The following is a 113288-nucleotide window of genomic DNA, read 5'->3' on the forward strand; positions in this document are numbered from 1 at the left end:
AGGGCAGGCTGATCGGTGGTCGCGGTGTACTCGGCGTCGAGTTCGGGTGCGAAGACGCAGCTGGCCAATGTACGGCGGCGGCCGTCAGGCTCGCGGATCGTCGCGGCGATCGAGACCGCGTAGTACGGCGATCCGTACAGATAGTTCACAGTCCCGTCGATCGGGTCGACGACCCAGGTGATTCCGGATGTTCCATCAGTCGGGTCGCCCTCCTCGCCGAGAAACCCGTCGTCGGGCCGGGCGGCCGCGAGGCGCTTCCGGATCATTGACTCGACGGCGGTGTCTGCCTGGGTGACGATGTCCAGCCGATTCGATTTCGTCGACTCGACGCTGATTCCATCAGCGCGCATCTCGGCGGCCAGCTCGCCGGCCCGCTGGGCGCTGCTTCGGGCGATGTCCAGTAGGTGTTGGGTGTCGAGGTTCGTCAAGTCGGCTACCGTTTTCGCATAGTTGAATGGTCACCACGCCAGCGGGCATCGCGGGATCGCGTTGTCAGGCGAGGACATGCACTCAGCGCTGGGCAGTCACGTGCCAGCACGCATCGGGCTAGGGTGCGGGCGCCGGTCCCGTTGTGCGGCTGATGAGCAGTTCACCAGGAATGAACACGCCGCCGCGTTCGACTTCCTCGTCCCGGATGAGCTTGTGCACGAGGTCGACTGCCGCGGCCGCCAGGCCGGCGGTCGGGACGCGAAAGGTCGTGAGCCCGACCGCCTCATGATCAAACGGCGGGAGCCCGTCGAAACCCGCGACCGATAGATCGCCGGGAACCGAAAGCCCGAGGTGCGCGGCGGCGGCCAGCACATCGAGCGCGGCGAAATCGTTGTTGCACAGCACCGCGGTCACGGCCGCCTCGTGCAGCCCGGAGACCAGGTCGACGAAGTTCGTCTCGGGTCCGATGGTGACGATGCGGTTGCGGATGCCTCGGGCTTCGAGGTGGGTGCGCATCCTTTGGATCCGGACCCACTGCGTCGGAGAATGTTCAGGCAAGACTGCGGTCAGGGCCACAGACGTGTGTCCGAGAGCGGCGACGTGCTCGATGAGTACGACCCCGTCGTCGGGGTCCGGGGCAACGAACGGTACGTCGGGGTTGGATGCCTGGCCCATCTGACCGACGAGCACCAGCGGGACGCGTGCTGCGACCCGACGTATCGTCAGCGGGTCGACAACCGGCGAGGCAACAACGATTCCTGCTGCCCGAAGACCGGCGAGAACCATCAGCGACTGGTAGTTGGCGTCGTCCGGCTGATCGAACGAGGACACGGACAACACCTCGTAGCCGCGTACGCCGGCCTCAGCGGCGAACCCTTTGGCCAGGTGGCCATAGAACGGGTATTCCGCGCTTCGCAGGAAGAGACCCAGCGTTGCCGGTGACGGCACCGACAGGCTGCGGGCAATCTGGTTCGGAACGAAGTCGAGCTGCTCAATTGCCCGCTGCACCTTTTCGAGGTTCGCCCGGCTGACCCCTGGCTGCCCCAGCAATGCCCGGGATGCCGTCGACTTCGACACCCCAGCCGCCAACGCGACGTCTCGGATCGTGCTCGCCTTCTGAGGGTCCCCCGGAGAACCGCCGCTTGGGGGAACGCCGTCGGGCGAATCGGCACTGCTGGGCATGGGACTCATGTTATCGGCCCTCGACCTGTTCAAGAGCTGCGGACGTCATGCGGAAGTCCCTTCTGTCGTCGATCACTTGAGCCCGCTTCGGGCGACGCTGGCGATGAACCGCTTCTGGAGGATGAGGAAGATGACGATCATCGGCAGAGCGGCGAGCACGCCGGCGGACATCAAGACGTTGTAGTCGGTGGTGTAGGAGCCACGGAGCAGAGCGATCCCTGGTCCCAGGGTCAGCTTGTCGATCGACCTGTTCACCACGATCGGCCACAGCAGCTCTTTCCACTCCGACAGGACCGTCAAGATCGCGAGCGTGACGAGTCCGCCCCGGGCGATCGGCGCGACGATCGTCGTCAGGATCCGCAGGTGTGATGCGCCGTCCATCCGGGCCGCCTCGACCAGCTCCCGCGGGATCCCCCGAAAGAACTGATACAGCAGGAACACCCCGAACACGTCGAAGATCGACGGCAGGAAGAGGGCCACGAGGGTATCGGTGAGACCGAACGCGGAGATGATCGCGAAGTTCGGGACGATGAAGATGTCGCCGGGGACCATGATCAGCGCCAGGACGGTGACCAGGATGATTCGCGCCCCAGGGACCTTGATGACGGCGAGCGCATACGCGGCGAGCGTGCAGATCACCAGTGTTCCGATCACCCGGCCGATCGAAGCGACGACCGTGTTCCCCAAGAGGCTGAGATACGGGATCCGGCTGAACACGCCCCGCGCCCCGTCGAGAGTCGCGGGGTCCGGGATCACCTTCGGTGGGACCAGGAGGGTCTGGCCCGGGGTCATCAAGGCCGTGGCGGCCATCCAGGCGAAGGGCACCAGGATCAGGAGCGCGACCGCGACGATGACGGCGAAAGTCCACCAGCGGACGCGATATTGGTGCAGCATCAGCCGTCCTCCCCGTAGTGGACGAAACGCCGTTGCAGCCGGAACAAGACGATCGAGACGGCGAGGATGAGCACGAACAACAGCAGGGAGACCGCCGAGGCGTATCCGCGGTCACCGATGTTGAGGAAGGCCAGCTGGTAGTAGTAATACACGGCCGTGAGTCCGTAGTTCACCGACGCGGACTGCTCGGGTGGCAGCAAGACGTAGGCGACGTCGAACAGTTTCAGGGTGCTGATCGTCGTCGTGAGGATCACGAAGAACAGCGACGGGCTGAGCAGCGGCAGGGTGAGCGAGAAGTACCGGCGCACGGGCCCGGCGCCGTCGAGGGTGGCCGACTCGTAGATGTCGGACGGGATCTCCTGCATGCCGGCGTACAGGATGATCGTCGGAACGCTGAAGGACAGGAAGACGACGATCACCGTGATGACGACGGTCACGCCGGCCGGCGATCCGAACCAGCTGACAGATGAGCCGCCGACAGATTGGATCACGGCGTTGACGAGGCCGTACCGGGTCTGGAACAGCCACCCGAACAACAAGATGGCCGCGGTCGGGAGACACACCGCAGGCAGGAACACGATCGCTCGGAACGCCGACTGCCCGCGGAACTTGTACTGCATCAATGTGGCGCACAGCAGCGCCACCACGACCACACCCGGGACGACGATCGCGGTGAACTTGAACGTGTTGACCAGCGATATCCGCAACTGGCTGTCGGAGAACAACCGCTCGTAGTTCTCGAGCCCGGTGAACCTCGCTCGGCCGAAGGCGCCCGCCTTGTTGAACGACAGCCACACGTTGTAGCCGAAGCCGTAGAAGCGGAAGACGAGGAGTCCGGCAAAGAGGGGCAGCAGGAACAGGAAGCCGATCCGGGTGTCGCGCCGACCGGCTTTGCGCCGCACCGCTGGGCGGCGCAGACCCTCCACGCCCGCGGTGCGCCGTAGCGTGAGGTTGGTCATTGCTTCAGGGACCTCGTGAGAATGGCGTCGGCCTTGCTCGCCGCCTCCGCCGCGGACATCGATCCGGCGTAGTACGGCCCAGCCACCGTGCTCTCGATCTCCGGCATCACCGCACGGGTCTTCGGGAACTCGGTGGTAGTGCGCAGGTAGTTCTCCTTGAGCGTCACATCGAACGCTTCCTGCATCCCGTCGATCTTGCTGTTCGCCTTGTAGTACGCCGCTTTGACGTCGGGAGAAACGTTGGCCGGCATGCTCGCGCCACCGTCGGCATGCAGCTTGGCACCCTCAGCAGAGGTGAGGTACTTGATGAGCTTCCACGCCGCGTCCTTCTTCTTGGAGTTGGCGTTCATGACGTAGGACAGCCCGTTCGTATCGGTCGCGTGCGACCCGTTGACCGAGGGCTGCGGGACCATGTGGAACGTGCCGCTCGGGACGTTGGCCTGTGCGAGCAAGGACAGCTCCCAGGAGGGAACCTTCGCCATGGCGATGCTTCCCGAGAGCAGGGACTGCGTCCCCTTGAAGTCCGCCGAGTCCTTGACCGGCGGGATCAGCTTCTTGTCCTGCAGATCCTTGATCATCTCGAATGCCTTGATGCCCTGCGGCGAGGACACCGTGCCGTTGCCGTCCTTGACGACGGTGCCTCCGAGGGAGCGGATGAGGCTGCCCACTCCACGGTTGAAGTCGTAGTTGTAATACATCGGCACATCCGCGGACGAGGTCTGTTTCGCCTTGACCTCCCCGGCGATCCGGACCATGTCCTCCCACGTCCATCCGGCCGTGGGTACGTCGGTCACACCGAGCTTCTTGAACACCGCGGTGTTGTAGACGACCGACCAGACGTCCTGATCCTTGGGAATGCCGTACTGCTTGCCGTCGAACTTGTACAAGTTGACGAGCTTGTCCGGGTAGGCGTCCATCGACACCTTGTCCTTCTCGACGTACCCGTCCAACGGCTCCAGGGCGCCGCCCTCGACGTACACGGGAGCCCGCGAACTCTGCCACATCACATCCGGGCCCTCGCCTGCGCCCAGCGAGGCATCAAGCTTTGTGTAGTACTGATCCTCCGGAACCTGCTCCAGGGAGACCTTGACGTCGGGGTTGGCGGCCTGGAAACCGTCCACCGCCTTCTGCACACCCGCCTTCTGAGCCGGGTCCCAGATCATCAGGCTCACCGTGGCGGCACCACCGTCCGAGGAGCCTGAGGAGTCCGCCGAGCAACCGGCAAGGGTGACAGCGACAGCCGCTGCGACCGTTGCCAGGGCAAGGGGCCGGCGAGAGCGTTTGAAACGGCGCATCTTCGTGCCTTCCGACGAGATATGGTTCGGAATGTCCGAAACTGGGACCGGTCCCGGGATCGGTCCCAGTCGTGGACGCTACCACTACGAGAACCGATCGAGAAGAGGGAGCATGCGACGTTCATCGTTGCTTCACCACACCCACACCGGCTGGATCCAGCGCCGTACTCCGGTCTCCGGCGGTGCTCCGACGCAGACAGTGCGAAGGGGTTGAGCATGGGATGGGCCTGGACCGAAACAACGACGACCGAGCTTCAGTTGCTCGGACTCGCCTTCGTGCTGTGCGCGATCATCGGCCTTGAACGCCAGTACCACCAGAAGGCCGCGGGCCTGCGCACCCACACACTCGTCGGCATGGGCTCCGCGGTCTTCACCCTCGTCTCCGCCTACGGATTCTCAGGCGTGGTCGGGACCGACGTCGTCGTCGACCCGTCACGCATCGCCGCGCAGATCGTCTCAGGAATCGGCTTCCTCGGAGCCGGCGTGATCTTCACGCGCCGCGACATCGTCCGCGGACTGACCACGGCCGCGACGATCTGGGTGTCCGCAGGCGTCGGCATGGCATGCGCCGCCGGCATGCCGGTCGTCGCGACAGCGGTCACCGGTCTGCATCTCGTGACGATTCTCTTGCTCGCGCCGCTTGGGCGCACACTGCCGACACCGGACCGACGCCGAGTCCTCGCCGTCCGGTACCACGACGGCGAAGGCGTGCTGCGCACCGTTCTCGCGACGGCGACCGACATGGGATTCCACGCAGCGATCCTGTCGACATCGCTGGACGAAAAGCCTGATGGCGACCGCATCGTCGCGGTCAACACCCGGTTCCGCGGCAAAGCACCGCTGCGCGACCTCGTCACCGCGCTCACGGCCGTACCCGGCGTCGTCGGCATCCAACCCCAAGACGACAACACAGACGACGACTAGCTCACCCGCACTGCGGCAGTCGTCACTGGTCGCCTGGCACCGTCGCGCGCGGGGTTACAGGTTGCTGGTCGTAGGTGGCGAACCGACCCGGCCGGACCGGCGACAACACCGCGTCGCGGTGCACTGACGCATGCCGCTCCTACTACGGGTCAGCCGATGACAGGAAGTGACCGCTGAACGCTCGCTGGCCGTGTCCGGCGGCTTCTGCTGCCCAGCGTCTCTGGATCGGCTCAGCTCCTTGCGGGAGCGCCGCGAGCGGACGAGAGTGAGAGGTTGCGACCACCCGACCAGTGCTGACGGGCACCCGGGCGCGCCGCGCAGAACGATCCATCTAGGTGAGGAGCGTCATGCGCAGGATCAACGTCGCCGCGACGGTCGCCGCGGCAGTCGCAGCACTACTTCTCCCAACGCTGGCACAGGCTGCGCCAATCACACCCGGCGGGTCGACGGAGGTCACTGTCGGTAGCAATGACCAGCTGTTCTCGCAGAACAAGCAGAACGAGCCGGGTCTGGCTGTGAATCCGGTGAACCCCGCGATTCTCGCAGCGGGAGCCAACGACAACATCGACCTGGAGGCGTGTAACGCCGGCGATGACCGCACGTGCCCGTTCACCCCAGGCGTCGGCGTGTCCGGCGTCCAGTTCTCGACCGACTCCGGCCGCACGTGGACGCAACCGACGTACACCGGCTTCTCGGCGCGCGTCACACCGTCCTGCCTCGGCGCACCCGACGTCGCGCCTGGCCAACCCCCGGTCGGCGACACCGGCTGCGTGCCCGATCCCAACGGGCCGATCGGCACGCTGCCCAACTACGACGTCAACGGCATGGTCTCCAACGGCGACCCGGAGCTGGTGTTCGGTCCCGTTCCCGACGCCTCAGGGAACTTCTCCTGGACCAACGGGCAGCGGCTGTACTACGCGAACATCGCCACCAACTTCCCGGGCGATCCCGGTTTTCCCGGCGATGCAGCCATCGCGGTGTCCCGCACCGACGACCTGGCAGGCGCCATCGCCGGTGACAACGACGCCTGGATGGACCCGGTGGTTGTGACCAGGCAGAACCAGGCCCTCTTCAGCGACAAGGAACAGATCTGGGCCGACAACGCCGAGACCAGCCCCCACTTCGGCAACGCCTACGTCTGCAACGTCGGGTTCCGCGGGACCGCCGGAGCTGAACCGGTGCTGTTCGCTCGTTCCACCGACGGCGGCGACACGTGGACCACGCGCCAGCTGTCCGCGGCAACCAACAACAACCAGACCGGCGGACGGCAGGGCTGTGCCGTCCGAACCGACAGCCAAGGCGTGGTCTACGTGGTGTGGATCGGCACCGACATCCGAACGCGCCAGGGCGTCTTCTTCCAGGCCCGGTCCTTCAACGGTGGCCAGAATTTCGAGCGCCCCAGGGCCGTGGTCTCAGGACTCGGCGGAATCGGGCAGTTCGACCCCGCGCAGGGCCGGTTCACGATCGACGGCATCGCGGGCGCCCGGACCAACACCTTCCCGTCGTTCGACATCGCCAACGGTGCGCCGACCGGTGCAGACGCCACCGACCAGATCCTGCTCACCTGGTCCGACGACAGTCAGGGAACCAACCTCGAGAAAGGCTTCCTGGTGAGCTCGACCAATGGGGGCGGCACGTACTCGGCCAAGGTAGTAGTCAGCGAGGGCGGCGACCGAGCCAACTTCCCGGCGGTGGCGATATCGCCCGACGGCACCGATGCGTGGCTGGTCTACAACGCGTGGCTCGACCCGTGGCGCAACGACACAACCTCCCCACGCCGGATGCTGGGCGTGGTACGGCACGCCGACATCGCCGGCACGGCCCACACCGTCGGCGCGTTCACGACACTGTTGCGTGGCGCAGTTGGCGACGGGCGCGCGTCAAGCGCCAACAGCCTGACCTCGGAGTTCCTCGGCGACTACAACTACGCCGTCGCAACGCGGGACTACGGCTCCGCCGTATGGAACGACATGCGCAACGGTGCCGTCTGCCCCGCCATCAACGCCTACCGACAGGCGTTCGTCGAGGACGTCCTGGCCGGCACCACCGAACCCATCGTGGGAGACGAGAAGGAGGACCCTGCGGCGGCGGCCGAACTGCCGGCCACGCACTCGACGGAACTGCGCCCAGGACCCAACAACGACTGCCCGGCAACGTTCGGCAACTCCGACATCTTCGGCGGAACCTTCAGCGACGACTCCTGAGCCCGTTCGAACCGCAGCCACCACAACGCGACGGCCGCCCAGAGGGCGGCCGTCCGCGGTATCCCCGGCGCTCCATGCGACCTTGGACGGAGTCTGGAAGCCTGCTCTGGTGGCGGCCGGGGTGCTCCCGCCGCCGGTGAACGACGCGCGGGGTCGTCGCCACCACAAGAAGGACCGGACCGTCGGCCTGCACGCCCTACGGCATTACTACGCCAGCATCACGTTGGCGGACGGACCCTCTGGGCAGTCCAGCTCGCCGAGCACACCTCCTTTCAGCCACTACGGCCTTCTCGGATCTCGATGTGCTATCCGGTAGCACAATGTGCCACGGCAGGGTTATCGTTGGTTCCATGACCGGACAGCCGGAGATCACCCAGCGCGATTTGCGCACCAAGTCCAAGGAGATCATGGACGCCGTCCAGAGCGGGCAGTCCTTCACTGTCACGCGGGACGGCCACCGGATCGGCGAGCTGATCCCACTGCGGCGCCGGCGACGCTTCGTTCCGCGGGCCGAGTTCGCAGCCATGTCCCGGACCGCCCCCGACATCTCCGTCGACACCTTCCGCGCGGACCAGGACGCCACCTCCGACCAGCACCTGGACGACCCCTATGCCCACTGAGCACCAGCAGGGTCTCCTGGACACGAACATCATGATCTTGCGCAAGTGGATCGATCCTGCTGAGCTCCCGTCCGAGATCGCGATCAGCGCCATCACGCTCGCAGAGCTGTCGGCAGGCCCGCACGAGGTCCGCGGCAACGACGAGCAGGACCACTACGACGAACACGCAGAGCGTGCCCGGCGGATGGACGTTCTCCAACGCGCGGAGAACGAGTTCGATCCCATCCCCTTCGACACCGAAGCCGCCCGCATCTACGGCAGAGTCTGCGCCGCCGTCGTCAGCGGAGGACGAAAACCTCGGCGCCGAATCGCCGACCTGATGATCGCCTCGATCGCCGTCGCCGAAGACATCCCCCTCTTCACAACGAACCCCGACGATTTCAAGGGCCTCGAAGGCCTACTCACCGTCGTACCCGTCAAGAGACCAGAGGCGCTCCAGAGCTGACAGGCAGGCCGCCCCAGCCGTGGATGCGCACATCGAGCATCGGGATCACCCGTACTGCGGTTCGAGATCGGACCGGCCGCGCGCCTGAATCATCACCTCTGGCACCGCGCCCAGCCGGGCCCCGAACAGGTAGAGCTCACCGGACGACCCGTCCTTCGCCCACTCGAGCGTCATCGGGTACGAGACCGAACCCAAGGCAGACACGGACATCGGGTTCGTGAGGTCCACGAAGATCGGCTTGCGGCGGCTGGCCAGCCGGACGAAGCAGCGGTCGGGCATCTGCAACTTCGCGACCAGACGCCGCACCGCCAGGTAGCCGTCAAGCGGGTCGCTTACGGCCGCCTCCTCGAGCAAACGCGATCTCAGGCACCAAGCTTCGACATCTCTCGTAGCCTCGATCCGTCTACGCGTCAACCCCCGGGTCGCGCCTGCGGCCGATGTCACCGAAGGGTTCGCGCGCTTGCGCCTCCCAGGCGTTCAGTGTGGACTGCCGACGAAGGAAATCGGCGGCAACATGTTGCCTAAACTTCTCGGCTTTGTCAGCATGGGTGATCGTGACCACGGACATGGGACCGGCGGCGCCGGTGGCTGCGACAGCGTTGCGGCCGCTCGGGCTGCGCGCCGTACGACTCGACGGAAGCTTTCTCGGTGACCTGCAGGCCAGTAACGGCACGGTGTCGATCCTGTTGGGGGCCGAGCATCTGGAGTACCAGTGGGACAACTACCGCAACGTGGCCAAAGGGCTCACGGGCGTGGAGTACCACGGTCCGAACTACGAGGACGGTGAGGCGTACAAATGGCTTGAAGCCGTCGCCTGGGAGGCGGCGCGCAGTGACGACCCCCGGCTGCGTGACTGGCTGGCGGCGCGGTCGGAGTTGATCGCCGACGCGCAGGCCGACGACGGGTACATCGGCACCTTCGTGCAGTCGGGTCAGCGGGACGAACGGTACGGCCGGCTCGACTTCGACCACGAGATCTTCAACATGGGCGCTCTGATCCAGTCGGCGGTGGCTCAGTACCGCGCGACCGGACTGACCACGCTGCTCGACGTGGCGAAGAAAGCGGCCGACCACCTGCACCGCGAGTTCGGCACCGGGCCGGACCAGCGTGAAGGTTTCTGCGGGCACCCGCTCGCCGAGTACGCGCTGGTCGAGCTCTACCGATCCACCGGCGAACAGCGGTATCTCGACCAGGCGAAGTACTTCGTCGACGCGCACGGGCGTCAACTCCTTGCGCCCGGCAACGCGCAGCGCGCCGCTTACCTGTCCGACCGGGTGCCCGTTCGCGAGACCACGGCTCCGGAAGGGCACGCCGTACGCGCGGTCTACCTGGCCGGCGGCGCGACCGACGTGGCGATCGAGACCGGGGACACCGAGTTGCTCGAGGCTCTCGAAACGCAGTGGACCAATATGGTGCAGACCAAGATGTACGTGAACGGTGGCCTCGGCAGCCGGTGGGACGGCGAGGCGTTCGGCAACCCGTACGAGCTGCCGTCCGACGTCGCGTACGGCGAGACGTGCGCCGCGATCGCGAGCATCCAGTGGACCTGGCGGTTGCTACTGGCAACGGGCAAGGCGCGGTACGCCGATCTCATCGAGTGGCAGCTCTACAACGCCGTACTGCCGGGCGTCTCACTCGACCGATCGAAGTACTTCTACGTCAACGCCCTTCAGGTCCGCGCCGGCGCGGAGGACGCCGACAGCCGCGCTCCGAGCAACGGCCGGCAGACGTGGTTCGGGACGAGCTGCTGCCCGACGAACCTGATGCGAACGTTCGCGTCGCTCCAGCACTACGTCGCAACGGAAACCGAACGCGGACTGCAGATTCACCAGTACGGCGCGGGCTCGATCGAAGGCGCCGGCCTCCGGCTGATCGTGGCCACCGACTACCCGTTCAACGGCCGGGTCTCGGTCACGGTCGACCAGGCGTCCACAGAGCCCAAGGCGATCTCGCTGCGGGTCCCCGGCTGGGCACACGGCGCGGAGATCACGGTCAACGGCGAGACACACGCCGCTCTCGAGGGCAGCTACATCACCTTCAACAGGGTCTGGGAGCCCGGCGACCGTCTGCTCCTGGACCTCCCTATGACACCCCGCCTGGTGCACGGCCATCCGCGCGTCGAGGGGATCCGCGGCTCGGTGGCGATCTGCCGCGGTCCGCTGCTGTACACCGTCGAACACGTCGACCAACCCGACGGCGTCGTCGTCGACGACCTCGTCCTGACCAGCACTGTCCTCACCGAGATCCCGTCCACGGACGGACCGCCGCTGATCGCCGGGACAGGCGCGACCCAGAAGGCATCGACGGACCTGTACGACGATCACCCCGCCGAGCTCGGCGACGCCGTACAGCTCACCGCACTGCCCTACTACCGGTGGGCGAACCATGACATCGGCCCGATGAAGGTCTGGTTGCCCCTCGCCTGATCAGCCGGCGTTCCCGTCGGTCGACGTCCGCACCACCAGCTGGCAGGGCACGATCTCCGTGCCCGAGTGCGGCCGCCCTTCGATTGCGTCCAGCAACCGTTGGGCGGCCACCCGGCCGACGTCGGTCAGCCGGAGGTCGACCGAGGTGAGCGGCGGACGGGCGCCCTCGGCGATGATCTCCCAGTTGTCCGTGCCGACGATCGCGACGTCCTCGGGGATCCGCCGGCTCAGTTCGCGCAGGGCGTCCGCGCCACCGCGGGCGAGCAGGTCGCTGCCGTAGTGGATCGCGTCGATGTCCGGGTGCGCGCGGAACAGGATGTGCGTCGCCTGCCGCCCCCACGCCTCGGTCCAGCCGCCGTACATCGCCGATCCCGTCAGCTCCTTGCCGGCCTCGGCCAGCGCGGAGACGAAACCCTCGTGCCTGCACCGTGCGGCGTCGAAGTGCTGGGGGCCGGTGACGTGGGCGATCCGCGTCCGGCCGATCCGCAGCAGGTGCTCCGCCGCGAGGCGTCCCGACGCGACGTCGTCGACGACGACGGAACAGTCCGACTCGTTCTCCGACGGCGTCAGCGCGTAGACAACAGGTACGTCACCGGCGCCCATCAGCCGCGGCCGGCGGTTCGAGCTGCGGCCGGTCACGATGAAGCCGTCGACCCGGCGGCCGAGCAACACGTCGACATAGTGCTGCTCCCGGATCGGGTCACCACGGCCGTCGCACAGGAACACCGAGATCTGGCCGGCCCCGAGCGCGTCCTCGGCGCCGAGCATGACCGGCACGCTGAACCGCTCGAAACTGTCCGTCGTGATCATGCCGACCGTGTAGCTGCGCCGCTCGAACACACTCCGGGCCAGGGCGTTCGGCCGGAAGTCGATCTCCTCCGCGGCGGCCCGGATCCGCTCCCGGGTGGCGTCGCTGATCTGACCGGTCCCGTTCAGCGCCTTCGACACGGTGCCGGGCGAGACCCCTGCCCGTGCCGCGACGTCCCGCACCGTGGCTCGACGCTCCTGACTCAAGCATTCCCTCCCTGATCGCTGTTTCCGGAAACAACCATACCCGACCGGTGACCCGATTTCCGTGGCGGGCCTGAGGTCGGCTCTTGACCAGCAAGTCGCACACCCATACAGTCAGGAAACATGTTGCCGCGATGTTTCGGCGGCCTCTCACACTGTCGAGTGAAGGAGTCCGGTGTGCCCGTTTCCGCTGTCGTTCCCCGCTTCCGGGGAGGCGCCCTCATCGAATGGGCCGATCACGAGTACCGCGAACCGGGCCCCGGTGAGCTCCGGCTCCGGATCGCCGCGAACGCCATCTGCGGGACGGACCGGCACGAGTACTACGACGGCAGCCCGATCGTCCCGGGGCACGAGGCGGCCGGTGTCGTCGTCGACGCCGGTCCCGGTACGACGACCGAGCCTGGCAGCCGTGGTGTCGTCTACCTGATGGACTACTGCGGGGGCTGCCGCAGCTGCCGGGCCGGTGCGACCAACCAGTGTTTCGCCAAGCGCGGTGACGTCGGCCAGAACACCGACGGCGGCTACGGCCCGTACGCCGTGGTGCACGAGACGAATTTCTTTGCTATCGGCAACAACCTCGACCTCGGCACCGCGACGATGCTGCTGGACGTGATGGGCACGAGCTCGCACGCCCTCGCCCGGGCCCGGGCGATCCGCCCGGACATCGAGAGCATCTTCGTCGCGGGCGCGGGGCCGATCGGGCTGGGCCTGCTGGTGATGGCCAAGGTCCGGTTCGGCGCGGACTTCCCCGTCTACCTGTCCGACGTCAGCGCCTGGCGGCGCAAGTTCGCCGAGAGCCTCGGCGGCGTGACGTTCGACGCCGGCGACAGCGAGGCGATCCTCGGCACCTCCCCCGACATGAGCTTCGACTCGTCCGGAAAACAGGCCGCCCGTGAACTCGCACTGAGGGCCAGCGGCAAACGCGGCGGCCTGATCTGCGTCGGCCACGGCGAAGGCCTGTCCATCGACGTGTCGCGCGACCTGATCGCCCCCGAACGCGCGATCGTCGGCAGCGAGTACTTCCGGTACGACGAACTCCCGGAGAACCTCGAGCTCCTCGAACGCCACCAGGACTACATCGGCAAGGTCGTCACGCACCGGATGCCGGTCGGCGATCTCGACGAGGCGTTCCGGCTGTTCTTCTCCGGCGAGACCGGCAAGGTCGTCGTCACGCAGGAGGCCGGCGCATGACGCTGCGAGTCGCGATCGTCGGCGCCGGCGGATGGGGCCGCGAGCACGCCCGGATCTTCGTCGGACGGCCGGACTGCGATCTGGTCGCCATCGCCGCCCGGACGCCGGAGTCCGCCGCACGGCGGGCGGCCGAGTTCGGCACCACGCCGTACACGGATCTGCTGACCATGGTGAAGGAGACGAGTCCGGACCTGGTCAGCGTCTGCCTCCCGAACGAAGGACATTTCGAACCGACCCGCACGCTGATCGACGCGGGCGTCGACCTGCTGGTCGAGAAGCCGCTCGTCTTCGACCTGGCCGAGGCCGACGACCTGCTGCGCCGGGCCGAGGACCGCGGCATCTTCTTCGGCATCAACTTCAACCACCGGTACGCCGAGCCCGTGCTGCGCGCCCGGCAGGCGATCCAGGACGGCGCGCTCGGTGACCTGCTGTTCCTCACCTGGCGCTTCGGCGGTGAGGCGAACTACGGCAACTCCCCGCATGCGAACCTCATCGAGACCCAGTGCCACGGCTTCGACATGCTCGAGCACCTGGGCGGCCCGATCACCTCGGTCGCCGCGCAGATGACGAACAAGACCTGCGGCGCGTACAGCACCGTCGCCCTCGCGCTCGCCTTCGAGTCAGGGGCCGTGGGCACCATTCTCGGGACCTACGACTCGTCGTACGCCTATCCCGACAGCCAACTGATCGAGGTCAACGGCACCACAGGCCGCGCGACCATCCACGACACGGTCCGGCAGCTCACCCTGAGCCGGGCCGGTGACGACACCGCGTCTGTTTGGCAGGCCGGCTATTTCAACGATGAAATGCGTTCTTTCCACTCGACGTTCGACCGTCATGTCGACCGGGTGGTCAGCGCGCTCCGGGCGGGTGACCCGCCACCCGTGCACGCCTCCGCGGGCCGTCGGGCGCTGCAGCTCGCGCAGACCGCGATCGCCTCGTTCGAGCGCGGCACCCGTGTCGACGTCCACGAGTTCAGCTGAGGAGAAACCCATGGCAGCACCGTCATCATCCATCGGCCGTCGCCGGCTGCTCCAGCTCGGCGGGCTGACCGCCCTGGGCGCCGGACTGTCGGCCTGCAGCGGCAAGTCGCTCGGCGACACCGGCTCCGGCGGCAGCGGAGACGCCAAGCAGTTGCAGTTCATGTTCTGGGGCTCGACGGCCGAGCAGAAGGCGATCGCGGGCATGCTGAAGGACTTCGAGAAGGAGAAGTCCGGTGTCACAGTCAAGCCCGTCTTCACCCCGGCCGACTACGACACCAAGCTGAACGCGCTGGTGGCCAGCAATCGCCAGCCGGACCTGTGCTACATGCAGTCGCCGATGGGGTACCGGCTCGCCGAGCAGGGCAAGCTGGTCAATCTGTTCCCGTATTTCGACAAGTACCCGGACCTGGCCAACCGCCTGCCCGGTACCTACTTCTGGTGGGACAAGGGCAAGACGTACGGCACGCAGAGCGCGAACGAGATCATGGCGCTCTGGTACAGCAAGCCCGCTCTGCAGGACGCCGGTATCGAGACACCACCGGCCGAGGCCGACAAGGCATGGAGCTGGGACACCTTCGTCCAGAACGCCTACAAACTCACCGTCGACCAGAACGGCAAGCACCCCGATCAGGACGGCTTCGACCCGAAGCGGATCCGGCAGTACGGCGTCTCCGCCGCGATGAGTCCGATCGTCTGGCATCCACTGCTGCTCAGCCGGGGCATCGACTTCGCCGATGAGACCGGGCACAAGAGCATGCTGGACACCCCCGAGGCGATCGAGGTGTTCCAGAACCTCGCGGACCTGATGTACCAGCACCGCGTGGCGCCGACGCCGGCACAGCTCGGCAACAACGCGCCGAGTACGACAGTGCAGCTGAAGACCCGCCGCGTGGCGATGGTCATCGACGGGCAGTGGACGTTGCTCGACCTGGCGCAGGGCAAGCTCGAGTTCGGGATGGGGGTCCTGCCGAAGTACGCCAAGCCGATGACGATCACGCTCGGCGGTGCGACGGCGATCTTCTCCTCGACCAAACACGAGGAGGAAGCGGTCGAGCTGTACCTGTTCCACGACAACCCGACGAAGGTCGACCTGTTCAGCACGGGCCTGTGGATGCCGTTGGAGAAGCGGTACTACACCGACCCGAAGGACATCGACGTGTGGACCAAGAACGACGCGCACCCGCCCGAGTACAAGACCGCGGCGATCGACTACACGGTGCACAACTCGGCGCCGTACTTCTACCAGAAGCTGCGCAACATCGAGGCGATCGACAAGGTGCTGACGCCCGCGATCCAGGTCATCCAGCAAGGCAAGACCCCGGCCGCCGAAGTCCTCAAGCCCCTCGCCGCGAAGCTGAACGGTGGCCTCCTGAAGGGCACCTACCCCACCGACGGCAACTGATGAGCACGGCAACCCGGACGACGAAGGCCTCGCCGCCGGCGGAGCACCGATCGCCGGTTCGTCCGGGCCGCCGGGACCGGCTCGGACGAACCGAGGCCCGCTGGGGACTGTTGCTCGCGGCACCGGCGATCCTCGGCTTCCTGATCTTCACGATCGGGCCGATGATCGCCTCCGCGGTCTTCAGCCTGACCGACTGGCGGATCGGCGGACCGGCCCGGTTCATCGGCCTGGGCAACTACGACCGGCTGGCCCACGACCACCTGTTCTGGAAGTCGTTGAACGTCACCACCTACTACACGCTCGGCGTCGTACCGCTGACCCTCCTGGTCGGCTTCGTCATCGCGATCCTCGTCAACCAGGGCATCCGCGGCCGGTCGTTGTGGCGGACGATCTACTACCTGCCGACGCTGGTGCCGGCAGTCGCCAGTTCGGTGCTGTGGATCTGGATCTTCAACCCGGACTTCGGGCTGCTCAACAGCATGCTGAGACAGGCCGGGTTGCCGGAGTCGAGCTGGATCTACGGCGAGAAGAGCGCCGTACCCTCGCTGATCCTGATGAGCGTCTGGGGCTTCGGCAACACGATGGTGATCTTCCTCGCCGGGCTGCAGGGCGTGCCGCGGCAACTGTACGAGGCGGTCGCGATCGACGGCGGCGGGACGTGGGCCCGGTTCCGGCACGTGACGTTGCCGTTCATGACACCGGTCATCTTCTACAACCTGGTGACCGGGGTGATCGGAACGTTCCAGGTGTTCAACCAGGCGTACATCATGACGCAGGGCGGACCCAACAACGCGACCGAGTTCTACATCTACTACCTCTACACGAAGGCCTTCACCGACAGCGAGATCGGGTACGCCAGTGCGCTGGCCTGGGTGCTGTTCGTCATCGTGCTCGTGATCACCGTGTTGCTGTTCCGGAACGCGAGGCGATGGGTGTACTACGAGATGGGAGCAGCCCGATGAGCGTGATCCGCCGTACCGGCATCTGGGTGTTGCTGGGCGCCGGCGCGCTCGTGATGCTGATGCCGTTCGTCTGGCTGGTGCGCAGCGCACTGATGGACGACAACCAGATCTTCGTGTCACCACCGGAATGGATCCCGAAACCGTTCGCCTGGTCGAACTTCAGCGGGGCACTCGGCTCACAACCGTTCGCGCGCTACTTCCTGAACACCATGATCATCGAGGTCCTGGTCGTCACCGGCACCGTGCTGACCTGCGCGCTGGCGGCGTTCGCCTTCTCCCGGCTTCGCTGGCGCGGGCGCAACCTGATCTTCGGGCTGCTGCTGACCGGAGTGATGCTGCCGTACGCCGTGACGCTCATCCCCACCTTCGTGATGTGGGGTTCCGTCGGCGCACTCGACACGTTCGTCCCGCTCACCGTGCCCGCCTGGTTCGCGGGCGCCGGCGGCGGGGTGTTCAACATCTTCCTGTTCCGCCAGTTCTTCCTGACCATCCCGTACGAACTCGACGAGGCGGCCTACATCGACGGCGCGAATCCGTGGAAGGTGTTCTGGGGCGTCATCATGCCGCTGTCGAAACCAGTCGTCGTGGTCGTGGTGATCTTCACCTTCATCGGAGTCTGGAACGACTTCCTCGGCCCGCTGCTCTACCTGACCTCCGACGACAAGTTCACACTCGCACTCGGCCTCGCCGGCTTCCAGTCCACCTACACCGCCCAGTGGGGCTTCCTGATGGCCGCCTCCCTGGTCGTCATCCTGCCCATCATCCTGATCTTCTTCGTCCTCCAGCGGTACTTCGTGGAAGGCGTGACCCTGACGGGCATCAAAGGCTGACCTCGGGTCGGCCTTGCCGATGATCGAGGTCCTTCATTTCACAGCGCGAGTATCAGGTTCGGTCATGACGGGCCCGCCCCGCCCTGTTGTCGACAGCCCAATCGAGTACGCTCGCGCAACCTCGCCTGACCTCCCGTCTCGCGCTTTCCTTGAGAGCAGCATCGTGACGAGCGGTGCCGGCTCATCCCGGTGCGGGTCACGGCGGGGTTTGGCCGGGGCGGATGAGGCCGTTCTGGTAGGCGATGACGACGAGTTGGGCTCGGTCGCGGACGGAGAGCTTGGTCATGGCTCGGTTGACATGGGTCTTCGCGGTCAACGGAGACAGGTAGAGGCGCTCGGCGATGTCCTCGTTCGACAGGCCATGGGCGACGAGGACGACGACCTCGCGTTCCCGGTCGGTCAACTGGTCGAGGGCTGCGGCCGGCTCGGTGACCGCCTCAGGCTGCTCGAGAACGTGCTGGACGAGTCCTCGAGTGGCCTTCGGCGAGAGGAAGGCGTCGCCGGTGGCGACCACGCGGACGGCGTGGAGGAGTTCGTCCGGCCCGACGTTCTTGCCGAGAAAGCCGCTGGCGCCTGCCCGAACCGCGTGGAGGACGTTCTCGTCGTTCTCGAACGTTGTCAGAACCAAGATCCGTACGCCGGCCAGGTCCTCGTCGGCAGCGATCCGGCGGGTGGCTTCGATACCGTCCATCTCGGGCATCCGGATGTCCATCAGCACGACGTCGGCGCGGGTGGTGCGGGCCAGGTTGAGGGCCTCGCGGCCGTTGACTGCCTCGCCGACGACTTCGAGATCGGGTTCGGAGTCGAGGATCATCTTGTAGCCGGCGCGGATGAGGGCCTGGTCGTCGGCCAGCAACACGCGGATGGTCATACTCCGCCTATCGGTACGGGGGCCGGCAGGTCGGCATGCAGGAGGAATCGGCCGTCCTGCCGTGGGTGTGCGTCGAGGGTACCGCCGGCGGACGCGGCGCGTTCCTTCATGCCGAGGATCCCGTATCCGGATCGGCCGGGAACGTTGCCGGTGGCAATCGGGTTGACGACGTCGAGCGTGACGCCATCGACGGTGTAGGTGACAGTGAGGCATGCGGTGCCGGTGCCGTACTTGTGTGCATTGGTGAGCGCTTCCTGCAGGATGCGGTACGCGGCGAGGTCGACAACGGCGGGGAGTTCTCGTGCCTGCCCGATCTGCTTGCGCTCGACCGTGAGCCCCGCGGCGGCGAGCGCGTCGAGCATGTCGGTCAGGCGGGACAGCCCGCGCAAGGGTTCGGTGACCGGGTCAGGGTCGTCGGTCTCGCGCAGTACGCCGACGATCGAGGCGAGCTCGGTGAGTACGGTGTCGCAGGCGGCGCGGATGTGGGTGAGGGCCCGGTCGGCCTGCTGAGGCTGTCGATGCAGGATGTGGCTGGCGGCACCGGCTTGCACGTTGATGACCGCGATGTGGTGGGCGACCACATCGTGCAGCTCGCGCGCGATCCGCACCCGTTCCTGAACGACGCGGCGTGCGGCCTCCTCCTCGCGGGTCTGCTCCGCGCGTTCGGCGCGCTCCTCCACCGCGGCGACGTACGCGCGGCGGCTGCGGATGGCGTCTCCGGCCGCGGTGGCCATACCAAGCCACGCGATCAGCCCTAAGCTTTCCTGGGACCAGGCGGACCCCGTGCTGCTGAACGCGACGACGAAGTACAGGCCGAGCGCGATCGTGCCGGCCATCAGGAACGCCGAGCGGCGATCGGTGCGCGACGCCATCGTGAACGTGACGATCACCAGAGCGACGAAGAGCACCGGCAGCCGGACGTCCGTCACCCCCAGGAGCACCGCCGCCGCAACCGCTGTGGCCAGCAGGACCACGCGCGGCCGCACTCGCCGCAGGAGGACGGCTAACAGAGCGACGATCAGTGCCAGCACGTCACGAGTAGTGATGACGCCGTCGGTCTCGCCACGCATCCCGCTCAACTCGCCGGCCACTCCCCCGGCCACCACAGCGCAGGCCAGGACAACGTCCAGGAGCACGGGATGGCATCCCACCCACCGCCTGACGGTCGCCGCATCCATACCGTCAAGGTAAACGCTCGCACGCGTTCACGTCGTCGTCCTGCCGTGGTACGCCGTGCCGTGCCGCCTACTGTGAACGCTGTACGGCTGCGCGCGGAAGTGTCCACGGCAGGACGACGCGGACCAGCCCTGGTGTGCCGCACCGTTGAAGACATGATCGAACTGGAACGACTTACCAAGAAGTACGGCGACAAAACCGCCGTCGACGGCATCACCGCCACCGTCCGGCCGGGCATCGTCACCGGCTTCCTCGGCCCCAACGGCGCCGGCAAGTCGACAACGATGCGCATGATCGTCGGCCTGGATCGGCCGACCTCCGGGACCGCACTCGTCAACGGGCACCCGTACGCCGCGGCCCGTGCGCCGCTGGCCGAGGTCGGCGCCCTCCTCGACGCCAAGGCGGTCGACGGCGGCCGCAGCGCCCGCAACCACCTCCTTGCCCTCGGCGCCACCGTCGGCATCGGCAAGCGCCGGGTCGACGAGGTACTCGCGTCGGTAGGGCTGACCGAGGTGGCCCACGATCCGGCGAAGTCGTTCTCTCTCGGAATGGGGCAACGCCTCGGCATCGCCGCCGCGCTCCTCGCCGACCCGGCCGTCCTGCTGCTCGACGAGCCCGTGAACGGCCTCGACCTCGACGGCATCCAATGGATCCGCGACCTGCTCCGCGAGCTCGCCGAGGAGGGCCGCACCGTGCTGCTGTCCTCCCACCTGATGACCGAGATGCAGCTCGTCGCCGACCACCTGCTCGTCATCGGCCAGGGCCGCATCCTCGCCGACAGCTCGATCCAGGACTTCATCGAGGAGTCCGGAGGCGGCGGCGCGGTGGTCGTGGTATCCCCCGATGCCGGCGCCCTGGCGCCCCTCCTCGCCGGCGACGGCGTCACTCTGACCACCCGCGAACCCGGCCGGTTCGAGGTCCGCGGCCTGACCGCCCCCGAGATCGGCGACATCGCGACCGCGCACCACCTCCGCGTCCACGAGCTCACCCCGGTCACCGCCTCACTCGAGTCGGCCTATCTCGAGCTCACCCACGACAGCGTCGAATACATCGGCACCACCAGGAAGGCAGCCTGATGACCACCACGCTCGAACGGCCGGCTCGCGCCGTCCACACAGCGGCTACCACCACTCACCGCCAGACACTCGGCCGCGCCATCCGCGCGGAGTGGATCAAGATCCGCACCCTGCGCAGCACCTGGATCGGCATGGCCTCCATCGTCACCATCATGATCGGGTTCGGTGCACTCGCCGCGGCCATGTCCACCGGCTCCGTCACAGGCCCGCAGAACGGCGGCGGGGGCGGACCGTTCGCCGGCGAAGGCCCGCTCGCAACCGTCCTGACCGGCGCCAACTTCGCAGTGCTGCTGATCGGGGTGCTCGGAAGCCTCGCCGGTGCCCGCGAGTACAGCTCCCGCATGATCACCGCTACGGTCGCCACCGTTCCCAGGCGCTGGCAGGTCGTCATCGCCAAGACCGTCGCACTCGCCGCCGTCGTGGTCCCGACCGCCCTCGTCTCGGTCACGGGCGCCTACGCCGCAGGCATGGGCATCCTGTCCGCCAACGACTCGGCCACCGCGGCCCTCACCGACGACGGTGTCCTCACGTCGCTTCTCGGCATGGCGGGCTATCTGACCGCGATCGCACTGCTCGGCCTGGGTCTCGGCAGCATGCTGCGCAGCGTCGCCGGCAGCATCGGCACCGTCGTCGGCGGCATCCTGATCCTCCCCACACTGGCCGGCGCACTGCTGCCCGACAGCTGGGACAAGATCCTGAAGTTCCTCCCCAGCTCCGCCGCTTCCTCCTTCACCGCAGTCGACACCGCTGGCAGCAGCACGCTCAGCGCAGGCGCCGGAGTCGCCGTACTCGCGGCTTGGGTCGTAGCCGTGATCGCCGCCGCGATCCTCGTCATCCGTGCGCGGGATGTCTGAATCCCCCGAGCCGGCAGCACTCCGACGGTGCTGCTGAACTACCACGCCAGCGACGTCGACGCGGAGTTCACCCAACCACCGGGTCAGCGGGTGCGCGCCGCTTTCGGGCCCGAACCGGCAGGCCGAACTCTTGGCGAGGTACTTGACGCGCTCGAGACCGCCGACGATGTCCGGCGCCGACCTGCTCGGCACGATGCTGGACCGCCATTCTGGGGATGTGGAGCAGGCGCTGGCCGAATGGGAGCGGATCTTGCGACCCAATCTGGACGTCTTCCAGCGCAACGGAATCCAGCAGCGCACCTTCTTCGTCCCAGCCACCGCTTCCGAGCTCGCGCTCCGCAAAGTCATGACCACAGGACTGCGAATGCCCGTCTTCACATCGCTACTGCGACAGCTACGGAGCCGCGACAAGGCTGGAAGACTCAAGGATCATGACATCGCTCTCGCCTGACACGAGCACGGCTACCCGGATCCTCACCGCGGCGAGGGAACTCGTCCTCAAACGCGGAGTCAAGGGTCTGACCGTCGCCGACATCGCGGAACGAGCGCACGTCGGCAAGGGCACGGCGTACCTGTACTGGGGTGCCAAGGACGACCTGCTGTTCGGACTGGTCGCCCGGGACTTCCTGGCCGTCCTGGACCGCGAGATCCACGCGCTGGACGCCGACCCCGAGCTCGCCCGCCCGCACCGGCTCTGCCCGCACGTTGTCCACAGCGCCCTGGACAACCCGTTCGTGCGGGCCGTGCAGCTCGGCGACGCCGACGTTCTGGGCGCGCTCGCCACGCACCCGCGCAGCATGGACCTCCTCGACATGCTCGGACCTGCGGCGCTCATGTACACCGTCCTCCCCGTGTGGCGTAGGCATGCACTCGCGCGAACCGACTGGCCCGTAGAGGACCAGGCCTACGCCCTGCAAGCGATGACGACTGGGTTTCTCGAGACCGCCACTCGCGCGCCTGCGCTGCGAAGCGTCACCGTCGACTCCCCCTGACAAGGTCGTGGCCGCCGCCGTAACCGCACTGCTCGGCCCCGAGCAAGCCAGCCCGGCGCAGGTCAGCGCGACTGCCGAGGAAGGCCTGCGGCTGCTGGCCGAACGTCGCCAGAACGTGCTCGCACTGATCACGGACCAGGAAGCCAAGTAGCGGAGTCAGAGTTCGCCGACGTGCCTCGCGCCGCGCAGGGCTTGTGATCCGAGGAGGTCTGCAAGCGCTGCAGTCATTGCCGCGACGATGTCTCGGCGTGGGTCGATGAGCCATTGGAGTTGCAGTCCGTCCCAGAGGGCCACCAGGGATTCCGCGATACCGTACGAATCGCGATCGTTGGAGATACGTCCCTCCTGCTGGTCTCTGCGGACGGCGATCGCGAGCGACCCGATCGTGAGCTCGTACCGGTGACGGAACCACTCGTGCGCCGGGTGGTCCGGCGCTGAAGACTCCGCGGCCATGAGCGCCAGCAAGCGCAGCATCTCTGGCCGGTTGACGTTCCGGTGTACGTACTGCAGTACTGCGTACGCCACGCCCTCGTTCCTGCTGTCGGCCTGGAACGAGTCGGCGTGTGCGGAGTCGGCGTTCTCGAGGACCGCGACGAGGAGCTCGCTCTTGCTCGGGAAGTGATGGACGACCGCGGTCAGACTCATGTCGAGCTGCTTCGCGATCTCCCGCAGCGATCCGCCGCGGTATCCGCGGGACGAGAAGACCAAGGTCGCGGACGCGACGATCTCGGCCCGGCGGCGTGCCGTCTTCGCGTACGGCCCACGCCGGGTGCCCGGTCGACTCACTGTCTCCTCGCTCATGGCACCAAGCCTATGCGCAGCTAAATTCATGTGATCGAAAGTATGGCATGTGTTCTGTTTTCGCGCTACTGTCCTGCTCACCCACACGACGTACGGAAGAAGCGGCCTCGCTTCGACCCGGGCGAGAGGAGGCAGGACCTCGATGTTCAGCTCAAGCGTTGCGAAGACACTGGTGGGCGGCATGGCCGTCGCACTGCTGATGGCCGGCTGCGGTCGGTCCGACACCGGATCGGCGCAGGCTGCGGCCGGCGCCGCCGTCGACACCAAGCCCGCCACCGGCACCGTCACGGTGTGGGCGATGGGAACCGAGGGCGAGTCCCTGCCCAAGTTGGCCGCTCAGTTCAGCAAGGACAACCCCGACGCGAAGGTCGAGGTGACGGCGGTGCCCTGGCAGGACTACGCCAAGAAGGTGCAGACGGCGATCGCCTCGGGAGACACTCCCGACGCGACCATGGTCGGCGCGGTGGACCTCGCGGCGTTCGCGTCCACGGGCGGGCTGGAGAAGGTTCCGGACGGCCTCGTCGACCAGAGCACGTTCTATCCCGGCGCCGTCCAGAGCACCAAGTTCGAGGGGGCGGAGTACGGCGTTCCGTGGTACGTCGAGACGCGCTCGCTGTTCTACCGCAAGGATCTGGCGCAGGCCGCCGGTGTCCCCGCGCCGAAGACCTGGGACGAGTACGGCCCGTTCCTCACCGCTCTGCAGAAACAGGGCTCCAGGTGGGGACTCTCGCTGCCCACCGGGGCCAACGCGACCTGGCAGGCCGTCGTGCCGTTCCTGTGGCAGGCGGGAGCCGAGTTGATGAGTGCGGACGGGAAGAAGTTCACCTTCGACACGCCCGAGGCGCGCAAGGGACTCGAGTTCTACCGGCAGTTCATCTCGTCGAAGATGTCGAGCCCGAACGGCCCGGTCAGCCTGGGAGAGATCGAGCCGCAGTTCGTCGCCGGCGCTACTGCCGCGCTGATCTCCGGGCCGTGGGAGGAGGGCCTGCTGAAGTCGGCCGGCGGCGAGGCGTTCGTCAAGAACAAGGTGGGCATCGCGCCGCTGCCGTCAGGGCCGAAGTCCAACGCCAGCTACATCGGCGGCGGGCAGTGGTCGGTGTTCAAGGAGGCGAAGAACCGCGACGGCGCGTGGAAGTTCATCCGCTGGCTTGCCACTCCTGAGGCGCAGAAGTCGTGGTACGACATCTCCGGCGACCTGCCGGCCGTCCAATCGGCGTGGGACGAGGGCAAACTCGCAACCGACCCGACCTTGGCCGTCTTCCGCACGCAGTTGACGACTGCGCAGTCCGGACCGAACACCACTACCTGGCGTCAGGTCACCGCGGTGCTGGATGCCGAGTTCGAGAAGGTCGCGAAGGGCGTCTCGTCGCCGGAGGAGGCGTTGCAGGAGATCCAAAAGCGGGCGGTCGCGATCGGAACGGGACAGTAGCGATGAGCGCTCGTGTACGGCGTACAGCGATCGCGTGGACCTTCTGCGCACCCTTCGTCGCCCTGTTCGCCACCTTCGGTCTGTGGCCGGTCATCTCGTCGCTGTCGATGAGCGTCACCGACATCACGGCCCGGGACATCCGGACTCCGTTCAGCGTCAACTTCGTCGGCCTCGCGCACTACACCGCGCTCTTCACGGACCCGAACTTCCTCCGCGCCGCCGTCAACACCCTGTACTTCGTTGCCGTGGGCATCCCGCTGACGATGATCATCGCCCTGGCCATCGCAGTCGCCCTCAACTCCGGCATCCGGCGCGCGAAGGGATTCTTCCGGGTCGGGTACTTCGCTCCGGTCGTCACCAGCGTCGTCGCGATCGCGGTGGTTTGGAGGTACCTGTACGAGCCGGACGGAATGATCAACTCGGTCCTTGCCGTCGTCGGACTCCACGGGCCGGACTGGCTGAACGACCCGAACTGGTCCATGCCCGCGCTCATCCTGATGGCCGTCTGGCGCCACTTCGGCATCCCGATGGTGATCTTCCTGGCCGGCCTCCAATCCATTCCGGCGGACCTGCTCGAGGCCGCGCGCGTCGACGGTGCGACCCGCTGGCAGTCCTTCCGCAACGTCACGCTGCCGCTGCTCAGACCGACGACCCTGGTGGTCGCCGTACTGCTGAGCATCGGCTATCTGCAGTTCTTCGAGGAGCCGTTCGTGATGACGAGCGGTGGCCCGTTGGGCAGTACGACCTCGATCAGCTACTACGCCTACGAGCAGTTCGGCTTCGGCAACTACGGCATGGCGTCTGCCGCGTCGTACGTGCTGGTCGCGGCCATCGGGCTGCTCAGCTTCGTCCAGTTCCGGATCTTCCGATCGAAGGCATGAGATGACCGCCACGACCGCGAGTACCGTTGTGACCGCGTCCGGGCTCCGCACAGCGCGGCGAGTCCGGCCCGCCCAGATCGTGCTGTACGGCGCCCTCGTACTGGGCCTCGTCGCCACGCTGGCCCCGTTCGCCTGGATGTTCCTCGGGTCGATCAAGCCGACAGGTGAGATCGTCGCGAACCCGAGCGTCTGGTTGCCCCGCTCGCCGACACTCGGGAACTTCGAGCAGCTGCTGTCGAAGCAGAACTTCGCGCTGTACTTCGTCAACAGCACGCTGGTCGCCGTGAGCTGTGTCGTAGGGAACCTGCTCTTCAGTTCGATGGCGGGGTACGCCTTCGCGAAGCTGGAGTTCGCCGGGAAACGACTCCTGTTCGGCCTCGTCCTGACGATGCTGATCATCCCCGGTGTCACCACCTTCGTTCCGCTGTTCGTCCTGGTCAGCAACCTGGGACTGAGCAACTCCTATCTCGGGTTGATCCTGCCGTTCGTCGTGACACCGCTCGGCGTGTTTCTCATGCGCCAGTTCATCAACGACATTCCGGATTCACTCGTCGAAGCTGCCCGCCTCGACGGTGCCGGTGACGCCCGGATCTTTCTCAGGATCGTCGTTCCGCTCTGCCGTCCACCACTCGCGACGCTGGCGATCCTGACCTTCCTCGCCCAGTGGAACAACTTCCTCTGGCCGCTGGTGATCGCCCAGACCGAGGATCACTACACGTTGCCGGTCGCCCTCGCGCTCTTCTCGGTAGGTGCCAACGGCACCAACTACGGCCTGCTGCTCGCCGGCGCTGTCACGGTCGTCACCCCGATCGTGCTGCTCTTCCTCGTCCTCCAGAAACAGTTCATCCAAGGCATCGCCAACACCGGCCTGAAATAAGGAGAAACCGAACATGCTTCGTCCGCAGGACGGACCCACCCGCGAACGACGCTCGCTGACCGGACTCTGGCGGTTCAGGCTGGATGCAGGGGGGACCGGCCGTACCGAAGGCTGGTGGCGCGCACAACTCGCGAACGCCGTCGACATCCCGGTGCCCGCCAGCTACAACGACATCTACCCCGACGCCGTGGTCCGGGATCACGTCGGCGACGCCTGGTACCAGACAAGCGTATGGGTCCCGGACCGGTGGGTGGGGCAGCGTGTCGTCCTGCGCTTCGACGCCGCGACACACCACGCGACGGTCTGGGTCAACAACACCGAAGTCGCGCAGCACGAAGGCGGCTACACCCCCTTCGAAGCCGACGTCACCGCCCACCTGCAGCCGGGAGCCGAGAACCGCGTCACCGTGGCTGTCAACAACGAACTGAGCTGGTCGACGATCCCGCCCGGCACCGTCGAAGAGCTTCCCGACGGCCGCCGGGTGCAACGCTACCTCCACGACTTCTTCAACTATGCGGGACTGCACCGGCCGGTCTGGCTGTACACCACACCCTTGCTGCACCTCAGCGACATCACCGTAACGACCACGTTCGATGACACCACGGGCGTCATCGACTATCGGATGGACAGCAGCGGGGAGGCGGCCCGCTGCCGCGTCGTACTGCGCGACGCCGCCGGCGACGAGGTCGCCACAGCCGACGGCGCGAACGGCACCTTGCGAGTGCCCGACGTACATCCATGGGCACCTGGCGACGGCTACCTCTACGAGCTCGAGGCCTCGCTACTCAGCACCTCCGGGGAGGTCCTCGACAGCTACCGCCAGACCGTCGGCGTCCGCACGGTGGAGGTACGCGGACAGCAATTCCTGATCAACGGAGATCCCTTCTATTTCAAGGGATTCGGCAAGCACGAAGACGCCGCCGTGCGCGGAAAGGGACACGACGACGTTCTCATGGTGCACGACTTCGCGCTCCTGGACTGGATCGGCGCCAACTCGTTCCGCACCGCCCACTACCCCTTCGCCGAGGAGATCCTCGACTACGCCGACCGGCACGGCGTAGTCGTCATCGGCGAAACAGCAGCCGTCGGGCTCAACCTCAACATCGGCGGTGGCGTCTTCAGCTCCGGCCGACGAGTATCGACGTTCGCCCCCGACAGAGTCAGCGACGACACCCAGAGGGCTCACCTACAGGCGATTCGCGAACTGCTGGCCCGCGACAAGAACCGGCCCAGCGTCGTGCTGTGGTCCGTGGCCAACGAACCCGACGACGTACCACCCGAAGCACGCGACTACTTCGCCCCACTCGCCGCCGAAACTCGCCGCCTCGACCCGACCCGGCCAGTCGCCTACGCCAACGCACTGCTCGGCCCACCGGACGAATGCGTGGTCGCCGACCTGTTCGACGTCCTCATGCTCAACCGCTACTACGGCTGGTACTTCGGGCCCGGCGATCTCGCATCGGCAGAGACCGCACTGGAGACCGAACTGCGCCAGTGGGCAGAACTCCACCACAAGCCCATCATCATCACCGAGTACGGCGCCGACACCTACCCCGGACTCCGCAGCCTCGTCCCCAGCCCGTGGACCGAGGAGTTCCAAACCGAGATCCTCGACGTCTACCACCGCGTCTTCGACCGGATCGACGCAGTCGTCGGCGAACACGTCTGGACCTTCGCCGACTTCGCCACCGCGCCCGGCGTCTTCCGCGTCGACGGCAACAAGAAAGGCATCTTCACGCGCGACCGCCGCCCCAAAACCGCCGCCTTCCACCTCCGCATCCGCTGGCGCAAGTCCGAGTGAACCTTCGGTTGTTCAGGTTGACAGGAGGTTGTCATCAGGAGCAGGCCGGTTCGCGGTGAACTGCCCGGGCGGGAGCGTTGCCTTCTCGCCGCCCGGAAAGACGACTTCGGCCGTGGATCCGGGCGGGACGTCGACCGCGATCTGGAAGCTGCCGCCCTCGATCTGCCACTGGACCTCGATGGTGCCTTGCGGACTTTCGTAGGTACCTCGGGCCCAGGGGATGTCTGGATGCGGCAGCGGTGCCACTACGAATGACTCCCACGCGGTGGATGTGTCGGCTTGCCGGAGGCCGAGGACGTGGGTGTGCAGGAAGTGGACGACGGCACCCTTGCTGTAGTGGTTGAGGGACTCGTGCGGGTTCCCGTCGTCGTCGATGCCGTCCCAGTCCTCCCAGATGGTCGTGGCGCCGCGGTCCAGCATGGCCAGCCACGACGGCGGGGTCCGCTGGAACAGCACGCCGTACGCGACCTTGGCGTACCCGTGGTCCGCGAGCACCGGGAGCAGCTCCCCCGTGGACAGGAAGCCGGTCCCGAGGTGGTTGCCCGCGGCCCGGATCAGTTCGACGAGGCGCTGTACGACGGCCTCGCGCAACTCTTGCGGCACCAGGCCGAACGCCAGCGCGCGCACGTAACCTGCCTGGGTGTCGCCAGTCGTCCGCCCAGATCCGTCGAGGAACTCCCTACGCCAGGCCGCACGCACTTGATCCGCGACCATCGCGTAGTGGACGGCCTCCTCCGATCGGCCGAGGATCCCGGCGATGCGCGCGAGGGTGGCACTCGATCGGTACAGGTACGGGGTTCCGACCTCGCCCTTGTCGGCCTTCAGCCACGCCTCCCGGCCGGCCGGGTCACTCAACGGCGGATCGATCCTCGGCTCGCACCATTCGCCCCAGTGGTAGGTGCCGTCCCAGATGAACTGCTCGCGCGGCAGCGGCTGCGCGGAGCGCTCGATCCGGGACGGATGCCGGTGCGTCCGGGCGGCGTCGAGCGCCCACTCCACCCAGCGCACCATCGCGTCCCAGTTCTCGGCCAGCACCTCGCGGTCGCCGTAGGCTTCGTACAGCTCCATCGGGACGGACACGATCGCGTCACCCCAACCGGCCGATCCGGTGGACTTCGCCAGCCGGTCCCCCAGGTTGAGCTTGGTACGCCGGCCGTCTGGAGAGAAGTTGGCGATCCGGCCGTCGGCCAGCTGGTCGTCCCGCACCGAGCGCAACCACTTCCGGCTGAACCCGTGCACGTCGTACAGCCGTGCCGCCGCGGGCGCGAAGACCTGGTAGTCACCGGTCCAGCCGAGCCGCTCGCGGGTCGGGCAGTCGGTGGGCACGTCCACGGCGTTGCCACGAAAGCTCCACACCGCCATCTCGTGCAGACGATTGAGATCGGCGTTGCCGCACTCGAACGTCCCGGTCCGGGCGAGATCCGAGTGCACCACGTGCATCGTCACACTCACCGGGTCGATCGTCCCACCGTCGCGCCGCAGTCGTGCGTACTGGAACCCATGAATGGTGTGGCGCGGCTCGAACACCTCGCCGTCGCCCGCCGACACGACCTCGTCACGTTGCACGAACCGGAGCGGCCCACCATCTGGCAGGATCGAGTCGAGATGCGCGGTGGTCAGGTCGCTGTCAGGTCCGACGAACTCGCCGTAGTCGATCACTGTGCGGGTCCCCGACGGGCCGAGGTCCGCGAGCGAGATCCAGCCCGAGGCGTTCTGACCGAAGTCCGCCACCCAGGTCCCGGCATCGACCTGCCGCAGCGTGACGGGCGGACGGGCTTCGATCCGGCGCACCGGCGGCGCGGGCGACCAATCGATGTCCGGGGCAACCACCTGGTCGACCAGCACCGCCTGCTCTGCGACGCTCGGCGATCCGAAGTCGACCGCTTGTCCGTCCATGAGGTCAGCGCGAGCGATCTTCGATCGGGAGCTGGTCCATGAACCGTCGCTGCGAACGACCTGTCGCGAACCGTCGCGGGACCACAGATGAAGCTCCAGCCGGGCGGCTGTCGTCGTACCCCAGCCCGACGGCATCCGAAAGCCTCCGGTCTTACCGCGATACCACCCGTCCGAGAGCAGGACCTCGAGCCGATTGTCCCCGCGGCGGACGGCGTTCGTGACGTCCATCGCCTGGGCGTAGAGCGTGTGGTCGTACGACGTGGAGCCGGGAGTCAACTCCGCCGTACCAGCACGACGGCCGTTGACGAATGCCTCGTAGACTCCCAGCGCGGTGGCGTACAAACGCGCGGACGTCACCTCCGAGGTCACCTCGAACCGGGTCGAGAGCGCGTAGGCAGGCCGATTCCCGTACCCCACATCGACATCTTCGATCGGAGAGATCCACCGCGCGGTCCAGTTCTCGGTGCGGAGTCCGACCTCGAACCCGCTCGGCTCGGACCAATCCGAAGAGACTTCGCCGTCGCGCACCCGGACGCGCCACGTCACTCGCTGACAGCTTCGCAGCGGCGCCCACGGCCAGGCGATGAACAGGTGCTCCGGCGACGTTCGTGTCACACGGGCGAGCGGCGTACCGTCGACGGTCGCTTCGAGCTCGTACGCCGACTGGCCGGTGACCGTGCGCGGAAGCCGCCAGGCGAGTCTGGGCGACGGGCCCGACACGGTGAACTGGTCGCCACCGCTGTCGATCCGCAGCCGGTCCGGAGCTCCGCTCACTTGTTCCTGCTCGCCGTACTGGCGCGAATGATCAACTGGTGCGGCAAGATCGTTGCCGCCGCCGCGGCATCGCCGTTGATCTGCAGCATGAGCTGCGCGACGGCTTGCCGGCCGTACTCGGCATCGTCGACCCGGACCGTCGTCAGCGGCGGACGGAAGAAGTCCGACCCCGGCGCATCGTCGAAACCCGCGACACTGACGTCCTCCGGAACCTGCCGCCCGGCCTCGGTGAGCGCGTAAACGACACCCAGCGCCATCTCGTCGTTGGCGGTGAAGACCGCCGTGACCGAGGGATCCTGGGCCAACTGCCGGCCGGCCTCGTACCCGGACTCGGCGGTCCAGTCTCCGGCCAGCGGCTCGGGCACCGATGCACCGGCCCGCCGCAACGCGCTCTCCCAACCGGCCAGACGACGCTGGCTGGAGATCCAGTTCAGCGGGCCGGCGACGTGATGAACAGTCTCGTGCCCCAGCGACAGCAAGTGGTCCACCACATCACCTGCTGCCTGCGCCGCGTCGGCGTGCACGGCAGGACCGTCATAGTCGGGAACCTCACTGGTGGACACCAACGGGAGCGAGGTGTCGATGGCCCGCAGGGTCCTCGCGGCCGACACCCACGGCGCCATGAAGATCACGCCGTCGCACCCGGCCCTGGCCAGTCGGTCGATCCCGTCCTGGACCGTGGCCCGATCGAAGGCGGAGAACGTCGCGACACTGACACCGAGGCCGAGTTCGGCAGCGGCCTGTTCGACACCGATCATGATCGAGATCGCGCCCAGACCCATCTGCCGGTCGGTCAGCTGATGTGTCAGCAGCCCCACACTGAGCCCTCGCCCAGTGGTCAACGCCCGCGCGATCGGGTCCGGCCGGTAGCCGAGCGCCTTGATGGCACGCCGTACCCGGGCCGCCGTCCGCGCGTTCACGTTCTCGCCCCCACGGGCGACCCGTGACGCCGTCTGCCGGGAGACCCCCGCAGCACGGGCAACATCGGTGAGAGTGGCCCGCACCACAGGCACAGGTTTCTCGGTCAACTCGTCTCCACCTCCCTCCGAATCACGCAGCCTACTTGACCGCTCCGCTGCTGATCCCCTGCACGACTTGCCGCTGGGCGAGGACGTAGAACACGACCACCGGCACAACGGAGATCGCTGTCGCCGCCAGCAGAATGTTCTGTACCGGCGTCTCCGCGGACACGAAGTTCATCAGCCCCCGCTGGACGGGCATCAGCGTGTCGTCGTCGAACAGGACAAGCGCCAGCAGGTACTCGTTCCACACCGCCAGCCCTTGGATCACCGCGACCGCGATCAGCCCCGGGCGGGCCAGCGGAAGAATCACCCGCGCGAACGTGTTCAGGGCGGAACTGCCGTCGATCGCCGCCGCCTCCTCCAGGTCCTTCGGAAGGTTCGCGAAGAATCCGCGCATGATCAGCGAGGAAATCGGAATGCCCGCGGAAATCAGGATCAGAACATATCCGAGCCGGCTGTTGGTCAGCCCCAGCGTCACCATCAGCTTGTACTGCGCGATGAACGACGCCGGCGCCGGAATGATCATCACCGCCAACAGCCCGAACGTCGCCGCCGCCTTCCCCCGGAACTCGATCCGCGCCAGCACGTAACCGGCCATGCTGGACACGATCAGGATGCCGGCGACCGCGGCCACGGTATAGAGCACGCTGTTCGGCAGATAGGTGCCCAGATCACCATCCGTCCAGGCGGTCGTGTAGTTCGACCACTGCGGCTTCTTCGGCAGCAGATCCTTGCCGCGGTACAGCTCGCTGCTCGTCTGCAACGATCCGATCAGCAACCAGACCATCGGGAACAACGCCCCGACTGCAGCGATCACGAGCAATCCGTAGAGACCGGTCCGACCGGCCAACCCCTTCGCCGTAGTCATGGAGTCATCACCTCCGCCGCCGGGAGAGCCACAGGTGCAGCATCGCGAGGAGGACGAGCGCGCCGCCGAAGAGCACCGACATCGCCGCCGCCGAACCGAAGCGCTGGTTCGTGAACGCCTCCTGATAGATGCGCAGCGTCGGCACCATCGTGTGGTCGCCCGGCCCGCCATTGGTCAGCACCTGCACCGTACCGAACACCTGCAACGCCCCGAGCAATGTCAGCAGCGACACGATCGCCGTCACCGGAAGCAGCTCGGGCCAGGTCACGTACCGGAACTTCGCCCAGCCACGCGCGCCGTCCAGGCTGGCCGCCTCGTACAAGTCGGCGGGCACGTCCTGCAGTCCTGCCAGGTACAAGATGAAGCCGAATCCCCAGTGATACCAGAGGAAGACCGCCGCCACTGCCGGCAGCGCCGTGCCTGGATCCTCGAGCCAGTTGTGCTGCAGCCCCGACAGTCCTACGGCGCCGAGCATGCGGTTCACGATGCCCGCGTTCGGGGCCAGCAGCCAGGAGAACATCATGCCGATGACCACCACGGAGAACACGCCTGGCAGGTAGAACGCCGTACGGAAGAACGCCTTGCCGCGCCGTACCCGGTTGACCGCGATCGCCATCCCGAGCGACAACGCGTTGCCGACGACGAAGCCCACCACACCGAAGACCAGCACATTGCGCATCGAGGACCAGAAGACCGTGTCGTGCAGGACGAACCGGTAATTGGACAGACCCACGAACGGGGTGGACGTGCTGACGCCGTCCCACTGCTGGAAACTCAGCACGATCGCCTGCCCGAACGGTACGAGCGTGAAGACGGCAAGCAGCAGCACCGCCGGGAAGAGGAAGGCGTACGCCATCAGTTCCCGTCGCCGCGCCAGCGGACTGCGGCGACGGGTTCCCGAGTGCGTTCGAGCGATCTCGACTGCTTCGAGCGGACGGACGGTCACTTGGCCCTCTTCTGCGCCGTCTCCAGGGCGTCGAGCACCTGGTCGACGGTCTTCTCCTTCAGCACCAGGCTCTGCACCCCGCTGACCAACGCCGTCCGGGCGTCAGTGTTGAACGGCGACGGAACCACCTCGATGGTGTCGGCGAGGGATGCGAAACCGGCGACCTGCGGGGGCAGGTCGGCAGCAGTGACCTTCGGGTTCGCCGGGATCAGCCCGACCATGTCGACGAACACCTTCGCCTGCTCGGGCTCGGTCAGCCACTGCACGAACTTCACCGCGGCATCGACGTTCTTCCCCTTCGGGTTGATGCACGCGCCCTTGCCGACACCGCCGTAGACGCGCGGCTTCTGCGTGCCGTCGGTCGCCTTCGGAATCCCCATCGACACATACTCCGTGAAGTCCGGAGCGGTCGCCCGCGCGACACCGATCGCCACCGATGCGTCGAAGATCGAGGGCGTGTCCTGGACGTTGAAGAAGCCCTTCTCCACCGTCGGGTTGTCGTCGTTGCCGCCTGGCAAGGTCTTGTTGACGATGACTCCCGCGTCTCGCAGCTCAGCGAGCAGCTGCAGACCTCGGCGCCAGCCGTCCGCCTTCCAACTCGCCTTGCCGGCCAGCGTCGCGTCGATCTGGGCGTCGGTCAGCCAGTTGGACGCGTGGCTCAGCAGGAACCGATCCGCCAGGGACGCGGCCATCAGGAACGCGCCGTTGCCGGTCTTGGCAGAGACCTTCTTCAGTTGGTCGATCCACGCATCCGTCGTGGCAGGCGGAGTCTTCGGATCGATCCCGGCCGACTCGAACGTCTTGGTGTTCAGCAGCAGACCCATGGTCTGGATCTCCCAATGGGCCGAATAGACGCCGGCGTCCAACCCGGCCACCGTGCCGGCCTTGACAGTGGTGAGGTCCAAGGCGATCGGCGAGAAGTTGTCCTTCCAGCCGCCGGTCAGCTTCGGCTCCAGGTTGAGCGCCCAGCCGGCCTTGTAGTACGGGATCATCTCGGGCAGCGTGAGCGTCGAGTACATGTCCGGCATGTCGCCCGACTGCGACTTGGCCTGCAGTTTCGCCGGGAAGTTCGTCGGCCCCGGGCTGTCGATCGTGACCCGCACGCCGGTCTGCTTCTCGTACGTCTCGACCAGCTTCTCGAGCGCCTTGGCCTGTCCGCGCGACTGATTCATGAACGTCAGCGACGTCGAGCCGCCGCTCGTCGCCGAGTCCTTGCTGCAACCGGTCAGAACCGGCCCGGAGAACGCGGCACCAGCAGAAGCCGCGGCCAGCCCGAGCAATCGGCGGCGCGTCAGTCGATTCCCTACGCCTGGTCTGGGCATTGTCTTCCCTTCCTCGCCGAAACGGCATGAATTCGAAATCCGGACGCGCTCCCCCGAACCGCACGGACTGCACAGCACTGCCTCCAGGAACAGCACGTCCCATCCAGCAGTAGGCTTGTTACCGGTAACATGTTGTTACCGGTAACAGTCGCTGTCAACACCCCGGCGTGACCGGATCCGGTCGTCCGCAGGTCTGCTCATGGACGGCGTCCGCTTCGACATGCTCGGTGAAGTACCGCGACTGCGCCTCCGAAGCGCCGAGCCTGGCGGCGCCGGCGGTCATAGCAAACTCCGGTATCCGGCCGACGCACCCGGAGACCGGGTTTCGGACCGCCCGCCGCGGTCACCGGGGACGAGAGCTGAAGGAGGACCAGGTGGAGCAGGTCGTTGTGATCACCGGAGCCAGTGCTGGGATCGGGCGGGCGAGTGCGGTCGCGTTCGCCCGCCGTGGCGCGAAGGTGGCGTTGCTGGCGCGGGGCGAGACGGGGCTCGCGGCCGCCGTACGCGAGGTCGAGGAGGCGGGCGGTACGGCGCTGCCGGTCGAGGTCGACGTCGCGGACTACGAGCAGGTCGAGTTCGCGGCCGGGAAGGTCGAGCGGGAGCTCGGGCCGATCGACGTGTGGGTGAACGTGGCCTTCAGTTCGGTGTTCGCGCCGTTCCAGGAGATCGAGCCGAGCGAGTTCCAGCGGACGACGGACGTGACCTACCTGGGGTACGTGTACGGCACGCGGGCGGCGCTGGACCGGATGAAGCCGCGTGACCACGGCACGATCGTCCAGGTCGGGTCGGCCCTCGCCTACCGCGGCATCCCGCTGCAATCGGCGTACTGCGGGGCGAAGCACGCGATCCAAGGGTTCCACGACTCGCTTCGCTGTGAACTGTTGCACGACAAGTCGAACGTGCACGTCACGATGGTGCAGATGCCCGCGGTCAACACACCTCAGTTCTCCTGGGTGCTGAACCGGCTGCCGAAGCACCCACAGCCGGTGCCGCCGATCTTCCAGCCCGAGGTCGTCGCGGACGCCGTCCTGTACGCCGCCGACCATCCGCACCGGCGCGAGTACTGGGTCGGCATGCCGACTGCGGCCACCATCATCGCGAACAAGTTCGCCGCCGGCCTCCTGGACCGCTATCTGGCCCGCACCGGGTACAAGTCGCAACAGGCCGACGAGCCCGCCGAGAAGGCCGCCAACCTGTGGGAACCCGCCGACGACGACCGCGACTACGGCGCCCATGGAGCCTTCGACGACCGCTCAACCGCCCACAGCTACCAGGTCTGGGCGTCACGACACCGCGGCCTCATCGCGGCACTCGCCACCGGAGCAGCCGCCGCCGTCTACCTCGCCCGCAGCCAGCGACAGCCGCGTTGACGCCCGGTCAGATGATGTAACGGTCCTCCGGACCGACGATGCGCAGCCAGCGGGACGCGTACGGTTCCAGCTTCAGCGACAGCGAGCCGTTCTCGGCGAGCTCGGTGGTGCCGTCACGGAGCAGGTCAACCGCGCGGAGTCCGACACCCGAACCTGCGACCGCGAGCGTTACGTCCGTCGCCTCAGCACAGAAGTTGTGTGCGGTGACGACAGCGCCGCCCTCGTACTCCGATCGGTGCGCGAAGACGGCCGGCGCGTTGTGCTCGAGTATCGTGCACTCTCCCCACGACAACTCCGGGCACTCCCGATAGCGCCGGATGAGCAGCTTGATCCAGTTGAGCAGAGAGTCCGGATCACGGCGTTGCGCCGCCACGTTGACGTGTTGAGGACCGAACTCCCCCTCGGTCACCGGCGCCGTGAGCTGCGATGGATCAGCCGTGGAGAAGCCGCCGTTCAGGCCGGTCGTCCACTGCATCGGCGTACGGACGGCGCCCCGGCCCTCGATGGCGAGGTTCTCGCCCATTCCGATCTCCTCGCCGTAGAACAGCACCGGCGTACCGGGCAGCGAGAACAGCAGGCTGTAGACCATCTTGAGTCGCGCCTGCTCGTTGCCCAGCATCGGTGGCAGGCGACGGCGCAGACCGCGACCGTAGAGCTGCATGTCCTTGTCCGGTCCGAAGGCGTCGAACACCTCCTGACGCTCGCCGTCGGACAGCTTGTCCAGCGTCAGCTCGTCGTGGTTGCGCACGAACGTCCCCCACTGGCTCTCCTCGGCGGGCAGTGGGCGTTGTCGCAGCGCCTTCACCAACTCGGCCGGCTCGTTGCGCGCCAGTGACAGGTAGAGCCGCTGCATCGCGATGAAGTCGAAGCACATCGTGAGCTCGTCGCCGTCCTCGTCACCGAAGAAGCGGTGGAGGTCGGGATACTGCAGATTGACCTCGCCGATCATGATCGCCCGGCCGTGGCGCCGATCCACGAACGCCCGCAGATCGCGCAGGTAGTCGTGCGGATCCGGCAGCTTGCCGGCATCCTCGGCGCCGGTCGTGTCGAGCAGGAACGGTACGGCGTCCACGCGGAAGCCCGACAATCCGAGCTGCAGCCAGAAGCCGATCACGCGCTGGATCTCCTCGCGCACCTCGGCGTTCGCGATGTCGAGATCCGGCTGGTACTTGTAGAAGCGGTGCAGGTAGTACTGGCCCGCCTTGTCGTCGTACTGCCACAGGCTCGTCTCCTGATCCGGGAAGACGACGCCCTCGTGCTGGTCCGCGGGCGGCTCGTCCCGCCAGACGTACCAACCGCGGTACGGCGATTCACGCGAGGCGCGGGCGCTCTGGAACCACGGATGCGCATCCGAGGTGTGGTTGACGACCAGATCCGCGATCACCCGGATCCCGCGATCCGCCGCGAGGGTGATCAGCTCGACCAGATCACCGTGCGTGCCCAGCCGCGGATCGACGCCGTAGAAGTCGGTGATGTCGTACCCGTCGTCGCGGTCCGGACTCGGATAGAACGGCGTCAGCCACAGGCACGTCACCCCCAGATCGGCCAGATGGTCGATCCGTTGGCCAACCCCACGCAGATCACCCACCCCGTCGCCGTCGGTGTCGAAGAAGGTCTCGACATCGAGGCAGTAGATCACCGCATTCTTCCACCAGACATCCGCCGTCTCCGTGAGTCGCATGAGCGTCCGGTGCCCAGCCGGAGCCCGCACACACCTCCACGATCGCGCCCGGCCGGAGCAGCAGGAGCCGCAGAGCCAAGAGCATCCCGGACACAGCGCAGCGAAGACCCCGGAGCCTGACTACGGCGAGCAGACGTATCGCGGCAGCGGAAAGCTGACCGGCAAGCGAGCGTTGATCACCGGCGGCGACTCCGGGATCGGACACGCCGTGGCCCTCGCCTTCGCCCGTGAGGGCGAGCGCGAGCAGTCCGGAAGTCCTTGCGAACAAGGCTATTTCAGTTCTGCGGACGTCTTACCCAGGAGGCGGCGGGCGACGATCAGTTGCTGGATTTGTTGGGCGCCTTCGAAGATGTCCAAAATCTCGGTGGTGCTCACCGGCCCTGGTGGCCAAAGCGCGCCATTATGGGCTCTGACCTGGGACGTCGCTGCTCATCGGTACCCGCCGATGACCAAGGTTTGCCAGCGTCCCACGGAGCAGTGACGGAGCAGGACGCTCAGATCTGGACCAACCGGCTTTGGCAAGCCCTGAAGGCGCCAACGGATCGCGGCGCTGGGCAACTGATGTCGACCGATCGGGTGTCGACCGCCGCGAGCTGTTCTTGCAGGGGTCCAGATCGTCGATGCGGACGGTCTGGTCGAAGGGGCGCCGTCCGCCAGTGTCCTCCTCCACGTACGGGGTCAGAGTCGCGAATCACGCGGACGCTCCACAGACCGTAGCAAGCGGACGACGGTCAAGGCACGACTCGCGCGATCAGAGTCCTCCCGATCCAGACCCGACTCACGGGCTTTCCCGAGGTTGGTGCGAGCGGAGCAACGGGATCGGGAAACGTGTCGTCGTCAGGCTGATCCAGACGCCCGGTCGAGCAGCGTTTCGGCCAGGTCTTGGGCGTCTTGAAGCGGTCGCGTGTCGTTGAGTGAGGTAGCCAAGGCGCGGGCACCCTCGAACAGCACGGCGAGTTGTCGGCCCAAGACCACCGGCTCGTGCGCGCCCGCCTCGGCGGTGGTCTCGATCACGCGTTCGGCGAACTCCCTCTTGTGACGCTCAACCAATGCCGTGGCCTCGGGCATCGTCCCGGCCGCTTCGACGGCGACGTTGTGCAACGGACAACCCCGCACCGTCGCCGGCGGTGCGGCGGCCGGAAGCTCGGCGAACAGCCCGAGGAGACGCTCACGCGCGCTGAGGTCGCTGCGCTCCAGAACGGTCTCGGCGAGTAGTGCGCCGTCGGACTCGAGACGTTCCAAGTACGCGCTGACCAGCGCCTCCTTGCTCGGGAAGTGTTGATAGAAGGTCCGCGTCGACACATGCGCGGTGTCGGTCAGCTTCGCGATGCCGGTGGCGTGGATCCCGTCGCGTGCGAACAACTCGACCGCTGCCCGCAGGATGCGCTCCCGCGCTCCACGCCCGCCTTTGGGTGCGCTGGTCGTCGTTTCACTCGTTCCCATGCCCAAAGTATAGCGATCGATTTACTTCCCAGAAATGGCCTGCTAAGTTGAAGTACAGCGATCACTGTACTTCGGGAGAAGTGCTCTGGCACAGCACTCGTGCCCCAGAGCTGCACCTCCCATCCGAGAACGAGAAAGGAACGAACAAACGATGTCCACTCAGAACTTCGTCGCAGTTCCCCACGAGGCTGTCCGGTGGTCGATCGACACCGGCTCGTCCTTCGAGGACTTCCGCGCTCGCTACGAAGCCGCCGTACCGGTACTGGACCTCGAGCGGATGGCACAGATCCGCGCCGAGCGCGCAAGCTGGGACACCGTGCTCGCCGCTGCCGCGGAGAACGCCCCGCACGGATTCCTGCGGTTCTGGAGCACCGATGTCGGCGAGCTCATGCAACTCGCGGGCGATCAGGGCTTCTGCAGTAGCTACCTGATGGGGAATCACACGATCGCCGAGCGCATGTACCGCCACGACCCTGCGGTGATGCTCTACGCCCCGCTGCGAACGGCGATCCATCAGGACCAGTACGGCGTCACGCGGTTCTCCATCGACCAGCCCAGCACCCGATTCGACAGCTTCGGACTCCCGGACATCGCGTCGGTCGGACAGGAACTTGATCGTAAGGTCGCCAACCTCCTGCGAATCCTCGACGTTCCGGTGCCCCCCGCCTTCACCGCGGCAAGCGACCAGTAGTCGACCCGACCTCCGGGCGCGACCCGGACATTGAGAAAGGCAACCATGAAGAACGACGAAACGTCCGTCGGTGACACCGTATCGACAGCAGACGACAACGAGCTGGTCGAGCTCGGCGTCGCGGCAGCGGCCACCGCGATCCGCAACGGCGAGATCACTGCCGAGTCGTACGCCACGGCCCTTCTGCAGCGGGCCCGCAAGTACGCAGATCTGAACTCCTTCATCACGATCGATGAGTCCGCCGTGCTGACCGCGGCCGAAGCTGCCGACAAGGCACGCGCCGCGGGCTCGAGCGCTCCCCTGCTCGGCGTCCCGCTGGGAGTGAAGGACAGCTACCTGACACGCGGGCTTCGCACAACGCTCGGGGTAGAGGTCCTGGACCGTTTCACGCCGGCCGAGGACGCCGAGGTGGTCGGGACGATCAAAGATGCCGGTGGCATCGTGTTCGGAAAGAACAACCTCGTCGAGATGTCCTTCGGACTGACCGGGGACAACAGTCGCTATGGCCAGGTCAAGAACCCTTATGGCACCGACCACATGTCAGGCGGGTCTTCCAGCGGTTCCGGAACAGCTGTCGCAGCCCGGATCGTGCCGGGCGCGTTCGGCGGCGACACGGTGGGTTCCATCCGGGTGCCCGCGTCGCTGGTCGGCGTCGTGGGCTACAAACCGACCACCGGACGTTGGCCAGGCGGCGGCGTAGCGCCGATCTCCCACACGCTCGACACCCCAGGCATCTTCGCGCGCACCGTCGAAGACTGCGCGCTCATCGACCAGATCGTCACCAAGGACGTGACCGCCGCCCCGGCCGCCCGTTCCGATCTACAGGGGGCGAGATTCGCGTATGCGCCCAAGCAGTACCTCGGGTTGATCGAGGCCGAGACCGAGGCGCACTTCCGGAACACACTCCAGCGCATGCGCGACGCCGGAGCCGAGGTGGTCGAGATCGACCTCGGCGAGGACTTCTCCGTACTCGCAGACCGATTGACGTGGAACCTCTTCTTTCGCGAGACGATGCAAGCCGTCTCCGAGTATCTGCGCCGGCACGACGTCCCGGTTTCGTTTCACGACATCTACGACGGGCTGAAGCCGGAACTCAACGGCGTGTGGAGCGAACTCGTCCTCCCGAGCGGACCAGGCTACATCTCCCAGCAGACCTACGAGACGACGCTGTCCGTCGATCGTCCAGAACTGCAGCGCCGGTTCGACGAGATGTTCACTCGCGGCGGCATCGATGCGTTACTCTCCCCCACCACGCCCAGCCCCGCACCACTGATCGAACAGCAGGCGACATTCACGATCTCGGGCGAGGAGGTCAACTATCTGGTTCTGGCGAAGAACACTGTCCCCGCCAGCGGCGCGGGTTTGCCGGCCATCAGCGTTCCGATGGGCATCACTCGACACGGCCTGCCCGTCGGACTCGAGATCGACGGCGCACACAGTGACGACAGGCAGCTACTCGACCTGGCACACCGGGTGGGGACCGTTCTCGACGACCTGCCCGCGCCCGCGTGAGCAACCGAGTGCCCTGACAACCCAATGCCCACGGCCCCTAGTCATCGGTGACGACCACCAGAAAGTTCGTCATCCCTCAGCAACCCTCTGCTCGCGCCGGTTCGCTGCGTCAGGATCGATGTTCAAGGTGGGAGCCATGACGAACAGTCTTCCACCGCGCGACGCCGGCCGATCCAGGACGTCAACGAACTCGTCGACCACATCCAATCCGTGCGGTCACCTGCTGTTCGGTGCGCGGGATGGGCGGGTGCCGCTTCGATTGGGCTGCTCGTTGTCTGGGTGATGCTGGGTTACCTGGTCGGCGTCGACGACCCAGGGATGTCGGACTCGGAAGTCCTCGAGAGGCTCAACGACGACGCGCGGCAACTGCCGGCATCGGGCTGCCGGTGCTCGCCGCGGTGGTCGCGCCTCGGTTCGCCGGCTGTTCAATGCCGGGTCAGTCAGCCGACCAGTGCGCGGAAGCCTGCTCGAGTTCCGCAGGTGGTGTGCTTGGTTGCCTTTGGCAATCTACGCCCCCTGGATCGACTTGTCGGTTGACCGAGGTCAAGGTGCTATCGCAGCAACGTGCAATTGACTGGATTCTCGGCTCGGCTGGGATCCGTAAGCTCGACGGTGCGTGCGGGCTCAACCGGCGCGGTAGAAGGTCTTCGTCGCGCGGGCCACGACCGAGTGCAGGCCGACCAGGTCCTGCTCGCGGCCGGCCGCGGTGATCTCCACGGTGGCCGTGGTGGCCCGGCCGTAGTCCGTGGTCCAGAGGCTGATCACCAGCCGGGTGCCCCCGGTGTCGTCGGTGTAGGAGTAGGTCATCGTCTTGGTCTGCAGCACGTCGTAGGGCTCACCGTTGGGGTGCAAACGCGGGGTCAGGCCGTCGACGACGGACAGGACGCGGAAGCCCTTCGTCCCTCGGAGTGCGGCGATCCTCTCGTTGACCACGTCCGTCCTGGTCTCCGTTGCTGGGAGGACGCAGTTGATCCGCAGCACCCAGAGGCCGTTACTGCCGCTGAACTTCGCGTGGTAGTCGGCGACCTTGACCTTCGGCCAGCCCTGCGGCACCTGGGCTCCACAGCCGGACTCGTAGCCGGGTCCGGAGACGCCCCAGCCGTCGTCCTGGTAGGTCACCTGACCGGGCTGGAGCGGCGGTGTGCCGGCGGCGGCCGTGGCGGGCGGGAGCGTGGCGGGCGGGAGTGTGGCTGTGCTGGTCCGACCGGCGTGGGCGATGCTGAGTCCCCCGGCGGCGAGTGCGGCGACGACGGCGGTCACGCCGCCAGTACGCGCGAGGCTGAACCTCATGGTCCTCCCTTGATGATGCGCGCTGATCGCATCGGTCGATGCGATCACTTGGACAGCCCCTGGGAAGGAAAAGTTCGAGCCGCCGACATCCGTTCCTGAAGGCCGGTTTCAGTTACCGGGTTCGACCAGCTCGAGCTGGGATTCGGCCCGGCGCCGGCGGAGGTCTTCTTGGGTCGCAGAGCGCCAGGCATCAACTCGCCTCCTGCCGGTGACCGGTCAGGCATCCGCACCCGCCCGAGCTACCGGCGCAGATGACCTATTCCGGCGTGTTGTATTCCTCGGAGCGGTTCAACGACTGCGCGGTGAGGCAGTTCCGTGCGTCCACACCCCCGGATCGGGGACGCGGTACCAGCCCCACGATGGCGGCGGAGACTACGGAGTCTTTCAGTACCACGCCATCACGATCTGCGTCATCGGCCTGTGAGATGCGTTGGACGGACTCCACGGTAGCCGAGTTCCTGTCGAGGAAGTTCTGCCGGCCGACTCTCCGGTTGAGCTCTGCGCGCTGCGTGGAGCGTGATCTGCTCCGGGGTGGGGGCCGTGCCGTTGTCGTCGCGGCTCTCGGCCCACCAGGTCACGAGCGGGTTCCAAGGCGAGTCAGGAGCTACTGTGGCGCGAGCAGGAGGCGTCCAGGAGCAGGCTGAGAGTGCTGAATCTCAGCGCGTATGCGTGTTGATAAAAGCGCCGACGTCCCGGCGCGAAGTCGATGCCATTGGCAACAGTCAGGCCGGTCAGCACCCGGCGGCCGCGGCGACTCGCCTTGGAGGTAAGCAGCCGAGGAGATCCGGTCAGCTCTTGACCGCGCCGGCGATTCCCTCGACGAACGTCCGTTGCAGAAAGAGGAAGACCACCACGATCGGTACGACGCTGATGCAGGCGGCCGCGGCCAGGCCGGTCCAGTCTGTGGTGTCCTGACCGTAGAACCCGTACATCCCGACACCGAGCGTCCGCAGGTCCGGGTTGCCGAGCGTGAACACGAGCGGGATGAAGAACGCGTTCCACGCGCCGATGAAGTTCAGCAGCGCGACGGTGCCGATGACGGGCTTGGCGAGCGGCAGCATGACCTGCCAGTACGTGCGCAGGTACCCGGCGCCGTCCATCCGGGCCGCCTCCTCGAGCTCCTTCGGGATCCCGCTGAAGAAGCCCATGAACAGCAGCACGGGTACGACGAGCGCCGGCCCCGCCTGGGCGAGTGCCGCGCCGAGCAGCCCGTTGCCTAGACCGAGACCGTTCACCAGGACGAACGTCGGGATGATCGTGTAGCCGTGCGGGATGAACATGGTCGCAACCAGCACCGCGACCAGCACCTTCTTCCCGGGCAGCCGGGGACGCGACAACGCATACCCGGCCGCCGACGCGACGAGCAGTACCAGGACGACGACCGCGATCGAGAACGTCACGGTGTTCGCCGTGTAGGTACTGAACTTCGCCGTCGTCCACGCCCGCCGGAAGTTGTCCAAGGTGGCGTGGTCGGGCAGCAACGACAGCCCGCCGAGCAGCATCTCCTTCGGCGTCTTGAACGCGGCCGAGATCATCCAGACGAACGGGTACACCCACACCAGGCACAGCGGGACGAGCAGCAGGTGCCAGGCGTTGCGCCGCAGCAGCCGGTTCACGAGCTCACCCGCCGCCGCATGAAAGGTGCCTGAAGCAACGTCACGACCAGCGTCAACAGCCCGAAGACCACACCGGCCGCCGACGCGAACCCGTACCGCGGCGCCTGCAACGACGGATCGAACGCATACCGATAGATGTACGTCGGTACGACGTCCGTCGCGTAATCCGGTCCGCCTTCGGTCACCGCCCGCACCAGGTCGAACGTGTTCAGGCTGCGCTGGAACACGAGCAGCAGGATCACGATCGCGATCGGCAGGACGACCGGCAGCGTCACGAACCGCAGCGACCGCCAGAACCCGGCGCCGTCGATCGCGGCCGCCTCCTGCAGGTCCTTCGGCACGGTCTGCAGCGCCGCGAGCCAGTAGATCAAGGTGATCCCGAACCCTTTCCAGACGTCGATCGAGAGCAGGGTCGGCAGCGCGATCGACGTACTGCCGAGGAAGTTGACCGGTTGGTCGACCAGGCCGGTGTCGAGCAGGATCCGGTTCACCAGGCCGCCGGCGGGGTCGAGCAGGATCGCGATCACGATGCCGATCACCGCAGTCGTCGCTACCACCGGCAGGAACAGCACCAGCCGGTACAGGTTCCGGAACCGCAGCCAGGAGTTGTTCAGCAGGACCGCCAGGACGAGCGCGAGCGGCAGCTCGACGAAGATCGCGGCCAGCGAGAACACGAAGGAGTGCCAGAACGCCCGCCAGAAAGCGTCTGACGCCAGTACTTCGCGGAAGTTGGCGAGCCCGACCCAGTCGGCCGGCGAGCCCACCCCGTCCCAGTCGAAGAACGCGTACCACCAGCTCGCGATCATCGGCCAGATCGTGAACCCGCCGAAGAGCAGCACCAAGGGAATCAGGAACACGTAGCTCCACAGGTGCCGTCGGAACGTCCGGGGTCGACGTTCCCTGACCGGCGCCTTCGCGGTCACGCGCTCGATCGTCGTCGTCATCCGATCAGCCTCCCGGCGTGAAGTCCTTCAACGGGTCCCAGCCCGCGAAGGTCAGATCCTTGGCCGACCCTTCCTGCCCCTTCGCGGCCAGATCGGCCGACGTCTTGTCCAGGAAGGTCTGCAGGTCCTTGTCCAGCTGGGCGGCGGCCGGGGCGAACGGCTGGTTCTTCACGATCGAGCTGACCGCGGCGTCGGTGTACTTCAGGTCCGGCTTGGCCGCGAGCGCTTGGGTGATCGCCTGACCGCCCTTGCTCGCGAGGGCCGGGTTCGGCGCACGGCGCAGGGTCTCCGCGGCCACCTTCAGGATCGCTGCCTGGTCGGGGTTCTTCTCAGCCTCGGCCTTCCAGGCCCCTTCGAGCGCGGTCAGCGTGCCGAACTTCTGGTAGTACGCCTTGTGGAAGGCGTCCGACGCGAGAAAGTCCATCACCTTCCAGCTATCCGCTTTGTGTGTGGACTGCGACGACATCGACCACAGCGGGCTGAACGACTTGTTCCGCGCCAGGTAGGCGCCCCGCCCGGCGGCCGGCACCGGCAGCCCGGTGATGCCGAGCTTGATCTCCGGCGACAGCTTCCGAACCTCGGCCACGTGCCACGGCGGGGTCGGGTACATCGCGAGCTTGCCGGCCGCGAACTCCTTGAACGCGCGGCTGCCGTCCCAGCTCTCCCAGCCCGGCATCATCACCTTCGCGGCCTGCATCCGCCGGTGCAGCTCGACGGCCTCGACCAGCCCCGGGCTCGACGTCGCGGGCTTGCCGGTACGGAAGTCGATGCCGCTGGCCGCGACGGAGTACGGAACAGCGGTTCCGGCGAGCATCTCGGCCGCGGGCGCCTTGGCCGCGGTAGGTGCGTACCCGAAGTACTTGCCGTGGCCGTCGGCGGTGATCTTGGTAGCCATCCGCTCGAGATCGGCCCAGGTCTTCGGCGGGCCGTCGAAACCGGACTTCTTCAGCAGGTCCTCGTTGTAAAGGAAGACCCGCAACGACGACCACGGCCCCCACACCAGCGGAAGGCTCATCAGTTTGCCGTCACGATGCAGGCCGGACGTGGCCGGATCCATGCTCCCCTCGGGGAACCGCTTCAGGAACTCCGGCGTGACGAACTCGTCCAGCGGCGCGACCCAGCCGCGCGCTGCCATCCGGTCCATGCCGTCGTCCTGGGCCCGGAAGACGTCTGGCGCCCGGTTCTGCTGGAACATCAGCTCGACAGCGTTCAGTTGCTGGTCGGACGGGTTCTCCACCACCTTGACCGCGATACCGGGGTTGGCCTTCTCGAACTCGTCGAACTGCTGCCGGTAGAACTCGCTCGCGCCGGGCGGATCCGGGACGAGGGCCACGGTGACGGTGACCTTGTCGGCGGCGTTGCCCGAGTCGGAGCTGCCGCCGACGAGGTTGCAGCCCGACAGGGCGAGCGCCACCGCGCACGTGAGCACGGTGAGGGCTGGGCGGATCTTCATGATCGGCTCCGTTGGTCGAGGCGCCCGGGTGGCGCCGTGAGCTGGGGATCGGTCGGGCCGTGGTGGCCCAGTTGCGAGTTGACGGCGTCGGCGGTCTCCACCACCAGGCGGGACAGTTCGTGCTCCCGGGTGGCGAGGTCGACGGCGCTGGACGGGCCGGACAGCGAGAGTGCGCCGACGACATGGCCGGAGCGGTCGCGCAGTGGGGCGGCCAGGCACGATCGGCTGAGCGAGAGTTCCTCGGTCTCGGTCGAGTAGCCCTGCCAGGCCACCTGGTCGATCGCCGCGTCGAGGGTGTCGTGGTCGGTGATGGTGCGGGGCGTGTACCGCTCGAGCTCCCCCAGCAACGCGCGGCGGTCGTCGACACCGAGCAGCAGGCACTTGCCGAGCGCGGTGGCGTGTAGTGGGTTCCGCCGCCCGGTGAGCGAGAACGCCCTAGGCGCCAACCGTCCCTCGAAGTTGCACAGGTAGTAGGCCTCGTGCCCACGCCGTACGGCGACATTCGCGCCGAGGCCCGTCGCCGCAGCGAGCGACTGGGCCGGCTGGCGGGCCGCGTGGTGCACGGGATGACCGTTCACGGCCACGCCGGCCAGGGTGATCAGCTCGGCGCCGAGACGGTACTGACCGTCCGCGTCGCGCTCGACGAAGGCGGCCGACTCGAGGGTGCTGAGCAGCCGTGACGCGGTGGACTGGCGAAGGCCGGCCAGGTTCGCGACCTCCGTGACCCGCAGGCTCCCGGTGACCGCGAAGGCACGCAGTACGGCGACAGCGCGCTCGACACTGCGGTTCGACCCTGCCTCCGGCGCCACGGGCACTCCTGGGGTTTCTGCGGTGAATGATGGACGGGTACATCCACTATGTGGCAGCCTTACGCACATGATGGATCTCGTCAAGCATCTATCGGATGCCGAATGCTGAACACTGAGAGTCCGCCCACCATCGAGGGAATGGTGCCGATCCTCGCCACGCCCTTCGGCCCGGACGGCAGCCTTGATCTACCCGGCCTGCGCCGCTTGACCGAGTTCCAGCTCGCGAGCGGCGTGCACGGAGTCGCCGTCCTCGGGATGGCCAGCGAGGCGTTCGCGCTCACCGCCGACGAGCGCCGCTTGGTCACGCGCGAGGCGGTCCGCGTGGTCGCGAACGCCGTACCGGTGGTCGTCGGTGTGGCGGCGACGTCGACAGTGACGGCAGTCGAGCAGGCCGCGGAGGCAGCGGCTGCCGGCGCCACCGCGGTGATGGTGCTACCGCCGTTCATGGTTCCGCCGAGCCCGGCACAGTTGCCCGAGTTCTATGCGGAGGTGGCCGCGGTCGGGATCGAGGTGATGGTGCAGGACGCCCCGGGAGTCACGGGCGTGACCATGTCGCCGCCGCAGATCGCGGAACTCGCGACCGTACCGGGCGTCACCTCGGTCAAGGTCGAGGCTCCGCCGACCGCACCCAAGGTCGCAGCGGTCGTCGACCGGATCTCAGAGCCTGGCTTCGTCGTCCTCGGCGGACAGAACGCACAGTTCCTTCTCGACGAACTCGCCGCCGGCGCAGTCGGCACGATGCCCGCTTGCGAGATCTCGGATCTGCTCGCACCGGTGGTCAACGACTGGCGCGCCGGGCGGTACGACGACGCGCGGACACGGTTCGATCTACTGCTCCCGCTGCTCGTCTACGGGCTCCAGTCCGGGATCGCGTGGGCCGTGCACAAGGAGGTCCTGGTCGCTCGCGGCCTGATCGACCACGCCACGGTCCGGGTGCCGGCGCGTGCCCTCGATGCTCGCGCGAAAGCCGGACTGACCGCGATACTCGACCGGCTGGACCTTCCTGCCGCATCCGCTGAGCTGACCGGGATCCACTGATGCCTACGATCATCGACGTGCAGGTCTTTCCGCTGGCGCTCGCAGAACCACGGAGCTACAGCACGAGTCCGCCGTGGCCGAGCATCTACGGCTCGGCGCGGGAAGCGTTGCTCGTGCGACTCACTGCCGACGACGGGTCGGTCGGCTGGGGCGAGGCACTGGCTCCGGTTGCTCCTGAAGTCCCAGCCAAGATCATCGAACTCCTGCTGAAGCCCGCGTTGCTGGGTGCCGATCCGACCCGGGTCCGGCCGCTGGTGACCGCGCTCCGGGCGCTGATGCGCGAACGCGGTCACCTGGGCGGGCATCAGGGCGACGCGATCGCTGCGATCGATGTGGCGTTGTGGGATCTGGCCGGGCGGATCGCCGGCGTACCGGTGCATCAACTGCTCGGCGGCGCGCAGCGTGACGTCGTACCGACGTACGTGTCCGGTCTGCAGGGGGCGAAGGACCCAGAGCGGGTCGCGCATGCCAAGGACTGGGTGGACCAGGGTGTGCGGCAGGTGAAGATCGGGCTCGGGTACGGCGTACGCGAGGATCTGGCCACCGTGGAGGCTTTGCGGGCGGTGCATGACGATCTGCAGATCGCGATCGATGTGCACGGGGTGTACGACGTACCGCAGGCCGTCCGGCTCGGACGTGGGCTTGACTCATTGGGCGCGTGGTTCTTTGAGGCGCCGGTCGGGTTCGAGGACGTGAGTGGGCATGCGGAGCTCGCGGGCCGGATCGACACTCCGCTGGCGATCGGGGAGAGTCTGCGGCACCGGCAGGAGTTCCGTCCGTGGCTGGAAGGGCGGGCCGCGGCGATCCTGCAGCCTGATGTCGGGCGGACCGGGATCACCGAGACAATCGACCTCGCCGCGGTGGCCGAGACCTGGTTCGTGCCGCTGGCGCCGCATCACTCGTCAGGGCTCGGTGTCGTCATGGCCGCCGGCATTCATGCGTCTGCTGCGATCGAGAACCTGGTCGCGTACGAGTTCCATCCGGCGCTCTTCGACCCGGTGAACGTCGTACTGGCGACTCCGCTCGAGCGGGGCCACCTCGGGTTCGCGGTGCCAACCGGGCCAGGGCTGGGCGTGGAGGTCGACGAGGACGCCGTACGCGCGGCGTGCATCAAGTGACTGCGGTCGATCCGGCCGGGCGAGGGACGACTCGCCGGGCACTCGTGATCGGCGCGACGACGCCGATCGGGGCCGCGATCCTGGCGGCGCTAGCGGCCGACGGCTGCCGGGTCGCGGGAGTGTCGCTCGAGGACGATCCGGTCGACGGCGTCGATCTCCGGCTGACGGCGGACTGCTCAGATCCCGCGGCGGCGACCGAGGCGGTCGATCGGGTCGTGGCGGCGTTCGGCGGTCTGGACGTACTGGTGACGGCGGCCGGGCGGATGCCGCTCGTGCCGGCGCATCGGACCAGCGACGTGCAGTGGCGCGACGCGTTGTCCAACACCCTCGACACGGTCTTCTTCACGGTGCGGGCGGCGCTGCCGCACTTGGTGGCCGGCGATGCGGGCGCGATCGTCGCGGTCTCCTCCGTGAACACGTTGGTGGCCGCGCCCTGGGCCGCGGCGTACACGGCAGCCAAGGGCGGCGTCGATGCGCTCGTCCGCCAACTCGCGGTCGAGTACGCGAACCGTGGAGTGCGCGTGAACGCCGTCGCTCCCGGGATGGTCGGCGGCGAGAAGTTGCCGGATGCATCGACCGGGTACCCGCTCGGTCGGACAATCCGGGCTCAGGAGGTCGCGGACGCGGTCGCGTTCCTCGCCGGACCGCGTGCTTCCGCGATCACCGGCGTGGTCCTACCCGTCGACGGTGGGCTGTCCGTGCTGTCACCAGCGGTCGTCGGGCGGGCGGATCTTCAGGCGAGACTGCAGGCCGACTGATGGAGCTCACGGGCCGTACGGCGATCCTCTATCGGTGCCTCGACTGGCTGCTGCGGCTCTCGCTCGTTTCGCTGCTGTGGATCCTCGGCGTTCTGGCGGGCGCTGTCGTGATTGGGATCGCGCCTTCGACTCTCGCGGCTCATCAGGTGATCTCGAGCTCGCTCGATGCGCCCGCCTGGTCGACCTTCTGGTCCGGGTGGCGCGAGTGGCTCGGGCGCGGGCAGGTGGTCCTGGGGTTGCCGTTGGCATCGGTATGGGTGCTGGGGTTCTATCTCACGATGGCGCGGCAGACCGTCATCGCGGTGCCCTTGTCCCTTGTCCTGCTGGGGTATCTGGTCACACTGTGGCTGCTACCTGCCGTCGCGGTCACCGCCGGGTCCCGCCGTACGACGGAAATCTGGATGCTCACGATCCACGTCGCGTGGCGTCGTCCCGTCGTACCCGTGGCCGCTGCGATCGCGCTGGTCGCGGCCGGCTTGGGCGCCTGGTACGTCGTACCGGCTGCGCTCCTGTTCGGTCCCGCGACGGCTGCGCTGGGCGCGGTGCTGGTCAGCTCACGGCTGCTGACGCGTGGTACCCCAGACCCGACGAGATCTGGTCAGCCTGTTCGATGACCTGCATGGCGAGCGACTCCTCCCGGGCGGCGAGGTCCATCGCCGACAGCGGGCCGGAGACGGACAGGGCAGCGACGACGGCGCCTGTCCGGTCGCGTACGGGCGCGGCGAGACAGGCGCGGCCGAACGCCAGCTCCTCCACCTCGAGGGCGTACCCGCGCTCGCGGACCTCGCGGAGGAGCTTGTCGAGCGCGTTGTGATCGGTCACGGTGTGCGGGGTGTAGCGCGCCAGGTCGTCGCCGAGCAGGTCCTTCAGCTCCGCCTTCGGGAGTTCGCTGATCAGGGCCTTGCCCATCGCGGTCGCATGCAGCGGTCCGCGGCGGCCCACCAACGTGGACGACCGGCCGGCGGCGCGGCCCTCGAAGTGGCACAGGTAGAACAGTTCCGAACCGCGGCGCTCGGCGACGTTCGCGCCGAGGTTCAGGTCGGCGGCCAGGTTCTGCGCCACCTGACGGGACTGCTGGTGCACGGGCAGCTCGTTCAGGCCGATGCCCGCCAGGGTGATGACCTTCGGGCCGATCCCGTACAGCCCGCTGCGCTGGTCGTACGCCAGGAACCCCAGTGCGACCAGCGCCCCCACCAACCGTGACACCGTCGACTGCCCGAGCCCGGTCGCCTCTACCAGCTCCGACACCCGCCGCTGCGGATGCGCCTCGGTGAACTCCGACAACAACGACAAGGCCCGCTCGACGCTCTGCGTCCCCGGTCCGGCCTCACGGCCAATCGCACGCGCCACAGAGCTCACCCCTCAGCCTCGAATTTGGTTCCGTCATCCATATCGTAGATGAAAACGCATATCACATCGGTTAGCGATCATAGGGATGAGACATTCACATAGTAGATATGAAGTGCTAGCGTCTCGCCATGAGACTGGCCAAGACTGCTCGTGGACTATTGGCTGCCACGCTGATGACTGCCGCGTTGGCGCCGGTATCGGCCGCGTCAGCCGCGGACGCGCCGGCGGCTGGCTATGAGCTGGCGTGGGCCGACGAGTTCGACGGCAACGCCCCGGACACCGCGGAGTGGAGTTTCCGGACGGACACGAAAGGCAGCCAGCAGCGGGCCGAGAACGTCGCGGTCAGCGGTGGTTCGATGACGATCTCTCTGTGTCCGAGGAACACGGCCGGTGAGAACTGTCAGGACACGGTGGACTCGAATGGCGCGTACACAGGTGGCGGTCTGATCAGTAAGCGCCGGCTGCGCTACGGCTACTACGAGACCCGGGCAAAGACGAATGCGGGCAGCGGCTGGCATTCCTCTTTCTGGGCGGCGGAGAACGGTGGCTCCAGCCCGCAGACCGAGATCGACGGCTTCGAGGTCGACTCGAATCTGCCGGGGAAGATCCGGCACAACGTGATCGCCTGGGGGCAGGGATACACCCCCTCCAGCAACGTCTACGACCTCACCTTCGACACCTCGGCCGCCTTTCACACGTACGGGTTCGAGTGGCTGGAAGACTCGGTCAAGTTCTCCGTCGACGGCACTCTTGTCGAAGAAGGCGACGTACCGGCGGCGTACTCGGCCGACAGCTACGTGCACAACTATCTCAACGTGTGGCTGACTGCGATCGCCTACAAACCGCTGGAGAATCCGGTGGACGAAAGCGCGCTTCCCGGGAAGGTTCAGTTCGACTACTTCCGGTACTACCAGCGTGACGCGTACGCCGACAACGACACCCCCGGCGGCACCTACTCCGAGATCGGCACCGGCTGGGGAACGTCCGGCATCCGAGGCTTCGCGGGCCTGACCGGGCGCTACTCCTGCGACGGCGGGACAGCCGGACGTTGGACTGTCGCTCCCCCGGCCACGGGAACGTACGACGTCTACTTCTACCGGGCCGGTGGCGCCGGCGGACAGGTCGACGCACCCGTCACGGTCTGGAACGGCAGCACCGCGCTGATCCGGTCCGAGGTCGATCTGACACAGGCCAGTGGCTGGGTCCTGCTCGGCAACCACGCCTTTACCGCTGGTACGTCGTACATCGTGCGGATCGATCGTGACGGGGTGGGCTGTATCCGCGCCGACGCTGTCAAGTTCGTGCGGTCAATCTAGGAGGTCACCTTCGTGAAAGTCCGCAAGTCTGTCCGTGCCGGCATCGTCGCCGTGCTGCTCGCCGCGGGACTGGTGAACACGGCGCCGGCATCATCTGTGGAGCCAGCGCCGGCGTTGCCGGTTCCGGGGTATCAGCTCGCCTGGTCCGACGAATTCAACGGGGCGGGGCCCGATACCGACTCGTGGTTCTACCGGGAGGGCGAGAAGGCGCTCTGCTCCAACAGCCCAGGCAACGTCTCGGTCGCCGACGGTTCGCTGCGGATCGCGTTGAAACGCGAGGACCGCAACGGGATGCCGTACACCTGCGGCGGCGTGATCAGCCGGAAGACCTTCGGCTACGGGTACTACGAGACGCGCGCGAAACTGTGGGGCGACCAGGGGTTCCACTCGGCGTTCTGGACGACCGGGCTGTCCGACTACGTGCCCGACACCCCGCAGTACAAGGGCCCGAACAACCGGGTGAACGAGATCGACGGTTTCGAGGTCGACTCGCACGCGCCGGACGTGTTCAGCCAGGTCTCGCACTGGTTCGTGCCGCAGCACGTCGGCAACCCCGGCGGCGTGTACCGCGGTCCGGATTCCTCCGACGGCTACCACGTCTACGGCTTCGAATGGACGCCGAGCCAGGTCCGGTACTTCATCGACGGCCAACTGACGCGCGTCCTACCGAAGCCCGGACCGCACGGCCTGCAGAACATCTGGCTCACGACCCTCGGATTCACCGCACCCGTCGACGAGACCGACCTGCCGGGCGAAACGGCCTGGGACTACTTCCGGTACTACGCTCCGGTCCAGCCGGACGCCGACGTGTCCGCCGGCACGGTCGTGGTCGACAACGGCACCCCGCAGTATGTCGAGACCGGCACGTGGACCGATGACGTGACCGACGGACACCACCAAACGTTCGGCTTTCAGAACAAGGACGTACGACGCACCGACGACCCCACTGCATCGGCCACCTGGCGACCGCAGTTGCCGGCCGAGCAGTCGTACGAGGTGTTCGTCTGGAATCCGAGCTTCCTGCACACCGGCCAGAAGGCCGCTCGTTACACCGTCAGTCATGACGGCGGCCAGACCGCCGCCGTCGTGAACCAAGACAGCGCCGGTCAGCAATGGGTGAGCCTCGGCGCTTACCGGATGACGCCCGGCCGTGGTCAGGGAGTGCGCGTCACGTCCGATCCGGCGGGCAGCGGCACCCTGCGCGCCGACGCCGTGAAGTTCGTTCCGGCAGTTGTCGTGGACAACGATCAGACCGGTTACAGCGAACAAGGAACCTGGCGGTCCTCGAGCTCCGTGACCGGTTGGCGCGGCCAGGACACTCGATGGTCGGGCGATCCGGCCGCGACGGCGCGCTGGGCGCCGACGTTGCCGCACAGTACGACGTACGACGTCTATGCCTGGATCCCGGACGGCCGGCAGGACAGCGAGATCCGGGTCGGCGTCAGCGATCCCGGCTACACGGAGTCCGGTGCGTGGTCCGGCTCGAGTTTGACCGGTTGGGACGGTACGGCGACCAGGACGACGAACGACACCAAGGCCACGGCCGAGTGGCGACCGGATCTGCCGATCGCCGGGCAGTACGAGGTCTCCGCCTGGGTGCCCAACGACCCGATCAGCACCACCGCAGCGCGCTACACCGTCGATCACCCGGGTGGTCAGAGTTCCGTTGACATCAATCAGACGACAGGTGGCAAACAGTGGTTGTCGCTGGGCACCTACGATTTCGCCGCCGGGACGGCCGGGCGGATCATGATCGCGAACGCCGCGGGGCGGGGTTATCTGCGGACCAACGTGGTGCGGTTCGTTCGCGTCGGCGCTGATCAAGGCACGCCGCCGACGTACACCGTCACGCATGCCGGTGGAACCAGTACGGTCGCTCCTGATCTGAGCCTTGGGGTGGATCGGTGGGTCAAGCTGGGGAACTTCGCATTCAAGGCCGGCAACAAGGGTGCGGTGGAGCTGAATCGGATGGCTGCCGGAGTCGCGCGGGCCGACGCCGTGAAGTTCCTGCCGGCGTCTGCCCACGAACAGTTGCCGTCAGCACCTAGTGCGGTGACCGCCTTCGCGCGGCCGAACGTGTCGAACGGCGACCAGGTCCTCCAGGTCCGATGGCAGCCGACCGGCGCGATCGGGTACCACGTGTATCTCGACGGGAACCGAGTCACCTGGCAGCCGGTCCGCGGTAGCTCGTTCCGGATGTACGAACTGCTTGCCGGGCAAACGCACCGGGTCACCGTGACCTCGGTCGGTCGGGGCGGCAAGGAGTCGGCACCGTCGACGCCGTTCGTGATTCACGTCCCCGTGGACAAGGCGCCCCCGGTGCCATCGACGGAAGTCTCCGCCGAGGCAACCAACGGCGGCGCGGTGCTGTACTGGCCGCAGAGCACCGAGGTCGACCTGCACGGATACAACGTGTACGTCGACGGCCGGAGAATCACCCACGTACCGACCGGCAACCCGGCGGACGCACAATCGCGCGCACTCGGCTTCCCCGTGCGAGACCTCACCAACAACGTCGCCCATACCCTCGCGGTCACCGTAGTTGACCAGAGCGGCAACGAGTCGAAGCCGACGACCGTATCGGTGACACCGAAGCCGATGGCTGTCGTCGGGATCAACGACGCCGGCTACACCGAGACCGGGACCTGGACCGCATCGAGCGTCCAGGGCTGGCAGGGCACCTCGACCCGCACCAGCAACACCCCCACGGCGACCGCCGACTGGCGCCCTACCCTGGAGACCAGCGGCGAGTACGACGTCTACGCCTGGGTGCCGAACCACGTGAACAGCACCACCGCCGCCCGCTACACCGTCACCCACACGGCCGGATCCGACGCGACCACCCTCGACCAGACCACCGGCGGTCTCCGCTGGGTCCACCTCGGCCGCTATGCCTTCACTGCCGGCACCACAGCCCACGTCACCGTCACCAACGCAGCGGGCACCGGCTGGCTCCGCACCAGCGCCGTGAGGTTCGTGCCGGCCTGACCGGCCGTCGCGACTTGATCGATCGAGGTCCCGGCTTGCTCTGAGAGGAAGTCAGAGCAAGCCGGAAGCCGTGACACCAGGCTATTTCAGCTCGGCGGAGGTCTTTCCCAGCAGCCGGCGGGCGATGATCAGTTGCTGGATTTGTTGGGTTCCCTCGAAGATGTCGAGGATTTTGCTGTCTCGGGACCATTTTTCGAGGAGGTGGTGTTCGGAGTAGCCGAGGGGGCCGGTTAGTTCTACGCAGCGGAGGGTTATGTCGTTGGCGGTGCGGCCGGCTTTGGCTTTGGCTATGGAGGCTTGGAGGGAGTTGGGTCGGCCGTTGTCGGCCATCCAGGCGGCCTGGAGGGTGAGGAGGTAGGCGGCTTCCCAGTCGGCTTCCATGGCGAGGTACGTCGCGGCCGCGGCGGACTGCAGGTGGACGGGGCGGTCGTAGTCGATGTGTACGCCGGCTTCGGACAGCAGCTCCCGCGTGAGTTCGAGCGACGCGCGGGCGCAGCCGACCGCCATCGCTGCGACCAGGGGGCGGGTGTTGTCGAAGGTCTGCATGACACCGGCGAAGCCCTTGTCGATGTCCGCAGATCCCAGGAGATTCTCGCGTGGGACGCGGCAGTTCTCGAAGCGGATCGTCGCGGTGTCAGAGGCCCGGATGCCGAGCTTGTGCTCCAGGCGTTCGACGGTCATCCCGGGTGTGTCCTTCATGACCACGAACGACTTGATCGCGGCGCGTCCGAGCGACTTGTCGAGCGTCGCCCAGACGACGACCGCGTCGCAGCGGCCGCCGGCGGTGACGAAGATCTTCTCGCCGTTCAGCACGTACGCATCGCCGTCGAGCCGCGCCGTGGTCTGGATGCCGGCCGAGTCCGAGCCGCAGCCCGGTTCGGTGATCGCCATCGCGGCCCACACGCCGTCGAAGCGCTGCAGTTGCTCGTCCGACGCGACGGACGCGATCGCCGAGTTGCCGAGGCCCTGGCGTGGCATCGACAGCAGCAGCCCGACGTCACCCCAGCACATCTCCATGATCGACAGCACCGACGACAGGTTCGACCCGTTCACGACGCCGTCCTCGGCGGCAGCGGTACGTCGTACGCCCGAAGCGCCCGCGCCGGAACCGGTGCCCGAGGCACCTAATCCGTCGACCATCGCGGCGAGCATGTCCAGCTCAACCGGGTACTCGTGCTCAGCCAGGTCGTACCGGCGCGAGTTCGGCCGCAGCATCTCGGCCGCGACCTGATGCGCCTGGTTGACGAAGGCCCTGAACTTGCGAGGAGTCTCGAGGTTGATCATCAGACCAGCACCGCACCTTCCATCACGCCGATCGCCCGTAGGTCGCGGTACCACCGCTCCACCGGATGTTCCTTCACGAACCCGTGCCCGCCGAGCAGCTGTACGCCGTCGGTCCCGATCTGCATGCCCTTCTCCGTACACAGCCGCCGCGCCAACGCCGCCTCCCGTGCGAACGGAAGGCCCTGAGAGGCACGCGATCCGGCCCGGTACGTCACCAGCTTCATGCCCTCGAGCTCGATCCCGATGTTCGCGACCATGAACGCCACCGACTGCCGATGGCTGATCGGCTCGCCGAAGGCGGTGCGTTCGTTGACGTACGGCGTGACGTAGTCGAGCACCGCCCGCGCCGTACCCAACGACAGCGCGCACCACCCGAGCCGCGACAACCGCACGCACTCGGCATAATCCTCGACCGAGCCCAGAGGCACCGCCGGCACATCAGTCAGCAGCACCCGGCTCAACGAAGCAGCCCGCAACCCCATCGACGGCTCGGCCTCGATCGTCACACCCGGATGGTCCGGCTCCACCACGAACAACCGCGGCCCGGCGTCGGTCTGCGCGCCGATGACGAACAGCTCCGCCTCGGCGGCCCGCGGCACCAACGACTTCACACCGTTCAGCAGCCCACCGGTGAACCGCGTCTGCAGCTCGAAGGGATCGAACAACGGCCGCGGCTCGAGCAGCGCGAGCGCCGCGGCCGGCACCGACGAGCCGGTGAAGGCCGGGAGGTACGTCGCCTGCTGCGTCTCATCGCCCCACAGCGAGATCGCCGTACTCACCGCGGACGGCGCCAAACAGGCGACAGCCTGCCCCAGGTCGCCGTGCGCGAGCGCCTCGGCGACCAGGACGCCGGTCATCGCGGACCGCTCGGTGACGATGCCGCCGAGCTCCTCCGGGACCTCGATCAGGCTCAGCCCGAGCTCGGCCGACGACTCCAGGACCTCAGGCTCCGTCGTGCACGTGGTGTCCGCGGCGGCGGCAGCTGGACGCAGTACGTCGGCGGCGAACGAGCGGACGACGTCGACCATCATCTGCTGGTCCTCGGTCGGCGTCAGGTCGAACCGCCCGGTCCCCTTCGCCGCGGGCAGCCGGGACGGCGCGGCCAGCTTCGACGCCGCCGAGAAACGCCGGGAGAGCGCTCCCGCAGTCCGGAAACCGGTCTTGGTCGCCTCGAACACCGCCCGCTCGGCCGGCTTCCGCAGCCCGAGCCGGTCGATCGCCCGCCACTGGGCCAGCCGGTTCAGCAGGGCGACCCCGACACCGATCGCGTCCCGCCGCCCATGCGTCCGCTCCTGAATGCTCATGCCACTACTGTAAACCGAAGTTACAACCCAGGTCACGCTTTCCCGTTCAGTACGATCCACTCCATGGACCGGACCAACGCACTCGTAGAGCGCCTCTTCCGGAACGCCGGTGCGGCGCTCGAGCTGTACGCCGTCTACCTCGGCGAGCGACTGGGCCTGTACCGGGCGCTCGCCGAGCACGGCCCCGCCACGTCCGTCGAGCTGGCCGAACGGACGGGTACGGCGGAGCGCTACATCCGCGAGTGGCTCGAACACCACGCGGCCAGCGGGCTCCTCGACGTCGACGACACCACCGCGGCGCCGACCGCACGGCGTTACACCCTTCCGCCTGAGTTCGTCCCGGTCCTCGCGGACCCGGACAACGCCGACTACCACGGTTACAAAGGCGTCGAGCTCGCCCGGGCGGCGCGGATGCTGCCCGACCTGGTCGAGGCGTACCGCACCGGCGGCGCACCACCTCCGCTTCCCTGGGGACCGGAGGGACGCGCCGATCCCAACCGGGCAAGCTATCTGAACCTTCTGGGCGCGGAGTGGCTGCCGGCCATCCCCGAGATCGACGAGCGGCTGCGCGCCGACCCGCCGGCCCGGGTCGCCGACTTCGCCTGCGGTACGGGCTGGTCCTCGATCGCGATGGCGCGGTCCTACCCGCGGATCACCGTTCGCGGCGTCGACCTCGACGAGGCCGCGATCGCCGCCGGGACGCGTCATGCCGCGGACGCCGGGCTCGCCGACCGGGTCAGCTTCTCGGTCGCTGACGCGGCCACCCAGAGCGGGCAGTTCGATCTGGTCACGATCCTCGAGGCGCTGCACGACATGCCGCGACCGGTCGACGCGCTGCGCACCGCGCGGCAGATGCTGGCGCCTGGCGGAACGGTGCTGATCGCGGACGAGCTCGTCGAGGAGGAGTTCACCGCACCCGCATCCGACGTAGAGCGCTATCACTACGGCTGGAGCCTGATGTCGTGCCTGCCGAGCGCGATGGGCGATCCGGAGTCGGCCGCGACCGGAGCGGTGATGAGGCCTGCCACGCTGCGGCGCTACGCCACGGACGCCGGCTTCCGGGAGACGCAGGTTCTCCCGTTCCAGACGACGTACTGGCGTTTCTACCGGCTCATCCCGTGACCGCGTCGGCTTTCGCTTGCAGATAGCGCTGCTCCGGGAGGCTCGTCGTACGGCGGGCTGCGGCCAGGTAATGCTCGTGTGCCTTGGCCCGCTCCCCCGCGCGCTCATACAGGTGCGCGCGGACCGCGTCCAGCCGGTGCGTTTCGGTGATGTTCTTGTCGTCTTGGAGGGTCGCGAGCAGTTCGAGACCCGCCTGCGGACCGTCGACCTGGGCGAGGGCGATCGCGCGGTTGAGCGTCACCATCGGGTTCGGTGCGAGCTTCTCCAGCAGCAGGTACAGCGCGTGGATCTGCTCCCAGTCGGTCTCGTCCGCGCTCGGTGCCTCCGCATGGACGGCGGCAATCGCGGCCTGCAACTGGTACGGCCCGGCCGCGCCCTGCTGCAGCGTGTGCAGGATCAGGTCGGCGCCTTCGGTGATCTGCGCGCGGTCCCACAACGACCGGTCCTGCTCGTCGATCGGCACCAGGCCGCCGTCCGCGGTCGTCCGCGCAGCCCGGCGGGAGTCGGTCAGCAACATCAACGCCAGCAGGCCCGCGACCTCACCGTCGTCGGGCAGCGCGGCTCGCAGCATCCGCGTCAGACGGATCGCCTCGGCCGTCAGCTCGACCCGCTGCAACTCCTCGCCCGAGCTGGCCGTGTAGCCCTCGTTGAAGATCAGGTACAGCACCTGCAGTACGACGCGTTGCCGCTCGGCCCGCTCCGGCTCGGGCGGCATCACGAACCGGCTGCCCGCCGCCTTGATGCTCTTCTTCGCCCGGCTGATCCGCGGCGCCATCGTTGCCTCCGGCACCATAAACGCGCGCGCGATCTCCGCGGTGGTCAGACCGCCGACGGCCCGCAACGTCAACGCGACCTGCGAGGCGGGCGTCACCGCCGGGTGGCAGCACAGGAACAGCAACGTCAACGTGTCGTCGGTGTCGGGTGCCTCGTCCACGTCGGCGCCAGGCGAAACCAGCTCCTCAGGACCGGCCATCGCCGCGACGTTGTCCTCGCGCCGCCGCCGCGCGTTCTCGCTCCGGAAGGCGTCGGTGAGCCGCCGCGTCGCGACCGTGATCAGCCAACCCCGCGGATTCGCCGGTACGCCGTCCACCGGCCACTGCGTCGCCGCCGCCAGCAACGCCTCCTGTACGGCATCCTCACACAGGTCGAACTGCCCGTGCCGCCGAGCCAGAAACCCCAACACCTGCGGCGCAAGCTCCCGCAGCAGCCCCTCCACACTCACGCGCTCCTCCACCCCGGCAACCCTACGCGTCAGCTGAACGACCACCCAGACCACCCACGGGCCCGGATCGAGATCACCGGGCCCTGCGGCGGGTCGGCCTCGTACTGCGGGTACTTGGCGACCAGCAGGTCGACCGCGGGCGGGTGCTCGGGGACCACGCGGGCGACCCCGTCGACGCGGACCCACCACAGATGCGTCCAGTCCTCGTCGTACTCGTCCACCAGTACGGCGACGTGCTCATGAGCCGCGATGTTCCGCAGCCGCTTCAGGGCCGTCGTCGACTTCGGCTTCTGATCGATGGCGATGAACAGTTCGTCCGCGTGTACGGCGTACGTCACCGGGACGATGTGCGGTCGCAGATCCGCGCTGACGGTCGCCAGCCGCCCCACCCGAGCAGCTGCCACTCGAGCCCTGCAACCTGCTTCGTCGAGTCGCACACCTCGACACTAGCGGTTGGCCTGCGCCGACTGGCGCCAGAGCACCCCGCCGAGGATCGCCCAGAGTGCCGGCAGCAGCATCGGCGGCAGACCCACCGTGTCCTGAAGCTCTTGCCCGCCGACCAAGGCCGGCAGGTAGATCGCGATCTCGAGAAGCAGGAAGGCCGCGGTCAGGATCCCGATGACGAGCGCGGTCCTGGGCGCCACCTTGTGCTTGAACAGGTGCCGGCAGGTGAGCACCGCGGCCACGTCGACCGACCACCATCCGAGCAGGCTCAGCAGGATCGCCGCAGCCAGCCACGAGCTGTCGGCGAGAGCCGCGGCGCTGTCGATCCACACCACACAGGCCTGGGCAACCACGTAGGCCATCAGGAGTACGACGCCGAGAACGGCGAGCGGCTTCACGGCGCTGCCCCGGCCGAGCCGCGCCGCGATGGCGGTGAACGCGACCGCGGCGAGCGCGATCGGCAGGATCCAGAGGACGGCGACGGTGATCCAGGGCAGTGCGCGTTCGTCGACCTGGGCGGCGGTCATGTCGGACGCGGCGTCGCCGACGACGGTCGTGTGCGCCATCGCCATGAAGGCGACGAGTGGGACGAGCGCGATCACCAGCAGGCGGGCCGGACCGGCCAGCAGGGTGACGAGCCGGGGCAGGATCTGGGTCATGACAGGACTCCTTGGTCTCGTGAACTGACAAGACCGACGATCCGCCGCCCGGCGTCCCGGGCAGCAGAGTCCACAACCCCCGAACGCCCGGGCAGTTCGACGGGCTGTTCGGCCCTGTTGCCCGGGACATCGGGACGGTTACCGTTTCAGGATGACGCCTGCTGCGCGGTTCGGCCGGCCGGTGGCGCTCGCGATCGTGGCGGCGTTCGCGGCGCTGTTCTCCTGGGGTGTGCTGCTCGGGGCCGCTTCCGATCGGCCGGAGCCCGTCCTGTCGACGCTGTCCGGCCCGTGGACCGAGGAAGGACTGCGCCAGGCCGCCGGCGACGTTCCCCTGCCCTGGCTGCAGGGCTACTTCCTGATTCTCCAGCTCCTGCCCGCGGCCGCGGGACTGGCGGCCGCGTTGCTCCTGCTGAGGCGCGCCGACTCGTGGTACCGCTGCAGTGCCGCAGTGATCCTGGCGTTGTTCGGCACGATGAACGGGGCGATCCCGAACGTCCTCGAGAACGTCCTGGGCGGCTGGCTCGGAGATTTTCTCGGTAGCCTCCAGGGCCTGGCGTGGGTATCGCTGTTCCCGCTGATGTACGTCTTCCCCGACGGCCGGATCAGGCAGCGCTGGGCGCGGTGGGCTCTCGCAGGCTGGGCGCTACTGCTGCCGTACCTGCTCTTCGTTACCTGGCTGGGCTTCGACGACCCCGCTGGTCCGGCACAGTCGCTCCCCACCGTCCCGCTGTTCGGCTCGGCCGCGTACGCCGCGGTGCACCGCTACCGAAAGATCTCCACACCGGAACAACGTACTCAGACCCGCGGGGTCGTGGCCGCGTTGGTGCTGTGGTTCGGCTACGTCCTGCTCGTCGTACTCACGCCGATCCAGGACCTGTTGAGCGAGGTCAGTGGGCGCGGGCTGCTGACCAGCGTCATCGCCTATCTGGCGAGTTACGTCATCGTCGCGCTGATCCCGGCGTCCATCGCGGTCGGCATCCTCCGGTACCGGCTGTACGAGATCGACGTCTGGGTCAACCGAACCCTCGTGTACGTGACGCTCGCCGGCGCCGTGGTCCTCGCCTACGCGCTCGTCACGGTCCTGGGCACGTGGTGGTGGCGGGACAACGAGCTGATCGGTCCGACGGCGCTCGCCGTACTGCTCGGCGTCGGCTTCCAGCCTGTGCGGGTCCGCGCGCAGCGTGCGGTGGACCGTTTCGTGTACGGCCGCCGGAAGGAGCCGTACGCCGTACTCGCCGATCTCGGTCGCCAACTCGAATCGGTGCTGCCGCCGGACGAGGTGCTGGAAACGCTGGCACGCCAGGTGAGTGTCGCGCTCAAGCTGCCGTACGCCGCCGCCAGCCTGGCCGACTCGTTGCCGGCGGCAAGCTGGCCGCCGGGGCAGCCGGTGCCGCCGCCGGGCCGGGAGGAGGTGTTCGCACTCTGCTGGCAGGAGCAGCAACTCGGCAGCCTGCTCGTTGTCACCGCTCCTGGGGACGATCTCACCGCAGCCGATCGCGAGTTGCTCGCCGGTCTCGCTCGACAGGCCGGCGCGGCCATTCGCGCCGCGACGCTCAACGACGACCTGCGACGGTCCCGGGAGCGGATCCTGGGCGCCCGCGAGGACGAGCGCCGACGACTCCAGCGGGACCTGCACGACGGGCTCGGTCCCACACTCGCCAGCCTCTACCAGCGCGTGGATGTCGCCCGATCGATGGTCCGGAAGGATCCGGAAGCAGCCGAGGTACTGCTCACCGACGTCGGAGTGCGGACCCGGTCGGTCATCGACGAGATCCGCGCCCTGGTGCGCGCCCTGCATCCGCCCGAGCTCGAACTCGGCCTGATCGGTGCGATCGAGGCGAGTGCCCGGCAGTTGCCGACCCGTACGCGGGTCCAGGTCGACGCCGCGCCGCTGCCCGCGCTCCGGTCAGCAGTCGAAACCGCGGCGTACCGGATCGCCATGGAGGCGTTGACGAACACGGCCCGGCACGCGGCGGCCACGCAGGCCGCGGTGCGCTTGTCGATGTCCGGCTCGACGCTCACCCTCACGGTTGTCGACGACGGCCGCGGCATCCCCGACGGAGCGCGATCCGGGACCGGCCTGAGGTCGATGCGTGAGCGCGCCGACGAGCTCGGTGGCCGTTGCGAGGTCGCCGCCGAGCCGGGCGGCGGTACGCGCGTGACCGTCGTACTGCCGCTGTGGGAAGGAGACCGATGAGCGCGATCCGGGTCCTGATCGTCGACGACCACCTGTTCTACCGCGAAGGCGTCAAGACGCTCCTCGGTACCCGGGCCGACGAGGTTGACGTGGTCGGCGAGGCCGCCACCGGGGAGGAGTGCCTCGAACTGCTGGCCACGGTGCAGGCGCACGTGGTGCTGATGGACCTGAGGATGCCCGGCATGGGCGGGATCGCGGCCACCAGGCAACTGATCGCCGACCATCCCGAGGTCGCGGTGCTCGTGCTCACCATGAACGACGACGACACGGTGGTACCGGCGCTGCGTGCGGGCGCCCGGGGTTACCTGCTGAAGGACGCCTCCGTCGACGACCTGGTTCGCGCGATCACCTCCGTGGCCCGCGGCTCGGCCGTCCTCGGTCCGCAAGCCGCCGCCCGGATGCACGAGCACATCCTGCGGCCGCCGAGCCGGCCGGACCTGCCGTTCCCGGACCTCACCGAGCGCGAGCACGGGCTGCTCGCCGAACTCCTCCAGGGACGAACCAACGAGGAGATCGCGTCGCGGCTCGGCCTCAGCCCGAAGACGGTCCGCAACTACGTCTCCAACATCCTCGCGAAGCTACACGCGCGGGACCGCACCCATCTCCTCGTCATCGCGCGGGAGGCGGGCTACGGCGACACCTGACTCAGCGCTGCAGGTGCCGCAGCGTTGCGGTCGGGAGTTTGCGGGTCAGGGGGCCCAGGAGGGAGGCGTCGCGGAGGGCGGTTCGCGCGGCCAGGTGGCCGCAGGCTCCGTGGACGCCGCCGCCGGGGTGGATGGCGGAGCTGCCCAGGTACAGGCCCTCGACGAACGTGCGGGCGCTGCCCAGGCCGATCGTCGGGCGGAAGATCAGTTGCTGGTGGAGCTGCATCGTCCCGCCGCCGAGCGCGCCGAAGCCGAGCGCCGCGTTCCCGGACTCCAGCGCCGACGGACGCTGCAGGTCGCGGCCGATGACGAGGTCGCCGAAGCCGGGAGCGAACCGTTCGATCGCGCGTTCCATCCGGCCGGCCAGCTTCTCCGCCGAGGCGTCGTCGGCGATCCCGCGCGGCAGGTGCGCGTACGCCCAGACCGCCTCGGTTCCGTCCGGCGAGCGGGTCGGATCCGCCTTCGTGGTCTGCCCGATCAACAGGAACGGCTGCGACGGCACGCGTCCGGTGTCGAGGTCGGCGGACAGGTGCACGAGGTCGTCCGCCGTACCGCCGAGGTGTACGACGCCCGCGGAACGTGCCTCCAATGACGTCCACGGGATCGGGCCGTTCAGCCGGAAGTTCAGCTTGACCGTCGGGTAGTCCCACTCGAAGCGCTCGTCCAGGTCCCGCCGCAGCCCGGCCGGAATGAGGGCCTGCGGCAACAACTCGCCGTACAGCGCCGGTGCGGAAGTGTCCGCGACGACGGCGCGGTCGACGGTCACGGTCTCACCGGACGCCGTGTGTACGGCGGTCACTCGGCCCGCGGACACCTCGAGACCGGTCACCGGCGTACCTGGGACGAGTAGTGCGCCCGCGCGCTCGGCACGTCGTACCAGGGCGCCGGAGAACGCCGAGGATCCGCCGGTCGCGACCGGGAAGCCGACGTCCTGCGCCATCATCGCGAGCAGCCAGCCCATCGTCCCGCTGACGCTGCCGGACAGCGGCGCGTCCGCGTGCAACGCGTTCCCGGCGATGATCGCCGGCCCGTGCCGACCGTCGAACAGCTCCTGACCCATCCGGTGCATCGGCATCGCCATGAACCGCGCGAACCGCAGCAACTCCCCCGCCGAACCGAGCTTCCGGGCCAGTTTCAGCCCCGGTCCGAGCGGCGGCCAGGTGGTGAGCAGCGCGTTCAGCAACGGCTCCCGGACCGACACGTACTGCTGATAGAGGCGCAACCACGCGTCACCGTCACCCGGGTGCTCGGCACCGAGCGACTTCGCCGTGTCCTCCGGATCCGGGTGGATCGCGGCCGCGGCGCCGTCGGCGTCGAGCAGATGGACGAGCGGGAGCGGCGCATGCGCCCATTTCAGGCCGAACTTCTCGAGCTCCAGCGCCCGGAGCACCGGTGACGCGACCCCGAGCGGGTAGTTCGAACTGAAACGATCGCTGATCCAACCGCCGTCCTCAGTCGACCGGACGGCACCGCCGAACGTGTCGGCGGCCTCCAGCACGAGCACGTCCCAGCCCGCGTCGGCAAGCGTGATCGCGCTCACCAGCCCATTCGGCCCCGAACCGATCACCACGGCATCAACACTGCGCGGCAGCATGCTTCGAGCTTAGGGCATGGGTGGTGGCTCCACGCCGTAGCGAGCAGGTGCTCGGTGCGGTGGCTCGGCGTGCTGGAGCGAAGGCGTCGATGTGGTTTCATCGTCGCCTTTGCTCCAGTGCGGCGAGGTGCCGTGCCGAGTGCCGCGCAGTAGGCGTGGAGCCACCACCCCTGCCCTCAACTTGACCGAGCTTCGATCTCTCGCATGAGGGTGGTGAGCTCGCGGGCGCGGCCGATCATGGCGGGGTCGACCATGCGGCCGTCGGGGAGCACGATCACGCCGCCGCGGGTGACATCCGCCTTCTCGACGGCCGCCAGCAGCGCCTCCGCCTCGGCGACCTGGATCGCCGACGGAGTGAACGCCTCGACGATCGTGGCGAGCTGCCGCGGGTGGATCGCCGTACGGCCGACGAATCCGAGCGCCCGGCCTTCCTCCGACGTACGCCGGAGACCGTCCAGGTCCTGCACGTTCGGGTAGACCGACATCATCGGCGCGCCCAGGCCCGCGGCCCGTGACGCCGACACCAGCCGGCCGCGCACCCAGGCGAGACCCTCCGGGCCGTCCACCCCGAGCGCACTGGACAGGTCAGCCTCACCGAGCGCGACCGCGACGACACGCGGGTCGGCGGTGGCGATCTCGAACGCCCGCTCGAGGCCGAGCGGTGACTCGATCAGCGCGGTGATCCTTGCCGACGGCACCTTTTCGAGCACCTCGTGCACATCGGCCGCACTCTCGACCTTCGGCAACCGGATCCGCACCGCAGGTACGGCGGAGATCGCCGCCAGATCGTCCGCGATCCACGGCGTACCGAGCGCGTTCACCCGGACCTCCACAGGCCCGTGCGCGTTCACCGCGATCCAGGCCACCGCCCAGCCGCGCGCGTCTGCCTTGTCGGCGACAGGCACCGCGTCCTCGAGATCGAACACCACCAGATCGGGGCTCGCGGCAACAGCCTTCGCGAACCTGTCCGGCCGGTTGGCCGGAACATACAAAGCAGTCAGCACCTCACACCACTCCAGCTGCGCGCAGCGCCGCCAGCTGATCCGGCGTGACGCCGATCTCGGCGAGCACCTCATCGGTGTTCGCGCCGTGCGGCCGGCCCGCCCACTTGATCGCCCCCGGCGACTCGGACAGCCGGAACAGCACGTTCTGCATCTGCACCGGTCCAAGCTCATCGTCGTCGACGCTGACGATCGTCCCCAAAGCGGCGTACTGCGGATCGGTCATGATGCCGCGGATGTCGTGCACCGGCCCGACCGCGGCCTCGGCCTTCTCGAATTCCTCCATCACGAGCTCCAGCGGCCGCGCCGCGATCCACGACCCGACGGCGTCGTCGAGCTCGTCGGCGTGCTGGGCCCGCTCACGCCCGGTCGCGAACCAGGGCTGCGCCACCAGATCGGCGCGGCCGACCAGCGTCACCACCCGCTCGGCGATACTCTGCGAGCTGGTCGACACCGCGACCCATCGCCCGTCAGCAGTCCGGTACACGTTCCGCGGGGCGTTGTTCGACGACCGGTTCCCGAGCCGCGGCTGCACGTACCCGGTCTGCTGGTACGCCGTGATACCGCCGCCGAGCATCATCAGGATCGGTTCGATGATCGCCATGTCGATCACCTGCCCCGCCCCGGACCGGTCCCGCTCGCGCAGCGCCACCAGGACGGCGTACGCCGTGGCGAGCGCGGTGATCCCGTCCGCGAGGCCGAACGGCGGCAACGTCGGCGGGCCGTCCGGCTCACCTGTGACCGCCGCGAACCCGCTCATCGCCTCGGCCAGCGACCCGAACCCGGGACGCCGCGACCACGGCCCGACCTGCCCGAAGGCCGTCACCCGCGCGATCACCAGCCGCGGATTCGCCTCGAGCAACACCTCAGGCCCGAGCCCCCAACGCTCCAACGTCCCCGGCCGGAAGTTCTCGACCAGCACATCATTCTGTTTCACCAGATCGAGGAACACGTCCCGGCCGCGCGACAGGTCCAGCGTCGCGAGCCGCTTGTTCCTGCCGAGGGTCTTGAACCAGAGCCCGACACCGTCCTTCGAGGCGCCGTGCGTGCGCGCGGCGTCCGGACGGGACGGGTGCTCGATCTTCGTGACGTCGGCGCCGAAATCACCGAGGAAGGTCGCCGCCAGCGGTCCCGCGAACAGCGTCGCCGCCTCCAGCACCTTCACCCCGTCGAGCGGAGCAGGCCTCATCCCGCGCACCTGAAGCCGATGTTCTCCGAGCGGTCGAGCCCGCCGCCGGTCAGCACCAGCTTGAAGCTGACGTCCGGGTCCTGCGGCCCGCCGTCGGCGTACCAGTCGGAGCCCTCGGCAACATAGTGCGAACCGCCCTTGAGAATGCAGAACCGGCTGCGGCCGTCGCGGTGCTCGCTCTCGGTCAGGTTCCACACCAGCGGCCCGCGCCGGACGAAACCCTCTTCGCGAGCGGCGACCTGCCACTCGTCCTCGGTGGGCAGCCGGCCACCACGCCACGCGGCGTACGCCCGCGCGTCCGGCAGGTCGACGTACGTCACCGGCTGGTCCTCGGTCCCGGGGACGGGAGCGCCGTCGACCCAGTGCTCGAGGAACCGGTTCGCGATCAACGGCCAGTAGCCGGTCGCCTGCACGAAGGCCAAGTACTCCGCGTTGGTCACCTCGGCGACAGCCACCGAGACACCAGGCAACGAGACCTCACGCTCGACCGTCTGGATGTCGTGCAGGCGAGGCGGCAGCGGCTTCCACTCCTCGACGTACGGCGCGGTGTCGTACAGCCCGGTCTCGCGTCGCCGGTGCCGGACCGTCAGCGTCCGCTCCCCCGCCGGTACGTCGACCGTCGGACCGATCTCGGCGTCACCGGAGACGACCGGCACCGGGACCAGCTCCGCCGGACGCATCGGGAACGCGGACTCGCTGACATGCGCCCGCGGCATCGTGCCCAACCGGCGGGCAGTCGCCCGGCACGAGGCGCCGGCCGTCGCGCCGACCCGGACGATCCCGGCCACGCCGCGCCCCGGAACGGTCAGGTGTACGCCGTCGTCGTCCGCGGTGATCGGCACGCCCGACGTCACGTCGTACCAGTCGCCGACCTGGTCCTCGGAGCGCAGCACGATGCCGTCGAAGTCTTCGTCGTGGCGGTTGATCAGCGTCCAGAACGTGATGTCGGCCAGGTCGAACCGGGACCCGAAGACGCCGTGGTCGCGGGCCTTCTCCGGGATCTCCGGCGTCAGCTGGATCCAGTCCCCGGCGATCAGCACCGGCGCGAACGCCCGTTGCGCGGCGACCATCCGGCGCAGCGTCGCGCGGTCGCGGGCGTTCCAGCCGACCCACGCCGAGAACACCGATTCCCAGACCAGCATGCCGACGCCGTTCACCCACGCGGACTGCAACTCGTCGCTGTGATCCCGGTTCCACCGGCGGGTGTGGTGCATCATGTGCCGGCGCTCGAACAGGTGCGCCCGCAGGACGCCGGGCGCGTGCGTGTCGGCGAACCACTGCGCCCAGGACAGCGCGTGGTCGCCGATCCTTGCCATCGGCAACCGGGACTCGCCCTCCAGTGCGATCGCCGGGTTCGCCTGCCGGATCGCGCGGGTGAACTTCGGGTCGCCCTCCTTGAGGGTGTCCAGGAACACGCCGTCGACCGCGTAGTCCGTCACCAGGGTCGCGAACTCGTCGGCGTCCGAGCGGTCCGCCCGGCGGGTGCCGACGTCCCACGGGTTGTAGTCGAAGAACACCTTCAGGCCGAGCCGGTGCAAGTCGTCGATCAACGCCCGCAGGCCAGGTACGTCGCGGTAGAAGTCGAACTGGTTGCGGTCGTCGATCCCGATCACCGGGTACGCGTGCCAGAGCACGATCGCGTCGTACCCGCCGAACTCGGCGACGCCGTGCTCGACGAACTTCTCCGGCGTGAACTTCCCGGTCTCGACGTTGTAGAGCAGGTCGTCCCAGAGCCAGACGAGCGCCACCGAGTACGCCGTCTGGGTCCACTCGCGACCGGGCTCGTCGTAGTGCGATCCGTCGTACCGGGTCCGCTCGATGGCGCCGAACCGCCATTCGGCCAGTTTCGCGCGCCACCGCGGCAGGTCGGCCGGGTCCTCCGGCGCGCCGAGGATCTTGGCGTCGTCCAGGAAGGACACGTCGGTCCCGAGGCCGAGATCGACCCGGGTGGGTAGATCGATGGGCCGCGGTTCGAGCGGATTCACAGGTACACCTCCGCGTAACGCGCGTCGATTGCATCCCCGTGAGGCACTGAGGGAATCGCCCCCGCGGCCTGAACACTCAATGAAGCAGCAACGTTAGCGCGTCGAACCGCGTTCGTCAGGTCGCTTCCGGTGATCGAGTCGTTAGCTGATGCAACAGTTAACGTTGCAGCCAGCACCCCACAGAACGTGTCCCCCGCGGCCGTGGTGTCGAACACCTCCACGGGTACGCCGGGAACGGCGATCTCGTCGGCGTCCCGGGTCAGGATCACCGCGCCGGCTCCGCCGAGGGTGACGACCGCGGCCGGCACCTTCTTCAGCAGCGCGGACCGGTCCGGACCGGCGATCGCCTCGGCCTCGGTCTCGTTCACCACCAGCAGATCGACCTCCGCGAGCAGCTCGTCGGACAGCTCGGCCGCCGGCGCCGCGTTCAAGATGAAATACGCCGATGCTGCGGCTGCCGCCTGGACCGTCGCGAACGGGATCTCCAATTGGGAAAGCACGATTTTCGCTTGTCCGATGGCGGCCACGGCCTCGGCCGACAGCGTCAGCTCACCGTTCGCGCCGGGCGCGACCACGATCGAGTTCTCACCGCTCTCCTCGACCGTGATGATCGCCGTACCGGTCGGGGCCTCACTGGTCGTCGCGAGCGACAGGTCCACACCCTCGAGCGCGGACCGCAACAGTGCACCGCCCTCGTCGTCGCCCAGGGCGACCACCATCGCTGTCCGCGCACCAGCGCGCGCCGAAGCCACCGCCTGGTTCGCTCCCTTACCGCCCGGGCCACGCGTCATGGCTCCCGCCAGGACCGTCTCCCCCGGCCGCGGGATCCGCTGGACCGGCAACACCAGGTCCACGTTCGCACTACCGACTACAACAACTTCGGGAACAACCTCAGGCTCCACCCCGGGCCACCTCCACAGTCCGCCGCGCCAGCTCGTCGATCGCGATCTGGTTCATCCCCGGGAGACTTGTGGTCACCCGGTTGTCCAGTGGTGCAGACCACTCTGCCGGAACCCCCCTCGTCGCGCCAAAAACCGCGCCCACCGTAGCGCCGGCCGAGTCCGTGTCCCAGCCGCCCATCACCGCGCGACCGATCGCCGTCGTGAAGTCCGGCGCAGTCAGTGCGTAGGCGGTGAGCGCGGTGTTGTTCACCGCGTGCACCCAGTGCAGTTCGCCGTACTCCGCATGCAGAGCGTCGAGCGCGTCGTCCAGATCGGCATCGGCGAGGGTGAGTCCGAAGCGGACGGCGCGGGCGATCGCGCCCTGACCGCTGATCACGTCGAGGCCGGCGACCGCGGCCTTGACCGGATCGTCGAGTACAAGTGCGGCGGCCGACATCGCGGCGACCCAGAGCGCGCCGTCGACACCGGCACCGGTGTGGCTGAGCCGGGCGTCGACGAGCGCGAGCCGCGCGGCCGCCGTCCGGTCACCGGGGTGCGCCCAGCCGTACGCGTCAGTCCGGATCTGGGCGCCGATCCACTCCCGGAACGGGTTCCCGACGACCGCCGCGCGGGCCGGCTCGACCCCTTCCAGAAGGTTGCGGTAGGCAACACGTTCGGCGGTGAACACGCGGCCGGCCGGCAGGTCGTTCAGCCAGCTCTGCGCCACGTCGTCCGTGGTCAGCCCCGGCCCGAACCGCTCCATCATCAGCAGCGCCAGGATCGCGAAGTTGATGTCGTCGTCCTCGGGCATCCCGTCAATGACCTCGCGCAGGCTGTTCACCTTCGACCGCCGGTTCCACGGCCACCGCTGCTGCACCTCGTCCGGGACACCGACGGCAGTGATGTACTGCGTCAGCGGCCACTGTCCGGAACTGGCCAGGATCTCCCGGATGCCCTCGCGCGGGATCTTCTCCACGGGCTTGCCGAGCAGGTTCCCGGCCATCCGCCCGAGCCACGCGTTCAGCGTCCGGGCCTCGAGGTCGACAGGTTCACCCAGCGAGGGCAACTCCGGAATCTCGGGCTCACGCCACTCCCCTGTCCTGGCGTCGAGCACATCGAGCAGCTCGCGAGCAAGCGCACGCAGCGCGGGCGTCGCCGGTTCGTCGGAGGCACCGGACACCGGCGCGTCCGTCGTACCGCCGGCGGCGATCCAGCGGGCCTGCACGTCGGTGACGTCAACGCCTTCCGACCGCGCCTGGACCAGTTGGTGCGGGAGGAGATCCTCCGGCTGCACCCAGGTCATTCTCATCGCACTGCTTCCTTCCCGTGTTGCGCCCAGCGAAACGTCAGACCAGCGCGTCCAACGCGGCCGAACGCCGGGCCCAGCGCTCGGCGTCGGCCGCGCGGATGTCCTGCACGACCGATGCCATCACCAGACCGGGCTGTACCAGGTCGGTCTTGCTCGCGTCTGCGATCTGGTCCGCCCAGTCCTCCGGTACGCCGTTCTGTCCTTGGAGCGCTCCGGTGATCGCGCCGGCCATCGAGGCAATCGAGTCCGCGTCGCGGCCGTAGTTCGTGCCGCCCAGCACGGCCCGGCGTACCTCTCCCTCGGAGACGAGCACGAAGCCGAGCGCGACCGGGAGTTCCTCGATCGCCTTGGTACGGCTCGGGCGGCGGGCATCCATTGACAGCTCGCGGTAGTTAGGGCCGACTGTGTCGTACGGCTCGATCGCCTTGCGCAGCACGGGAATCGCCTGTTCCCAGTCGGTCACCCCGTCGGCCGCTTCTGCCACTGCCTCGACGGCCCTCCGAGTGCCGTCCTTGGCCAGCTGCAGTGCCGCTCCGACCGCGGACGATGCCGTTGCCCCAGGCACCATCGCGGCGGCGACGGCGGCCGCGAACACCGCGGCCGCCTCCCGTCCGTAGCTCGACTGGTGCGCGCCGGCGACGTCGAGCGCCTCGGCGTACGCGCCCTCGGGATCGCCCGCGTTGGCGATCCCGACCGGCGCCATGTACATCGCCGCACCGCAGTTCACGATGTTGCCGACGCCGGCCTCGCGCGGATCGACGTGCCCGTAGTGCAGGCGGGCGACCAGCCACTTCTCGGCCAGGAACACCCGCTGCAGCAGCAACGCGTCCGCCTCGAGCTCGGGGATCCAGCGCGTCCCGTCGATCATCTTCGGCACCAGCGACTCGGCGACCGCGTAGGCGTCCAGGTGCGACCGGCGTTCGTCGTACACCTCGACCAGCGCGTGCGTCATCAAGGTGTCGTCGGTGATGTGCCCGTCGCCCTTGTGGTACGGCGCGATCGGGCGAGCCGTCCGCCAGTCGTCGTACCACGGGCCGACGATGCCGGTCACCCAGCCGCCGTGCCGCTCCCGGATCGCCTCCGGGGTCCAGCCCTCGACGGCCCCGCCGATCGCGTCACCGACCGCGGAGCCGACGAGCGCGCCGACCGCCTTCTTTTCCAGTAAGGACATCAGTTGTTGACCTGACCCCATCCGTCGCTCAGTTTCTTGCCCAGCGCCGCGGCGTCGGTCTTGTTCGCCAGGTACTGCTGGAACGCCGGCGTCGCGATCTGATCCTTCCACTGCGGGTAGTTCTCCACGCTCTGGAACGGCGCCTTGGTGAGGTCGGCACCGCTGGCCAGCATCTGCTGCCAGCCGTTCTTGCCGCCGGTCGCCTTCAGTACCGCGTCCCGGGCGGCCTGCGTGGTCGGGATCAGCCAGTCGCCCTGACCGACGGCGGCCAGGTTCTCGGCCTTCATGAAGTAGTCGATGAACTTCGCCGACTGCTCGATGTGCTTGCCCTCGGCCGGCACCGACAGCGTCTGCGGGTTCGCGGCCTGCTTGGTGCTGGTGCCCTTCAGCGGCGGCAGCACCTCCCACTGGAAGGTCTTCGGCGCCTCCTCGAGGATCTGCTGCGCCACGTAGTTGCCAGCCACAACCATCCCGTACTTACCGGCGTAGAACCCGGGCAGAACGTCGGTACCGCTCTGCGTCAGCGAGGTCGGGTCGATCGACTTGTCGTCGTACGCCATCGCGTGGATCCGCTTCGGCACCTCGAGCTCGGCGTCCCCGATCGTCGCCTTGGCGTCCTTGCCGGAGCCGTCGAAGAACTTCGCGTCGAAGTTCACGCCGAGGTTCAGCATCGTCGCGGTCGGGCTCTTCAGGCCCCAGCCCAGGCCGTACTTGCCGCCCGTGGTGAGCTTCTTCGCATCGGCGGCCAGGTCGTCCCAGCTGAGCGAGTCACCGGTCGCCGTGATCCCGGCCGCCTTGAGCGCCGCCGAGTTCGCGAACACGACGTACGACTGCAGCAGGGTCGGGGCGGCGTACACCTTGCCGTCCTTGGAGACCGTGTCCCAGACGCCCTGCGAGACGGCGTCCTTGGTCTCCTGGCTCAGGTACGGCGAGAGGTCCGCGAGGTAGCCCTGGTTGATGAAACCGGTGATGTCGGCGGACTCGTCGTGGATGATGTCCGGCGCGGTCCCGCCCTGGAACTGGGTCACGAGCTGGTCGTGCACCGAGTCCCAGCTGCCCTGGACGTACTCGACCTGGATGTTCGGGTTGGTGGCGTTCCAGTCCGCGACGATCTTCTTCGTCGCCGCGACGGTCGTCTTCTGGAAGGCGAGACTCTGGAACTTCAGCGTCACCTTTTCATCTGAACTACCTGAGCTGTTGTTGCTGTTGCCCCCACACGCCGCGAGCGCCACCAGTGCGCCCGCCGCGAGCAACGCGGTCATGACCTTCTTCATTACCTCTCCTAACCTTTGACTGCGCCGCTGAGCAGGCCGGAGGTCAACCGGCGCTGCAGGAAGGCGAAGAACACCAGACTTGGCACGGTCGCGAGGACCGAGGCGGCTGCCAAGGGACCGAACTGCACCTGGCCCTCGGCACCGACGAAGCGGGCGAGCACCAGCGGAAGTGTTTTGAGCTCCGGGTCCTGGAGCAGGACCAGGGCGAAGAAGAACTCGTTCCACGCCGAGATGAACGTGAACATCGCGGTCGCGATCAGCCCGGGCCGGAGCAGCGGCATCACGATCGAGACGATCGTCCGGATCCGGCCGGCGCCGTCGACGGAGGCTGCTTCCTCCAGTTCGCGCGGCACCGCGGCGACGTACCCCTGCAGCATCCACAGGGCGAACGGGAGCGACCACACCATGTAGACGATCACGACGCCGGGGATCGTGTTCGTCAGGTGCAGCGGACGCAGGATCATGAACAGCGGGATCACGATCAGGATCACCGGGAACACCTGGCTGACCAGGATCCAGCCGTTCGTCAGCGGCCGCAGCCGGCTGCGGAAACGGGCGAGCGCGTACGACACCGGGAGCGCGACGATGAGCACCAGGATCGTGCTGTAGATCGAGATCTGCAGGCTGTTGCCGAGGCCGCGGACCAGACCCTGTTCGTTCAGCGCGTCGCTGTAGTTGGACACGTCGAAGTGCTTCGGCAGCAGGCTCGGCGTGATGGTCGCGAACTCCTGCGGCGACTTCAGCGAGCTGGAGATCAGCCACAGCAGCGGGAAGCCGAGGAAGACCAGGTAGCAGACGACGGCGACGTACTGCAGGGCGCGGACTCCGGGACGAGTTCTCATGCCTCGCTCCGCAGCCGGTTCCGCAGGTAGAAGAACAGGAACCCGATGATGATGACCACCATCACGTCACCCATCGCCGCGGCCATCCCGAAGTTGCCGTAGCGGAACGCCTCGTTGTAGGCGAACAGCATCGGCAGCATCGTCTTGCCGCCCGGCCCGCCGGCCGTCAGGACGTAGACCAGGCCGAACGAGTTGAAGTTCCAGATCATGTCCAGGCTGGTGATCGCGACGATCACCGTCCGCAGCTGCGGGAGCGTGATGTTCCAGAACTGGCTCCAGGTGCTCGCGCCGTCGACCGCGGCCGCCTCGTAGAGGGTGCGGTCGATGCCTTGCAGGCCGGCCAGCAGGGTGATGGTCGTCATCGGCATACCGACCCAGATCCCCACCACGATCACGGCCGGGAGCGCCGTACCGAAGTCGCCGAGGAAGTTGATCGGGTGGTCGGTGAGGTGCAGCTTCTGCAGGATCTCGTTGACCGGGCCGTTGGTCGGGTGCAGCAGCAGGCGCCACATGATCGCGACCACGACGGGCGGCATCGCCCATGGGATCAGGGCGAGGGTCCGGGCGACGCCGCGGAACTTGAGGTTCGCGTTCAGCAGCAGCGCGAGGCCGAGCGCGGCGACGAACTGCAGGATCGTGACCGACAGGGTCCAGATCACGCCGATCCGGAACGAGTCCCAGAACAGGTTGTTCTGCAGGAGTTTGCCGAAGTTGTCGAAGCCGATGAAGTTGGTCTCGACGCGGAGCCCGGCGCGGGCGTCGGTGAAGCCCAGCGCGATCCCGCGGATCAGCGGGTAGACGCTCAGGATCAGCACCGGCAGCAGCGCGGGCAGGAAGAGCAGGATCGCCTCGCGATTCGCCTTCGGCTTCCCGGCCTTCTTCTTCGCCGGCGCGGGCGCGGTCAGGGTTGCCGTCACGGGGTGGACCTCCTGATACTCAGCGACGGCTGTACGACGATCCGCCGCGGGGCCCGTTCGTTGTCCTCGATCCTTGCCAACAGCAACTCAGCCGCCCGCCGTCCCCGCTCGGCCGACCCCAGGTTCACACTCGTCAACGGCGGAAAACTCTGCTCGGCCAGCTCACTGTCATCCATCCCCACCACCGCCACATCCCGCGGCACTTCGAGCCCCGCAGCAGCCAACTCGTGCATCACCCCGACCGCGAGCAAATCGTTCGCGCAGATGACGGCATCGAACCCACCGGCGGCCAGCAGGTTGGGAGCGGCGGCACGTCCTGCAGTGAACGTGAAGTCTGTTGCCTCGGCGACAGCGGCTGGCTGGAGCTCGTGCACTTTGAGGGCTTCAGCAAAGCCCTTCGCGCGCGCGGCTCCTGGGACCGTGTCGGCCGGGCCGTTCAGGAACGCGATGCGTCGGCGGCCTTTGGCGACCAAGTGATCGACGGCGAGCAGCATGCCCTTGGGTGAGTTGGCCCGGACGGTGTCGACACCTGCTTTGGCGGGGACATTACCGGCGACCACCACCGGCACCTCGCACTCGCGGATCGACTTGACCAAGTCCTCGTCGACGCGGATCGGGCTGATCAGCAAGCCGTCGGCGTACCCGCGCGCCATCCCCCGAACCAGCGCGACCTCGTCCACCACGTCCGGCCCGGTCGTCGTCACCACCAACCGGTAGCCGGCGGCGGAGACGACCTCCTCGACCGCTCGCATCATCGTCACGTACACCGGGTTGCCGACGTCCGCGACCGCCAGCGTCAGCTGGAAAGTCCGCCCGACCTTCAACGACCGCGCCCGCGCGTCCGGCACGTACCCGAGCTCGGAGACCGCCCGCTGCACCCGCTCGACCATCTCCTCGGTGGCCGGCAGCCCGTTCAGCACGCGCGACACCGACGCCACCGAGACCCCGGCCGCGCGAGCCACCCCAGCGATCGTCGGACGACTCACGCCGACCTCCTGTAATCGTTCTTGTAATCGTTTACAAGCCCGACATTAAACCGCCCCACAACCCCCGTCAACACCGCGTACCTCCCCACCACCCCCCGCAACCACACCGTGACCCACCCAGCCCAACCTTGAGAAGCCACCAACCATCCCCGGACCGCCGAAACGGTTGGTGGCTTCACAAAGTCGGCACCGCGGGGTGGGACGCGAGGTTGGCGAGAGTGTGGGGCGTGTTCTTCGGCGCGCAGGCCCAGGTCCCCGGGCCGCCGGTGCGGATCTCGTCACCGAGCTGGAGGGTCAGCTCGCCGGCGAGTACGTAGAACTGTCGAGCAGCACACGCAAGGTCTCACCGGCGGCCGGCCGGACGATGATGCCGCGGTCGAAGGTCATGCCCCACTAGTTGCCCGCTCGATAGAACAACCATGCGTCAGCCATCCGCTGCGCCTGGCCAGGCGTGAACTCGGTGTAGCAAGAGTCGTACGAGTAGTCCATGTAGTTGTGGATCGGGTCCAGGCCGGGCGCCGTGCAGGTGTCCTTGCCGGCCGGGCATCCGGACGTCGCCGTCTTCTCCTTCGGGGTGTCGTCGACGAAGTCGCCCTTCGCGTTGCACCCGCCGAAGAAGGTGTGCTCCAGGTTCAGCCAGTGGCCTACCTCGTGCGTCGTGGTCTCGCCCTGGTCGTACCGGCCGGCGTACGTGGTCGACGTACCCAGGAACGACTCCCAGTCGATGACGGTGCCGTCGAGGTACGCCTGACCGGGCTTGGTGACGATCTCCGGGAGGTACGCCCAGCCGAGATAGTCGCCCGCAGTCGTCGAGTAGAGGTTCAGGTCGCCAGGTCCCCCGGTGTGCAATGCCAGCTTCATGCTGTGCTCGCCGGTGCCTCCCGGGTTCGCGTAGAACCACGCCGCGTTGTCGGTCCGTGTCACTCCCGCCAGCTTGAAGCGGAACCCGGTGTTCGCGCCGCCTTCGCCACCCGCGTAGGTGTTGTTCAGTACGTCGATCTGGACCTGGATCTGGGCCGCCGTGAGCGCACCGATCGCACCGTCCGTGACCACGTGGAAGTAGACCGGAACCGTTGCCCTGAACCCCGCTTTCGCCTGGTTCTTCGCCGCCGCCGGAAGATCCTGCACGACCTGGCCGAGAGCCGGTTCACGCGGCCCACCTCGAGCCTGTACGACGCTGTCCTCCGAGACGCACGCGTCACTCCCGGACAGACCTGTGGCCTGACTCTGCGTTCCGGTCAGCCCAGCACCCACCATCGCCGCCACCGCGGCGATCCGCACTGCCCTGCTCCACCTCATGATTCCCCCTACTGACGAGCGAACCCCCCAGGCAGTTCGACTCTAGGCAGCGGGCGACCGGGGTGGAAGGGGTTCTACTCGTCGTCCTCGTCGGCGCCGGGGCGTTCGGCCCAGGGGGTTTCCTTGGCGGGGCGGACCACGATGAGTTTGTCGCCGGCGGCCAGCACCGAGACGTTCGAGTCGTAGTAGCGGTGCACCTTGCCGTCGCGGACCACCGACACGACCCGGTCGGGTACGGCGGACGGCGGCTTGCCGACCTCGCGGCCGAGGACCGGGCGTTCGGCGACCTCGAGACCCTCGCCGTACGTGAGCAGGTCCTCCATCACCTCGCCGAGGTTCGGGCTGACCGAGGTCAGGCCGAGCAGCCGGCCGACCGCCTCGGACGAGGTGACCACGGCGTCCGCGCCGCTCTGCCGGAGCAGCGGCACGTTGTCCTCCTCGCGGACCGCGACCACGATGTGCGCGTTCGGGTTCAGCTGCCGCACCGCGAGCGTCACGAGGACCGCCGAGTCGTCCCGGTCGGTCGTCACGATCACCTCGCGCGCGGTCATCACCTCGGCGCGCCGCAGTACCGTCCGGTTCGTCGCGTCGCCGTGGAACGCGGCCATCTGGTCGTTGCCCGCGTCACCGATCGCCGTGGCCCGCGGGTCGATCACGACGATCTGGTCGCGCTTCACGCCGTTGCTGATCAGCGTCTGCACGGCGGCGCGGCCCTTGGTGCCGTAGCCGACGACGATGGTGTGGTCCTTCATCCGTTTCCTCCAGCGCGTGTCGCGCATGATCCGGCGACCCTCGTTGGCCAGCACTTCCAGTGTCGTACCGACCAGAACCACCAGGAACGCGATCCGCAACGGGGTGACGATGAAGGCGTTCACCAGCCGGGCGACGGGTGTCACCGGCGTGATGTCGCCGTACCCGGTCGTGGTGAGCGTGACGGTTGCGTAGTAGATGCTGTCGATCAGCCCGACTGTGCCGTCATAACTGTCCTTGTACCCGTCACGGTCGACCACCACGATCAGCACCATCAGGGTCAGCAGCCCCAGCGCGATCAGAAATCGGCTGAAGAGCTGAAAGAGCGGCGAGCGCGTGCTCGCGGGCAGGTTGACCAGCAGGCCGTGCGGATTGCGACCGGTGGGAAGGGGTGGCACGGTTCAGACGATATTCCACCGGCGGCCGATCCACCGCATGCGACAGGCTCCGGTCGGTCAGTGCGACACTCACCATCAGACTGTCGCCGTCCCGGATCACCCGGGACCGCATCCGCAACCGCTCGAGGGTGCGGAGCATCGCGTGGTTCTCCGGCTGCACCATGCAGACCACCCGGTCGGCTCCGAGCGCGCGGGCCTCCCCCACGACCTGGCGCAGCAGCCGCAGCCCGAGGCCCTGCCCCTGCCAGCCGTCTTCGACCAGTACGGCGACCTCCATCGTCGTACTGCCCAGCTCCTCCCACGGCGCCGCCGTCGCCATCCCGATCACGGCGTCCTCGACGCACGCGACGATCGACACGCCTCCGGCCGGCGCGGACAGGTGCCGCGCGGTGCGGGCGGTGAGCTTCGGCATCGGCACGTGGTAGCGCCGGGTGCGGCTCTCGTACGAGCACCGGTCGTGCATCGCGACGACGGCGTCGGCGTCCTCGACGGTCGCCGTCCGCAGCTCGGGTACGCCGCCTTCACCGGGCCGCGGGCCCTCCGGCGTGTCGAGCCGCTCGGCCAGCCGGCCCGCGATCTCGACCAGCACGTCCGCGCGGGCCCATTCGGCCGGCGTGTACTCGTCGAACCCCTGCAGGTTGCCCAGCTCGTCGTCGACCGAGACCGGGTCGTCGATCAGCCGCAGTACGGCGCGCAGGTACCGCGTCGGCGCGTCATGGAGTACGTCGGCCTGGCACGGGCGGACCGTCGTACGGACGCAGCCGGCCTCCGTGACCAGTGCGGTCAGGTCCTCGGCGGTCCAGCCGACGCCGGTCGAGACGACCAGCTCGTCGACCGCGCCGGTCTCGGAGGTGAAGACCTCCAGGTGAAGGATGTTGATGTCGTCCGCACCACACCGTGCAGCGAGTTCGGCCAGCGCACCGGGCCGGTCGGCGAGTTCGGTCCTGATCTTCCAGAGCATGCGGACGCCCTCCCTCGTGGAAACGTCCTTCCACTGTGCGTTCCGCCTGTTGCCCGGCCGGGTCCGGAATGTTACGCCCGCGTCAACGTTTCCGGCGGACCTTCGGCAGGATTTTCTGCTTGCGCGCCGCCAGGACGACGGCCGACTCGCGCCTGTCCAGGTCCGCGTGCCGCAGCAGCTCGGGATAGCTGCTCTGCGGTACGGCGGGGTACGTCGTCACGATCGCGTCGCCGGAGAACACGAAGAAGATCGCCTGGCCGTCCTTGATCACCTTCAGCAAGGAGCCGTCGCGCACGGTGAGAGCGTGTTCGACCGCCTTCCGGCGCGCGGACCGCTTCGCCCAGGCGGCCTGGACCGCCTGCTGCGCGGGCTCCCGACCGTGCCGGACCGCCTCGACGACGAGCGGCCCGTACCGCACGCCGTACTTCACCAAGTTCTTCGCCAGCTTCCCACTCCGGCCCGCACCAGCCGCTCCACCCGCCATGTGTCGAGCGTACTGACAGGTGCGGGTCGGCATGCGGAGCTTCGCCTGGTCAGGCACCATGGAGGCCGTGAGCACCCCCAATCCGCGCCGGCCGATCCTGCCCGGTAACAAGCTGTTCGAGTCGCTGCCCGGTGCCGCCGATCCGGCCACCGTGACCGAGGCCGCGCACCGGACCGCCGAACTGCTGGTCCGCGGGGTGCGCAAGTCCGAGGACACCGAGGTGCACGCCCGGGTGGTGAAACTCGCCGACGAGTACGGTCTCGACGAGCTCGCCGAACTCTGGTCCGACTCCCCCGCGGACTCGCTGCCGGGGGCGCTCTGGCGGCTGTACGTCCTGCGGTCCTGGGTGCATTCGAACGCCGAGGCGGTGTCCCGCGAGTTCGCCAGCGGCCGCAAGTACGCCGAGGTGCACGCGGTCGTCGCCGGTGTCGCCGAACCACCCGGTCCGGCCGAGGTCCGGGACATGGTCGACGCCGTACTGCGGGGTGTCGCGACCGGTGATTTCGCGACCACCCTGGACCGTGCGGCCGCGTTCGCGCGGATCGTGGCGACCGGCCGGGCGCACCTCGCCGACGACGGCCACGAGCAGGTGCTGTCCGCGTCGAAACTGGTCGAGACCGCAGATCAGCTGCAGACCGCGGCGCGCGCCGAACGCGCCGGAAACCTGTGGTAGTTGCGCCCGGCGTCAACCGGTGTTATAGCGTCTCGCGGCCTGGGAATCCCAACAGGACAAGGGGTTTGAGCACCCGCTACACTGTTCGAGGTGTCGGGCCGGTGCAAGCCCCGGGTCCCAAAATAAGCCGCTACGAGCGGCCACGCGCCGTGAGGCGCTTCCCGGTCCGGCACCCTTGACTCCCCGCCCCGAATGCCACCTGAAGGCCTGCTGGATCTGCGCAGGCTCAGGGTCCGGCCGGGGAAAACCCCCTATCGATCTGTCCCGAACACGGGCAGACTCGGGAGGAAGTTGTTGACCGGCCGACTGGGGGGCCGCTGATCAGCCGGGGAGGGCGATCGGCAATGGAGGGGAAAGACTCAGTTGTGCACGCGAAGGGTGTCGTGCGCGTGTACGGCGAAGGTGACACCGCGGTCCGCGCGCTGCACGGGGTGGACGTCGAGATCGAATCCGGGCAGCTGACGGCGGTGATGGGGCCGTCGGGGTCGGGGAAATCGACGCTCATGCACATCCTGGCCGGCCTGGACCGGCCGACCTCGGGCTCGGTCATGATCGACGGTATCGAGATCACGACGCTGGGCGACGACGCGCTCACGAAGCTCCGTCGGCAGCACATCGGCTTCATCTTCCAGTTCTTCAACCTGCTGCCGATGCTCAGCGCGCGGGACAACATCGTGCTGCCGCTGACGATCGCCGGTGAGAAGGCGGATCCGGAGTTCTTCGACAACCTGGTCGAGCGGGTCGGTCTCGCCGATCGCCTCGAGCACCGGCCGGCCGAACTGTCCGGCGGTCAGCAGCAGCGGGTCGCGATCGCGCGGGCCCTGGTGTCGCGGCCGACCGTGGTGTTCGCCGACGAGCCCACCGGCAACCTCGACTCCCGGACCAGCGGCGAGATCCTCGACCTGATGCGGTCCTCGGTCGAGACGTACGGGCAGACGACGGTGATGGTGACACACGACGCCAAGGCGGCGGCGATGGCCGACCGGGTGCTGTACCTGGCCGACGGCGAGATCGTGAAGGAGACCGGGCGGTCCAGCCAGCACGAGATCCTGCAGATCATCGACACGCTGGACCTGCAGTGATCAAGTTCGCGCTGCAAGGTCTGCTCGCTCGCAAGCTACGGACGGCGCTGACCGCGATCGGCATCGTCCTCGGCGTCTCGCTGATCTCCGGCACCTACGTCCTGACCGACTCGATCTCCAGTGCGTTCGACTCGATCTTCAGCCAGAACTACAAGAACACCGACGCCGCGATCACCGGGAAGTCCGCGTTCGACCTGTCCGACGACGGGACCCAGACGGCGCCGCCGTTCGCGGCCGATCTGCTGGAGAAGGTCCGCGACCTTCCGGAGGTCGGCGCCGCCGGCGGAGCCACGAGCGGCGAGGCGCAACTGATCGGCAAGGACGGCAAGGCGATCGTCTTCGGCGGTGCTCCGAACCTCGGCTTCAGCGTCGACCCGTCGCTGCCGCAGTTCAACTCGCTCACTCTGGTCAAGGGCGGCTGGCCCGCGGCCGGTGAGGTGGTCATCGACACGAAGACCGCCGCGGAGAAGGGATTCCAGGCCGGTGACACGATCGGCGTCCAGGCCCGCGGCGCGGTGGAGCCGATGCGGATCTCCGGGCTGGTCAGCTTCGGGGCGGTCTCGTCCATCGGCGGCGCGACCCTGGCCGGATTCGATCTCGGTACGGCGCAGCGGCTGTTCGACAAGACCGGGAAACTCGACCAGATCCTGATCGCCGCCAAGAAGGGCGTGGATCGGCCGCAGTTGCTCGCGGCGGTCCAGAAGATCCTGCCGCCCGCGACCCAGGTCCGCAGTGCGGAGGACCAGGCCGCCGAGGACGCCGCCGGGACGAGTGCGTTCCTGAGCTTCCTGCAGACCTTCCTGCTGGTCTTCGGCGGGATCGCGTTGTTCGTCGGCTCGTTCGTGATCGCGAACTCGCTGTCGATCACGATCGCCCAGCGCACCCGCGAGTTCGCGACGCTGCGGACCCTCGGCGCCGCGCGCAAGCAGATCCTCGGCACCGTCGTCCTCGAGGCGCTGGTGACCGGCATCGTCTCGGCCGTGGCCGGGTTGTTCCTCGGGCTCGCGATCGCGACCGGGCTGTTCAAGCTGTTCGACGCGATCGGTTTCACCCTGCCGAACAACGGCCTGGTGTTCCGGACGCGGACCATCGTCGTCGCGCTCATCGTCGGCGTGGTCGTGACCGTGCTGGCCAGTTTGCGGCCGGCCATGCGAGCGACGCGCGTACCGCCGATCGCCGCTGTCCGCGAGGGCGCGGCGCTGCCGCCGGGGCGGTTCCACAAGTATCGGTCGGCGGGTGCCGTCGTGGTGGCCGTGGTGGGAATCGGGACGATCCTTGTCGGGCTGTTCGTCGACGGTCTGGCGACCAGGACGCTACTGATCCTGCTCGGCCTCGGTGTGCTGCTTCTGTTCGTCGGCATCGCCTCGTTCTCCGCGCGGCTCGTCCGGCCGATGGCCGCCGTATCGGATCCAGTGGCGCGCTGGTCGGTCGTCGTACTGACGGCGATCGCCTGGCCGTTCATCCTGTTCCCGTTGTGGCTGATCCGTCGGCTGTTCGGGCGACGGACCGAGCTCCCCGGCGTACTTCCCGACGGCCCCGCGGTCACGCTCGGTGGGCAGAACAGCCGGCGCGACCCACGCCGTACGGCGTCGACCGCCGCGGCCCTGATGATCGGGCTCGCACTGGTCACGCTCGTCGCGACCCTCGGCGCGGGGATCATCAAGCCGTTCGAGGACGCGGTCGACAAGATCTCCAGCTCCGACTACGCGATCACCGCGCAGAACAACTTCAGCCCGTTGCCGCCGACCGTGGCCGCAGCGGCCGCCAAGATGCCGTCGGTGACCGAACTGACGAGTGTCCGGGCGGGACAGGCGAGGGCGTTCGACAAGACGATCTCCGTCACCGCGATCGACGAGACGGCGCCCAAACTGCTCCAGTTCGACTGGCGTTCCGGTTCCCAGGCGTCGCTGTCCGAGCTGGCGGCGAACGGCGCGATCATCGACTCCGGCTACGCGGACGAGCACTCGCTCGCCCTCGGCTCGACCTTCCAGCTGCAGACGGTGACCGGGAAGCTGCTGCAGCTCACGGTGCGTGGCATCTTCAAGCCGCCTGCGGGCGGGTCGCCGTTCGGCAACGTGACGATCTCGACCGCCACCTTCGACTCCACGACCACCCAGCCGCAGAACCTCTACAGCTTCCTCAACATCGAAGGCGGAGTGACGCCGGCGAACACCGACGCGCTGAACGCCGCCCTGGCCTCGTTCCCGAACGCCAAGGCCGTGACCATCGAACAGTTCAAGGACAACCAGACCGACAGCATCAAGAGCTTGCTGAACGTGCTCTACGTGTTGCTGGCGCTGTCCGTCCTGGTGAGCCTGTTCGGCATCGTGAACACCCTGGTCCTGACCGTCTTCGAGCGGACCCGCGAGCTCGGGATGCTGCGCGCGATCGGCCTGACCCGCGGGCAGGTGAAACGGATGATCCGCCAGGAGTCCGTGATGACGGCGCTGATCGGCGCGGTGATCGGGATCGTCCTCGGTCTGGTTCTCGCGTCCCTGCTGGCCGCGCGGCTGGACGAGATCAGCTTCACCGTTCCGGCCGGCCAGCTGATCGCGTTCGCCGTCGTCTCGGTCGTCGTCGGTATCGTCGCCGCGATCTGGCCCGCCCGGCGCGCGGCGAAGCTCGACCCGTTGGAGGCACTCCAATACGAGTAGTTGTACGCACGATCCCTAACCCCGAGCGCTGCTAGTTTCGCTGGCTGTGAAGCGAATCGCCGCCCTAGCGCTCATTGTGGTCCTGGCCGGATGTTCGACCGTCGAGTCCAAGGACATCCGGACCAGTGGGATCACTGCCAACTACGTCGTCACGCTGCCCGAAACGGCCGACGTGGCGAGCGTGAGTGCGTCGTACCGCGTCGGCACGCTCACCTTCGTCGAGCTCGGTGACGGTGAGTCGGTCACGTCGTCCGGCGGCGGCAAGGACGTCAAGCTCAAGCATCACCGCTCAGCCGGGGTCACCGACTACGACGGTCAGCTGGACGGCGTGGTCGACGCGGGGACCGAGATCACGTTCAACCTCACCCGCGGGAAGGACGACGACTCCGCGCCACGGTCCACGGTGAAGCTGCCCGAGCGCGTGCAGCTCACCGCTCCCTTGGCCGGTACGACGTACTCGCGTCGGGCCGCGATCCCGGTCCGCTTCAACAGCCACCCGTCCGAGCAACAGTCGATCCTCACTTGGGCCGGCGACTGCATCCAGACCGGCAGCCTGGAACTCGAGCCCGGTCGTACGTCGGTCAGCATCCCCGCCGGCTCGATCCGGCCAGTCACGGGAACACCGACGCCCGGCGTCAAGCCGGCCACGACGTGCCCGGTCGACATCACGCTGACCCGACGCACCGAAGGCACCCTGGACAAGGCCTTCAAGGACGGCCACATCACCGCGGAGAGCCAGTCGGTACGGCGGATCACCTCAGCACCGTAGCCGTCTGGTAACTAGTGGGCCGCCTGTCGGCTACCTTCGCGAGGACGTGGGTACTTCTGCGGCAGACAGCCTCAGGAGCGCCCGCCCACAACCCCTCCGGAAGGAATCCCCTCATGCGCCGCCTTCCCCGCGCACTGCTCCCGTGCGCGCTGATCGCCGGAGTGCTGCTTCCGGCCGCCCCGGCCGCCGCGACGCGCGGTGACTTCGACATCCAGGCCCACCGCGGTGGTCTCGGCTTGACCGTGGAGAGCACGATCGCGTCGTTCTCGCACGGTCTCGAGCTCGGCGTCAGCACGCTCGAGCTCGACGTACAGATCACTCAGGACGGGTACGCCGTGGTGACCCACGACCGCAAGATCACGGGCAGCAAGTGCCGCGACACCGCGCCGTACACGCCGGGCGACCCGGAATACCCGTACGTCGGCAAGTTCATCAACACGCTCTCGCTGAACCAGGTGAAGCAGCTCGACTGCGGCTCGCAGACGCTGCCGAACTTCCCCGGCCAGCAGCCCGACCCGGGCGCCCGGATGCCCGAGCTGCGGGACGTGTTCGCGCTCGTGCACCGTTTCCACGCGTACGGCGTGAAGCTGAACGTCGAGACCAAGGTCGAGGCCGGTGCGCCGTCGGAGACCGCGCCGCGCGAGCAGTTCGTCCAGGTGGTCGCGCAAGAGATCCGCAAGGCGAACATCGCCCGGCAGGTGACGATCCAGAGCTTCGACTGGGGTTCCCTGATGCGGATGCACGAGGTGATGCCGCAACTGCCGCTGGTCGCGCTGGACAACTTCGACTTCCTGCAGGTCGGCAAGCCCGGCAAGTCGCCGTGGCTGGGCGGCATCGACATCGACGACTTCGGCGGGGACCCGATCAAGGCCGTCAAGTCGTTCGGCGCCTCCGCGATCTCGCCCGTCGACGGGTTCCCGCAGGGCGGGAAGATCACCGACCCGGCGTTTCGCCCGTACTTCACCGCGGACAAGGTGAAGGCGGCGCATCAGGCCGGGCTGAAGGTGATCCCGTGGACCGTCGACGATCCGGCGACCATGCAGTGGTTCGTCGAGCAGGGCGTCGACGGGATCATCAGCGACTACCCGGACCGGGTGCGGGACGTCGCCCGGGCCAACCACTTCAAGCTGCCGAAGTCGTACGACGCTCCGGCCGTCCGGGCGCTCCCGTCGGCCCACGCACACAACGACTACGACCACCGGCGGCCGTTGCAGGACGCGCTGGACCGTGGGTTCAACAGCGTCGAGGCGGACGTGTGGCTGATCGACGGTGAGCTGCGGGTCGCCCACGATCTCGAGGACGCGAAGCCCGGTCGCAACCTGGAGAGTCTGTACCTGAAGCCGCTGGCGGACCGGGTTCGCGAGAACCACGGTCAGGTGTACAAGCGCGGTGGCGGATTCCAGTTGCTGATCGACATCAAGAGCGACGGACCGTCGACGTACGCCGCGGTCGACAAGGCGCTGGCGAAGTACCGCGGGATCAGCACGATCTTCGTCAACGGACGGGTACTCAAGGGCGCTGTCACCTCGGTCATCAGCGGCAACCGCCCGCTGGACGACATGAAGGCGCAGAAGCTCCGCTACGCCGGGTACGACGGACGCCTCGCCGACCTGCAGTCCGGGATGCCGGCGTCGCTGATGCCGCTCGTCAGCGACAACTGGACCAACGTCTTCACCTGGCAGGGCGTCGGACCGATGCCCGAGAACGAGAAGACCAAGCTGCACGACATCGTGGTCACCGCCCACCACGCCGGCTACAAGGTCCGCTTCTGGGCCACCCCCGACGTACCAGGCGCCGCCCGCGAGGCCCTGTGGCGCGAACTCGTCGCCGCAGGAGTCGACTACATCAACACCGACGACCTCCACGGCCTGGAGGACTTTCTCCGGGGCTAAGGCTTGACCTCCGTGAGGGCGACGATGTCGTTGCCCTCACGGAACGCCTTCCGCTGTTTGATCGCACCGTTGCCCTCGCGCAGCGACCGTTCGACACCGTCGCGCACCAAGTCCACCGCATCGAGCATCTGCAACGCCGGCTCGACGTACCGGAACAGCTGATCGATCACCTGGGCCATCGGCATCGCCTCCGCGCTCAGGACGTCGAGGCCCCGCGCAGTGAGCCCGTCCCGGGCAGCCAGCCAGTACGCGGCCCGCAGCACCTCCAGCTCCAGCATCGGGCCTCTCGCACCGTCCTCCAGTGCGGTGAGCACGATGGCGCGGACCAGGGTCGCGATCAGCACCGTCTCGTCCACCGTGAGCGGAACGTCGCTGACCCGCACCTCCACCGTCGGCAGGTGCGTCGACGGCCGGATGTCCCAATAGACCATCCGTTCGTCGATCAGCGTGCCGGCCGCCATGTGCATGCCCACCAGTGCGTCGTAGTGTTCGGCCGACTCCAGGTACGGCGGCGGACCGGCACTCGGCCACCGCGTCGTCATCAGCCAACGCCAGCTGGCGAATCCGGTGTCCTGACCGAGGTAGATCGGTGAGTTGGCACTGAGAGCGAGCAACACCGGCAACCAGGGACGCAGGTAGTTGCTGACCTTGGTGGCCGTCTCCTTGTCCGGCACGCCCACGTGGACGTGACAACCGCAGACGCCCTGCTCGCGCGCCAGTAGACCCCACTCACGGGCCAGCGCTTGGTATCGCGGCTTCCTCGTGATCGACTGCGCCGCCTGTCCATGCGGAGGTACTCCGATCGCCAACAGCCGAGCACCCTCCGTTGCGGCGGCAGAGGCCAGCTGGGACCGCATGCGGACCACGTGGTCGTGGAGCTCGTTGGCGGTCGTGCACACCGGGGTGTTGATCTCCACCATCGACGTGGTTAGCTCGAGTGCGACACCGAGCTCTCCCGCCTCCGCGACCACCGCCTTGCTCCGCGGCAGCGGATGACCGGTGGCGGACACGAGGAGTAGTTCTTCTTCGACGCCGAAGGAGGGAAGCTTCACCCTGAACCGGTACCCGCTCGCTAACGGCTAGGCTCTCCGGCGTGAGTTTGCCTGTTGTCACCGCGACCCGGTACGTGCTGCCGTTGCGTGAAGGAGGGTCGTTGCCTGGCGTTGTCGAGGGCAACGACCTCGGCACGTACGTGATCAAGTTCCACGGCGCCGGGCAGGGCCCGAAGGCGCTGGTCGCCGAGGTGATCGTCGGGGAGCTGTTCCGCCGGCTCGGCCTGCGGGTGCCCGAGCTGAAGCTGATCGAGCTCGACCCGGCGATCGGCAAGTCCGAACCGGACTTCGAGATCCAGGAACTGCTGATCCGCAGCGCCGGGCTGAACCTCGCCGTCGACTTCCTGCCGGGCTCCTTCGGGTACGACGGATCGGCCGGCAACCCCGGTGACGACGCGATGGCCCGGATCCTCTGGCTGGACGCGTTCGTCGCCAACGTGGACCGCTCGTGGCGGAACACGAACATGCTGGTCTGGCACAAGAACCTGTGGCTGATCGACCACGGGGCCGCGCTGTACTTCCACCACTCGTGGATGTCCGCGAAGAAGTTCGCCTCGTTGCCGTACGACGCCTCGGACCACGTGTTCTCGGTTGCGGTACCTGGTGTGGCGAAGGTGGACGCCGAGCTGGCTGCGGCGATCACACCCGGGTTGCTCACTGAGGTGATCGGGCTGGTGCCGTCCGAGTGGATCGAGGACGGTGATCGGGAGCGCTATCTCGGCCACCTGGTCGCGCGGTTGGCTCAACGGTCCGCGTGGATGCCGGGAGGTGCGCAGTGAAGCCTTTCGACTACGTGATCCTGCGGGCCGCGCCGCGCATTCAGCGGGGTGAGTTCATCAACGTGGGTGCAGTGTTGTACTGCCGGGCGCTGGACTACCTGGGGGCCGCATGGGATGTCGACCGGGATCGATTGAGGGCCCTGGATCCAGCAGTAGACGTTGACGTCGTGTGTGCTTCGTTGGAGCAGGTTCGGGCGATCTGTGCCGGTGAGACCGCGGGTGGGCCTGCGGCCGGTACGACGATCGGTGAGCGGTTCCGGTGGTTGGCTGCGCCTCGCAGTACCGTCGTACATCCGTCGCCGATCCACAGCGGGATCACCGAGGACCCCGCTGCTGATCTGGAGCGGTTGCTGGACGCGTTTGTGCGCTAAGAGAGTGCTGCAGACACCACTTCGCGGGCCTGTTCGAAGACCTGCGCCAGGTGCTCGGCGCCCTTGAAGGATTCGCCGTAGATCTTGTAGAGGTCCTCGGTGCCCGACGGGCGCGCCGCGAACCACGCCGACTCGGTCGTGACCTTCAGCCCGCCGATCGCCGCGTCGTTGCCGGGAGCGTGCGTGAGCCGGTCCACGATCGGTTCACCGGCCAGCTCGGTCGCGGTGACCGCATCCGCCGACAGCGCGGCCAGCTTGGCCTTCTGCTCACGCGTGGCCGGTGCATCGACCCGCGAGTACGCCGACGCACCGAACCGCTCGACCAACTTGGCGTGGGCCAGTGACGGCGTCTCACCGGTCACTGCGGTGATCTCACTCGCCAGCAACGCCAGCAGGATCCCGTCCTTGTCCGTCGTCCACACCGTGCCGTCGAAGCGCAGGAAGCTCGCACCGGCCGACTCCTCTCCCCCGAAGCCGACTGAGCCGTCCACCAGACCAGGGACGAACCACTTGAAGCCGACTGGCACCTCCCACAGCCGCCGGCCGAGGTCCGCGACCACGCGGTCGATCAGCGACGACGAGACCAGTGTCTTGCCTACTGCGACATCAGGACCCCACTGGCGGTTGCTGAACAGGTAGGAGATCGCGACGGCCAGGTAGTGGTTCGGGTTCATCAGTCCGGCGTCCGGCGTGACGATGCCGTGCCGGTCCGCGTCCGCGTCGTTCCCGGTCGCGACGTCGTACTTGTCCCGCTGCGCGACCAGCGAGGCCATCGCGTACGGCGAGGAGCAGTCCATCCGGATCTTGCCGTCGTGGTCCAGCGTCATGAACGACCAGGCCGGGTCGACGCGCGGGTTCACCACGGTCAGGTCGAGGTCGTGCCGTTCGGCGATCGCGGCCCAGTAGTCCACGCTCGCACCGCCGAGCGGGTCGGCGCCGATCTTCACGCCGGCGTCGCGGATCGCGGCCAGGTTCAGCACCGACGGCAGGTCGTCGACGTAGTGCCCGACGAAGTCGTAGTTCCCTGCCTCCTCACGGGCCTGCTCGAACGACTTCCGGCGTACCTCACGGTTGTCGCCGGCGATCAGCTGGTTGGCGCGGTCCGCGATCCACTTGGTCGCGTCCGAGTCGGCAGGGCCGCCGTGCGGCGGGTTGTACTTGATGCCGCCGTCGCGCGGCGGGTTGTGCGACGGCGTGATGACGATGCCGTCCGCGTCGGCGCCCGCGCCGCGGTTGAGCCGCAGGATCGCGTGCGACACCGCAGGCGTCGGCGTGAGCCGGTCAGCGCTGTCCACGAGCGTCTGTACGCCGTTGCCTGCCAGCACCTCGAGTACGGTGCGCCAGGCCGGCTCCGAGAGGCCGTGGCTGTCCCGGCCGACGAGCAGCGGACCCGTCGTACCCTGGCCGGCCCGGTACTCGCAGATGGCCTGGGTGATCGCCAGGATGTGCGCCTCGTTGAAGGCGCTGTCGAGGCTCGAGCCGCGATGTCCCGACGTACCGAAGACCACCTTCTGGGCGGGGTTCTCCACGTCCGGGAGGAAGTCTCCGTACGCCGCCAGCATGGCGTCGACGTCGACGAGGTCCTCGGGCTGTGCTGGCTGGCCTGCGCGTGGGTGCATGACCACATGCAACCACAAGACGGTCAGCCGCTGTACGGCGTGAGCAACTGGTCGACGGGCGCGTAGTCGTCGGTCAGCACCGGGGCGTCGCCGACGAAGCCGTCCGGCCGGTCGAGGACGTCCATCGACGGTTCGAGCTGGCCCACGATCGCCGGTACGTCGATGGGCTTGTCGGACGCCGCCACCACGAAGTTCCCACCGCTGTGGCCGGACAGCTCGTTCTTGCGCGCGATCACCGCGACGTACGGAAACACTGCCTGCACAGTCTTGATCTCGGCCTTCGCGAACTTGGCCGCGCCGTAGTCGATGACGTTGACCAGGTAGAGCCCGTCCGGTCGCAGCACTCGTCGTACGTCGGCCACCAGCTCGCGAGTCGTGAGGTGCCAGGGCACGGAGAGCCCGCTGAACGCGTCCATCAGGACCAGGTCCCGGCTGTCGGTCTCCTCGTCCCGTACGCCGAGCCGGCCGTCCTGCACCGTCACCGCCAGATCCGGACCCGTCTGGACGCCAAGCTCCCGCTTGTCGAGCTCCACGACGGCTGGGTCGATCTCGTACACCTGGTGCTTGCTGCCGGGCCGGGTCGCTGTCACGTACCGCGTCATGGTCAGACCGCCACCGCCGACGTGCAGTGCGTTCAGCGGCTGTTTTTCGGCCCAGGTGCCGTTGATCGCGGCCGCGAAGCTCTTGATGTACTCGAACTCCAGGTAGGTCGGGTCCTTGAGGTCGACGTACGAGTGCCGCGCCGAGTCGAGGTACAGCGTCCGCCCGCTCTCCCGGTTCGGGTCCGCGACGATACGAGCGCAGTGGTACGCCGTCTCGACCTCACAGGGCCTTGGCGCGACGATGGTCAGCGTGGCGCCGACGACCGCGAGAGCGACCGGCTTCACCGCTGCCTGCACACCACGCAACAAGAAGGTCAGCGCGGCGCCGACGACCACCAGTGCGGCGCCCAGGGTCAGGACGATCGTGCTGATCGGAACAGTCGCCACGAACACGAACCCGGTCAGCACAGTGCCGACAATGCCGCCGACCGTGGCGTACGCAGACAGCCGGCCGACGACGGTGCCGGTCTGCGCCAGCGTGTCCAGTCGTAGCTTCGTCACCATCGGTGTGACGGCTGCCAGGAGGGATGCGGGCGCGAACAGCGTGACGGCGAGGACCAGGAACACCAGCTCGCTCGCGCCGCCCCGGAGCGCTTCGCCCATCCAGCGGACCACTGGGAGGACCAGCATCACCAGTGCCCCGGCGAGCAGGAACAGCGGGCCGAGCGTCCGCTGCGGCGGTGCCACGTCCGCGAAGCGGCCACCGAGCGCCGCACCGGTCGCGATCGCCGCCAGCGCGACTCCGATGACCGCAGTGTTCGTCTCGAGCGTCAGGCCGATGTACGGCGCCACCAGCCGCAGTGAAACGAGCTCCAGCACCATGACGGCGGCCGAACTCCCGAATGCCAGCGCAATCGCCAGCTTCTGACCAACCGGCCCACCCTCACCCATGTGCACCCACGTAACCCTATAGAACGGTTAGACCTCGTCCAGCCGGGCGATCAGGGTCTTCGGGGCGATCTGCCGGAAGGCGTTCTCCACCAGGTCCTCGAAGTGGTCCCAGTCCACGTCGACGTCCAGGTACACGCCGAGCCAACCACGGTGACCGACGTACGGCGGCCGGAAGAAGTGCTCGGGGTCGTCCGCGACCAGCGACTCCTGCACACCGGGTGGCGCGGCCATCCACACGCCGAGGCGGTCGTCGTGGTGGTGGTCGGCGTACATCACGAAGGTCTTCTTGTCGCGGACGAACCAGGTCGGCTCACCATGACTCGGCCGCTCGGTCACCTCGGGCAGTGCGAGGCACAGGCTGCGTACTTGTTCCAGAACGTCCATCTACTCAGTGTCGCGGACCAGGGATCACTACACCTGCCTCATACGCGTAAACGACGGCCTGTGCACGGTCACGGAGGTCCAGCTTGGTCAGGATGTTGCTGACGTGCGTCTTCACGGTCTGCTCGGCCACCACCAGTTCGTCGGCGATCTGCCGATTGGACAGTCCACGTGCGACCAGCCGCAGTACGTCGGTCTCTCGCGGCGTCAGACGGGCCGGTGTGGCCGGTTCGACGGGCTGCGCGCGAGCGAAGTCCTCTACCAGGCGTCGAGTGACAGACGGCGCCAGCAGCGCGTCAGCTCGACAGCCCGCGCACCGTCGCCGGCCTGTCCGACCACCTCGATGTCGGGCTGCGCATCGAGCAGCGCACTGAACCCGGCCCGCACCATCTCCTGGTCGTCAACCACCAAGACCGTGATCGCCACTCTCCACCTCCTGAGATCGAGGCTAGGAATTCGCGGGCGGCCGCACCTCCAGCCGCGGAGCCAATCCGGGACCAGTACCCCGGTAGGGATCGCCTGTGATCCAGGTCACAGTGACCACGATGCGTGTCCCGGCGTTACACGGTCAGTGCCGAACGGTGTGCTACGCCATCGGCGGCACGAGCGGTGAGTCCAACAGGAGGTACTCGGACACCATGCGCATGCGGAACCTGGCTGTGACCGCCACGCTGACCCCGGTTTTGCTGCTCCCCGGCTGCGGGAACGAGGCCGACAGCAATGTCGCCGCGGCGGCTCCACCGGCGCACAAGGCGGCCCGGACCACGACCACCGACGAGGCGGTCGGCACCGACGACCCCGTGCTGAACGCGTACTACTCGTACCGCGTCGCGCTCGACGTGATGATGCGCAGCGGCGGCGGCAAGACCAAGCAGCTGGAGCCGGTGATGACGCCGGCGATGTTCCAGGCGATCAGCGCGCAGGCGAAGTACTTCCGGACCCACAAACTGCGCAACACCGGCAACACCAAGGTGCTGTGGGCCAAGCGCACGCTGGCGGCGAACGGGGTCATCGTCAGCGCGTGCTACGACACGTCCTCGGCCCGCACCGTCAACGTCCGCGGTCGCGGCGTACTCCCGAACACCACCCCGACCCGCTGGCTCGACCAGATGCGCGTCCTCAACCAGCAGTCCCGCTGGATCGTCGACGGCGGCACCACCACCCCGAACGCCTGCTGAACCCTCGGCCGCACCCCGAACACCTCGGATTTGTGGCGGTGGGATCACGATTCCGTGGCCACCCGATTCCGCCGAGTAGACCCGGGCAAACTCACCCGTGAGTGCCGGCTAGGTCGAGGGGTCCACCGATGATCGACACGAGTTTGCGACGTTGGCTGCCGACGTGGTTCGGCGGCGTGCCAGGAGGTCGCCGTACGCCGGAATCCTTCCGGCCGCGCGGTACCAGTTCCAAGGTCAGCCGGCTCGCGGCGCAGTACGACGCCGACGTCGACGCCGCCCTGCAACGCCTGTGGCCGAAGGCGCGGATCTATCACGATCGCGAGTTCACCCGGGACCGTGCCGACTTCCTGCTGGTGGTCCGCGGCCGCGGCGTGATGATCGAGACCAAGGTCAAGAGCGACCCCGGCCTGTTCCGCGGCTCGACACTCCCGCCACTGCTCGACCGGCTGCAGCGCGATGGCCGGCGACTCGTCGTCCTCGTGAACCAGGGTGACCCCACGCCGGCCCGCGACCTGATCAGCACCAAGCTCGGCGACAAGGGCCGCATCCTGGTCTGGTCCGGTCCGCATCACGACACCGAACTTCGCCAGGCCGTCGAGTCCCTCCTCCAGCAAACGACCCGCCACGCCTGACGCGCGGCGGGGGCGTCGAACACCTCATGCGGTGTCCGACGCCCCCACCGCCTTTTCGCTGTCAGGCTTTCTTGATCGCCGAGACCTCGAGCTCCAGCGTGACCTTCTCGCTGACGAGTACGCCGCCGCCCTCGAGCGCCGCGTTCCAGCTGACGCCGAAGTCCTTGCGGTTGATCACGACCGAGCCCTCCAGACCCACCCGCTCGTTGCCGAACGGGTCCGTCGCCGTCCCGGTGTACTCGAAGGTGACGTCGACGGACTTGGTGATGCCGCGGATCGACAGGTCGCCGGTCACCACGAACTCGGCGTCGCCGGCCGCCTTGACCGCGGTCGACACGAAGGTGATCTCCGGGTTCTCGTCCATCGCGAGGAAGTCGTTGCTGCGCAGGTGCTCGTCGCGCTGGCTGTTGCGGGTGTTGATGCTCTTCGCCTGGATCGTCACCTTCCCGGACGAGTTCGCCGGGTTCTCGCCGTCGATGTGGAACGAGCCCTCGAACTCGTCGAACGCGCCCCGAACCTTGGTCACCATCGCATGCCGGGCGCTGAAGCCGATCCGGGTGTGGGAGGCGTCGAGGGTGTAGTCACCGCTGAGCGCGGCGTACTCGCTGGACATCGCGGATTCCTCCAGAAAGATAGTTGAAGTTTAGATAGTACAGAGTTCACCCTTAACGCTCAGAAGTCCACTCCCCACCCGGCGTGTCCGAGTCGTGGACGCGATCCCACCGGGCAATGGACAGGCAGGGCCGTTGCCTGCAGCAACGGAGTTAACCGGTTGCGCGGGGCCGGGCCGGGCTTGTCTCATGGGTGGTCGAAGATCGGAGGACCGTCGTGGAACCGCTCAGCGCCGAGGACATCAGGCGCTCGTTCGTCAATTCGTCCAAGAGCCAGGTCAAGGCGATGGCGTTGCCGCCCAGGTTCACCGAGCTGGCCTGGGAGTCGCTGGACTTCCTCGGCTGGCGGGACGGCAAGGCGCCGAACCGCGGCTACCTCGTCGTACGGCGGGACGCCGGCGTCACCGGGATCGCGGTCAGCACCCAGACGTCGGGCGCCGCGCGCCGGTTCGCCGGACTGTGCGACCTGTGCAACACCGCACATCACGTCAGCGACGTCGCGCTGTTCGTGGCCCGGCGCGCGGGTTCGGCCGGGCGGGAGGGGAACACGGTCGGCATGTATATCTGCGCCGACCTGGCCTGCTCGCTGTACATCCGCGGCCTGAAGGAGCTCGACCTGCCGCAGGGCGAAACCGCCGGCCCGGACGTCCGGGCGAAACGCCTCGCGACTCGCCTGGAGAGTTTCGTTCAGCGCGTCCTCGCCTGACGTCCGGCGCACTAGGTCCTGTCCGGTGATCCAGCGCCGTCACGAGGAGGTGCTCGGTGCGGTGGCTCGGCGTGCGGGAGCGAAGGTCTCGATGCGGAGCATCGTGGCCTTTGCACCCGTGCGGCGAGGTGCCGTGCCGAGTGCCCCGCAGTAGGCGATGGATCACCGGACAGGGCCTTACCCTGGTGGTGCACATTCGGCCCGCGGAGCACCAGGGAGAGCGCGATGACCGACTTCCGGATCACTCACGAGATCCACCAGACGCACCCGGACATTCGCGAGCGGCTCACCGCCACCACGATCGAGGCGATCAACGAGTCCAGCGCCCGTTCCGCCGAGGACGCGGCCCGGGTGCTGCGCCACAAGCTCGGCGAGATCGGCGTACAGATGAGCGACGACGCCTGCCTGTCCGCGATCGAACGCATCCGCTCCGGCAAACAACTCCGCTTCGAGATCGAGGAGGTCTCCGAAACGGAGTGATCAGATCGGCACCGTGGCCGGCTTCCCGGGATCGAGCCAGCTGAGCTCCGGCCCCGCAGCCGCGAAGGCCGCCTCGATCCCGTCCCGTCCCTGGCGGAAGTGGCTCCAGCCCTCGTAGTGCACCGGGACGACCGTGCGCGGCGTGAGCAGCGAACACAGCTCGACGCCGTCGGCCCCGGTCATCGTGTACCGCAGCGGGCCGCTGACCCCGAACTGCACGCCCCCGAGATGCAGCAGCATCGTGCCGACCTCGAACCGCGCGCCGACCTTCCGCAGTCCGTCGTACAGCACCGAGTCACCGGTGATCCACAGGACGCCGTGCTGCTGCCCGGGCCAGCGCAGCGCGAAGCCGATGACATCGCCGGTGATCCGACGACTGAGCGGCGGCCCGTGCCGGCACGGCGTGGCGGTGATCTCCAGTGGCGGCCGGCCACGCTGCCGCAGAGTGTGGACGGACCACGGCCGCAGCCCAACGGCACCGCGTCCGAGCCGTGCGGCGCCGGTGAACGTCGTGACCACCGCGCCGACCGACGGCAGCAAGGCCCGGCCGGCATCATCCAGGTTGTCCGCGTGCTGGTCGTGCGTGAGCAGTACAGCGTCGATCGGCGGCAACTCGTCGACCGCGACCGCCGGCCCCGCCAGCTTTCGGGACGCCGAGCCCCAGCCGAACGCGTAGCGCCGGCCCGGTGGATCGAACGTCGGATCGGTGAGCAGCCGCCAGCCGTCGACCTCGATCAACGTCGTCGGACCGCCGATATGGGTGATCCGCGCCTCGCTCACGACGCGTGCTGCACAGCCCAGTCGAGGACATCGTCCGCGATCTGCTGCCACCCCTGCTGCGCCGGCAGAAGGTGCGCGTAACCGTCGTACTCACGGATCTCGGTGATCGTGTTCGACTTGTAGTGCTTGGCGTTGGACCGCTGGATCTCGGGCGGCATGATGTGGTCCTCGGAGCCGGAGACGAACAGCAGCGGCGCCCGGGCGTCGTTGTGGTAGTCGACCCACGTGTCCTGGTGACCGGGCTGGAAGTTCGCCAGCACACTGCCCCACAGGATCCCGCCGTTCGCCGGGATGGCGTAGCGCTCGTACAGCGCCCGGGCCTCGTCGTCGTCGAACGTGTTCGTGAACGCGTACTTCCACTCGTCGAACGACAGCGGGATCGCCTTGTGCCGGTTCGCCGGGCTCTTCAGGACCGGGAAGGTCGACTTCACCTGCGAGAACGGCACCACCCGGACGCCTTCGGTCGGCGCCGAGTTCATCGCGACACCGGCCGCGCCGAAGCCGTGGTCGAGCAGGATCTGGGTGAACGCCCCACCGGCCGAGTGACCGATGATGATCGGCGGCTGGTCGAGTTCGCGGATCACCGACTCGATGTGCTCGATGATGGCCGGCACGGTCACCTTCAGGATCGGCTCCGGGTCGGCGTTCAACGCCTCCACCTCGACCTCGAACCCTGGGTACGACGGTGCCAGCACACGGAACCCACGCGCTTCGTAGTGGCTGATCCAGTGCTCCCAGCTCCGTGGCGTCACCCAGAAACCGTGCACCAGCACGATGGTGTCAGCAGGCATGATCTCGTCCCTTCCCTCCCGCGAGATTTCCGAAAACCGTAGTTGCCGAAACGTCGCGCTCGGTAGGATCTGCCTGCACGGATCTGGGCTGTGTGTGCACAGTTCGCCCTCCAGATCCAAGGGGGAAGGGGGGCGCGATGACCATGCTGCTCGATACGGCCGTGCTGCCGCCGCGGGACCGGGCCGAGGCGTTCTACGCGGCGATGATGTCGGCGAGCGTGCCGTCGCGCGTCGAGCACGAGGATCCGGACGGCGACGTCCACGCCCGGATGGACTTCTGGCAGCTCGGGACGCCGGACCTGTTCCGCAACGAGGGCTCCGGGATCCGTCTCGTCCGGACGCCGAAGCATGTCCGCATCGGGGGTCCGGAGCGACTGGCTCTCGCGGTGCAGGTGACCGGATCGAGCGTGTTCAGCCAGGGCGGCCGTGATCGGCGCGTCCGGACCGGTGAGCTCATGCTGGTCGACCTGACCGCGCCGTACGACTTCGCCTGGACCGGACGCGGCGCGTCGCAGGCGTTCCAGATCGACTACGCCGACCTCGGGCTCAGCGTCGAGACGATCCGCGCGGCGGCTTCACGACTGCCGAGCAGCCCGGTGTACGACCTCGTCCTGAACCATCTCACCGCCCTGCCGGGGATCCTCGAGTCGTTGCACGACACACCGTCGGCCGGGATGATCGGCGAGTCCACCACGCAACTCGTCCGTGCGCTGCTGACATCGGCCGCGGACGACGACACCGGGCCGCCGGCGATGGCCGACGTGCTGTTCTCGCGCATCACCTGGTACGTGCGCAGGCATCTCAGGGATCCGGCGCTCGGTCCCGCGCAGATCGCGGCGGCCCACAACGTGTCGGTCCGGTACCTGTACAAGCTGTTCGCCGACCATCACCGCAGCCTCGAACAATGGCTGATCACCGAACGGCTGCAGGGTGCCGCGCGTCAACTCGCCGACCCGGCGAGCAGGCACCTCCCGATCGCGGTCATCGCGGCACGCTGGGGATTCGACGACGCGACCCACTTCACACGCCGCTTCCGCCGGGCTTACGGCATCACCCCGCGCGAGTGGCGAGGCTGACTCAGACCGTCGGTGTGAGGTCTTCGGTCGTGAGGAGCGCGTGCAGGGTCAGACCGGCTGTCGTCAGCGGGGCCGGGGTGTCCGGGTTGCGATTGATGACGCACAGGGCATCGGTGATCTCGGCGCCCAGCGCGCGGAGCTCGGTGGTGGACAGCACGATCTGGCCGCCCGTGGTGACCACGTCCTCGACGATGGTCACCCGTCGTCCAGCGGTCTCGGCTCCTTCGGCCAGCCGGCGGGTCCCGTACGGCTTCGCCTGCTTGCGGACGAACGCGCACGGCAACCCGGTATGACGCGCCAGCGCGGTCACGACCGGAATCCCGCCCATCTCCAGACCGGCCAGCACCTCGGTGCCCGCGGGCACGAGTCGAACCATCGCCTCGGCGATCGCATCCAGCAACACCGGGTCGGCCTCGAACCGGTACTTGTCGAAGTACTCGTCGGTCGTCTGCCCCGACCGCAGGACGAACTCCCCGGTCAGGTGAGCTGTCGAGTAGATGCGCCGGCCCAGTTCCTCAAGCTCCACGTCAGGAACCCTAGCCCGCCCTTCGCTCCTCGGCCGGAAGGAGGCGGCGGAAGTCGTCGGCGGAGATGATCGGCACGTTGAACTCGCGGGCCGCGCGGGCCTTGACCGACAGGCTGTCCACGTCAGCGGCGACCACGAACGTGGTGTCCGGGCGGACCGCCTCCTGGGGCACGAACCCGGCCGCCACGGCCCGGTCCCACCACACCTCGCGCGGCTCGACCATGTCCCCGGTGAACACCAGTGAGCTCCCCGGCGGATACCCACGTGCACCAGGACGATCCGGTACGACGTACCGCCCGGCGCTCACGCGGAGCAGCGTCTCGTCGACGTCGGACACACGCTGCCCGAGCATCACTGCCACCTGGTCGAGATCGCTGCGCTGGTCGGGTGAGATCTCGCCGGTCCCCCACGACGCGGTCGCCAGCGCGGACACGTACCACCGATGGAGGTGGTCGACCTGTGGGCGGGTCATGCCCAGGTCGGTTGCCACCTGCACCAGTTGGTCCGCGTCTGCGGCCGTGATCTCGCGGTTGGCGAGGATCGTGTCGAGCAGAACGAGATACGAGTCGGCCTGCGGCGGCTCCGGGACGCGCGGCAGCTGGTCGACCAGTCGGCTCATCCAGCCGTGTCGTCCACCGGCATGCACGGGTCGCACAGTCGGCGCGATGTCCGTGCCCGGCAGGTCCGGCCAGGGCAACCGCCGTACCTCTTCGTAAGCCCACTGCCAGGGTGGCGGCGCCGCGAATGCCCCCAGGTATTGGGCGAACAACTCGGCTGTCGCCCGCGTGTCGGCCAGCGCCGAATGCCAGCCCTCGATCGAGATCCCGGCCGCCGCGCAGCACGCACCGAGCGTCCGTTTGGCCCCCGGATGCAGGTACCCGGCCAGCGCCATCGTGCACATCGACCGCTCGGTGATCAGCGGAACGGTGACCCCGAGCCGAGCGAATTCGGCCCGCAGAAATCCGAGATCGAACTCGACGTTGTGCCCGACAACCATCCGTCCCGCGAGCAACTCCCCCAGCTGCCGCGCGATGTCGCGGAACTCCGGCGCCGCCAGCACGTCGGCGGTGAGGATCCCGTGGATGTGCTGCGGGCCCAAGTCGCGTTGGGGATTCAGCAACGTCACCCACTCGCGCTCGACCCGCCCGCGCGCGTCCAGCAGCACGACGGCGATCTCGATGATCCGATGCCGATGGGTCGGCAGTAGACCGGTCGTCTCGGTGTCGATAACCGCGTACATCCAGGCCTCCTCCGGCTCGCTGACCGACTGAGACAACCCAATCACACGCCGCCGACAGTTTCGGATCCGTCAGGTATCGGAGGGAATGTCGACCTCGATCTCTTCGCCCAGCCGCGCTCCGTGCGCCAGCTGGAGTTCGTCGCCGCTCCAGAACCGCCCCGGGTCGTACCAGTTGAGCTTCCGCCCGCGCAGCAATCCCATTTCCTCGTACGTCACCGCGACCACCTCGGCGCAGTACGCCGACTCCAGCTCGAGCTCGCGCGATCCGCGACGAATCGCCGGCACCCGCCCGCGGACCCATCTCGATGCGAGCCGGGCAGTCGACGGGAACGGCGTACCGTCCAGCCGGGCGACGGTCCGCAGTACTGCGTCCTCCATCTCCCGTGTGACGGGGTGATCGAGCTGCCGCAGCCAGGCTTGCTGACCGTACTTGCGGGCCCACACCAGCACCGCGTCGCGCAGATTGTGCAACTGCGCACCACGCTGGTGCTGGCCGGTCCACATGTCCGGCAGCGAACGACCCAGTTCCGCGTGCCACATCAGCGGCGGGAGGTCCTCGACGACGACCGCCATACCGACGTGATTGACAGGGCTGTTGGTGGTCAGCTGGATGGCGCGATCGGCGGCGCTGCCACCGCGGAACAGCCAAATGTCACCTGTTCGTGTCAGTTCCGTAGCGTCATCCAGTGAAATCCGGGTGTTCACGTCGCTAGGTTAGTCGTCATGAAGGTATGGAAGGTGGTAGGGCTTGCGGGACTCGTCGGCGTCGCCGCGACGGGCGTCGTGATCGCGCGGGGCGAGCGAAAGCGCCGTGCGTACACGCCGGAAGAGGTCCGCGATCGCCTCAAGACCCGGGTCAAAGAAGCAGCTAACGCCTGACCCGGGCGACACAGTCGGCCGGGCAGTCGTGGTGCGCCGTAACTCGGTGGTACGGCGCCGTCCACGTCTGCCCGGCCGCAGTCGTTGCACTCCGCAACAGTCGTTGCGATACGCAACTTAAAGGTTGTGCAAGGCAACCTGTTCCAGGCGGCCGGCGGTGATCGTCGCGGTCTGGTAGGTGCAGTACGGCTGCCGCCGCCGGTCGGTCGGCGACCCCGGGTTCAGCAGCCGGAGCCCACCCGGGCCGGTCGTGTCCCACGGGATGTGACTGTGCCCGAACACGAGCAGATCAACCCCTGGGTACGCCGCCGCGCAGCGTTCTTCACGCCCCCTGGCCGGACCGGTCTCGTGCACCACGGCGACCGACAACCCGTCGAGCGTCACCCGCGCCACCTCGGGGAGTCGCGCCCGTAGCTCGGGTCCGTCGTTGTTGCCCCAGCACCCCACCAGCCGGGCCGCGCGTGACTCCAACTCGTCCAGCAGGCCGACACTCACCCAGTCACCCGCGTGGATGACCACGTCGGCGTCGTCGACTGCGTCCCAGACCGGCGCGGGCAGCTTCTTCGCCCGCACCGGCAGGTGAGTGTCCGAGATCAGCACGAGGCGCATGCGCCCACTCTCTACGCCTTCAGTGCTGCCAGCAACTCCTTCTCCTTGGACGGGCTGAGGCCTGCCTTGCGCTCGCGGTCCAGGCCGAGCTCGCGCTCCCAGGCGAGGGTGTCCTCGACGAACTCCCGCCGGGACCGGTGGGCGAGGCCGGCCGCGACCGCCGCCGCGCCGCTGCGCGACGACCAGCCCTCGTAGCCCGGCTCGGTCAGCCACATCGCCAGCGAGTCCGGCCCCATGTACTGCTCGACCTTCTGCTCCTCCAGCCACTCCCGCGGCGCGAGCACCACCGGCCCGGTGTGACCGCCGACCTCGCGCATCAACTGGATCCACTCGCCGAACGGCACCACCGGTCCGAACGTGTCGAACGTCCCCGTGCGCCCCTCGGTCGCGTTGTCCAGCAGCCATCCGGCCAGGTCCCGTACGTCGACCACCGCCGTCGCCAGCTCGGGCGTGTCGGGCACCAGCAACGGCTCTTCGGGCGCCCGCGCCGCCCGAGCGACCCACGCACCCGCCCGATCGCTGCGGTCCCCCGGTCCACCGATCAGCCCGGCGCGCGCGATCACCAGTCGGTCCCCGACCACCTCGCGGGACGCGAGCTCACACGCGACCTTCGCCTCGCCGTACAACTCCTGATTCACGACGTCGTCCGCGGCCGGCGCCCGCAGCGCCGCGGTCTCGTCCGCGCCGGGCGTGTCGTACTTCTCGTACGCATTGCACGAGGACACGTACGTCCAATGCTTGGCGCGGGCGCCGAACGCGGCCAGTGCGCCCTTCACGAAACCAGGCTGCCACGAGACCTCGAACACCGCGTCCCAGTCCTGTGCAGGCACCGCGTCGTACGCGTCCGGACTGCTGCGATCGGCCGCGACCAATGTGGCGCCGTCCGCAATCGTGCCACTCTCGCCACGGGCCACACAGGTCACCGAGTGCCCGCGGGCGATCGCCTGCGTCGCGATCTCCCGACCGAGCCACGCCGTACCACCGAGGATCAGAATCTCCATGCGGGCAAGCCAATCAGGCCCAGCCGACAATTCCCAGACGCCTCTGCCGAGGGCAGAAACTCCCGTGTGTGATTCGTTGCCCTCGTCACGTCACCGTAATCGCCGTCCCCTTGCCAGGCAGGCGATCCGGGCGCACTGTCGTACCAGAAAGACACCCAGGGGTGGGTGCCTGCGGAAACAGGGGGAATTGATGGCTGGTTTCGTTCAGATCATCGAGTACCGGACGTCCAAGCCGGACGAGGTCGCGGCGCTGCTGGAGGACTTCCGCGCGAAACGCGAGGCCGACGGAGACGGGCCGGCGCCGACGCTCGGTCTGACCTGCGCCGACCGCGACGAGCCGGGGCGCTACTTCGCGATCGTCCAGTTCGACTCGTACGAGGCGGCGATGGAGAACTCGCAACGTGCCGACACCACCGAGATGTCGGAGAAGATGATGGCGTTGTGCGACGGTCCCGGCACGTTCTACAACCTCGACGTGGTCTCGTCGATGGAGTGAGAGGGCGTCTGAGGACCCCGCGCCGTCGCGAGCAGGTGCTCGGCGGAGCGCCTCGGCGTGCTGGAGGGAAGGCCTCGATGTGGTTTCATCGTGGCCTTTTCTCCAGTGCGGCGAGGTGCCCGCCGAGTGCCGCGCAGTAGGCGCGGGGTCCTCAGACGCCCTCGTTCCTCAGGTACGGCGTACGCCGGCTCGCCCGGGCGTACGCCGTACCGAGGTGACCGGTGCCGGGAAGGAGTGAGCCGGCACCGGTGGATCGGGACCTCAGCGGTACGACGACCAGGTGGACGGCGGCGCGGCGCCGTACGACCCGAGATCGCGGTCGGAGTGCAGCGGGTCGGGGTCCTGCGGCTCGGGCGCCGAGTGCAGGTCCGGCCACGGCCGGGGCGGGAGGGACTCGCGGGGCGGCAGCTGGAGGTCGGGATCGGGACCCTTCTCGGGGTCGAGCCACTCGACCGTCGTGGCGCCGCCGTGCCCGTGGATCGCGACGACGGAGTCGATACCGTCCCAGACGGTCGTGGTCGGGTAGTCGCCGTACCAGCGGAGCGCGACCGCGCCGTCGGTGAACTGCACACCCTCGGCGACGGGTCCGGTGCCGCTGACACCGGAGACATCTTGATGACGGATCAGACGGAAGCGACGGGAGCTCATTTCGGCGCTACCTCCCACAGCCGTTCCCCCGGCAGCTTCCGTTCCGGTCCTGGATCGTGGTCCGGAACCGGGTCGCTGGTCACCCGCAACCCGGCGAACCTGCGCGACATGGCCGCGGCGTACCGCTCGGCCAGCTCCGCTTCGGCCCGGTAGTCGGCGACCACATGGTCCCCGAACCAGACCCTCACCCGACGACGCTCCACCCGGACCGCAGCCGGGCGCGGATCACCACGGTCAGGCATCTCAATACACCCGGCCCCGCGTAGAGCCGGTTCCCATCAGCGACCTCGCATGACAACCCTGCACGGCAATCACTTCCACTTCCCTGTGGGGATGGGTTCACAGGTAGTGACGGACCACCGGGATGATCATGACGCGACTCCCCAGAAAAATCTCACACCCCGTAAGAAGGGCGCCACGGCAACGGCCCCGAGGAACACCTCCCAGGCCCGGTGAACAAGCAATAACCTGTTCACCGCCCCTGCGGGGTGTTCCCACTCCCCATCAACGGCAGCCCACCGCGCTCAGCCGCGGACCCAGGCCCGCCAGGTGTCGATGTCGTCGACGTCGAGGGACGTCTCCGGTGGGAAGGTGTGGACGCCGGCGCCCGGGAGGTACGCCGCTACGATCCATGACATCGCGGTGGCCAGCACGAGGGCGACCCGCGGTTGCGTTGCGGCCAGTTCGTCGAAGACCGCGCGCGCCTCCTTCGCCCGCGCTTCCTCGTTCCTCGATCCGGAGATGCGCACGTCAACCGCTCCGGTGTACCGATCGATCGCGGAGACGTCTTCGGGTTCGGGGTCGGATGCACCGTAGAAGTTCGGCTCGACGAACAGCAGAACCCGTCCGTCAACGGTCCGGGCGCGTCCGCCGAAGAAGTGTTCGTTCTCCTTCAACTCCGGATCGTCCAGGCGTTCGAGTTGCAGGGCGTCAGCCATCCACCCGGCCAGAGCGTCCAGCGGCTCGTCGGCGGCCACAAAGATCGTGTCGCTGTTCGACATCAGTTCTCCTTCGTGTACGTGATCAGACGCCCGTCACCGAGGATGACATGAACGACGTCGGCGACTCGTCCGCCAGGCTGACCACACGCTCTCCGGAACGCTCTCCAAGCGACATCCTCCGACAGGTCGACCAACCTGCCGTCGATCAGGATCTCGTTCCGCTCCCCCGCCTGCCCGGTCGCCTGATGGATGCACCGTTTGATCGCGTTGGCCGACCCGCTGATCGGTGTCTTGAACTCGACGACGACGCCGTCCGCGTCCTTGGTCTTCCGGACCATACTGTCTGGGTTCGGCACCTTGTCCCTGGTGTGATCCGCAGGCCTCGCGTCGACGCGCCATCCCTCCTCCGCGAGCCGGTCCGCGATCGCTCGCTCCTTCGGCTCGAAAACACCGTCCGGGTCGATGACGCCGGGAGCGAAGTTCACCTCGAGCGGGCGCGGGTCGAAAGCTGGGTCGAAGTCGCGGTCGTCGGGCGCCGGCAAGCCCGGGAGCTCGATGTCGACCACGATCGGCTGGAACCGGGGTTCCGCGGGATAGTCGAAGGTGGCTTCGATTTGGTCTGTGGTGATGGTGAAGGTGGCGTGTTGCCATTGCTGGTCTTCGGACTCGGTCGTGGAGTCGAGGAGGAGCTGCACGGCTTCGGTGAGGTCGGGGTCGATCTCGAAGTCGCGGGCGAGGCGATCGGCGCGTTTCTCCTCTTCCTTCTCGTCCGGTTCCTCGAAGATGACCTCGCCGGTTCCGGTGATGGTGATTTCGAGTTCGAGGAGGGGCTTGTCGTCGCGGTCCTGCTCTTCGGCGTCCTTCTCGTGGGCTTTGCGGTACTTCTCGAAGGCTTTGCGGGCGACGGTGACCAGGGGCGGCTCGTTGTCTTCGGCAACTTCCAGGTCTTCGTACGTCGCCGTGAGGCGTCTCGTGCGGATCTCGGTGCCGCCGGTGCCGCTGGTTGGCTTGTTGCGGTTGGCGGAGTCGGATGACGGGCGGTTCGTGGACGGGCCGGCGTCGCCGACGAGGCCCTCGGCCCAGCCGCGTGCCTTCGGCGGCGCCATCGACAAGAAATGTGCAGCGGCCTCACACGCACGCGCCGCCGCGTCGAGCTGCTGCGCGGCGACCGTTGCCTGGCCGCGGGATGCGATCAGCGCGAGCTGTGCGTTCTCCCGGCAGCGCGCCGCCGTACGCAGGAGTTGGTCGACGACCCGGGGGATCTCGTCGAAACAGTCGACCAGGCCGCGGGCAACCCGCTGCAGCTCAGACGGCACTTTGACTCGAGCGTCAGATCTGGTCGGCGTAGTTCTTGCAGCCGGCCGACGCGATCTCCAGCGCCTCGGCGGCCTGTTCGACGGCCTTGCTCGCGGCCTCCAGGATCTCGGTGATGTCGCGGTCGATGCCGGTCGCGGTCCCCGCGATCAGGCTCTCCACCAGCTGACTGTGCTGCGTGAACCGGAGCTTGAATCCGGCCAGGCCACCCGCTGCCTGCTTGGCCTCCATGGAGACCTGGTGCAGCTGTTCCTTGAGCCGCAGTACGTCGGACACCTCAACCCACTCCCAAACCTAGTTGCGCTTCTTCGGCAGCACGATCGCCGTACCCGCCACGACGACCGGGACCACGATCCCGAGCCACCACGGCAGACCGGCCGCCATTGCGACGAAGACGAGGACCGCACCGCCCCAGCCCCACCAGCGCGCGCCGGGCAGCCGTGGCAGCCCGAGCACCCGCGACGCGGCCAGCATCGTGACGGCGGCGATCGCCGCAGCCTCGACCCCGGCCAGGAACGACCCGGTCAGCACCCACACCAGTACGAACCCGACCAGCGCCAGGACCGCGCTGATGGTACGCCGCTTGCGCTGCTCCTGGAGCGCCCGGGCCGTCGTCCGCAGCTCCTCCAGCTGGTCGACCGACTCGGCGAGCTGCTTGGTGATCCGCTCCGCGACCGTCTCGATGTCGTTCAAAGCGCGGATCTCGGGCAACGTGTGGTTCGCCCGCTTGCCCTCCGCGGGCAGCCCGGCTCGCTGCAAACTCTCCGCCGCCTTGTCGGCGAGCGAGTTCAGCCGGGTCTGCAGCTTCCGTCCACGCTCGGCCATCGCATCGGCCTCGGCCGCCGCGGTCGCCTCGGCCTTCGACTTGTGCGCCGTCACCCGGTCCTGCGCCTGTTGCGCATCGGCCCGCGCCATCGCGACCGTCCGCAGCGCGCGCACGTACTCGGACCACTCCTGCTCCACAGTGTTCATCGACGTACCAACTCCACCGCGCGATCTACCTCGTCCGACCGCAGCGCGGCGAACGGTACGACGACCTGCGCCTCAGGATGCAGCCCGTCCCACAACAACGCCCGATGCGGTTCGGACGCCCACCGCACCAGCGGACCTGCCACCGCGCGTACGCCGTCCTGCGGGTGCCGGAGGAACAGGTGGGTCGCCACGTTCGCCCGCCCGTACCCGAGCTGCTCGGTGCACACATGCAGCCGGTTCCACCACCCGAACGTGATCAGTCCCTGTGCCGGCCCGTCGCGCACGATGTCCTGCAACGCGTTCGCCGGGCTCTCGAAGTACCCGTCGGCGTGTAACTGCATCCGCGGTACGCCGTGGAACCCGAAGCCGATCAGGTACGTCCCGCCGGCCTCCCCGTTCCGCATCGCGTCCCGCAGCGCGAAGAGCCGCGGCGCGATGTCGTCGTGCTTGTCCACGGTCTCGACCTCGCACCCGAGCTGCCGCAGCACCTGCACCAACGCATCCTTGCCCTCAGCAACGGACGGCGCCGAGTTCGTACCGTCCACGAAGAGGAACCGTGGCGGCTCTACAGCGGATGCGGCCGTCGACACCGCCAGCCCGGTCAGTACGCCGAGCGCATCCGGCGGCCCGTCGCCCAGCACGAGTACGCCCGCGCCGGGCTCCGGCCGCACCTCGACGGAAACCGGCTCCTCCGTCACCGCGATCGGCAACCCGGTCCACGGCCGCCCCAGCTCGGCCTTCACCGCCGTCGCCGTATCCGTCAACCGGGCCGGCTCAGCCAGATGGAACACCCGCGGCGGATGCACCGCCGCACCCGCACGCGTCCACAACTCCTCCCGCAGCGAGTCCAGCACGGGCTTGTCCGCATAGCTCACGAGCACGTGCTGGTTGTCGTCCGGCGACCCGAAGTTCGCGTTGAGCACCGCCTCGCCACGGAACTGCAGCTCGGCCGCCGCCGTGTTCCCACTGCGCAGAATCGCCTGCGAGTCGGCCGGCGTCGTCTTCAGCGCGATCCGGTACGGCACCTGGCCGAAGATCGAGTCCCGCCGCGTCGACAGCCGCTTCACACCCTCGATCGTCTGCGTCGCCAGTACGACGTGAACGCCGTACGCACGCCCCAACCGAACCAGCCGCTCCAGCAGCTTGGCCGCCTCGTCCGCCAACTCGTCGTCGTCCTCGAGCAGCACCTGGAACTCGTCGAGTACGACGAGGATCCGCGGCGGCCGATCCGGCCCGGGAGGAAGCTCCGCGATATCGGCGACGTTGCCGTGTGACTTGAAGATCTCGCTGCGCCGTGCGAGTTCGTCGGACAGATGACGCAGTACGGCGAGACCGAACGCGCGATCGCTGTGGACGCCGAGCACGCGGATCTGCGGCAGCCAGTGCGGCCGATCCGGACCGGGACCGAGCGCCGAGAACTCGACACCGTGCTTGAAGTCGAGCAGGTACATCTCCAGGTCGGCCGGGGAATAGCGCGCGGCGAGACCGTGGATCAGAACGAGCAGCAGGTTCGACTTACCCTGACCGACGGCGCCGCCGACGAGCACATGCGGCAGGGCCGGGTTGCCGCTGCGCAACCGCACCAGCGCCGGCGTGCGGTCGTCGTACCCGATCACCGTCCCGACCTCGTCCTTGACCGGCTGCCACCAAGTCGAGCGGTCGGGCAGGGTCCGGTCGAAGTCGATGGTCGGGAGTACGGCGATCTCGGCCTGCTCGGCGATCACGTCACAGATGCCCGCGGCAACGGTCGCGTCGAACGGCGGATCGAGCCGGGCCGACGGCAGCTGGGCGATCTCGACGCGATCGTTGACGATGGCAACCGGGTTGAGGAGATCGAGCAACTGTTTCGAGTCGACGTCGAGCTCGGCCGCCGTGGACGCGTCGTAATGGACCAGGAAGCAGATACCGCGCTTGCCCGCGGTCGCCGCCAGCCGGAGCAGGTCGCGCTGGGCGAGCGTGTCGATCCCGGACGGGTAGTCGAACAGGACGACGATCCGGTAGGGATCGGTGACCTGGCCGGTCTCCTTCAGCAGGTCCTCGAAGCGCTCGTGCCCGAGCTGCGCCTGCCGGCTCGCACGCAGCGACGACACGTCGACCAGGCCGGACAGCACGGTGTGCAACTGCTCCGCGGTGTGTGTTGCCCTGGGCACCAATTGCGGGTACTTCGTGGTCAGGTGACCGAGCAGCCCCATCATCCCGGTCAGCCGCGGATCGAACGCGTCGATGCGGAGCCGGAACGGTTCCGCCGCCGCGACGAGCCGCATCGCGACGCTCTGCAGCAGCCGGCGCGCGGACTCGTTGCGGTCGCCGGTGACCTTCCAGCCGTTGGTGCGGAGCAGCGGCGCGACCACCGGCGTACCGGCCTCCAGTTCGCCGACCCGCACGTACGCCGGGACGCCCGCGCCGACCAGTTGACGTGACCGCCAGCGAGCGTCGTTCGGCGGAATCGACGCCAGGCCGGGTGCGAGCCGGTCCGCGAGCAGCCGCGCCTTGGGCTCGGCATCGGACAACGCCTCCGCGGTCTTCGCGTCGACCAGCGACCGCGACTCACGGCGGGCGGCGGCGGTCTGCTCCTGCAGTTGACGATGCAGCTTCACGGCGCGCTGATGCTCGCCGTACGTCAGCCGCCGTGCGTTGTCCAGCAACTGCCCCAGCGCGTGCTGCAAACCGCGGATCCGCGCTTCCAGGAGCTCCGGTGCGGCCGGTCCCCCGTCAGGCTTCTCCGTCACGAGCATCGTCCTTCCACACTTGCCCCGCGACCGTACAAACTGCCTGGTGTAACCATGTCATACCGGCAGTCCCATTCGTCACTCAGGCATCAGTAGTCTCACGGGGCGACAATCTCCAGTTCGTAGCCGTCGGTGTTGGAGAGGAAGGCGGCGTAATGCTGCGGGCCGCCGGCGTACGGATGCCGGTCGGCGAACATCAGCGTCCAGCCGTGCTCGGCGGCCTCCGCGACGATGCTGTCGACCTCGGCCCGATCGGCGGCGTTCAGCGCCAGGTGGT

Annotated in this window: 110 protein-coding genes and 1 pseudogene (2 of these 111 only partly in view); 45 read left to right on the forward strand and 66 right to left on the reverse strand. The window is 67.9% G+C overall.

What is annotated here, in order from left to right:
- From ACLJOO_RS39880 to ACLJOO_RS39900, 5 genes are all read right to left on the reverse strand, one after another.
- Positions 1–428, reverse strand: the 5' portion of a protein-coding gene (locus ACLJOO_RS39880) for an inositol monophosphatase family protein (RefSeq protein WP_410793215.1). The gene continues 373 nt to the left of window position 1, outside the view; the window shows 428 of its 801 coding nt (coding positions 1–428); the start codon lies at positions 426–428; its stop codon lies beyond the left edge, outside the window.
- A gap of 118 nt (positions 429–546) precedes the next feature.
- Complete coding sequence (locus ACLJOO_RS39885) at positions 547–1611, reverse strand: LacI family DNA-binding transcriptional regulator (RefSeq protein ID WP_410793217.1); 1065 nt, start codon at positions 1609–1611, stop codon at positions 547–549.
- Positions 1612–1683: 72 nt separating this feature from the next.
- Positions 1684–2505 carry a carbohydrate ABC transporter permease gene (locus tag ACLJOO_RS39890; protein WP_410793219.1) on the reverse strand — a complete coding sequence of 274 codons (822 nt, stop codon included), beginning with the start codon at positions 2503–2505 and terminating at the stop codon, positions 1684–1686.
- A complete protein-coding gene (locus ACLJOO_RS39895; RefSeq protein WP_410793221.1) occupies positions 2505–3464 on the reverse strand; it encodes a carbohydrate ABC transporter permease in 960 nt (319 codons plus the stop codon). Before ACLJOO_RS39895 ends, ACLJOO_RS39890 begins: the two co-directional genes overlap by 1 nt.
- Positions 3461–4627, reverse strand: coding sequence for an ABC transporter substrate-binding protein (locus ACLJOO_RS39900; RefSeq protein ID WP_410793223.1), 1167 nt, complete (start codon positions 4625–4627; stop codon positions 3461–3463). The genes ACLJOO_RS39895 and ACLJOO_RS39900 overlap by 4 nt, the downstream gene beginning before the upstream one ends.
- Positions 4628–4975: 348 nt before the next feature.
- On the opposite strand from ACLJOO_RS39900, the gene ACLJOO_RS39905 reads away from it, so the two are divergent.
- From ACLJOO_RS39905 to ACLJOO_RS39920, 4 genes are all read left to right on the forward strand, one after another.
- Positions 4976–5683: an MgtC/SapB family protein gene (locus ACLJOO_RS39905; RefSeq protein ID WP_410793225.1), complete on the forward strand. Its 708-nt coding sequence runs from the start codon at positions 4976–4978 to the stop codon at positions 5681–5683.
- Positions 5684–6030: 347 nt separating this feature from the next.
- The gene (locus ACLJOO_RS39910; RefSeq protein ID WP_410793227.1) at positions 6031–7887 is read left to right on the forward strand and encodes a hypothetical protein; all 1857 of its coding nucleotides are present in this window, start codon (positions 6031–6033) and stop codon (positions 7885–7887) included.
- Positions 7888–8237: 350 nt separating this feature from the next.
- Complete coding sequence (locus tag ACLJOO_RS39915) at positions 8238–8507, forward strand: type II toxin-antitoxin system Phd/YefM family antitoxin (protein WP_410793229.1); 270 nt, start codon at positions 8238–8240, stop codon at positions 8505–8507.
- Positions 8497–8952, forward strand: coding sequence for a type II toxin-antitoxin system VapC family toxin (locus ACLJOO_RS39920; RefSeq protein ID WP_410793231.1), 456 nt, complete (start codon positions 8497–8499; stop codon positions 8950–8952). The genes ACLJOO_RS39915 and ACLJOO_RS39920 overlap by 11 nt, the downstream gene beginning before the upstream one ends.
- A 45-nt stretch (positions 8953–8997) precedes the next feature.
- Here ACLJOO_RS39920 and ACLJOO_RS39925 read toward each other — a convergent pair whose 3' ends face one another.
- Entirely contained in the window at positions 8998–9306 is a 309-nt protein-coding gene (locus ACLJOO_RS39925) for a hypothetical protein (RefSeq protein ID WP_410793233.1), read from the reverse strand.
- A 200-nt stretch (positions 9307–9506) separates the two neighbouring features.
- Here ACLJOO_RS39925 and ACLJOO_RS39930 point away from each other — a divergent pair, with 200 nt between their 5' ends.
- Complete coding sequence (locus ACLJOO_RS39930; RefSeq protein ID WP_410793235.1) at positions 9507–11378, forward strand: glycoside hydrolase family 127 protein; 1872 nt, start codon at positions 9507–9509, stop codon at positions 11376–11378.
- Here the strand turns inward: ACLJOO_RS39930 and ACLJOO_RS39935 are convergent, their stop codons facing one another.
- Positions 11379–12392, reverse strand: a complete 1014-nt coding sequence (locus ACLJOO_RS39935) for a LacI family DNA-binding transcriptional regulator (protein ID WP_410793236.1) — start codon at positions 12390–12392, stop codon at positions 11379–11381.
- Between the two features lie 174 nt (positions 12393–12566).
- On the opposite strand from ACLJOO_RS39935, the gene ACLJOO_RS39940 reads away from it, so the two are divergent.
- Genes ACLJOO_RS39940 through ACLJOO_RS39960 form a run of 5 tightly spaced genes read left to right on the forward strand, consistent with a single transcriptional unit; the run spans position 12567 to position 17757 of the window.
- A complete protein-coding gene (locus ACLJOO_RS39940; RefSeq protein WP_410793238.1) occupies positions 12567–13580 on the forward strand; it encodes an alcohol dehydrogenase catalytic domain-containing protein in 1014 nt (337 codons plus the stop codon).
- The gene (locus ACLJOO_RS39945) at positions 13577–14563 is read left to right on the forward strand and encodes a Gfo/Idh/MocA family protein (RefSeq protein WP_410793240.1); all 987 of its coding nucleotides are present in this window, start codon (positions 13577–13579) and stop codon (positions 14561–14563) included. The genes ACLJOO_RS39940 and ACLJOO_RS39945 overlap by 4 nt, the downstream gene beginning before the upstream one ends.
- Before the next feature lie 10 nt (positions 14564–14573).
- The gene (locus ACLJOO_RS39950) at positions 14574–15965 is read left to right on the forward strand and encodes an extracellular solute-binding protein (protein WP_410793241.1); all 1392 of its coding nucleotides are present in this window, start codon (positions 14574–14576) and stop codon (positions 15963–15965) included.
- Positions 15965–16927 (forward strand): carbohydrate ABC transporter permease, encoded by a 963-nt coding sequence (locus ACLJOO_RS39955; RefSeq protein WP_410793242.1) that lies wholly within the window; start codon positions 15965–15967, stop codon positions 16925–16927. The genes ACLJOO_RS39950 and ACLJOO_RS39955 overlap by 1 nt, the downstream gene beginning before the upstream one ends.
- Positions 16924–17757 carry a carbohydrate ABC transporter permease gene (locus tag ACLJOO_RS39960; protein ID WP_410793243.1) on the forward strand — a complete coding sequence of 278 codons (834 nt, stop codon included), beginning with the start codon at positions 16924–16926 and terminating at the stop codon, positions 17755–17757. Before ACLJOO_RS39955 ends, ACLJOO_RS39960 begins: the two co-directional genes overlap by 4 nt.
- A 196-nt stretch (positions 17758–17953) precedes the next feature.
- Here the strand turns inward: ACLJOO_RS39960 and ACLJOO_RS39965 are convergent, their stop codons facing one another.
- Positions 17954–18628, reverse strand: a complete 675-nt coding sequence (locus ACLJOO_RS39965) for a response regulator transcription factor (protein ID WP_410793245.1) — start codon at positions 18626–18628, stop codon at positions 17954–17956.
- Positions 18625–19764, reverse strand: coding sequence for a sensor histidine kinase (locus ACLJOO_RS39970; RefSeq protein WP_410793246.1), 1140 nt, complete (start codon positions 19762–19764; stop codon positions 18625–18627). The genes ACLJOO_RS39965 and ACLJOO_RS39970 overlap by 4 nt, the downstream gene beginning before the upstream one ends.
- Before the next feature lie 195 nt (positions 19765–19959).
- Here ACLJOO_RS39970 and ACLJOO_RS39975 point away from each other — a divergent pair, with 195 nt between their 5' ends.
- The 5 genes from ACLJOO_RS39975 to ACLJOO_RS39995 all read left to right on the forward strand — a co-directional run bounded on the left by ACLJOO_RS39975 (position 19960) and on the right by ACLJOO_RS39995 (position 22877).
- Positions 19960–20880 carry an ABC transporter ATP-binding protein gene (locus ACLJOO_RS39975; protein WP_410793248.1) on the forward strand — a complete coding sequence of 307 codons (921 nt, stop codon included), beginning with the start codon at positions 19960–19962 and terminating at the stop codon, positions 20878–20880.
- Positions 20880–21734 (forward strand): hypothetical protein, encoded by an 855-nt coding sequence (locus ACLJOO_RS39980; protein WP_410793250.1) that lies wholly within the window; start codon positions 20880–20882, stop codon positions 21732–21734. Before ACLJOO_RS39975 ends, ACLJOO_RS39980 begins: the two co-directional genes overlap by 1 nt.
- 166 nt (positions 21735–21900) lie before the next feature.
- Complete coding sequence (locus ACLJOO_RS39985) at positions 21901–22185, forward strand: hypothetical protein (protein WP_410793251.1); 285 nt, start codon at positions 21901–21903, stop codon at positions 22183–22185.
- Complete coding sequence (locus ACLJOO_RS39990) at positions 22166–22726, forward strand: TetR/AcrR family transcriptional regulator (RefSeq protein WP_410793253.1); 561 nt, start codon at positions 22166–22168, stop codon at positions 22724–22726. The genes ACLJOO_RS39985 and ACLJOO_RS39990 overlap by 20 nt, the downstream gene beginning before the upstream one ends.
- Before the next feature lie 7 nt (positions 22727–22733).
- Complete coding sequence (locus ACLJOO_RS39995; RefSeq protein WP_410793254.1) at positions 22734–22877, forward strand: hypothetical protein; 144 nt, start codon at positions 22734–22736, stop codon at positions 22875–22877.
- A gap of 5 nt (positions 22878–22882) precedes the next feature.
- Here the strand turns inward: ACLJOO_RS39995 and ACLJOO_RS40000 are convergent, their stop codons facing one another.
- Positions 22883–23527 carry a TetR/AcrR family transcriptional regulator gene (locus ACLJOO_RS40000; protein WP_410793256.1) on the reverse strand — a complete coding sequence of 215 codons (645 nt, stop codon included), beginning with the start codon at positions 23525–23527 and terminating at the stop codon, positions 22883–22885.
- 142 nt (positions 23528–23669) lie between these two features.
- On the opposite strand from ACLJOO_RS40000, the gene ACLJOO_RS40005 reads away from it, so the two are divergent.
- The 4 genes from ACLJOO_RS40005 to uidA are packed head-to-tail and all read left to right on the forward strand — an operon-like array spanning position 23670 to position 28515.
- Positions 23670–24956 (forward strand): sugar ABC transporter substrate-binding protein, encoded by a 1287-nt coding sequence (locus ACLJOO_RS40005; RefSeq protein ID WP_410793258.1) that lies wholly within the window; start codon positions 23670–23672, stop codon positions 24954–24956.
- 2 nt (positions 24957–24958) lie between these two features.
- Positions 24959–25837, forward strand: coding sequence for a carbohydrate ABC transporter permease (locus tag ACLJOO_RS40010; protein ID WP_410793260.1), 879 nt, complete (start codon positions 24959–24961; stop codon positions 25835–25837).
- Position 25838: 1 nt separating this feature from the next.
- Positions 25839–26714, forward strand: coding sequence for a carbohydrate ABC transporter permease (locus ACLJOO_RS40015; protein ID WP_410793262.1), 876 nt, complete (start codon positions 25839–25841; stop codon positions 26712–26714).
- Between the two features lie 13 nt (positions 26715–26727).
- Positions 26728–28515: a beta-glucuronidase gene (uidA, locus tag ACLJOO_RS40020; RefSeq protein WP_410793264.1), complete on the forward strand. Its 1788-nt coding sequence runs from the start codon at positions 26728–26730 to the stop codon at positions 28513–28515.
- Positions 28516–28527: 12 nt separating this feature from the next.
- On the opposite strand, the gene ACLJOO_RS40025 is transcribed toward uidA, so the two are convergent.
- From ACLJOO_RS40025 to ACLJOO_RS40050, 6 genes are all read right to left on the reverse strand, one after another.
- On the reverse strand, positions 28528–31185 hold the full coding sequence (locus tag ACLJOO_RS40025; RefSeq protein ID WP_410793266.1) for a family 78 glycoside hydrolase catalytic domain: 2658 nt from the start codon (positions 31183–31185) through the stop codon (positions 28528–28530).
- Positions 31182–32213 carry a substrate-binding domain-containing protein gene (locus tag ACLJOO_RS40030; protein WP_410793268.1) on the reverse strand — a complete coding sequence of 344 codons (1032 nt, stop codon included), beginning with the start codon at positions 32211–32213 and terminating at the stop codon, positions 31182–31184. Before ACLJOO_RS40030 ends, ACLJOO_RS40025 begins: the two co-directional genes overlap by 4 nt.
- Before the next feature lie 31 nt (positions 32214–32244).
- The gene (locus ACLJOO_RS40035; RefSeq protein ID WP_410793270.1) at positions 32245–33075 is read right to left on the reverse strand and encodes a carbohydrate ABC transporter permease; all 831 of its coding nucleotides are present in this window, start codon (positions 33073–33075) and stop codon (positions 32245–32247) included.
- Between the two features lie 7 nt (positions 33076–33082).
- Positions 33083–34021, reverse strand: coding sequence for a carbohydrate ABC transporter permease (locus ACLJOO_RS40040; protein WP_410793271.1), 939 nt, complete (start codon positions 34019–34021; stop codon positions 33083–33085).
- A complete protein-coding gene (locus tag ACLJOO_RS40045; protein WP_410793273.1) occupies positions 34018–35343 on the reverse strand; it encodes an ABC transporter substrate-binding protein in 1326 nt (441 codons plus the stop codon). The genes ACLJOO_RS40040 and ACLJOO_RS40045 overlap by 4 nt, the downstream gene beginning before the upstream one ends.
- Positions 35344–35497: 154 nt before the next feature.
- Positions 35498–35626 carry an iron-containing redox enzyme family protein gene (locus ACLJOO_RS40050; protein WP_410793275.1) on the reverse strand — a complete coding sequence of 43 codons (129 nt, stop codon included), beginning with the start codon at positions 35624–35626 and terminating at the stop codon, positions 35498–35500.
- Between the two features lie 91 nt (positions 35627–35717).
- Here ACLJOO_RS40050 and ACLJOO_RS40055 point away from each other — a divergent pair, with 91 nt between their 5' ends.
- Positions 35718–36713 (forward strand): SDR family oxidoreductase, encoded by a 996-nt coding sequence (locus ACLJOO_RS40055; RefSeq protein WP_410793276.1) that lies wholly within the window; start codon positions 35718–35720, stop codon positions 36711–36713.
- A gap of 7 nt (positions 36714–36720) precedes the next feature.
- Here the strand turns inward: ACLJOO_RS40055 and ACLJOO_RS40060 are convergent, their stop codons facing one another.
- Positions 36721–38394, reverse strand: coding sequence for an alpha-amylase family protein (locus ACLJOO_RS40060; protein WP_410793278.1), 1674 nt, complete (start codon positions 38392–38394; stop codon positions 36721–36723).
- 837 nt (positions 38395–39231) lie between these two features.
- The gene (locus tag ACLJOO_RS40065; protein WP_410793279.1) at positions 39232–39837 is read right to left on the reverse strand and encodes a TetR/AcrR family transcriptional regulator; all 606 of its coding nucleotides are present in this window, start codon (positions 39835–39837) and stop codon (positions 39232–39234) included.
- Between the two features lie 151 nt (positions 39838–39988).
- Between ACLJOO_RS40065 and ACLJOO_RS40070 the strand changes: the two genes are divergently transcribed.
- Positions 39989–40528: a DUF302 domain-containing protein gene (locus tag ACLJOO_RS40070; protein WP_410793281.1), complete on the forward strand. Its 540-nt coding sequence runs from the start codon at positions 39989–39991 to the stop codon at positions 40526–40528.
- Positions 40529–40573: 45 nt separating this feature from the next.
- The gene (locus ACLJOO_RS40075; RefSeq protein WP_410793284.1) at positions 40574–42040 is read left to right on the forward strand and encodes an amidase family protein; all 1467 of its coding nucleotides are present in this window, start codon (positions 40574–40576) and stop codon (positions 42038–42040) included.
- A gap of 624 nt (positions 42041–42664) precedes the next feature.
- On the opposite strand, the gene ACLJOO_RS40080 is transcribed toward ACLJOO_RS40075, so the two are convergent.
- From ACLJOO_RS40080 to ACLJOO_RS40100, 5 genes are all read right to left on the reverse strand, one after another.
- Positions 42665–43330, reverse strand: coding sequence for a hypothetical protein (locus ACLJOO_RS40080; protein ID WP_410793285.1), 666 nt, complete (start codon positions 43328–43330; stop codon positions 42665–42667).
- A 788-nt stretch (positions 43331–44118) separates the two neighbouring features.
- Entirely contained in the window at positions 44119–44946 is an 828-nt protein-coding gene (locus ACLJOO_RS40085; protein ID WP_410793287.1) for a carbohydrate ABC transporter permease, read from the reverse strand.
- The gene (locus tag ACLJOO_RS40090) at positions 44943–45890 is read right to left on the reverse strand and encodes a carbohydrate ABC transporter permease (protein ID WP_410793289.1); all 948 of its coding nucleotides are present in this window, start codon (positions 45888–45890) and stop codon (positions 44943–44945) included. The genes ACLJOO_RS40085 and ACLJOO_RS40090 overlap by 4 nt, the downstream gene beginning before the upstream one ends.
- Positions 45891–45894: 4 nt before the next feature.
- Positions 45895–47343: an ABC transporter substrate-binding protein gene (locus ACLJOO_RS40095; protein WP_410793290.1), complete on the reverse strand. Its 1449-nt coding sequence runs from the start codon at positions 47341–47343 to the stop codon at positions 45895–45897.
- Positions 47340–48152: an IclR family transcriptional regulator gene (locus ACLJOO_RS40100; RefSeq protein ID WP_410793291.1), complete on the reverse strand. Its 813-nt coding sequence runs from the start codon at positions 48150–48152 to the stop codon at positions 47340–47342. The genes ACLJOO_RS40095 and ACLJOO_RS40100 overlap by 4 nt, the downstream gene beginning before the upstream one ends.
- A gap of 102 nt (positions 48153–48254) precedes the next feature.
- Here ACLJOO_RS40100 and ACLJOO_RS40105 point away from each other — a divergent pair, with 102 nt between their 5' ends.
- From ACLJOO_RS40105 to ACLJOO_RS40120, 4 genes are read left to right on the forward strand one after another with little or no spacing between them, the layout of a single operon-like run.
- Complete coding sequence (locus tag ACLJOO_RS40105; protein WP_410793293.1) at positions 48255–49190, forward strand: dihydrodipicolinate synthase family protein; 936 nt, start codon at positions 48255–48257, stop codon at positions 49188–49190.
- Complete coding sequence (locus tag ACLJOO_RS40110; protein ID WP_410793294.1) at positions 49190–50308, forward strand: mandelate racemase/muconate lactonizing enzyme family protein; 1119 nt, start codon at positions 49190–49192, stop codon at positions 50306–50308. Before ACLJOO_RS40105 ends, ACLJOO_RS40110 begins: the two co-directional genes overlap by 1 nt.
- Positions 50305–51066: an SDR family NAD(P)-dependent oxidoreductase gene (locus ACLJOO_RS40115; RefSeq protein WP_410793295.1), complete on the forward strand. Its 762-nt coding sequence runs from the start codon at positions 50305–50307 to the stop codon at positions 51064–51066. Before ACLJOO_RS40110 ends, ACLJOO_RS40115 begins: the two co-directional genes overlap by 4 nt.
- The gene (locus tag ACLJOO_RS40120) at positions 51066–51680 is read left to right on the forward strand and encodes a DUF624 domain-containing protein (protein ID WP_410793297.1); all 615 of its coding nucleotides are present in this window, start codon (positions 51066–51068) and stop codon (positions 51678–51680) included. The genes ACLJOO_RS40115 and ACLJOO_RS40120 overlap by 1 nt, the downstream gene beginning before the upstream one ends.
- Here the strand turns inward: ACLJOO_RS40120 and ACLJOO_RS40125 are convergent.
- On the reverse strand, positions 51616–52416 hold the full coding sequence (locus tag ACLJOO_RS40125) for an IclR family transcriptional regulator (protein WP_410793299.1): 801 nt from the start codon (positions 52414–52416) through the stop codon (positions 51616–51618). The two genes, ACLJOO_RS40120 and ACLJOO_RS40125, sit on opposite strands and share 65 nt — an antisense overlap.
- A 128-nt stretch (positions 52417–52544) precedes the next feature.
- On the opposite strand from ACLJOO_RS40125, the gene ACLJOO_RS40130 reads away from it, so the two are divergent.
- Positions 52545–53732, forward strand: a complete 1188-nt coding sequence (locus tag ACLJOO_RS40130; RefSeq protein WP_410793300.1) for a family 16 glycosylhydrolase — start codon at positions 52545–52547, stop codon at positions 53730–53732.
- Positions 53733–53744: 12 nt separating this feature from the next.
- On the forward strand, positions 53745–56720 hold the full coding sequence (locus ACLJOO_RS40135) for a family 16 glycosylhydrolase (protein WP_410793302.1): 2976 nt from the start codon (positions 53745–53747) through the stop codon (positions 56718–56720).
- A gap of 81 nt (positions 56721–56801) precedes the next feature.
- Here ACLJOO_RS40135 and ACLJOO_RS40140 read toward each other — a convergent pair whose 3' ends face one another.
- Both ACLJOO_RS40140 and ACLJOO_RS40145 read right to left on the reverse strand, forming a co-directional pair.
- Positions 56802–58004 carry an acyl-CoA dehydrogenase family protein gene (locus tag ACLJOO_RS40140; protein ID WP_410793304.1) on the reverse strand — a complete coding sequence of 401 codons (1203 nt, stop codon included), beginning with the start codon at positions 58002–58004 and terminating at the stop codon, positions 56802–56804.
- Positions 58004–59308: an acyl-CoA dehydrogenase family protein gene (locus tag ACLJOO_RS40145; protein WP_410793305.1), complete on the reverse strand. Its 1305-nt coding sequence runs from the start codon at positions 59306–59308 to the stop codon at positions 58004–58006. Before ACLJOO_RS40145 ends, ACLJOO_RS40140 begins: the two co-directional genes overlap by 1 nt.
- Before the next feature lie 63 nt (positions 59309–59371).
- Between ACLJOO_RS40145 and ACLJOO_RS40150 the strand changes: the two genes are divergently transcribed.
- Positions 59372–60430, forward strand: a complete 1059-nt coding sequence (locus ACLJOO_RS40150) for a class I SAM-dependent methyltransferase (RefSeq protein WP_410793307.1) — start codon at positions 59372–59374, stop codon at positions 60428–60430.
- On the opposite strand, the gene ACLJOO_RS40155 is transcribed toward ACLJOO_RS40150, so the two are convergent.
- The 3 genes from ACLJOO_RS40155 to ACLJOO_RS40165 are packed head-to-tail and all read right to left on the reverse strand — an operon-like array spanning position 60420 to position 62755.
- A complete protein-coding gene (locus ACLJOO_RS40155; RefSeq protein WP_410793308.1) occupies positions 60420–61652 on the reverse strand; it encodes an RNA polymerase sigma factor in 1233 nt (410 codons plus the stop codon). The genes ACLJOO_RS40150 and ACLJOO_RS40155 overlap by 11 nt on opposite strands.
- A 29-nt stretch (positions 61653–61681) precedes the next feature.
- Positions 61682–62089: a TIGR03668 family PPOX class F420-dependent oxidoreductase gene (locus ACLJOO_RS40160; RefSeq protein WP_410793309.1), complete on the reverse strand. Its 408-nt coding sequence runs from the start codon at positions 62087–62089 to the stop codon at positions 61682–61684.
- A gap of 9 nt (positions 62090–62098) precedes the next feature.
- A complete protein-coding gene (locus tag ACLJOO_RS40165; RefSeq protein WP_410793311.1) occupies positions 62099–62755 on the reverse strand; it encodes a hypothetical protein in 657 nt (218 codons plus the stop codon).
- A gap of 151 nt (positions 62756–62906) precedes the next feature.
- Here ACLJOO_RS40165 and ACLJOO_RS40170 point away from each other — a divergent pair, with 151 nt between their 5' ends.
- Together ACLJOO_RS40170 and ACLJOO_RS40175 are read left to right on the forward strand one after the other, a co-directional pair.
- Positions 62907–64952, forward strand: coding sequence for a sensor histidine kinase (locus ACLJOO_RS40170; RefSeq protein WP_410793312.1), 2046 nt, complete (start codon positions 62907–62909; stop codon positions 64950–64952).
- The gene (locus tag ACLJOO_RS40175) at positions 64949–65596 is read left to right on the forward strand and encodes a response regulator transcription factor (RefSeq protein WP_410793314.1); all 648 of its coding nucleotides are present in this window, start codon (positions 64949–64951) and stop codon (positions 65594–65596) included. The genes ACLJOO_RS40170 and ACLJOO_RS40175 overlap by 4 nt, the downstream gene beginning before the upstream one ends.
- Position 65597: 1 nt before the next feature.
- On the opposite strand, the gene ACLJOO_RS40180 is transcribed toward ACLJOO_RS40175, so the two are convergent.
- The 16 genes from ACLJOO_RS40180 to ACLJOO_RS40255 all read right to left on the reverse strand — a co-directional run bounded on the left by ACLJOO_RS40180 (position 65598) and on the right by ACLJOO_RS40255 (position 82637).
- A complete protein-coding gene (locus ACLJOO_RS40180; RefSeq protein ID WP_410793316.1) occupies positions 65598–67190 on the reverse strand; it encodes a phytoene desaturase family protein in 1593 nt (530 codons plus the stop codon).
- Positions 67191–67366: 176 nt separating this feature from the next.
- Positions 67367–68194 (reverse strand): HpcH/HpaI aldolase/citrate lyase family protein, encoded by an 828-nt coding sequence (locus ACLJOO_RS40185; RefSeq protein ID WP_410793317.1) that lies wholly within the window; start codon positions 68192–68194, stop codon positions 67367–67369.
- Between the two features lies 1 nt (position 68195).
- Entirely contained in the window at positions 68196–69380 is a 1185-nt protein-coding gene (locus ACLJOO_RS40190; protein WP_410793319.1) for a CaiB/BaiF CoA transferase family protein, read from the reverse strand.
- The gene (locus ACLJOO_RS40195) at positions 69377–71365 is read right to left on the reverse strand and encodes an SUMF1/EgtB/PvdO family nonheme iron enzyme (RefSeq protein ID WP_410793321.1); all 1989 of its coding nucleotides are present in this window, start codon (positions 71363–71365) and stop codon (positions 69377–69379) included. Before ACLJOO_RS40195 ends, ACLJOO_RS40190 begins: the two co-directional genes overlap by 4 nt.
- Positions 71362–72267: a ribokinase gene (locus ACLJOO_RS40200; RefSeq protein WP_410793323.1), complete on the reverse strand. Its 906-nt coding sequence runs from the start codon at positions 72265–72267 to the stop codon at positions 71362–71364. Before ACLJOO_RS40200 ends, ACLJOO_RS40195 begins: the two co-directional genes overlap by 4 nt.
- Positions 72257–73555 carry an ADP-ribosylglycohydrolase family protein gene (locus ACLJOO_RS40205; RefSeq protein WP_410793325.1) on the reverse strand — a complete coding sequence of 433 codons (1299 nt, stop codon included), beginning with the start codon at positions 73553–73555 and terminating at the stop codon, positions 72257–72259. The genes ACLJOO_RS40200 and ACLJOO_RS40205 overlap by 11 nt, the downstream gene beginning before the upstream one ends.
- Before the next feature lie 37 nt (positions 73556–73592).
- Positions 73593–74726 carry an ADP-ribosylglycohydrolase family protein gene (locus ACLJOO_RS40210; protein WP_410793326.1) on the reverse strand — a complete coding sequence of 378 codons (1134 nt, stop codon included), beginning with the start codon at positions 74724–74726 and terminating at the stop codon, positions 73593–73595.
- Positions 74726–76000, reverse strand: coding sequence for an ABC transporter substrate-binding protein (locus ACLJOO_RS40215; RefSeq protein WP_410793327.1), 1275 nt, complete (start codon positions 75998–76000; stop codon positions 74726–74728). Before ACLJOO_RS40215 ends, ACLJOO_RS40210 begins: the two co-directional genes overlap by 1 nt.
- 8 nt (positions 76001–76008) lie before the next feature.
- A complete protein-coding gene (locus ACLJOO_RS40220; protein ID WP_410793329.1) occupies positions 76009–76842 on the reverse strand; it encodes a carbohydrate ABC transporter permease in 834 nt (277 codons plus the stop codon).
- Positions 76839–77759 carry a carbohydrate ABC transporter permease gene (locus tag ACLJOO_RS40225; protein ID WP_410793331.1) on the reverse strand — a complete coding sequence of 307 codons (921 nt, stop codon included), beginning with the start codon at positions 77757–77759 and terminating at the stop codon, positions 76839–76841. The genes ACLJOO_RS40220 and ACLJOO_RS40225 overlap by 4 nt, the downstream gene beginning before the upstream one ends.
- Entirely contained in the window at positions 77756–78745 is a 990-nt protein-coding gene (locus ACLJOO_RS40230; protein ID WP_410793332.1) for a LacI family DNA-binding transcriptional regulator, read from the reverse strand. Before ACLJOO_RS40230 ends, ACLJOO_RS40225 begins: the two co-directional genes overlap by 4 nt.
- A gap of 175 nt (positions 78746–78920) precedes the next feature.
- Positions 78921–79043, reverse strand: a complete 123-nt coding sequence (locus tag ACLJOO_RS40235) for a hypothetical protein (protein WP_410793550.1) — start codon at positions 79041–79043, stop codon at positions 78921–78923.
- Between the two features lie 95 nt (positions 79044–79138).
- Positions 79139–80044 carry a zinc metalloprotease gene (locus ACLJOO_RS40240; RefSeq protein WP_410793334.1) on the reverse strand — a complete coding sequence of 302 codons (906 nt, stop codon included), beginning with the start codon at positions 80042–80044 and terminating at the stop codon, positions 79139–79141.
- 74 nt (positions 80045–80118) lie between these two features.
- Entirely contained in the window at positions 80119–81069 is a 951-nt protein-coding gene (locus ACLJOO_RS40245; protein WP_410793336.1) for a potassium channel family protein, read from the reverse strand.
- A complete protein-coding gene (locus ACLJOO_RS40250; RefSeq protein WP_410793337.1) occupies positions 81041–82153 on the reverse strand; it encodes a GNAT family N-acetyltransferase in 1113 nt (370 codons plus the stop codon). Before ACLJOO_RS40250 ends, ACLJOO_RS40245 begins: the two co-directional genes overlap by 29 nt.
- Positions 82154–82235: 82 nt before the next feature.
- On the reverse strand, positions 82236–82637 hold the full coding sequence (locus ACLJOO_RS40255; RefSeq protein ID WP_410793338.1) for a hypothetical protein: 402 nt from the start codon (positions 82635–82637) through the stop codon (positions 82236–82238).
- Positions 82638–82695: 58 nt separating this feature from the next.
- Between ACLJOO_RS40255 and ACLJOO_RS40260 the strand changes: the two genes are divergently transcribed.
- The 5 genes from ACLJOO_RS40260 (at position 82696) to ACLJOO_RS40280 (ending at position 89707) form a co-directional block, all read left to right on the forward strand.
- Complete coding sequence (locus ACLJOO_RS40260) at positions 82696–83310, forward strand: hypothetical protein (protein WP_410793552.1); 615 nt, start codon at positions 82696–82698, stop codon at positions 83308–83310.
- Positions 83311–83654: 344 nt separating this feature from the next.
- Complete coding sequence (locus ACLJOO_RS40265; protein WP_410793340.1) at positions 83655–84392, forward strand: ABC transporter ATP-binding protein; 738 nt, start codon at positions 83655–83657, stop codon at positions 84390–84392.
- The gene (locus ACLJOO_RS40270; RefSeq protein ID WP_410793341.1) at positions 84389–87046 is read left to right on the forward strand and encodes an ABC transporter permease; all 2658 of its coding nucleotides are present in this window, start codon (positions 84389–84391) and stop codon (positions 87044–87046) included. The genes ACLJOO_RS40265 and ACLJOO_RS40270 overlap by 4 nt, the downstream gene beginning before the upstream one ends.
- Positions 87047–87092: 46 nt before the next feature.
- Complete coding sequence (locus ACLJOO_RS40275; protein ID WP_410793343.1) at positions 87093–87815, forward strand: hypothetical protein; 723 nt, start codon at positions 87093–87095, stop codon at positions 87813–87815.
- A gap of 113 nt (positions 87816–87928) precedes the next feature.
- The gene (locus ACLJOO_RS40280) at positions 87929–89707 is read left to right on the forward strand and encodes a glycerophosphodiester phosphodiesterase family protein (RefSeq protein WP_410793345.1); all 1779 of its coding nucleotides are present in this window, start codon (positions 87929–87931) and stop codon (positions 89705–89707) included.
- On the opposite strand, the gene ACLJOO_RS40285 is transcribed toward ACLJOO_RS40280, so the two are convergent.
- Positions 89704–90759, reverse strand: a complete 1056-nt coding sequence (locus ACLJOO_RS40285) for a glutamate--cysteine ligase (RefSeq protein ID WP_410793347.1) — start codon at positions 90757–90759, stop codon at positions 89704–89706. The genes ACLJOO_RS40280 and ACLJOO_RS40285 overlap by 4 nt on opposite strands.
- A gap of 41 nt (positions 90760–90800) precedes the next feature.
- Here ACLJOO_RS40285 and ACLJOO_RS40290 point away from each other — a divergent pair, with 41 nt between their 5' ends.
- Both ACLJOO_RS40290 and ACLJOO_RS40295 read left to right on the forward strand, forming a co-directional pair.
- Complete coding sequence (locus tag ACLJOO_RS40290) at positions 90801–91538, forward strand: HipA family kinase (protein WP_410793348.1); 738 nt, start codon at positions 90801–90803, stop codon at positions 91536–91538.
- Entirely contained in the window at positions 91535–91909 is a 375-nt protein-coding gene (locus tag ACLJOO_RS40295; RefSeq protein ID WP_410793349.1) for a DUF3037 domain-containing protein, read from the forward strand. The genes ACLJOO_RS40290 and ACLJOO_RS40295 overlap by 4 nt, the downstream gene beginning before the upstream one ends.
- On the opposite strand, the gene pgm is transcribed toward ACLJOO_RS40295, so the two are convergent.
- From pgm to ACLJOO_RS40315, 4 genes and pseudogenes are all read right to left on the reverse strand, one after another.
- Positions 91906–93528: a phosphoglucomutase (alpha-D-glucose-1,6-bisphosphate-dependent) gene (pgm, locus tag ACLJOO_RS40300; RefSeq protein WP_410793351.1), complete on the reverse strand. Its 1623-nt coding sequence runs from the start codon at positions 93526–93528 to the stop codon at positions 91906–91908. The genes ACLJOO_RS40295 and pgm overlap by 4 nt on opposite strands.
- Positions 93529–93551: 23 nt before the next feature.
- Entirely contained in the window at positions 93552–95021 is a 1470-nt protein-coding gene (locus tag ACLJOO_RS40305; RefSeq protein WP_410793554.1) for a fused MFS/spermidine synthase, read from the reverse strand.
- Between the two features lie 27 nt (positions 95022–95048).
- Positions 95049–95405, reverse strand: coding sequence for an MmcQ/YjbR family DNA-binding protein (locus tag ACLJOO_RS40310; protein WP_410793352.1), 357 nt, complete (start codon positions 95403–95405; stop codon positions 95049–95051).
- A gap of 4 nt (positions 95406–95409) precedes the next feature.
- Positions 95410–95792: pseudogene (locus tag ACLJOO_RS40315) on the reverse strand (response regulator transcription factor).
- A 248-nt stretch (positions 95793–96040) separates the two neighbouring features.
- Between ACLJOO_RS40315 and ACLJOO_RS40320 the strand changes: the two are divergent.
- Both ACLJOO_RS40320 and ACLJOO_RS40325 read left to right on the forward strand, forming a co-directional pair.
- Positions 96041–96580, forward strand: a complete 540-nt coding sequence (locus tag ACLJOO_RS40320) for a hypothetical protein (RefSeq protein ID WP_410793354.1) — start codon at positions 96041–96043, stop codon at positions 96578–96580.
- A gap of 128 nt (positions 96581–96708) precedes the next feature.
- The gene (locus ACLJOO_RS40325) at positions 96709–97212 is read left to right on the forward strand and encodes a hypothetical protein (protein WP_410793355.1); all 504 of its coding nucleotides are present in this window, start codon (positions 96709–96711) and stop codon (positions 97210–97212) included.
- A gap of 61 nt (positions 97213–97273) precedes the next feature.
- Here ACLJOO_RS40325 and ACLJOO_RS40330 read toward each other — a convergent pair whose 3' ends face one another.
- On the reverse strand, positions 97274–97825 hold the full coding sequence (locus tag ACLJOO_RS40330) for a YceI family protein (RefSeq protein WP_410793357.1): 552 nt from the start codon (positions 97823–97825) through the stop codon (positions 97274–97276).
- Positions 97826–98040: 215 nt separating this feature from the next.
- On the opposite strand from ACLJOO_RS40330, the gene ACLJOO_RS40335 reads away from it, so the two are divergent.
- Positions 98041–98529, forward strand: coding sequence for an FBP domain-containing protein (locus ACLJOO_RS40335; RefSeq protein WP_410793359.1), 489 nt, complete (start codon positions 98041–98043; stop codon positions 98527–98529).
- 225 nt (positions 98530–98754) lie between these two features.
- The gene (locus ACLJOO_RS40340; protein ID WP_410793360.1) at positions 98755–99009 is read left to right on the forward strand and encodes a hypothetical protein; all 255 of its coding nucleotides are present in this window, start codon (positions 98755–98757) and stop codon (positions 99007–99009) included.
- On the opposite strand, the gene ACLJOO_RS40345 is transcribed toward ACLJOO_RS40340, so the two are convergent.
- Both ACLJOO_RS40345 and ACLJOO_RS40350 read right to left on the reverse strand, forming a co-directional pair.
- The gene (locus ACLJOO_RS40345) at positions 99010–99789 is read right to left on the reverse strand and encodes an MBL fold metallo-hydrolase (RefSeq protein ID WP_410793361.1); all 780 of its coding nucleotides are present in this window, start codon (positions 99787–99789) and stop codon (positions 99010–99012) included. It lies immediately after the preceding gene.
- Complete coding sequence (locus ACLJOO_RS40350; protein ID WP_410793362.1) at positions 99786–100580, reverse strand: alpha/beta hydrolase; 795 nt, start codon at positions 100578–100580, stop codon at positions 99786–99788. The genes ACLJOO_RS40345 and ACLJOO_RS40350 overlap by 4 nt, the downstream gene beginning before the upstream one ends.
- Positions 100581–100717: 137 nt before the next feature.
- On the opposite strand from ACLJOO_RS40350, the gene ACLJOO_RS40355 reads away from it, so the two are divergent.
- On the forward strand, positions 100718–101656 hold the full coding sequence (locus ACLJOO_RS40355; protein WP_410793363.1) for a helix-turn-helix domain-containing protein: 939 nt from the start codon (positions 100718–100720) through the stop codon (positions 101654–101656).
- 1 nt (position 101657) lies between these two features.
- Here ACLJOO_RS40355 and ACLJOO_RS40360 read toward each other — a convergent pair whose 3' ends face one another.
- From ACLJOO_RS40360 to ACLJOO_RS40370, 3 genes are all read right to left on the reverse strand, one after another.
- On the reverse strand, positions 101658–102182 hold the full coding sequence (locus ACLJOO_RS40360; protein WP_410793365.1) for an orotate phosphoribosyltransferase: 525 nt from the start codon (positions 102180–102182) through the stop codon (positions 101658–101660).
- A 10-nt stretch (positions 102183–102192) separates the two neighbouring features.
- On the reverse strand, positions 102193–103422 hold the full coding sequence (locus ACLJOO_RS40365) for an exonuclease domain-containing protein (protein WP_410793367.1): 1230 nt from the start codon (positions 103420–103422) through the stop codon (positions 102193–102195).
- 69 nt (positions 103423–103491) lie between these two features.
- Entirely contained in the window at positions 103492–104127 is a 636-nt protein-coding gene (locus ACLJOO_RS40370; RefSeq protein WP_410793369.1) for a hypothetical protein, read from the reverse strand.
- An 18-nt stretch (positions 104128–104145) separates the two neighbouring features.
- Here ACLJOO_RS40370 and ACLJOO_RS40375 point away from each other — a divergent pair, with 18 nt between their 5' ends.
- Positions 104146–104301 (forward strand): hypothetical protein, encoded by a 156-nt coding sequence (locus tag ACLJOO_RS40375; RefSeq protein WP_165546543.1) that lies wholly within the window; start codon positions 104146–104148, stop codon positions 104299–104301.
- 117 nt (positions 104302–104418) lie between these two features.
- On the opposite strand, the gene ACLJOO_RS40380 is transcribed toward ACLJOO_RS40375, so the two are convergent.
- Together ACLJOO_RS40380 and ACLJOO_RS40385 are read right to left on the reverse strand one after the other, a co-directional pair.
- Positions 104419–104910 (reverse strand): metallophosphoesterase family protein, encoded by a 492-nt coding sequence (locus ACLJOO_RS40380; protein ID WP_410793371.1) that lies wholly within the window; start codon positions 104908–104910, stop codon positions 104419–104421.
- A gap of 11 nt (positions 104911–104921) precedes the next feature.
- Entirely contained in the window at positions 104922–105911 is a 990-nt protein-coding gene (locus ACLJOO_RS40385) for an oxidoreductase (RefSeq protein ID WP_410793372.1), read from the reverse strand.
- Between the two features lie 190 nt (positions 105912–106101).
- On the opposite strand from ACLJOO_RS40385, the gene ACLJOO_RS40390 reads away from it, so the two are divergent.
- The gene (locus tag ACLJOO_RS40390; RefSeq protein ID WP_410793374.1) at positions 106102–106407 is read left to right on the forward strand and encodes a hypothetical protein; all 306 of its coding nucleotides are present in this window, start codon (positions 106102–106104) and stop codon (positions 106405–106407) included.
- 261 nt (positions 106408–106668) lie between these two features.
- Here the strand turns inward: ACLJOO_RS40390 and ACLJOO_RS40395 are convergent, their stop codons facing one another.
- The 8 genes from ACLJOO_RS40395 to ACLJOO_RS40430 all read right to left on the reverse strand — a co-directional run.
- Entirely contained in the window at positions 106669–107055 is a 387-nt protein-coding gene (locus ACLJOO_RS40395) for a hypothetical protein (protein ID WP_410793375.1), read from the reverse strand.
- Positions 107052–107297, reverse strand: coding sequence for a hypothetical protein (locus ACLJOO_RS40400; protein WP_410793376.1), 246 nt, complete (start codon positions 107295–107297; stop codon positions 107052–107054). Before ACLJOO_RS40400 ends, ACLJOO_RS40395 begins: the two co-directional genes overlap by 4 nt.
- Positions 107298–107579: 282 nt before the next feature.
- Positions 107580–108056 (reverse strand): hypothetical protein, encoded by a 477-nt coding sequence (locus ACLJOO_RS40405; RefSeq protein ID WP_410793378.1) that lies wholly within the window; start codon positions 108054–108056, stop codon positions 107580–107582.
- A complete protein-coding gene (locus ACLJOO_RS40410; RefSeq protein WP_410793380.1) occupies positions 108056–109312 on the reverse strand; it encodes a hypothetical protein in 1257 nt (418 codons plus the stop codon). Before ACLJOO_RS40410 ends, ACLJOO_RS40405 begins: the two co-directional genes overlap by 1 nt.
- A gap of 13 nt (positions 109313–109325) precedes the next feature.
- Entirely contained in the window at positions 109326–109586 is a 261-nt protein-coding gene (locus ACLJOO_RS40415; RefSeq protein WP_130388988.1) for a hypothetical protein, read from the reverse strand.
- 18 nt (positions 109587–109604) lie between these two features.
- Positions 109605–110282 carry a hypothetical protein gene (locus ACLJOO_RS40420; protein WP_410793382.1) on the reverse strand — a complete coding sequence of 226 codons (678 nt, stop codon included), beginning with the start codon at positions 110280–110282 and terminating at the stop codon, positions 109605–109607.
- Positions 110279–113011 (reverse strand): FtsK/SpoIIIE domain-containing protein, encoded by a 2733-nt coding sequence (locus tag ACLJOO_RS40425; protein WP_410793384.1) that lies wholly within the window; start codon positions 113009–113011, stop codon positions 110279–110281. Before ACLJOO_RS40425 ends, ACLJOO_RS40420 begins: the two co-directional genes overlap by 4 nt.
- Before the next feature lie 98 nt (positions 113012–113109).
- A protein-coding gene (locus ACLJOO_RS40430) for a VOC family protein (RefSeq protein WP_410793385.1) crosses the window boundary here: on the reverse strand, positions 113110–113288 show its final stretch. The gene runs 214 nt beyond the window's last position; 179 of the gene's 393 nt are visible here — the last part of the coding sequence; its start codon lies off the right edge, out of view; it ends in the stop codon at positions 113110–113112.

Source organism: Kribbella sp. C-35, assembly GCF_046549195.1.
Classification (GTDB): Bacteria; Actinomycetota; Actinomycetes; order Propionibacteriales; family Kribbellaceae; genus Kribbella.

Excerpts from the sequence above, each read along its gene's own strand:
- ACLJOO_RS39885 (WP_410793217.1), bottom strand. The coding sequence starts at position 1,611 with ATGCCCAGCAGTGCCGATTCGCCCGACGGCGTTCCCCCAAGCGGCGGT.
- ACLJOO_RS39890 (WP_410793219.1), bottom strand. The coding sequence starts at position 2,505 with ATGCTGCACCAATATCGCGTCCGCTGGTGGACTTTCGCCGTCATCGTC.
- ACLJOO_RS39895 (WP_410793221.1), bottom strand. The coding sequence starts at position 3,464 with ATGACCAACCTCACGCTACGGCGCACCGCGGGCGTGGAGGGTCTGCGC.
- ACLJOO_RS39900 (WP_410793223.1), bottom strand. The coding sequence starts at position 4,627 with ATGATCTGGGACCCGGCTCAGAAGGCGGGTGTGCAGAAGGCGGTGGAC.
- ACLJOO_RS39905 (WP_410793225.1), top strand. The coding sequence starts at position 4,976 with ATGGGATGGGCCTGGACCGAAACAACGACGACCGAGCTTCAGTTGCTC.
- ACLJOO_RS39910 (WP_410793227.1), top strand. The coding sequence starts at position 6,031 with ATGCGCAGGATCAACGTCGCCGCGACGGTCGCCGCGGCAGTCGCAGCA.
- ACLJOO_RS39915 (WP_410793229.1), top strand. The coding sequence starts at position 8,238 with ATGACCGGACAGCCGGAGATCACCCAGCGCGATTTGCGCACCAAGTCC.
- ACLJOO_RS39920 (WP_410793231.1), top strand. The coding sequence starts at position 8,497 with ATGCCCACTGAGCACCAGCAGGGTCTCCTGGACACGAACATCATGATC.
- ACLJOO_RS39945 (WP_410793240.1), top strand. The coding sequence starts at position 13,577 with ATGACGCTGCGAGTCGCGATCGTCGGCGCCGGCGGATGGGGCCGCGAG.
- ACLJOO_RS39950 (WP_410793241.1), top strand. The coding sequence starts at position 14,574 with ATGGCAGCACCGTCATCATCCATCGGCCGTCGCCGGCTGCTCCAGCTC.
- ACLJOO_RS39955 (WP_410793242.1), top strand. The coding sequence starts at position 15,965 with ATGAGCACGGCAACCCGGACGACGAAGGCCTCGCCGCCGGCGGAGCAC.
- ACLJOO_RS39960 (WP_410793243.1), top strand. The coding sequence starts at position 16,924 with ATGAGCGTGATCCGCCGTACCGGCATCTGGGTGTTGCTGGGCGCCGGC.
- ACLJOO_RS39965 (WP_410793245.1), bottom strand. The coding sequence starts at position 18,628 with ATGACCATCCGCGTGTTGCTGGCCGACGACCAGGCCCTCATCCGCGCC.
- ACLJOO_RS39975 (WP_410793248.1), top strand. The coding sequence starts at position 19,960 with ATGATCGAACTGGAACGACTTACCAAGAAGTACGGCGACAAAACCGCC.
- ACLJOO_RS39980 (WP_410793250.1), top strand. The coding sequence starts at position 20,880 with ATGACCACCACGCTCGAACGGCCGGCTCGCGCCGTCCACACAGCGGCT.
- ACLJOO_RS39985 (WP_410793251.1), top strand. The coding sequence starts at position 21,901 with ATGTCCGGCGCCGACCTGCTCGGCACGATGCTGGACCGCCATTCTGGG.
- ACLJOO_RS39990 (WP_410793253.1), top strand. The coding sequence starts at position 22,166 with ATGACATCGCTCTCGCCTGACACGAGCACGGCTACCCGGATCCTCACC.
- ACLJOO_RS40000 (WP_410793256.1), bottom strand. The coding sequence starts at position 23,527 with ATGAGCGAGGAGACAGTGAGTCGACCGGGCACCCGGCGTGGGCCGTAC.
- ACLJOO_RS40005 (WP_410793258.1), top strand. The coding sequence starts at position 23,670 with ATGTTCAGCTCAAGCGTTGCGAAGACACTGGTGGGCGGCATGGCCGTC.
- ACLJOO_RS40010 (WP_410793260.1), top strand. The coding sequence starts at position 24,959 with ATGAGCGCTCGTGTACGGCGTACAGCGATCGCGTGGACCTTCTGCGCA.
- ACLJOO_RS40015 (WP_410793262.1), top strand. The coding sequence starts at position 25,839 with ATGACCGCCACGACCGCGAGTACCGTTGTGACCGCGTCCGGGCTCCGC.
- uidA (WP_410793264.1), top strand. The coding sequence starts at position 26,728 with ATGCTTCGTCCGCAGGACGGACCCACCCGCGAACGACGCTCGCTGACC.
- ACLJOO_RS40035 (WP_410793270.1), bottom strand. The coding sequence starts at position 33,075 with ATGACTACGGCGAAGGGGTTGGCCGGTCGGACCGGTCTCTACGGATTG.
- ACLJOO_RS40045 (WP_410793273.1), bottom strand. The coding sequence starts at position 35,343 with ATGCCCAGACCAGGCGTAGGGAATCGACTGACGCGCCGCCGATTGCTC.
- ACLJOO_RS40050 (WP_410793275.1), bottom strand. The coding sequence starts at position 35,626 with ATGACCGCCGGCGCCGCCAGGCTCGGCGCTTCGGAGGCGCAGTCGCGG.
- ACLJOO_RS40060 (WP_410793278.1), bottom strand. The coding sequence starts at position 38,394 with ATGCGACTCACGGAGACGGCGGATGTCTGGTGGAAGAATGCGGTGATC.
- ACLJOO_RS40065 (WP_410793279.1), bottom strand. The coding sequence starts at position 39,837 with ATGGGAACGAGTGAAACGACGACCAGCGCACCCAAAGGCGGGCGTGGA.
- ACLJOO_RS40070 (WP_410793281.1), top strand. The coding sequence starts at position 39,989 with ATGTCCACTCAGAACTTCGTCGCAGTTCCCCACGAGGCTGTCCGGTGG.
- ACLJOO_RS40075 (WP_410793284.1), top strand. The coding sequence starts at position 40,574 with ATGAAGAACGACGAAACGTCCGTCGGTGACACCGTATCGACAGCAGAC.
- ACLJOO_RS40080 (WP_410793285.1), bottom strand. The coding sequence starts at position 43,330 with ATGAGGTTCAGCCTCGCGCGTACTGGCGGCGTGACCGCCGTCGTCGCC.
- ACLJOO_RS40090 (WP_410793289.1), bottom strand. The coding sequence starts at position 45,890 with ATGACGACGACGATCGAGCGCGTGACCGCGAAGGCGCCGGTCAGGGAA.
- ACLJOO_RS40095 (WP_410793290.1), bottom strand. The coding sequence starts at position 47,343 with ATGAAGATCCGCCCAGCCCTCACCGTGCTCACGTGCGCGGTGGCGCTC.
- ACLJOO_RS40105 (WP_410793293.1), top strand. The coding sequence starts at position 48,255 with ATGCTGAACACTGAGAGTCCGCCCACCATCGAGGGAATGGTGCCGATC.
- ACLJOO_RS40110 (WP_410793294.1), top strand. The coding sequence starts at position 49,190 with ATGCCTACGATCATCGACGTGCAGGTCTTTCCGCTGGCGCTCGCAGAA.
- ACLJOO_RS40120 (WP_410793297.1), top strand. The coding sequence starts at position 51,066 with ATGGAGCTCACGGGCCGTACGGCGATCCTCTATCGGTGCCTCGACTGG.
- ACLJOO_RS40130 (WP_410793300.1), top strand. The coding sequence starts at position 52,545 with ATGAGACTGGCCAAGACTGCTCGTGGACTATTGGCTGCCACGCTGATG.
- ACLJOO_RS40140 (WP_410793304.1), bottom strand. The coding sequence starts at position 58,004 with ATGATCAACCTCGAGACTCCTCGCAAGTTCAGGGCCTTCGTCAACCAG.
- ACLJOO_RS40145 (WP_410793305.1), bottom strand. The coding sequence starts at position 59,308 with ATGAGCATTCAGGAGCGGACGCATGGGCGGCGGGACGCGATCGGTGTC.
- ACLJOO_RS40150 (WP_410793307.1), top strand. The coding sequence starts at position 59,372 with ATGGACCGGACCAACGCACTCGTAGAGCGCCTCTTCCGGAACGCCGGT.
- ACLJOO_RS40165 (WP_410793311.1), bottom strand. The coding sequence starts at position 62,755 with ATGACCCAGATCCTGCCCCGGCTCGTCACCCTGCTGGCCGGTCCGGCC.
- ACLJOO_RS40170 (WP_410793312.1), top strand. The coding sequence starts at position 62,907 with ATGACGCCTGCTGCGCGGTTCGGCCGGCCGGTGGCGCTCGCGATCGTG.
- ACLJOO_RS40175 (WP_410793314.1), top strand. The coding sequence starts at position 64,949 with ATGAGCGCGATCCGGGTCCTGATCGTCGACGACCACCTGTTCTACCGC.
- ACLJOO_RS40180 (WP_410793316.1), bottom strand. The coding sequence starts at position 67,190 with ATGCTGCCGCGCAGTGTTGATGCCGTGGTGATCGGTTCGGGGCCGAAT.
- ACLJOO_RS40190 (WP_410793319.1), bottom strand. The coding sequence starts at position 69,380 with ATGAGGCCTGCTCCGCTCGACGGGGTGAAGGTGCTGGAGGCGGCGACG.
- ACLJOO_RS40205 (WP_410793325.1), bottom strand. The coding sequence starts at position 73,555 with ATGAGAATGACCTGGGTGCAGCCGGAGGATCTCCTCCCGCACCAACTG.
- ACLJOO_RS40210 (WP_410793326.1), bottom strand. The coding sequence starts at position 74,726 with ATGTCCTTACTGGAAAAGAAGGCGGTCGGCGCGCTCGTCGGCTCCGCG.
- ACLJOO_RS40215 (WP_410793327.1), bottom strand. The coding sequence starts at position 76,000 with ATGAAGAAGGTCATGACCGCGTTGCTCGCGGCGGGCGCACTGGTGGCG.
- ACLJOO_RS40220 (WP_410793329.1), bottom strand. The coding sequence starts at position 76,842 with ATGAGAACTCGTCCCGGAGTCCGCGCCCTGCAGTACGTCGCCGTCGTC.
- ACLJOO_RS40240 (WP_410793334.1), bottom strand. The coding sequence starts at position 80,044 with ATGAGGTGGAGCAGGGCAGTGCGGATCGCCGCGGTGGCGGCGATGGTG.
- ACLJOO_RS40245 (WP_410793336.1), bottom strand. The coding sequence starts at position 81,069 with ATGGTGCTGATCGTGGTGGTCGACCGTGACGGGTACAAGGACAGTTAT.
- ACLJOO_RS40250 (WP_410793337.1), bottom strand. The coding sequence starts at position 82,153 with ATGCTCTGGAAGATCAGGACCGAACTCGCCGACCGGCCCGGTGCGCTG.
- ACLJOO_RS40255 (WP_410793338.1), bottom strand. The coding sequence starts at position 82,637 with ATGGCGGGTGGAGCGGCTGGTGCGGGCCGGAGTGGGAAGCTGGCGAAG.
- ACLJOO_RS40260 (WP_410793552.1), top strand. The coding sequence starts at position 82,696 with ATGGAGGCCGTGAGCACCCCCAATCCGCGCCGGCCGATCCTGCCCGGT.
- ACLJOO_RS40265 (WP_410793340.1), top strand. The coding sequence starts at position 83,655 with ATGGAGGGGAAAGACTCAGTTGTGCACGCGAAGGGTGTCGTGCGCGTG.
- ACLJOO_RS40280 (WP_410793345.1), top strand. The coding sequence starts at position 87,929 with ATGCGCCGCCTTCCCCGCGCACTGCTCCCGTGCGCGCTGATCGCCGGA.
- pgm (WP_410793351.1), bottom strand. The coding sequence starts at position 93,528 with ATGCACCCACGCGCAGGCCAGCCAGCACAGCCCGAGGACCTCGTCGAC.
- ACLJOO_RS40305 (WP_410793554.1), bottom strand. The coding sequence starts at position 95,021 with ATGGGTGAGGGTGGGCCGGTTGGTCAGAAGCTGGCGATTGCGCTGGCA.
- ACLJOO_RS40310 (WP_410793352.1), bottom strand. The coding sequence starts at position 95,405 with ATGGACGTTCTGGAACAAGTACGCAGCCTGTGCCTCGCACTGCCCGAG.
- ACLJOO_RS40320 (WP_410793354.1), top strand. The coding sequence starts at position 96,041 with ATGCGCATGCGGAACCTGGCTGTGACCGCCACGCTGACCCCGGTTTTG.
- ACLJOO_RS40325 (WP_410793355.1), top strand. The coding sequence starts at position 96,709 with ATGATCGACACGAGTTTGCGACGTTGGCTGCCGACGTGGTTCGGCGGC.
- ACLJOO_RS40330 (WP_410793357.1), bottom strand. The coding sequence starts at position 97,825 with ATGTCCAGCGAGTACGCCGCGCTCAGCGGTGACTACACCCTCGACGCC.
- ACLJOO_RS40340 (WP_410793360.1), top strand. The coding sequence starts at position 98,755 with ATGACCGACTTCCGGATCACTCACGAGATCCACCAGACGCACCCGGAC.
- ACLJOO_RS40350 (WP_410793362.1), bottom strand. The coding sequence starts at position 100,580 with ATGCCTGCTGACACCATCGTGCTGGTGCACGGTTTCTGGGTGACGCCA.
- ACLJOO_RS40355 (WP_410793363.1), top strand. The coding sequence starts at position 100,718 with ATGACCATGCTGCTCGATACGGCCGTGCTGCCGCCGCGGGACCGGGCC.
- ACLJOO_RS40365 (WP_410793367.1), bottom strand. The coding sequence starts at position 103,422 with ATGTACGCGGTTATCGACACCGAGACGACCGGTCTACTGCCGACCCAT.
- ACLJOO_RS40375 (WP_165546543.1), top strand. The coding sequence starts at position 104,146 with ATGAAGGTATGGAAGGTGGTAGGGCTTGCGGGACTCGTCGGCGTCGCC.
- ACLJOO_RS40380 (WP_410793371.1), bottom strand. The coding sequence starts at position 104,910 with ATGCGCCTCGTGCTGATCTCGGACACTCACCTGCCGGTGCGGGCGAAG.
- ACLJOO_RS40385 (WP_410793372.1), bottom strand. The coding sequence starts at position 105,911 with ATGGAGATTCTGATCCTCGGTGGTACGGCGTGGCTCGGTCGGGAGATC.
- ACLJOO_RS40390 (WP_410793374.1), top strand. The coding sequence starts at position 106,102 with ATGGCTGGTTTCGTTCAGATCATCGAGTACCGGACGTCCAAGCCGGAC.
- ACLJOO_RS40395 (WP_410793375.1), bottom strand. The coding sequence starts at position 107,055 with ATGAGCTCCCGTCGCTTCCGTCTGATCCGTCATCAAGATGTCTCCGGT.
- ACLJOO_RS40400 (WP_410793376.1), bottom strand. The coding sequence starts at position 107,297 with ATGCCTGACCGTGGTGATCCGCGCCCGGCTGCGGTCCGGGTGGAGCGT.
- ACLJOO_RS40405 (WP_410793378.1), bottom strand. The coding sequence starts at position 108,056 with ATGTCGAACAGCGACACGATCTTTGTGGCCGCCGACGAGCCGCTGGAC.
- ACLJOO_RS40420 (WP_410793382.1), bottom strand. The coding sequence starts at position 110,282 with ATGAACACTGTGGAGCAGGAGTGGTCCGAGTACGTGCGCGCGCTGCGG.